Source organism: Shinella sp. AETb1-6 (genome assembly GCF_009826875.1).
Taxonomy (GTDB): domain Bacteria; phylum Pseudomonadota; class Alphaproteobacteria; order Rhizobiales; family Rhizobiaceae; genus Shinella; species Shinella sumterensis.
The window spans coordinates 218,919-328,499 of sequence record NZ_WUMM01000006.1 but is presented as its reverse complement, the minus strand read 5'-3'; the positions used below and the strand labels follow the sequence as shown (position 1 = coordinate 328,499).

The following is a 109,581-nucleotide window of genomic DNA, read 5'->3' as shown; positions in this document are numbered from 1 at the left end:
ACGACATCGCGCAGGGTGACGAAATCGCCGGAGCGCTTGGACATCTTCACGGGCTCGCCATCGCGGAAGAGCTTGACGAGCTGGCACAGCAGGACGGTCAGCTTCGAGCTTCCATCGGAAACGGCCTTGGCGACCGCCTCCAGGCGCTTGACGTAACCGCCATGGTCGGCGCCGAGCACATAGATCATCTCGTCGAAGCCGCGATCAAACTTGTCCTTGAAGTAGGCGACGTCAGCGGCAAAGTAGGTATAGGAGCCGTCGGACTTGATCAGCGGGCGGTCGATATCGTCGCCCACCTCGGTCGAGCGGAACAGGGTCTGCTCGCGATCTTCCCAGTCTTCCGGAAGCTGGCCCTTCGGCGGCGGCAAGACACCCTTGTAAACATAGCCCTTGAAGGTCAGGTCGTTGATCGCGGTGCGGATCGGCGCACCGTTTCCGGCATGCAGCGAACGCTCCGAGAAGAAGACGTCGTGCACGACATTGAGGGCGGCAAGGTCCTCACGGATCATCGCCATCATCATCTCGATGGCCTTTTCCTTGACGATCGGCAGCCACTGCGCCTCCGACATCGCGCGCAGCGAGGTGCCGTGCTCGGCCACAAGCGCCTCCCCGACCGGAATCAGGTAGTCGCCGGGATAGAGGCCCGGCGGGATCTCGCCGATGGTCTCGCCGAGCGCCTGGCGATAACGAAGGAAGGCCGACCGCGCCAGCACGTCGATCTGCGACCCGGCATCGTTGATGTAGTATTCCTTGGTGACGTCATAGCCGGCGAAGCCAAGAAGATTGGCAAGCGCATCGCCAACCACCGCGCCGCGGCAATGGCCGACATGCATGGGCCCGGTCGGATTGGCCGACACATATTCCACATTGACCTTGCGGCCGGTGCCGACCGTGCTTCGGCCGTAATCGGCGCCAGCCGTAACGACGGCGGCCAGAAGCTTCTGCCAGTAAGCGACGGACAGGCGCACATTGATGAAGCCCGGCCCGGCCACGCCGACATCGGCGACTTCCGGATCGTTCTTCAGTTCGGCGACAATGAGATCGGCAAGCGCGCGCGGATTGAGGCCGAGCGGCTTGGCGAGAACCATCGCCGCATTCGTCGCGACATCGCCATGGCTCTGATCGCGCGGCGGCTCGACGGAGATACGGCCGAAATCGAGTTCGGCGCGCTTCTCACGGACGATTTGAAGTCCTTCGAGTACGTTTTTGATTCTGCTGTCGAAGTCTGTAAAAAGGTTCATCTCATCCATCCGCGCGCAGAAACCCGCATCGGGGGCTTTTCTGCGAAGAAATTCGGGGTGCCGGCTGACTATCGCAATTCAGGGGTATGGTCAAACAGCCGGCGATGGGTGTTGATCGCGTAATTGTCGGTCATGCCCGCCAGATAATCCGCGACGTGGCGAGCACGCGCCGATTCCGGCATGGTGGCGATGCGATCGACCCAGTAGTGCCCCTGCATGAGCTGCGGGTCATCCATATAGGCGTGGTAGAGATCGGTCAGGATCGAGGCGGCATTGGCCCGCACGCGCATGACTTCCGGGTGCCGGTAGATCCGCGAGAACAGGAGCTTCTTGATCTGCCGATCGGTCTGCCCCATGCCCTCGGAAAAGGTCGCCATGCATCGCCGCGCCTTGCGCACATCGTCGGCGCTCTCGGGGCGAACGTCCAGCAGCGCGCGTTGCGCGTAGCCGATCACGTCCTCCACCATCGCCGTGATCTGCCGGCGCATGATCTCATGGGTGAAGCGCGAGGCCTCCAGACCGGGATAGCGGTCATGCACTTCCTTCATCAGCCCCGCGAGGAACGGCACGTCCTCCAGCATGTCGAAGGTCAGGAAGCCGGAGCGCAGACCGTCGTCGATGTCATGGGTGTTGTAGGCGATATCGTCGGCGATGGCGGCGACCTGCGCCTCCAGGCTTGCGAAACTGCCGATCTCCAGGTCATGCAGCGCGCAATACTCGAGAATGGGCCGCGGCACCTCCTTGCCATGGGTGCATTCCCCGTTGGGGCCGATCAGCGGACCGTTGTGTTTGACCAGGCCCTCCAGGCTTTCCCAGGTCAGGTTCAGCCCGTCGAACTCGGCATAACGCCGCTCGAGCTTGGTGACGATGCGCAGGGACTGGGCGTTGTGGTCGAAGCCGCCGAAGGGCTCCAGAACCTCCTGCAGCGCATCCTCCCCGGTATGGCCGAAGGGGGTGTGGCCGAAATCGTGAACCAGCGCCACGCCTTCGGCGAGATCCTCGTCGAGCTTCAGCGCGCGCGCCAGGGCGCGGGCGATCTGCGCCACCTCGATCGTGTGGGTCAGCCGCGTACGGTAATGGTCCCCGTCGGCGGCGATGAACACCTGCGTCTTGTGCTTGAGGCGCCGGAACGCCGTCGTGTGCACGATGCGGTCGCGGTCGCGCTGGAAATCCGATCGCGTCGGGCTTTCGCTTTCGGGAAACAGCCGTCCACGGCTTGTCCAGGGATCGGAAGCATAGATGGCGCGCTGTCCGGCGCCGAAACCCAGCGCATGTCTGTCGAGTGTCATTCGTCACCTGCATTCACGCCGCCCATTGACGCGGCCTCAATGCCTTCATACCTATAGTGTGCATAGCAGCAAGTCCGGCCGCAAGCTCCGTCTTAAAGATCAGCGTTTTCAATGATCTGGCGACGGTTCCGCACGCAGCCGGGCCTCACGGCGCAGCCGCGCCGGCCAGTGCGAACAAGCGATTCTCTCCGGATCTTGACCCCGGCAGGAGGCAGACATGAACGACCAACCCGTAACCCTCTCCGATGCCGCCGCCCGGCGCATTGCGAGCATTCTCGGCTCCTCTCCCGAAAAGCAGGCGCTTCGCGTCTCCGTCGAAGGCGGCGGCTGTTCCGGCTTTTCCTACAAGTTCGATCTCGTCGAAGACCAGCAGGACGATGATCTCGTGCTGGAGAAGGACAATGCGCGCGTGCTGATCGATCAGCTTTCGCTCGTCTATATGGATGGCTCGGAGATCGACTTCGTCGACAACCTTCTCGGCCAGTCTTTCCAGATCAAGAACCCGAACGCCGTCGCCAATTGCGGCTGCGGCACCAGCTTCTCGATCTGACCTCACTTCGAACCCGGCCAACCAGGCTGGCCGGAACCACACACGAAACGGAAACCGCATGCCGATCAAGATTGCCACCTGGAACATCAACGGCGTGCGGGCCCGGATCGAAAACCTCGTCGCCTGGCTGAAGGAATCGAACCCCGACATCGTCGCGTTGCAGGAAATCAAGACGGTCGACGAGACCTTTCCCCGCCTTGAGATCGAAGCGCTCGGCTATCATGTGGAGACACACGGGCAGAAGGGCTTCAACGGCGTCGCGCTTCTGTCGAAGATCCGCCCCGACGAGGTGAACCGCGGCCTTCCCGGCGACGCGGCCGACGAACAGGCGCGCTTCATCGAGGGCGTCTTTTCCGTTGACGGCGGCGCGATCCGCGTCTGCTCGATCTACCTGCCGAACGGCAACCCCGCCGACGACCCGGTCAAATACCCCTACAAGCTTTCGTGGATGGAACGCCTCTTCGCCTTCGCGCAGGATCGCCTGGCGCTGGAGGAACCTTTGGTGCTTGCCGGCGACTACAATGTCATCCCCGAGCCGCACGACTGCTGGGACGTCAAGGTCTGGGAGCGGGACGCGCTCTATCTGCCGCCGACCCGGCAGGCCTTCCGGCGTCTGGAAAATCTTGGCCTCACCGATGCCGTGCGCGCCTCATCGGATGCCGCGCCGCTCTATACGTTCTGGGATTATCAGGGCGGGTGCTGGCCGAAGAACTACGGTATCCGCATCGACCATCTCATGCTGTCGGCCGAGGCATCGGACCGTCTGGTCTCGACCGGCGTCGAAAAGCACGTGCGCAACTGGGAAAAGCCCTCGGACCACGTGCCCGTTGTGGCCGTGCTCGACTACGCGGCGTAATACGCGCCTGATCGCTTGCGGATCAGGCTATTCGTTCGGGTTGAAACGGATGCTCTGGGCGAGCGCGACGCCCTTTCGGCGGTCTTCCTCGGTGGCGACGGAGAAGGCTTCTTCCTGCGTCGCCTGAAGCCAGCCACAGTCCTTGGGCGGGCAATGGTCCAGCGCCGCCGTCATGAAGGCGAGACCGCGGGCGGTGTCCCCTTCCTGGAAGAGAATGTTACCGAACAGGCCCATGGCGCCGGCATGGCCCTTGTTGCGCGCGCGGTTCAGCCACTTCTTAGCCTGGTGCACCGACACATTGCCACCCTCGCCGCGCAGCATCATGCGGCCAAGCTGGAACTGCGCTTCCGGGATGCCGAAGGTGGATGCAGCCTGGAAATAGAGTTGACGCGCCTGCGCCAAATCGATCCGGACAGGACTGTCCGGAATGCCGCGGCGATAATAGCTGGCGAGCGAAATCAGGGCACTCGCGAAATAACCCGTGTCTTCAGAGCCCGGCTCGACGCCGGCGCGGGCGATCTCGCTATAGATCTTGAAGGCTTCCAGATCATTTTCCGGTACGCCGTCGCCGTCGGCATACATATTGGCGAGCGCCCAGCGCGAACCCGTATGCCCCTTTTCCGCGGCGTAGCGATAGGCCTCGACGGCATCGCCCTTGCGACCTTCCTTGTAGGAGAAGAAACCGAACTTGAAGAGATCGAAGGGCCCGCTTTCCTTGGTAATGCCCGCATCGGGATCAAATGCCAGAGCCGTCGACGCCATCCCGTAGGAGAGCGAAAGGCAAAGACCCATTACAAGTACTTTCATCGGCATCAACTCAGACCTGGGTATCACTTCAACTATTCCGCGGCCGGCCGGTCTTCGACGACGAAACCGAGAGCGTACGGTTTTCATACGCTTTTCCGACAATTCCGGCGGCAATGACATCGTTTGGCTCATCGTTTCCCTTGAGCGCGGTCGCCCGCATCTGCATGTCCCCATCGCTGCGCCCCGTTTGTGGCGGGAAATGGACATTTCGTCGCTTGCCAGAGGGTGTAGCAAACTCTGGAAAAAAATGTGTTGCGATTCTGTCACAGAATTTCGGGCAACGCTGTGATTTCCCCACCGCAAGCGCTCAACAGTAAGGAAACATTAACTATAACGCTTGTCGCAGATGATTTGAGCACCATTTAGGCGCGCCCGATGGGCGTCGCTCGAAAGCTGCGGGAACGGCTGTGCGGAGGGAAGGGAAAACAGAAGCCCTGAAACGAGAAAACCCGGCACTAGGCCGGGTTCTTGGTGCGGTCGAGAAGACTCGAACTTCCACGGGTTGCCCCACAGCGACCTCAACGCTGCGCGTCTACCAATTCCGCCACGACCGCATCGTGGTAGATGTCGTCTTGCGGCGACGGGGGTGCATGTAGCAAAAGGATTTGGGGTGCACAAGGCCGCGTGACAAGAAAAATGAGGGAAAGCGAAACAATTTCAACAGCCCCCTCGAGAAGCCCCGGAAACCCCTGAAATCCTTGCATGATCGCTCCTATATCTGGCACAAGGAACCCGAAAGGAAGGCCGTCATGCACCGTCAGGACATCGAGACATCCCTTCTAGCGATTCCCGGCTCCCCGCCGGTGCGCTGGCGCGTCGCCCCGGGACTTGTCGCCTATGACGATGCGGTCGAAACGATGGAGCGCGAGGCCGCGGCCATTGCCCGCGGCGAGGCCGACGAACTCGTCTGGCTGGTCGAGCACCCACCCCTCTACACCGCCGGCACGAGCGCGGTGCCGGATGACCTCGTGGCCCCCGATCGGTTTCCGGTGTTTTCGACCGGACGCGGCGGCGAGTACACCTATCACGGGCCGGGCCAGCGCGTCGTCTATGTGATGCTGGATCTCAAGCGCCGGCGGCAGGATGTGCGCGCCTTCGTGGCGGCACTCGAAGCCGTCGTGATCGATGCGCTCGATTCCATGAACGTCCGTGGCGAGCGGCGTGAGGATCGTGTCGGTGTGTGGGTGCGCAGGCCCGAACGCCCGCCGCTGCCCGACGGGTCGCCCGCAGAGGACAAGATCGCCGCCATCGGCATTCGCCTGCGCCGCTGGGTGAGCTTTCATGGCTTCTCCCTCAATGTCGATCCGGATCTGGAGCATTTCAGCGGCATCGTGCCCTGCGGTATCCGCGGCTACGGCGTGACGAGCCTCGTCGATCTCGGTCTGCCGGTCATGATGAGCGACGTGGATGTCCGCATCCGCGAGTCGTTCGAGCGGGTCTTCGGTGAAACCACTCCCGACACCGACTGTCAGGCCATGAGCGCGTCGCAGGCATAGACGATGGCGTAGCCGTGCAGGGAAAGGGCTGCATAGAGGCCGAAGCCCGCCAGCAGCCGCTGCGGCGGCGTCATCGGCTCCAGCGCACGGCGAGGTTTCACACCACCGGCACCGATCAGGCTCAACAGCGTGAAGACGGCAAGGCCGGCGATGAGAAGCATGAACGGCAGGCCGATACGCCAGCCGACGAATATGATGGCAAGCGTCACGAGAAAGCTCGCCGAAAGCAGGCCGCTTCGACTGGGGAAAACCTGACGCAACACCTGTCCGCCGTCGAAGCGATGCATGGGCAGCAGATTGAGCAGGTTGAACGCGCCGAGGATCAGCAGGAAGACCAGGACGGCCGCACTTGTCGCGCGCGAGCCGGCATCGTGCAGCGCGATCAGCGGCGGCACCAGGAAGGCGGACATGCCCGCGCCCATCAGCGCGCAGACCGCCACCTCGAATCGTGAATTGTAAGGCCGCCCGCCGACGGCGATGCCGCCGAGCAGCGGCACGAAGATCATGCGTACGCGCTTGTGGCCGAAGGCCCGGTAGGCGGCCATGTGTCCGAATTCGTGCAGAACGATCACCACGGTCAGAAAAGACGACAGCAACAGGCCGCGGGCGTTGAGCCCGAAGAACGGCCAGAGCAGCAACGTGGACAGGACGGCGAGCGCCACCTGCGTCGTTGGCCGTTCCAGAACGCCCCTCACTTCGCCCTGGCCTGTGGCCAGCCACTGGTCGAGCGCCTTCATTTCCCGGCGCAGCTGCACATAGCGGAAAAGAAGAAAGGCGACGCCGCGATAACGATCCGTCTGTTCGACCGTCATCAGCGTGCCGCCCGGCACCGGACGCAGGAAACGCCGATCGATGTAGTCATGCCAGAAGGACGCATCCAGCGCGCTGTCTTCGATGACGCGCGTCTCGCAGGCGATGCCGTCGCCGTCGCGCGCTTCGCGCACCGACACGGTGCGCGTGATCGGCTCGCCCCGCCGGTCGGGATAGCGAAAGGTCTGCCGGACACGATCTGCGGAAAGCGGTTCGCTCGACAGGATCGCGGGATGCCAGTCGGCTTCCCTCCCGAGCGGGCTGACCAGCCCGGCGAGGCGGGACGGCGACGCCTTCACCACCCGGCTGAGCCGCAGGGTACGGCGGCCGACCGGCGCGGCGATCAGCAGCCAGATCAGGCCGAGATTGATTGCCAGCAGCAAGATCACCGAAACCGATGTCGACATGGCGTCCTCCCCGGCCTCGTGACCGGAGATTTCAGGCTAGCGGCGATTTCCTAACAAATTTCGAGACTCAGGCGAATTCCATGATGACGGCATCGACGGCCAGGCTTTCGCCGGGCCGGGCACGGATCGGGCCGACGGTCAGGTCGCGCTCGGCGCGCAGCACGTTTTCCATCTTCATCGCCTCCACGACGGCCAGGGTCTCGCCCGCCTTGACCTCCTGCCCTTCCTGCACGGCGATCGACACGACGAGGCCCGGCATGGGGCAGAGCAGCATTTTCGAGGTATCCGGGGGCAGCTTGACCGGCATCAGCGCATCGAGTTCGGCAAGGCGCGGCGTGAAGACGCGGGTCAGCACGGACAGCCCCTGCCAGTCGATGCGCATGCCGTTTCGCAGCGGCCGCACCTGCGCCGTCACCGATTGGCCGTCGACCGCGCCGCGCCAGACGGCATGGCCCGGCCGCCAGTCGCTCTCGACCGCATCCGCCGTCGTGAGCGCGTAATAATCATCGCCGATCTTCACCACCCAGTCGGATCGCAGCGCCTGCGCCGGGCGCAGACGGTCAAGATGTTTCGCGCGGCGCGCGGCATCGGTCAAATGGGCCGACAGGGCGACACGGGCCAACACCTGCGCCTCGTCGGCGCTCGGCGCCATCGGCATGAAGCCGTCGGGATATTCCTCGGCGATGAAACCGGTCGAAAGTCGTCCCTCCCGCCAGCGCGGATGCCGCATCAGCGCGGCAAGGAAGGGAACATTGTGCTCGATGCCGTCGACAGTGAAACCATCGAGCGCGTCGCTCATGGCGTCGATCGCCTCCAGGCGGCTCGGCGCCCAGGTGCAGAGCTTGGCGACCATCGGATCGTAATACATCGAGATTTCGGCGCCCTCATAGACGCCGGTATCGTTGCGCACGATCGTCGAACCGGTTTTCCCTTCCGCGGGCGGGCGATAGCGGGTGAGCCGGCCGATGGACGGCAGGAAGCTGCGATACGGGTCCTCGGCATAGAGACGGCTTTCGATGGCCCAACCGTCCAGGCGGATATCGTCCTGCGCCAGCGTCAGCTTTTCGCCGGCGGCGATGCGGATCATCTGCTCCACGAGGTCGATGCCCGTAACGAGTTCCGTGACCGGATGCTCGACCTGCAAGCGGGTGTTCATTTCGAGGAAATAGAAATTGCGGTCGCGGTCGACGATGAACTCCACCGTGCCCGCGCTCTGGTAATCGACGGCTTTGGCGAGCGCCACCGACTGCTCGCCCATGGCACGCCGCGTCGCCTCATCGAGAAACGGCGACGGCGCCTCCTCGACGACCTTCTGGTTTCGGCGCTGGATGGAGCATTCGCGCTCGCCGAGATAGAGCGTCGTGCCATGCGCATCCGCGAGCACCTGGATCTCGATATGGCGCGGGTCGACGATGTACTTCTCGATGAAGACGCGGTCGTCGCCGAACGCGCTTTTCGCTTCCGAGCGGGCGCGGTCGAAGCCGTCGCGCACCTCTTCCTCGTTCCAGGCGATGCGCATGCCCTTGCCGCCACCGCCCGCCGAGGCCTTGATCATCACGGGATAGCCGATCTCGCCGGCGATGCGCTCGGCATGGGCGGCGTCCTCGATGACGCCGAGGAAGCCGGGCACCGTCGAGACCTTCGCGGCATTGGCGAATTTCTTCGATTCGATCTTGTCGCCCATGGCGCGGATCGCCTTGGGCTTCGGGCCGATGAAGACGATACCCTCCGCCTCCAGCGCCTCGCAGAAGCTGGCGCGCTCGGACAGGAAGCCGTAGCCGGGATGAACCGCCTGTGCGCCGGTCTCCTTGCAGGCCGCGATGATCTTGTCTGCGACCAGGTAGCTTTCGGCCGCCGGCGCGGGGCCGATAAGAACGGCCTCGTCGGCCATTTCGACATGCAGCGCATCCCGATCAGCATCGGAATAGACCGCAACGGTGGCTATGCCCATCCTGCGTGCCGTCTTGATCACGCGGCAGGCGATCTCGCCGCGATTGGCAATCAGGATTTTCGTGAACATGCTTTCCTCCCGGCAGTCTTGTCAGGCGTTGTAGCCACAAAAGCGCCGGCCGTTCAACGGCGGCGCGCGGGCACTTTAGTCGAAGGCGATGTCCGCCCTCGCCTTTCGGCTCGTTTGTTCGCGCCAGATGATGAAAAGGCCTGAGGCGACGATGATCGCGATACCGAGCCATTTCGACGGCGTCGGGAAATCGCCGAAGATCGCATAGCCGAGCACGGTGGCCGAGATGATCTCGAAATACTGGAAGGGTGCCAGCAGCGAGAGCGGCGCCATGCGGAAAGCGCGCACCACCAGCATATGCGCATAGCCCGACAGCGCCCCCAGAATGAGCAGCAGAATGAGTGTGAAAAGCGATGGCGGCAGCGACAGTTCGAAGTCCGCAATGCCGGCATTGTTGCCGATCATCAGGGCCAGGCCCATGAACAGCGTTCCGCCGAAGCCGGCGATGGTCTGCATGGTGAGGGGAGAATCGGCATCGCCGATCGCCCGGTTCATGAAAAGATAGACCGAATACAGGAAGGCGCAGCCGACCGGCAGCAGCGCCGTCCAGCCGAACAGCACGAAACTCGGCTGGATGACGATGAGCGCGCCGCCGAAGCCGATGATGATGGCGAGCCAGCGCCGCCAGCCGACCCTGTCGCCGAGAAAGGCGGCCGACATCGCGGTCAGGATGAAGGGTTCGACGAAGTAGATTGCGAAGACATCCGCCAGCGGCATGTATTTGACGGCGGCGAAGAACAGCAGGCTTGCGGCACCGTGGATGGCCCCGCGCAAGAGGTTGAGCCAAGGACGCTTCGGACGCAACGTCGCGGCACCGGCCGCCGTGAAGATCAACGGCACGGTGCAGACCAGCTGGAAGAAGAAGCGGTAGAACGTGACCTGCCCCGGCGACATGCCGGCGAAATTGGCCATGTATTTGGCGATGGCATCCATGCAGGGCAGAAGCAGCATGGCGGCGGCCATGAGCGCCACGCCCTGCATGGTGTTTGCGCCGGACTGGCCGGCAGGGCCTGCGCCTGCATTCATGGTTTGTCTCCTCGTTACCTTCTCCTTAGACCTTTTCGCCCAACTGGCAATGCCGGATTTCAGGCCCTGCAAGGGCGGCGCGAAGCGGCGCATTTGAGGTAGAAACAAGACCCCCTCTGCCTGTAAACTTGCCGAAAACACATTGGAGGCCGCGATGACAATTGCCGGCGAGAACAACACCATCCCTTTTCCTGCCATCCGCACCGACGGCGACACGCTGGGCGGCCGCATCTGGCGCGCGCGCGATGCCATCGGCCTTTCCCTGGAAGACCTCGCGGCCCGGCTCGGCCTGCCGCAAGACACGATCGGCGGCTGGGAGAGCGATCGCGCCGAGCCGGACACCAAGGCGCTGTTCATGCTGGCGGGCGTCCTGTCGGTCTCGCCGTCCTGGCTGATCGCCGGCATCGGCGATGCGCCGAGCGATCCCGCCGGCGACGAACACCTCCATCCGCTGCTTCGCCAGCTCCGCGAGGTGCACCAGCTGCACGAGCGGACGGGCAAGGCGATCGCCACACTCGAAGCCGAGATCGCCAGGCTGATACAAAAAGATCAGGCCTGATTTCACCCCCAAGACTTGAGACGGCGGCCCGGCTCTGCAATGGTCTGGCCGCAAGAGAATCCGCATAGGGAGACGACTATGGACGTACGTGCCGCCGTTGCCGTTCAGGCAGGAAAACCGCTGGAAGTGATGACCGTGCAGCTCGAAGGCCCGCGCGCCGGCGAGGTGCTCATCGAGGTGAAGGCGACCGGCATCTGCCATACGGACGAGTTCACCCTGTCGGGTGCCGACCCGGAAGGCCTTTTCCCCGCCATTCTCGGCCATGAGGGCGCCGGCATCGTCGTCGATGTCGGCCCGGGCGTCACGTCGCTGAAGAAGGGCGACCATGTCATTCCGCTCTACACGCCGGAATGCCGCGAATGTTACTCCTGCCTGTCGCGCAAGACCAATCTCTGCACCGCCATCCGCGCCACGCAGGGCCAGGGCGTGATGCCCGACGGTACCTCGCGCTTCTCCATCGGCAAGGACAAGATCTTCCACTATATGGGCTGCTCGACCTTCGCGAACTACACGGTCCTGCCGGAGATCGCGCTTGCCAAGGTCAACCCGGACGCCCCGTTCGACAAGATCTGCTACATCGGCTGCGGCGTGACCACCGGCATCGGCGCCGTCATCAACACGGCCAAGGTGGAAGTGGGCTCGACGGCCATCGTCTTCGGCCTCGGCGGCATCGGCCTCAACGTGCTGCAGGGCCTGCGCCTTGCCGGCGCCGACATGATTATCGGCGTCGATATCAACAACGACCGCAAGGCCTGGGGCGAGAAGTTCGGCATGACGCATTTCGTCAATCCGAAAGAGGTCGGCGACGACATCGTGCCCTATCTGGTCAACATGACGAAGCGCAACGGCGACACGATCGGCGGGGCCGATTACACTTTCGACTGCACGGGCAATACGAAGGTCATGCGCCAGGCGCTGGAATCGGCCCATCGCGGCTGGGGCAAGTCGGTCATCATCGGCGTCGCCGGCGCGGGCCAGGAAATCTCGACGCGTCCGTTCCAGCTGGTCACCGGCCGCAACTGGATGGGAACGGCCTTCGGCGGCGCACGCGGCCGCACGGATGTACCCAAGATGGTCGACTGGTACATGGAAGGCAAGATCCAGATCGATCCGATGATCACCCACACCATGCCGCTGGAAGACATCAACAAGGGCTTCGACCTCATGCATGAGGGCAAGTCCATCCGCAGCGTCGTCGTCTACTGATGACGGCAACCGTCTACAGCGTCGATGTGCGGAGAATGGAAGCATTCTCCGCCGTCGAGCTTTATGCATTGCTGAAGCTGCGGGTCGATGTCTTCGTGGTCGAGCAGGCGTGCGCTTATCAGGAGCTGGACGGCAAGGACGCAGACGCGCTGCATCTGCGCCTGCTGATCGACGGCGAGACCGCGGCCTATGCGCGATTGGTGAAGCCGGAAGACGATTTCCCGCGCATCGGCCGGGTCATCGTCGCGCCGGACCATCGCGGCAGCGGGCTCGGCGGCGTTCTGATGCGCGCGGCGATCGATGTCTGCGGGGCGCATTTTCCTGGCCAGCCGATCGCGCTTTCGGCGCAAAGCCATCTCGAACCCTTCTACCGGTCCCTTGGCTTCATGCCGACGTCGGCAGAATATGTCGAAGACGGCATTCCGCATGTCGACATGGTGCGGCCGGCCGAGGGCCAGGAGCGGGCGAGCTGAAAAGACGGATCGTATGAGCGAAAACCAGCCTACCATCTTTGTCGATGCGGATGCTTGCCCGGTGAAGCCCGAGGTGCTGAAGGTTGCCGAGCGGCATGGCCTGCCGGTGACCTTCGTCGCCAATTCGGGGCTGCGGCCGTCTCGTGACCCGATGATCCGCAACGTCATCGTCTCCGGGGCCTTCGACGCGGCCGACAACTGGATCGTCGACAACGTGCGCGAAGGCGATATCGTCATCACCGCCGACGTGCCGCTTGCCGGGCGCACCGTCGCGAAGGGCGCGCATGTGACCGGCCCGACCGGACGGCTGTTCGACCAGACGAATATCGGCATGGCGAGCGCGATGCGCGATCTCGGCGCGCATCTGCGCGAGACAGGCGAAAGCAAGGGCTACAATGCCGCCTTCTCGCCGCGCGACCGTTCCGCCTTCCTGGAAACCCTGGACCGGCTTTGCCGCCGGGCGAAGAATGCGCGGTCGGGATCATGACGAGGGCACCGGCAGGCAGGATCTACGGCCGGCACGTGCCCTTCTATGCGGGTATCGGCGCCGCCATCGTCTGTGGCGTGCCGGCGATCTGGCTCAAGCCGGATTTCGCAATCGACATCGCGGCCGTCATGTTCTTCTCCTGCTACCTGGTGATGACGGTCATTCGCCTGCCCTATCTGACCGCGGCCTATCTCGAGCATCATGCCACCGACGCCGACGAACCGGTCTGGATCATCTTCGCCGTCACCTTCGCCGCCGCCGCCATTTCGATCGGCTCGCTGTTCGTCGTGCTCAATCGGAAGGGCGCCGGCGGTCTCGAGCTCGCTCTCGCCTTCGCCTCGGTCGCCCTCGGCTGGTTTACCATCCACACCATGGCCGCACTGCATTACGCCCATGTCTACTGGCGGCCGTCGAACACGGAGATGGATCGCGGCGGCGGCCGCAGCCTCTCCTTCCCCGGCGATACGAAGCCGGGGGTGTTCGACTTCCTGTATTTTGCCTTCGTGATCGGCATGACGGCGCAGACATCCGACGTCGCGATCACCTCGACGGCGATGCGCAAGGTCAACCTGCTGCACGCCATCGCCTCCTTCTTCTTCAACACGGTGCTGGTCGCAGCCGCGGTGAACGCGGCCGTGTCGCTCGCCACCTGACTTCAGGAGCTTCCATGAAAGTGCTATCCCAGAACACCGCCTTCGGCGGCATGCAGGGCGTATTCGCCCACGATTCCGAAGCCTGCAAGACGGAGATGACCTTCGCCGTCTTCGTGCCGCCGCAGGCGATCAAGGAGCCGCGCCCGGTGCTGTGGTATCTCTCCGGCCTCACCTGCACCCATGCCAATGTCATGGAGAAGGGCGAATATCGCCGCATGGCGGCGGAGCTTGGCCTGATCGTCGTCTGCCCCGATACCAGCCCGCGCGGCAATGAGGTGCCCGACGAGATCACCAACTGGCAAATGGGCAAGGGCGCCGGCTTCTATCTCGACGCCACGGAGGCGCCCTGGGCGGAAAACTACCAGATGTACAGCTATGTGACGGAAGAGCTGCCGAATTTCCTCAGCCAGCATTTCCGCATGGACATGGATCGCCAGGGCATTTTCGGTCACTCGATGGGCGGACACGGCGCCATGACCATCGCGCTCAAGCATCCAGACCGGTTCAAGAGCTGCTCCGCCTTCGCCCCCATCGTGGAGCCTTCGACGGCCGACTGGTCCGCACCCGCCTTCGAAAAGTATCTCGGCGCCGACAAGGCCGCCTGGCGCGAATACGATGCCTGCGCGCTGGTGGCCAATGGCGCACGCTTCCCCGAATTCCTCATCGATCAGGGCAAGGCGGATGGCTTCCTCGACAACGGCCTTCGCCCCTGGCTGTTCGAGGAGGCGATCAAGGATACGGACATCAAGCTCACGCTGCGCATGCACGAGCGCTACGACCACTCCTACTACTTCATCTCGACCTTCATGGACGACCATCTGAAGTGGCACGCCGAACGCCTCGGCTGACGGAACGGCTTCCCATGGCGGGGGCGCATGGCTGACATGCCGTCCCCGCTCTTGCGATCGGCCTGCCAATGCGCGATATTCCCACCCGGTAGACGGCTACCGCCGGGCAATCCGGTCACGATCGCGGGGACGGCCTCGCTCCTTTCAAACGGAGTAGGCAAAATGCCCTGGATTCTCCTCACCCTTGCAGGTCTCTTCGAAATCGGCTGGGCCGTCGGTCTCAAATATACCGATGGTTTCACCAAGCTCGTGCCGACCGTTCTCACCGCCGGTTCCATGCTGGTCAGCATCGTGCTTCTCGGCCTAGCCGTGAAGACGCTGCCCATGGGCACGGCCTATGCGATCTGGACCGGCATCGGCACCGTCGGCACGGTCATTCTCGGCATCGTCCTGTTCGCCGAGCCGGCCACCGCCATGCGGATCGGCTGCATCGCCCTTATAGTCACCGGCATTCTCGGCCTGAAATTCGTCGCCTAGACGCCGCCAGCACGGCCGGGGGCGAAGCTCCCGGCACGCTGTCGGACGGTCCCCTACAGCGGGATGTTGTCGTGCTTCTTCCAGGGATTTTCCAGGTCCTTGTTGCGCAACAGGCGGAGTGCGCGGGCAATACGCTTGCGCGTCGAGTGCGGCATGATCACCTCGTCTATATAGCCGCGCTCGGCCGCCACGAAGGGTGAGAGGAACCGGTCCTCGTACATCTTCGTGTGCTCGGCGATCTTTTCGGGATCGGCGATATCTTTCCGGAAAATGATCTCCACCGCGCCTTTCGCTCCCATCACCGCGATCTGGGCCGTCGGCCAGGCATAGTTGATGTCGCCGCGCAGGTGCTTCGAGGCCATGACGTCATAGGCGCCGCCATAGGCCTTGCGCGTGATGAGCGTTACCTTCGGCACCGTCGCCTCCGCAAAGGCGAAGAGCAGCTTGGCGCCATGCTTGATGAGGCCGCCATATTCCTGCGCCGTGCCCGGCAGGAAGCCCGGAACATCCACGAAGGTCACGACGGGGATGTTGAAGCAGTCGCAGAAGCGCACGAAGCGTGCGGCCTTGCGGCTGGCATCCGAATCGAGAACGCCCGCCAGCACCATCGGCTGGTTGGCGACGAAGCCGACCGTTGCGCCCTCGATGCGGCCGAAGCCGCAGACGATGTTGCGGGCGAAACTTTCCTGGATCTCGAAGAAGTCGCCCTCGTCGACGGTCTTGAGGATCAGTTCCTTGATGTCATAGGGCTTGTTGGCATTGGCCGGCACAAGCGTGTCGAGCGACGCGTCGATCTCCTCCACGGACTGGAAGCATTCGATCTCGGGCACGGGCGACGTGTTGGACTGCGGCAGGAAATCGACCAGGCGACGAACCTGCAGAAGCGCGTCGACATCGTTGTCGTAGGCGCCGTCGGCGATCGAGGATTTCGTGGTGTGCACGGAGGCGCCGCCGAGTTCCTCGGCCGTCACCGTCTCGTTCGTCACGGTCTTCACGACATCGGGGCCCGTCACGAACATGTAGGACGTGTCGCGCACCATGAAGATGAAATCGGTCATGGCAGGGGAATAGACGTCGCCGCCGGCGCACGGTCCCATGATGACGGAAATCTGCGGAATGACGCCGGAGGCCAGCACGTTGCGCTGGAAGACCTCGGCATAACCGCCCAGCGCCGCCACACCCTCCTGGATACGCGCACCGCCGGCATCGTAAAGGCCGACGATCGGCGCCCGGTTCTTGAGCGCCATGTCCTGGACCTTCATGATCTTCTGGGCATGGGTCTCGGAAAGCGAACCGCCGAAGACCGTGAAATCCTTGGCGAAGACGAAGACGGTGCGACCATTGACCGTGCCCCAGCCGGTGACGACGCCGTCGCCGGCGATCTTCGTCTTCTCCATGCCGAAATCCGTGGACCGGTGTTCGACGAACATGTCGAACTCCTCGAACGAGCCCTCGTCGAGGAAGACATCGATGCGCTCGCGCGCCGTCAGCTTGCCGCGCTTGTGCTGCGCATCGATGCGCGCCTGGCCGCCACCCATGCGGGCGCGCTCGCGCCGGACTTCGAGCTCGTGGAGAATTTCCTTCATGATCCCTCGGTTCCTCCCGTTCAGACAACGGCTTAGCACGGGGAACCGGGGGCTTGAAGAGGATTTGCCTAGATCGATGGTCTCAGAGTCCGTTTGGAAACCCGGTGGCGGAGGGTTTCCAAACGGACTCTTAGGTCAGCGCGGAATGCCGGCGAGAACAGAGGCGGCGACATCCATCTCCTCGCGCCGCAATTCCCGGCGCCGGAAGGCCTCCTCGTCGGTGCCCCAATGCTCGATCTGCCAGTCCTCGTCCACATGGGCGAGAGACCAGGCCGTCTCTGCGTCGATAACGCCTTCCGCCAGCGCCAGCGCCAGCAGCGCCGATCCGGTCAGCGTCGTGATCGTGTGCAGGCAGGCCAGCGCGAGCGAATCGGTGTGGGCGGAAAGTGCTGCGGCAAAAGCATCGATCGCCGGTGCCGGCTGCTCCTGATGCATCACGCCTTCGACGAGGATGAACCGGGCGCCCTTGGCGTCGGCCGCCCAGCGCAGGATCGGATCCCAGCCGTCGCGCTGGCGGTTGACGAGGCCCTCGGGCGAATCGGCGCGGTAGCACAGCATGTCGGTACCGGCGAACCGCACGATCTCGTCGGCCACCGCATCGAAATTGGCGGTGACGCCGTCGATGGCCGTGTTGACGAGGCGGGTGACCGGCATCTTCGCGGGATCGATCTCCTCGCCCTGCCCGTCCCATTCTTCGCGCAGGCGATCGGCGATCGCCTGGGACGGCACCGCCAGGACGTTCTTGCCCGGCGTGCGCACCGGACGGCCGTCGAGAAGGATGCGGAAGCCCTCCTCCGACGGCTCGGTCGTCACGTCCTTGTAGAACCGCTTCGGCAGCGGCCGCTTCATCTGGATTTGCGCGCGGCGCACCGGATCGGGATCGCTCATCGCGTCGGAAAGATCGCTTCGGATATCACGCATCGGAAATCTCCAGCCATTCGAGGAGGTCGGCCGGCGTGCGCAGGATATGGTCCGCGCCCGCATCGACCAGTTCGGGAACACTCGCATATCCCCAGGAAACGCCGATGGCCTTGGCACCGGCCGCCTTGGCCATCTGCATGTCATAGACGGCATCGCCGATCACGACCGTGCGGTCCGCATCGATACCCGCCTCGCTGCAGCATTCCGTAACCATAGCCGGATGCGGCTTGGAAGGGCAGTCGTCGGCGGTGCGGGATACGAAGAACGTCTTGTCGAAGCCATGCGAGGCGCGAATGAGATCGAGGCCGCGGCGGGACTTTCCGGTGACCGCACCCAGGATCAGGTCGTCTTCGCGCTCCAGCCGCGCCATCATCGGCGCGATGCCGTCGAAAAGCGGCTCCTGGAAACCGGGTTCGGCGCGCACGCCGGTAAAGATGGCCTTGTAATGCGCCGTCATTGCCAGCGCTTCGTCATCGACATGCGGCTTGCCCTGCATGCGGGCAATCGCGATGTCGAGGGTGAGCCCGATGATCGCCTTGGTCTCGGACACATCGGGCCGGGCATAACCGAAATCGACGAAGGTGCGCGCCATGACCTCGTGGATCAGCTTGACGCTGTCCACCAGCGTTCCGTCGCAATCGAAAAGCACGAGCCGCATCACTCTTCCTCATCCGCCGTATTCTGGTCGAAACCGAACAGGTTCCACGTCTGCACCATGTGCGGGGGCAGAGGCGCCGTCACGCGCAGGCGCCCGCCATTGGGATGGGGAATGTCGATGTGACGCGCATGCAGGTGCAGCCGGTTCTGCACCCCGCCCGGGAAATTCCAGTTCACGTCCGCATCGAAATACTTGGGGTCGCCGAGAATGGGGTGGCCGATGTGCAGAGCGTGGACGCGCAGCTGGTGCGTGCGGCCGGTATAGGGCTCCATCTCCAGCCACGCAAAATTCTGCCCCGCCTGCTCGACGACGCGGTAGAAAGAGACGGCGTGGTCTGCACCATCCTCGCCATGCCTGGCGATGCGCATGCGATCGCCATCCTGTGTCTGCTCCTTGACGAGCCAGGTGGAAATCTTGTCCTCGCGCTTCTTCGGCACGCCCTTGACCAGCGACCAGTAGGTCTTCTTGGTGTCGCGCTCGCGAAACGCAGCCGTGAGCTTCTGCGCGGCACCGCGCGTGCGGGCGATGACGAGAACGCCCGAGGTGTCGCGGTCGAGGCGGTGCACGAGGCGCGGCTTCTCGCCCTTCTGGCTCGTCCAGGCTTCCAGCATCTGGTCGATATGACGCGTGACGCCCGAGCCGCCCTGTACGGCGATGCCGGCGGGCTTGTTGAGCACGAACACCTTGTCGTCCTCGTGCAGCAGCATGCGCGACAGGAGTTCGCCGTCCGGGGAATGCTTGAGGTCGCGCCCGGCAATAGGGCCAGACTTCACGGCCTTCGGATCGACATCCATGGGCGGAATGCGGATCATCTGTCCGGGCTGCACGCGCGTATCGCTTTTCGCGCGCCCGCCATCGATGCGGACCTGCCCGGAGCGCAGCAATTTCTGGAGCGGACCGAAGCCGAGCCCCGGATAGTGGACCTTGAACCACCGGTCGAGGCGCATGCCCGCCTCGTCGTTCTCCACCTGCTTGTGTTCGATGCCTGCCATGTCAGCCTTCTTTCGTTGCGCCGCTCATAGCGCAAGAACGAAGGAATTAGAAGGCGCGGAAGGTCAGTGTCGTCAGGGAACGCACGATGCCGGGAATGGACGCGACATGATCGTTGATGAACTTGCCGATATCCTCTTCGCTTTCGACATAGATCTTGAGCAGCAGATCGAACTCGCCGCTCGTCGAATAGAGCTCCGAGATGAGCTCGGTCGCGTAAAGCGCATCCGCCACTTCATAGGTCTTGCCCGGAGCGCATTGCAGTTGCACGAAAATCGGCTTCATCGGTCCTCCCGCGCCATCGGCGGCATGCTTGAGCCGCGCGATCCCGGCGGCATTCCGCATTCCTTATGGCGGAATTGGCACCGCAAAGGCAAGACCGCGGGAGGACGCCGGCATCCGTTAAAATTCGATGAAAATACGACCGTCACAATTCACCGCAGCGAAATTCCCGACTGATAGGGTCTGCCATCCGACCAACCGTTGAAATGCCATGACCCAGATCGTGACAGTCTCTCCGGCAACCGCCGCCTATGCCGCGCTCGGCGCGAAGACCACCACGCGGAGCCATACGCTCTTCGAGGAACGCATCCATCACTGGAGCGAGGATGCGAAGGTGCGCGGCGATGCGCGCGTGGTCGCCGTCCTCAACGTCATCCAGCCGCCTGCGCTTGCGCTCGCCCTCCTCACGGCGCCGCAACTGCGCCCCCAGGTCACGGTCGCCGAAGCGCAGCGCCAATATGACGAGAACGGTCGGGAAATCCCGCCCGACGTCGACTGATCCCTCCCCGACAACAGCCGTCCCCAACACCTCGCCCCCGTTTGCGGGGGCTTTCTTTTTGCGAGGAGCAAACAAGACATGTAGAAATTTTGGTCCACTTTCCCGCCGCTGTGTTTGATCTCGCTTAAAAACCAACATCTTTGCCAGCTTGCGTATAGCGGAAGACAATCATACACTACCTTAACGGGAAACATGGCTTGTGGGGAGATGTTATGAGGGGGCAGAAACAAAACTTTGAAGATGGGGGATGGACATTCCAGTTCACAAAATTGGGCTGGCATTGGGAGCTTCGCGATCGGCATAATGATTTTATCGGTCGATCGATCGCCTCATTCCTTACAGAACGTGCGTGCCGTGAGAATGCTCTTGCGCACAGCAAAGCAAAAGCGCCAGTAATCACTGACGAGCAACACAGCCCGCCATTCGACGAAAGCGAAGCGCGCGCAGACCTCAACGTACTTCGAGAAAGGTTTGCCATGAAACAGCAAGCCTTCACAGCAGGCTTCGCCGAGGGAAGGGCGTCGTCATTGGAGCCTCGTGGCGCCGGTGGCAGCGAAGCAGACACATGGTACGTTTACATACTTGCGTCAGGTCCTGGTGATCGTCTGCTGTTGCAGGCGGCCAGCACGCTGGAGCCGCATATAAACAAGGCGAGAAACAGCTCTGCTGCCAAACACCCGAACGTACTGGTTTGGTGCGAATGGCATGACAGTAAGGAAAGCGCCATGAACCGTCTGAAGGAGATGCGGAAATGGTCGCGCCAGAGGAAGATCGGCTTCATCGAGGCGACCAATCCCGGCTGGAACGACATCTCTGAAAGCCTGACGACGCTGTAGCCGGCCAGGTTGTCATTGCGGTGCGGGATTGCACGGGCTACATGCGAACTTCCCGTTACGGGGAATCGCCTTTACGGCTTATCCCGTGATGCAGAAGGAACCGCCGATGCCCACAGCACCGCGCAAGGGAGCGATCGCCCTCGCCTACCGTGTTTTCGTCCTGCCGGGCGTCATTGCCTATCTTTTCGCCGTCAGCACCGTCGTGCTTGCTGCCGATCGCTTCTGGCTGGTGGACCTCGTCACCTTCGCCTGGCCCTACGTCGTCGCCGTCGGCGTGCTGCTGACCGTCGCGGCCTTCCTGACCCGCCGCATCAAGGCCATCACCATGGCGGTCATCGGCCTTGCCGTCGCGCTCCTGCCGGCCGCCGACGTGCCGACGGCGCGCGCCTCGTCCGCGCAAGGCGGCATCAAGGTGATGACCGCGAACATCTTCGGCGACAACATCAAGGATCGTACCGCCTTCCTCGCCCTGTTGAAGCAGGAACGGCCTGACATCGTCGTCCTCGAAGAGACCAGTCCGGCTTGGGAGCGGCTCCTCTCGTCATCCGGGCTCTATCCCTATGAGAGCAGCACGGAGGCGATGCTGCGGGACGCGCTCAAAGTCTATTCGACCCTGCCCATTCGCGCCGAAACGGAACTGAAGCGCGCCGTCACCGAGCCACAGGCCTATAAGCAGCCGCTGCGGCTGGAACTGGACCTCGCCGGAAAGCCGCTTTTCCTTTACGCCTTCCACCCGGAAACGCCACGGCGGCTCTGGCAGTGGCGTGACCGCAACGCTTACCTCTCGGCGGCCGCCGATGCCGTGAAAGGCGATCTCGAACGGGCACCGGTGATTGTTGCCGGCGACTGGAATACGCCGACATGGTCGCCCTTCTTCCGCACCTTCCTCCAGCAATCCGGCCTGGCCTCGACGGCGGTCGGATGGCTGCAGCCGGTCACCCGCTTCACCATGAAGCTCGAGGCTCTCGCCTATATCGGCTCCACAATCGATCATATTGCCGTTTCGCCCGACATCTTCCTGCGCGACCATCGTCTGGGCCCAGCCTTCGGCTCGAACCACCGTCCTGTCATCGTCGAACTGACCCTGCCGCAAACCTGAGACCTCGCCGCGCCGGAAAAACACGCTATCTTGCATGTGTACCCGCAACGAGGAGACGACGATGACGACCAGGAAGGACAGCCCGAAAGCCTCGCTCGAACAGGAACGTGCCCGGCAGAAGGAAAAGAGCCCGAAGGCCGAGCAGGACGATTACCTGGAAGAGGCGCTGGAAGAGACCTTTCCCGCCAGCGACCCCATCGCGCCCGGCGATGTGAAGGATCACGCCAAGTGAGCGGAACCGCAGCGTGACCGGCCGCTTTCTCTTCACCGGCCCTGATAACGCGCCGGTGACGCTGCTTCTGGCCCATGGCAGCGGCGCCCCGATGGATTCGCCGGCCATGAACGCCGCCGCAGAGGCCCTGGCGGCGCAAGGCTTGCATGTCGCGCGGTTCGAATTTTCCTACATGGCGGCACGGCGCACGGATGGTGGCCGCCGTCCGCCACCCAAGGCGGAGACGCTGAACCCGGAATTCCGTGCAGCCGTTTCCGCGCTCGGCGCAACGGGTCCGCTGGTCATCGGCGGCAAGTCGATGGGCGGGCGTGTCGCCAGCATGGTAGCCGACGACCTCCACGCCGCCGGACGCATCGCCGGCCTGCTCTGTCTCGGCTACCCGTTCCACCCGCCTGAGAAACCGACGCAACTGCGCACCGCCCACCTGATGACGCTGCAGATACCGGCGCTCTTCTGCCAGGGCACGCGCGATCCCTTCGGCACGAAGGACGAGGTGGATGCCTATGACCTGCCCGAACGCATCCGCCTGCTCTGGCTCGAAGACGGCGATCACGACCTGAAGCCGCGCAAGTCCATTTCCGGCTTCTCCGCCGCCGACCATCTCGCGACGATGGCGAGTACGGTGAAGGCGTGGACGACAACGCTCTGACGGACCGTCGAGCGAAGCTGAGGGATCGATTCAACGGTTTGACGAATTGAATCCGCTTGTCCTTGCAAGACGTTGAAACACGATCCATTTTCGGCAAAGGGAACATTAACCGGACCGTGCCATCATGCCGCCGTATCACACGACGCCGGGCAAGCCATGACGCACAGCTTTCCTTACACGCACTACGACCTCGACATGCAGCGCTCCGGGACGGTCATCGAAATCACGCTGTCGTCCATCGCCAATGTGCGCCTGATGACCCACGGCAATTTCGACCTCTTCAAGAACGCGCGTCACCACAAGTTCCTCGGTGGGGTGGCCAAGCAATCGCCAATCCGGCTGAAGATCCCGCAGAGCGGCCACTGGCACGTCGTGGTGGATATGGAAGGACATCCGGGCAAGGCGCAATCCTCGATCAAGATCGTGCCGAAGGGTCCGGAGAAGCCGGCGCAGCGCTTCAACGCCGCGTAACGCCGCCCTAGCTGCGCTCGCGGCGCAGCTTCGCCCACCATTCCAGCCGCTTGCGCAGCTCGCGCTCGAAACCGCGCTCCGGCGGATCATAGAAGGTTCTGCGGCCCATCTTCTCCGGGAAATAATCCTGGCCGGAAAACGCATCCGGCTGGTCATGGTCGTAGAGGTAACCGTCGCTATAGCCCTCGCCCTTCATGAGCTTGGTCGGCGCGTTGAGGATGTGCTTGGGCGGCAGCAGCGAACCGTTTTCCTTCGCCGCGCGCATGGCCGATTTGTACGCGGTATAGACGGCGTTGGACTTCGGCGCGGTCGCAAGATAGACGCAGGCCTGCGCCAGCGCCAGTTCGCCCTCCGGCGAGCCCAGGAAGTCGTAGGCGTCCTTGGCGGCATTGCACACGACAAGCGCCTGCGGATCGGCAAGGCCGATATCTTCCACGGCCATGCGCACCATGCGCCTGCACAGGAACAGCGGATCCTCGCCAGCGTCCAGCATGCGGGTGAGATAATAGAGCGACGCATCCGGGTCCGAGCCGCGCACGGCCTTGTGCAGCGCCGAGATAAGGTTGTAGTGGCCGTCCTGCGACTTGTCGTAGACGGGCGCGCGGCGCTGCACGATGCGAAAGAGATCGTCCTGCCCGAAGGTCTCGCCGGGGCGCGCGGCCCGCCAGACCTCCTCGGCCAGCGTCAGCACGGCGCGGCCGTCGCCGTCGGCCATGCGCAGGAGCGAAGCGCGCGCCTCCTCGTCCAGCGGCAGCGGCTTATCCTCCACCGTCTCCGCCCGTTTCAGCAGTTCTTCCAGGCTTTGCTCGTCATGGGGCTTGAAGGTCAGCACGCGTGCGCGCGACAGAAGCGCCGCATTCAGCTCGAAAGAGGGGTTTTCGGTCGTGGCGCCGACGAGCACGATGGTGCCGTCTTCCATGACCGGCAGGAAACTGTCCTGCTGGGCGCGGTTGAATCGGTGGATCTCGTCGACGAAGAGCAATGTCTGGCGACCACCCATGCGGCGCGCCCGCGCCGCTTCGAAGACCTTCTTGAGATCAGCCACGCCGGAGAAGATCGCGGAGATCTGCTCGAAGGCGAGCCCCGTCTCGCCCGACAGCAGCCGTGCCACCGTCGTCTTGCCGGTGCCGGGCGGCCCCCAGAAAATCATCGAGCCGAGCGAGCCCGCCTCGATCATGCGCGAAAGCACACCGTCGGGCCCGGTCAGGTGTTCCTGGCCGGAGACTTCGCCCAGCGTGCGCGGACGCAGGCGGTCGGCCAGAGGCCGTTTTGCCGCCATGTCCTCGGGTTCACGCGGGGCGAAGAGGTCGCTCATCGGAAGAACTGACGAATGCGCTGGCCGTCACGCTCGATCTCGACACGCCAGAAGGACGGGTTTTCGTTGACCAGCGCTTCCAGCGTCTCCGTCGTCGTCACGGGTGTACCGTTCAGCTCGATCACGATATCGCGCGGCTGGAGGCCGATACGGGCGGCGGGCGAGCCGCGATTGACCTGCGTGACGACGACGCCTGACGTGGTCTGGTTCGTCGGCATGCGCAGCTCGTCGGCCACGCGCGGCGAGAGATTGGCCACCACCGCGCCCGAGAAGGGATTGCGGCCTTCGATCAGGCGTTCGTCGCGCGGGGTCGTTTCGGGTGCGCGGTCGAGGGCGAGCGTCAGTTCCTCCTGCTTGCCATTGGCGATGACGGTGATCTTGGCCGTGCCACCGATACCGACGGTCGTCAGCCGGTAACCCAGGGCATCGGGATGCTCGACCGCGATGCCGTTGACGGCCGTGACGACCTGGCCGGGCTTCATACCGGCCTTTTCCGCCGGGCTGCCTGCCTGCACGCGCGAAATGAGCGCGCCGCGCGCGCGGTCGAGGCCGAGCGCCTCGGCGACTTCCGATGTCACCGCATCGAAGGTCGCGCCAATGAAGGGGCGGTCGAAGGTGGCATTGCCATGTTCGGCGCTCGCCACGAATGTCTTCACGAGATTGGCCGGAATGGCGAAGCCCACGCCGTTGGAGCCTCCGCCGCGCGAAAAGATGGCGGTGTTGATGCCGATGAGTTCACCGTTCATGTTGACGAGGCCGCCGCCGGAATTGCCGGGGTTGATCGCGGCATCCGTCTGGATGAAGAAGCCAAAGTCGCCGGAGCGCACCTGGTTGCGGGCAAGCGCAGACACGATGCCGCTCGTCACCGTCTGGCCGACACCGAACGGGTTGCCGATGGCCAGCACCAGATCGCCCACCTGCACCGCGTCGCTATCGCCGAGCGGCAGGGTGGAGAATTTCACATCGCCCTTGATCTTCAGGACGGCGAGGTCGATCCGCTCGTCTTTCAGGACGACCGTGCTTTCGAACTCGCGGCCATCCGCCAGCGCGACCTTGATGTCGCTGGCGCCTTCGATAACGTGGTTGTTGGTCACCACGATGCCGTTGGCGCCGACGATGACGCCCGAGCCGAGCGAGGACTGCTTTTCACTGCGGTTGGGCATGCGCTGGCCGAAGAACTCCTCGAAGAAGGGGTCGCCTTCGAAGATGGAGCGGCGCTCGACCGACCGTTCGGCATAGACGTTGACGACCGCGTTCTCGACCTTCTTGACGAGCGGCGCGAAAGACAGCTGCATCTCCGTCCTCGATTGCGGGACGGTGCGCTCCTCTGCCGTGGCGGGCGTCACAAGCGCCAGCGCCACGAAAAGCGGGGCGGCAAACAGCATTCTGGCTTTCGACATGGGCGAGTCTCCTTCGTCTGCGCGTCACGTTCAGATAGGATTTCGCAGGAAAAAAGGCAAACCGCGCCTTTGACTTCGCTCACGGCCTCTCACAGGCTGCGCACGCAAATGTGGTTGCAGAAAAAATCACCGCCATTGAAACAACGCCATCCTCCTTTACGTAGAGATGAGGGAATACACCCGAACGGATCGCGCCCCATGCCAATCTATCGCCCTCCCCGCATCCCCGCCTCGGAGATCACGCCCGAGCGCTGTTTTCTCAACCGCCGCGCCTTCATCGCGACGGCGGCCGGCGGCATGCTGGCGGCAACCGCTGCGCCGGCACTCGCCTCGGCGCTGAAGGCGTCCGAGAGCCGCTACAAGGTGGATGAGAAGCTGACGCCCGAAAAGGACGTGACGACCTACAACAACTTCTATGAGTTCGGTCTCGGCAAGGGCGATCCGGCGGCAAATTCCGCAAATTTCAAGCCCACGCCCTGGACCGTGAAGGTCGATGGCCTCGTCGGCAAGCCCAGAGAGTTCGGCCTGGAGGAACTGCTGGCCATGCCGCTTGAGGATCGCGTCTACCGGATGCGTTGCGTCGAGGCCTGGTCGATGGTCATCCCCTGGGTGGGCTTTCCGCTGGCAGCCTTGCTCGACAAGGTGGAGCCGCTGGGCGACGCGAAATATGTCGCCTTCGAAACCGTCGTGCGGCCGGAGGAAATGCCGGGGCAGTCGGGCTATTTCCAATCGCTGCCCTGGCCCTATGTGGAAGGCCTGCGGCTCGACGAGGCGCGCAATCCCCTCACGCTGCTTTCCGTCGGCGTCTACGGCAAGACGCTGCCCAACCAGAACGGGGCCCCCATCCGGCTCGTCGTTCCGTGGAAATATGGCTTCAAGGGCATCAAGTCGATCGTGAAGATCACGCTGACCGACAAGCAGCCGCCATCCACCTGGAATATTTCCGCGCCGAACGAATACGGCTTCTATGCCAACGTCAACCCCGAGGTGGATCATCCGCGCTGGAGCCAGGCGAGCGAAAACCGCATCGGCGAAGGTGGCTTCTTCGGCGCCAACCGCCGGCCGACGCTGCCGTTCAACGGCTATGCGGACGAGGTGGCGGGCCTGTATTCCGGCATGGACCTGCGGGCGAACTTCTGATGTCCGCCCTTCCCGCACTGCCGCGCAAATACCACGCCGCCTCGATCTGGCTTCTCTACGCCGTCGGCCTTCTGCCCGCGGTGTGGGGCTTCTGGCTCGGCGCGACCGGCGGGCTTCCCGGCAACCCGGTGAAGGAGTTCGAGCACCTGCTTGGCCTCTGGGCGCTGCGCTTCCTGGTCGCGACACTTGCGATCACGCCGCTGCGTGATCTGTTCGGCATCAACTGGATCCGCTACCGCCGCGCCCTGGGCCTACTGGCCTTCTGGTACGTGCTGATGCACTTCCTGACCTATATGGTGCTGGACCAGTACCTGAATTTCGCGGCCATCATCGACGATATCGTCCGGCGCCCGTTCATCACCATCGGCATGGCCGCATTCGTGATGCTCATTCCGCTGGCCTTGACGTCGAACAACTGGTCGATCCGCAAGCTCGGGCTGCGCTGGGTGAAGCTTCACAGGCTCGTCTATGTCATCGCCGCCGCCGGCGTCCTGCACTTTGCCATGTCGGTGAAGGTGGTGGGTCTGGAGCCCTGGACCTACATCACGCTCGTTGCGCTACTCCTGCTGTACCGACTGCTGCGTCCGATCCTGCGCAACCGCAATCGCGGCCGACGGACAGACGCTTCGCTCCCGGGACGCGAACGGTCAGCCTGACAAGCCTTCCGTCTCTCAGTCGCGTACGACGAAGAGCCGCGGGCCCGCCGCCGGCTGCACGCCCTCGGCGGCATTGCTGACGACCCGGTTGCGGCCGCTGCTCTTTGCCAGATAGAGCAACCGGTCGGCACGGCTGATCGCATCGTGGATCGTATGGTCGCCCGCCGCCGTGACCGCGACGCCGAAGCTTGCCGTGATTGCCCGGTCGATGCCGATGCCGCTCAAGTCGCGCTCCGCCAGCGCGATGCGGACGGTGTTGGCCAGCATATGCGCATCCGGCAGGCGGCAGTTCGGCAGGTAGGCGATGAACTCCTCTCCGCCGAAACGCGCGACGGCAAGGCCCGGCCAGGACACCGCCCGCAGGAGACGCGCGACCTCGCGGATCGCCTCATCGCCGGCGGCGTGCCCGAAATGATCATTGATCGCCTTGAACCAGTCGATATCGGCCACGATGATCGCAGCCTCGTTCCTTGCCGTCCGTCCGCCCTCGCCGATGAACTGCTCGAAACCGCGCCGGTTGAGCAGGCCGGTCAACGGGTCCTCCTCCGCATCTTTCCTGTGGCCGTCGAGGATACGCAGCGCGACGGATGCAAGCGCCGTCAGCGCCAGAAGCAGCGCACCGACCGTGGAGGTGATCTGCATCACATAGGCATAAGGCGAGCCCACGAAATCGTCGATGGCGGGCGAAGCGGCGATGAAGAAGAACACGAGCGTCCGGACGAGTGTCTCGAGAACCACGAAGACCGAGGCGGCAAACAGCGCCTTGTCCACGGGAGCACGCAACCGGAAGCGTATGGAGACCATGGCCGCGACCAGCAGAAGGCCGCAGGTGATGTCGCTCAGGAACAGTTCGTAGCGAAGGCTGCCGGCGCCAAGCACCGCCACGGCGATCGCGGCATAACCAAGCACGGCGATTGCACCGCGCAGCGCCAGGATGCGTGGTGCATTAAAATGGCAAATGAGCGCCTGGCTGTAGAGAAGAAAGGCGCAGACGAAAACCGCTTCCGCCACCAGGGCAACCACCGGCGCGGGCAAGACCGCAAGAAGCAGCGGTGCCAGGAAGCCAAGCGCGGCGCAGAGATAACCGCCACCCCAGAACAGCGCTGCACGATTGCCGTAGCGGGCAACGACGAGGAACGCGACGCCAAACAGGCTGAGGACCACTGGCAGCAGAAAAGCGAAGTTGTCGTCCATCACCCGAACTCGATTGGATTTCACCTGCACCTTAACCAGCAGGACTGAAAACACTACCTAGGGACATGGTTTACGAAATCCTACGCGCCTACAAAAATAGATGAAACGCAAAAAGCCGGACGCTTGCGCGTCCGGCTTTCGACCGTTCCAGAGGAACGAATCAGATCATGCGGCTTCGGCAGCTTCAGCTTCGGCAGCAACGCGGGCCTTGTCGGCTGCGCCCTTGGCATCGACGTCGCGCTCGACGAATTCGATGACGGCGAGCGGAGCGTTGTCGCCGTGGCGGTAGCCGGCCTTCATGATGCGCAGGTAGCCGCCGTTGCGGTTGGCGTAACGGGTCGCGATCGCGTCGAACAGCTTCGAAACGACGGCAACGTCACGGATCTGCGAGATCGCCTGACGGCGAGCGTGCAGGTCGCCGCGCTTGCCGAGGGTGACGAGCTTCTCGACGATCGGACGAATTTCCTTCGCCTTCGGCAGCGTGGTTACGATCTGCTCATGCTGGATGAGCGAAGCAGCCATGTTGGCGAACATCGCCTTGCGGTGGCTGGCGGTACGGTTGAGTTTGCGACCGGAATTCTGGTGGCGCATCTCGGTTCTCCTTCACATGCAGGCAGTTGCCTGCCGTTTGACGGGGCGCATGTCCGTCTCGCGTTCCGCGAAACCATGTCCATACGCGTTGATCTTGCTGAGGCCAGCCTTGCGCGCCCCCGAAGGGGCGCGTGCGGCATCAGTACTGGTCTTCGTAGCGCTTGGCGAGATCTTCGATGTTCTCGGGCGGCCATGCCGGCACTTCCATGCCGAGGTGCAGGCCCATGGAAGCGAGAACTTCCTTGATCTCGTTGAGCGACTTGCGACCAAAATTCGGAGTGCGAAGCATTTCGGCTTCGGTCTTCTGAATGAGATCGCCGATATAGACGATGTTGTCGTTCTTCAGGCAGTTCGCCGAACGGACGGACAGTTCCAGTTCGTCGACCTTCTTGAGGAGCGCCGGGTTGAACGCCAGTTCGGTGACCGATTCTTCCTCGGCTTCCTTCTGCGGCTCGTCGAAGTTGACGAAGACCGAGAGCTGGTCCTGAAGAATGCGGGCCGCGAACGCGATCGCATCCTCGCCCGTGACGGAACCGTCGGTTTCGATGGTCATCGTCAGCTTGTCGTAGTCGAGAACCTGGCCTTCGCGGGTGTTTTCCACCTTGTAGGACACTTTCTTGACCGGCGAGTAGAGGCTGTCGACCGGGATGAGGCCGATCGGTGCGTCTTCGGAACGGTTGCGGTCAGCCGGGACATAGCCCTTGCCATTGTTGACCGTGAACTCCATGCGGATCTCCGCGCCCTCGTCGAGGGTGCAGATGACATGCTCGGGGTTCAGGATCTCGATGTCGCCGACCGTCTGGATGTCACCAGCCGTCACGACGCCCGGACCCTGCTTGCGCACGACCATACGCTTCGCGTCATCGCCATCCATCTTGATGGCGATTTCCTTGATGTTGAGCACGATGTCCGTCACATCTTCCCGGACGCCCGGGATGGAGGAGAACTCGTGCAGGACGCCGTCGATCTGCACGGCGGTAACAGCCGCACCGCGCAGCGACGACAGGAGCACGCGCCGCAGCGCGTTGCCGAGCGTCAGGCCGAAGCCACGCTCCAGCGGCTCGGCAACAAGGCTTGCCTTGGTGCGGCCGGAGGAGGTGAACTCCACCTTGTTCGGCTTGATCAGTTCCTGCCAGTTTTTCTGGATCATATGTTTTGCCTTCCGTTCGCCGCCACCATCCAATCGTGGCGACCGAGCCCTGAAGTTCCGGAAAAGCCGACCGGCTTTTCCGGCAGTTCGAATGCGATGATCAGACGCGACGCTTCTTGCGCGGGCGGCAACCGTTGTGCGGGATCGGGGTCACGTCGCGGATGGACGTGATCATGAAGCCGGCAGCCTGGAGGGCGCGCAGAGCCGATTCGCGACCCGAACCCGGGCCGCAGACTTCGACTTCCAGCGACTTCATGCCGTGTTCCTGGGCCTTCTTGGCGCAGTCTTCGGCAGCGATCTGGGCAGCGAACGGGGTCGACTTGCGCGAGCCCTTGAAGCCCTTTGCGCCGGCCGACGACCAGGCAATGGCGTTGCCCTGTGCGTCCGTGATGGTGATCATCGTGTTGTTGAACGAAGAATTGACGTGAGCAACACCCGAGGTGATGTTCTTGCGTTCGCGACGGCGGACGCGTGCGGCTTCCTTGGCCATGGATAGTCCTTTCGTTGATCTCGACACCGCCGTAATGCCAGCGGCTCCACCGGGTCGGGGCAGCACCCCTTCCCTGAATAACAATTGCACGCGGCCTTCAGGCGATGCGTGCGGCGATATCGTCACTGCCGTAATACCAGCAGCTCCACCGACCAGGGCCCCGACTGAAGCAAGCCCCTGCTCGAAACTCAAAAGAGGCCGGCGCGAAGCGCCAGCCTCCCGTTCCCCGTTTCCGGGAAATTACTTCTTCTTGCCTGCGATGGCCTTGGCCGGGCCCTTGCGGGTGCGGGCATTGGTGTGCGTGCGCTGACCGCGAACCGGGAGGCTGCGGCGGTGACGCAGGCCACGGTAGCAACCGAGGTCCATGAGACGCTTGATGTTCATCGAGGTTTCGCGACGCAGGTCGCCTTCGACCTGGTAGTCGCGGTCGATGGCTTCACGGATCTGAAGGACTTCCGCGTCCGTCAGCTGGTGAACGCGACGATCAGCCGGGATACCGACCTTCTCGATGATTTCCTTTGCAAACTTCGGGCCGATCCCGTGAATGTAGGTCAGCGCGATGACTACGCGCTTTGCAGTCGGGATGTTGACGCCAGCGATACGTGCCACGCCTGTTCTCCTTGCTTCCAGTTGCCATCCGGCAAGTGGTCTTCTTCATTTGAAACGGCCTCGAAAGCCGCAACGCTCAATCGATGTTCGGTACGCACCAAAAGGACCGCACCCGGACTTCTCATCTGGAAATCCGCGCCGATCGCAATGGCATGTCGCGAGTTGGCGCTGTCTTAAGGGGAATCGGCCGAAAAAGTCAACTCCCCAGCCGTTCCTTTTTGCCTGATATCAGGCGCTCTCGAGGATTCCGTCGATCTCGGCGGTCACCTTGTCGACATTGGCCATGCCGTCGACGGTCTGAAGCTTGCCGGTCGAAGCATAATAGTTCGACAGCGGCGCGGTCTTCTCGCGGTATTCGGTCAGCCGGCGCTTGAACGATTCGGCATTGTCGTCGGAGCGGACGGTGCCGCCGGCGGCGATCGTTTCGGCGACGCGGTTCTCCATGCGCTTGACCAGCGCATCCTCGTCGACCTTCAGCTCAATGACCGCGTCCAGCGCGATGCCCTTGTCGGCCAGGATCCGGTCGAGGGCTTCGGCCTGCGGAACCGTGCGCGGATAACCGTCGAGAATGAACCCCTTGGCGCAATCCGGCTCGGCGACCCGGTCGGACACGATCTCGTTGACGATCGCATCCGAAACCAGCTGGCCGGCATCCATGACGGCCTTGGCGCGCTTTCCGACATCCGTGCCGGCGGCAACGGCCGCGCGGAGCATATCCCCCGTGGAAAGCTGCGGGATGCCGTACTTTTCGGTCAGCAGCTTGGCCTGCGTTCCCTTGCCGGCACCCGGCGGGCCCAGAAAAATCAGTCTCATCGTCCCCTCTTACCTCCACGCAGCTTCGACTTCTTGATCAGCCCTTCGTACTGCTGGGCGATCAGATGACCCTGTATCTGTGCTACCGTATCCAAGGTCACGCTGACAACAATCAAAAGCGATGTACCACCAAGGTAGAAGGGCACACCTGTCTGAGCGATGAGAATTTCAGGAAGAATACAGACGAACATCAGGTAGGCAGCGCCGATCACCGTAATACGGGTCAGCACGTAATCGATATATTCGGCGGTGCGCTCGCCGGGGCGGATGCCCGGGATGAAGCCGCCGTGCTTCTTCAGGTTATCGGCCGTGTCCTTCGGATTGAAGACGATGGCCGTGTAGAAGAAGGCGAAGAAGGCGATCATGGCGGCATAGAGCGCCATGTAGAGCGGACGGCCATGGCCGAGCGCGGCAATGATCGACGTCGCCCAGGACGGCAGCTCCGACGTGTTGGAGAAGCCCGCGAGCGTTGCCGGCAAGAGCAGCAGCGAGGACGCGAAGATCGCCGGGATAACGCCCGCCGTGTTCAGCTTCAGCGGCAGGTGCGACGTGTCGCCCTGGAACATGCGGTTGCCGACCTGTCGCTTCGGATACTGGATCAGCAGACGGCGCTGGGCGCGTTCGACGAAGACGATGAGCGCGATGACGCCGACCGCCATGACGACGACCGCGATGACGACGCCGATCGACAGAGCGCCGGTGCGGCTGAGTTCGAGCGTACCGGCCAGTGCGCCGGGAAGTGCCGCCACGATGCCGGCGAAGATGATCAGCGAAATGCCGTTGCCGATGCCGCGCGACGTGATCTGCTCACCCAGCCACATCAGGAACATGGTGCCGCCGAGCAGCGAAATGACGGTGGAAATGCGGAAGAACCAGCCCGGATCGTTGACGAGCCCTGCCCCGCTTTCGAGGCCGACAGCGATGCCGTAGGCCTGCAGCGTGCCGAGCAGCACCGTACCGTAGCGGGTGTACTGGTTGATGATCTTGCGGCCCTGCTCGCCTTCCTTCTTCAGCTGTTCGAGCGAAGGAACGACGGACGTCATCAGCTGCACGATGATCGACGCGGAAATGTACGGCATGATGCCGAGCGCGAAGATCGCCATGCGCTCGACGGCGCCGCCGGAGAACATGTTGAAGAGGCCGAGGATACCGCCCGACTGGCCGCGGAAGGCCTGCGCGAAGGCATCGGGATTGAGGCCCGGCAACGGAATATAGGTGCCGAGACGATAGACGAGCAGCGCGCCCAGCGTGAACCAGAGACGCTTCTTCAGGTCTTCCGCCTTGGCGAAAGTCGAGAAGTTCAGATTAGAGGCAAGTTGTTCCGCTGCCGAAGCCATGCATTTCTCCGCGTAGCCAATCCGGCGGCGGCGACGCCCGGCCAGGTCCGGAATGGCTTATCCGTTGGCATTCGCACCCTGCCCTGCCCGGGCAATGCGCATATGCTGAAATTGGTCGTGCCCTTCTGCCGTTGCGGCAAATCGGGCGGATGGAGCCTAAACCGGTTGAAACGCGGATTGTCAAGCAATCCCGGCCTCACCCTGGTTTTAATTCCGGATAACGATGCGGATTTGAGAATCCGTCTGCCGTTGTGAGGCTCACATATGGGAGCAAAATCGCCCGGTGTGAAGCACACCGGGCGACTATTTCGTGGAATTATTCGGCAGCTTCGGCTGCTGCCACCAGCAGCTTGATCGAGCCGCCGGCCTTTTCGATCTTCTCGATCGCCGGCTTGGAAGCACCGGCCACTTCGAAAGCGACCTTGGCCTTCAGTTCGCCGTCGGCGAGGATGCGAACGCCGTCCTTGATGCGGCGGATGATGCCGGCGGCCTTGAGGGCTGCGGCATCGACCGTTGCCTTGCCGTCGAGCTTGCCGGCGTCGATGGCCTTCTGAACGCGCTCCAGCGAAACGACGTTGAAGTCGGACGAGAAGATGTTCGTGAAGCCGCGCTTCGGCAGGCGACGGTAGATGGGCATCTGACCGCCTTCGAAGCCGTTGATCGCAACGCCCGAACGCGCCTTCTGACCCTTGACACCGCGACCACCGGTCTTGCCCTTGCCGGAACCGATACCGCGGCCGAGCCGCTTGCGGTTCTTCGAAGAGCCTTCGTTGTCCTTGATTTCATTCAGTTTCATGATCTTGTCTCCCTCACTTCTCGTCGACGACGCGGACGAGGTGCTGGACGGCGCGGATCATGCCGCGGACAGACGGCGTGTCTTCCAGCGTACGGACCCGGTGCATCTTGTTCAGGCCCAGGCCGACCAGCGTCGCGCGCTGAACGGCCGGACGGCGGATGGGGCTGCCGATCTGCTCGACAGTCACCGTCTTCTTGGCGGTTTCTTTCTTAGCCATGGATCAGGGCTCCTTATTCTTCGGCAGCGACGCCGGCGGACTGGCGGCGAGCCTGCAGCGTGGCGTACTTGAGGCCGCGCTGTGCTGCGATGTCCTTCGGGTGCATCTGGCTCTTGAGAGCGTCGAACGTCGCACGGATCATGTTGTAGGGGTTCGACGAACCGGTCGACTTGGCGACGACGTCGTGAACGCCGAGCGTTTCGAAGACGGCGCGCATCGGACCACCGGCGATGATACCGGTACCGGCCTTGGCCGAACGAAGCAGAACCTTGCCGGCGCCGTGACGGCCGTGCACGTCGTGGTGCAGCGTGCGGCCCGAGCGCAGCGGAACGAAAATCAGGTCGCGCTTGGCGGCTTCCGTGGCCTTCCGGATTGCTTCCGGAACTTCACGAGCCTTGCCGTGGCCGAAGCCGACGCGGCCCTTCTGGTCGCCGACGACGACGAGTGCTGCAAAACCGAAACGACGGCCGCCCTTGACGACCTTCGCGACGCGGTTGATCGCGACGAGCTTGTCGACAAACTCGCTGTCGCGCTCTTCGCGGTTCTGGCGGTCATCGCGACCGCGCTTTTCCTGTGCCATTGTCCTTTTCCTTTTTCTTTTCCGGGTGCAATCGGCAGATTGACGAAAGTCGCCCCCATTTTAAAGCAAATGGAAGCGACGGATACCCTGCTGAAACCGGCGGGGCGCCGAGGCGCCCGGCCGAATGATCAGAAGTTCAGGCCACCTTCACGAGCAGCGTCGGCAAGAGCCTTGACGCGGCCGTGATAGAGGAAGGCGCCACGATCGAAGACGACGTCCTTGACGCCGGCCTTGACTGCGCGCTCGGCAATGAGCTTGCCGACGGCAGCGGCTGCTGCCGTGTCGGCGCCCGTCTTCAGCGACGAACGCAGATCGGTGTCGAGCGTGGAGGCGGACGCAAGCGTCTTGCCGGCCACGTCATCGATAACCTGTACGTAGATGTTCTTCGACGAGCGATGAACCGACAGGCGCGGACGGCCATTGGCCACCGCCTTGAGGGAACGGCGCACGCGGTTGGCGCGGCGCACGAGAGCTTCTTTGGTGCTAGCCATTTCGCGTGATCCTTACTTCTTCTTGCCTTCCTTGCGGACGATGCGTTCTTCCGCGTACTTGACGCCCTTGCCCTTGTAGGGCTCGGGGCCACGGTACTCGCGGATTTCCGCAGCGACCTGGCCGACCTGCTGCTTGCTGATGCCGGACACGATGATTTCGGTCGGCTTCGGAACAGCGATCGTGATGCCTTCCGGCGTCTGGTAGACGACGTCGTGGCTGAAGCCGAGTGCCAGCTGCAGGTTCTTGCCCTGCAGCGACGCGCGGTAACCGACGCCGTTGATTTCGAGCTTGCGCTCGTAGCCGTCCTTGACACCCTTGAAGATGTTCTCGAGCATCGTGCGGGACATGCCCCACTTGGAACGAGCATCCTTCGACTGGCTGGTCGGCTGGACGACAACGGCGTTGTCTTCGAGCTTTACCGAAACTTCGTCGTTTGCGACGAAGAACAGTTCGCCCTTCGGGCCCTTCGCGGTGACCTTCTGACCATCGACGGTCGCGGTAACACCAGCGGGAACCGGAACGGGCTTCTTACCGATACGAGACATTGTTTTATCCTGTCTGTTCGTTATGGAGATCCATGCCCGATCTTAGAAGATCGAGCAAAGAACCTCGCCACCAACGTTCTGTTCGCGTGCCTGGTGATCGGCCATCACGCCCTTCGGGGTCGAAAGGATGGTGATGCCGAGGCCGTTCGCGACCTGCGGAATGGACTTGACCGAGACATAGACCCGGCGGCCCGGCTTGGAGACGCGGTCGATCTTGCGGATCACGGACGCGCCTTCGTAGTACTTGAGTTCGATGCTCAGCTCGGACTTGCCGTTGCCGAATTCGACTTCGGAGTATCCGCGGATGTAGCCTTCAGCCTGAAGGACGTCCAGAACGCGTGCGCGCAGCTTGGAAGCCGGCGTGGAAACGCTGGACTTGCGGCGAGCAGCACCGTTGCGGATACGGGTGAGCATATCGCCCAGGGGATCAGTCATTGCCATGTACCCGTCTCCTTACCAGCTCGACTTGACGATGCCCGGCACCTTGCCGAGATTGCCCAGCTCGCGAAGCGCGATACGCGACATCTTGAGCTTACGATAGAATGCACGCGGGCGGCCCGTGACTTCGCAACGGTTGCGGATGCGGGTCTTGGAGCCATTGCGCGGCAGTTCGGCAAGCTTCAGGGTAGCCTTGAAGCGCTCTTCGATCGGAAGAGCCTGGTTCTGGATGATCGCCTTGAGGGCGGCGCGCTTTGCAGCCTGGTTTGCAACCAGTTTGCGGCGGCGCTTGTTCTTCTCGACTGCGCTGGTTTTAGCCATAACAGTAATCCTTCTTTACGCTTGTCGTTACGGTCAGGCGCGGAACGGGAAGCTGAACTCTTTCAGAAGAGCGCGCGCTTCGTCGTCCGTCGGGGCCGTCGTGCAAACGATGATGTCCATGCCCCACATCTGATCAACCTTGTCGTAGTTGATCTCAGGGAACACAATGTGCTCCTTGATACCCATGGCGAAGTTGCCACGGCCATCGAAGGACTTCGGGTTCAGACCACGGAAGTCGCGTACGCGGGGCAGCGCGATGTTCACGAGGCGATCCAGAAATTCGTACATGCGGGCGCCGCGAAGGGTAACCTTCGCACCGATCGGCATGCCTTCGCGCAGCTTGAAGCCGGCGATGGAGTTGCGGGCGCGCGTGATGACCGGCTTCTGGCCGGCGATCGCCGCGAGGTCAGCGGCGGCAACCGAAGGCTTCTTCGAGTCGCCCGTGGCTTCGCCAACGCCCATGTTGATCACGATCTTGTCGAGGCGCGGGATCTGCATCTCGTTGGCGTAGGAGAACTGCTCCATAAGCGCCTTGCGGATACGCTCGACATATTCCTTCTTGAGCCGCGGCTCATACTTGGTGTCAGCCATCGATCGACACTCCCGAACGCTTTGCAACACGAACCTTCTTGTCGCCTTCAACCTTGAAGCCAACGCGGGTCGGCTTGCCGTCCTTGGGGTCGGCGATGGCGATGTTCGACAGATGGATCGAAGCTTCCTTGGTGATGATGCCGGCTTCCTGGGTCTGGGTCTGGCGCTGGTGACGCTTCACCAGGTTGATACCCTTGACGACCGCGCGGTCTTCCTTCGGCAGCACCTGCACAACTTCACCGGTACGGCCCTTGTCCTTGCCGGTGAGTACGACGACCTTGTCGCCCTTGCGAATCTTTTGCATAGCCATCGCTCCTTAGAGTACTTCGGGAGCCAGCGAGATGATCTTCATGTGGTTCTTGGCGCGAAGCTCGCGCGGAACCGGTCCGAAGATACGGGTGCCGATAGGCTCTTTCTTGTTGTCGATCAGGACAGCGGCGTTGCTGTCGAAACGAATGACGCTGCCATCGGGGCGGCGGATGTCCTTGGCGGTGCGAACAACGACCGCCTTCATCACATCACCCTTCTTCACGCGGCCGCGCGGAATAGCTTCCTTGATCGAGACGACGATAACGTCGCCAACGGAAGCGTACTTGCGCTTGGAGCCGCCCAGCACCTTGATGCACATGACACGACGTGCGCCGGAATTATCCGCGACGTCGAGGTTAGTCTGCATCTGAATCATGTCAGGTCGCCTTCTTGTTTTACCAGACCGGTTGGGCCAATCCCGATCAAGGAAAGGCCCCCTGTTCCAGCATATGGAAATTCATGTCTTCGCGCGGGAAGATGTGTTGCCAGGGTGGTTTCCCTTCGGCGAACCGACGGACCTTCCGTGCGCTCAAAGCAAAAGACGCTCGTGATTCCGAGCGTCCTTGCGCTGCTTCATACAGGTTTTCGCGCCAGACGCAAGGGCCGGCGCGAAATCAGCTGTTTTTAAGCCTGGGCCGCCACAACGGTCCAGCGCTTGTCCTTCGAAATCGGGGCGCATTCCTGGATGGAAACGACGTCGCCGACCTTGTACTGGTTGGTTTCGTCATGCGCCTTGTACTTCTTCGACCGGCGAACGGTCTTCTGAAGCAGGGGATGGGCAAAACGGCGTTCGACGCGCACGACAACGGTCTTGTCGTTCTTGTCGCTGACAACAGTGCCCTGCAGAATGCGTTTCGGCATATTTTTTGGTCCTTAGGCCTTGGCTTCTGCCGCCTTCTGGCGGGCAATGGTCTTGACGCGTGCGATGTCCTTGCGGACTTCGTTGATGCGCGAGGTCTTCTCAAGCTGGCCGGTGGCCTTCTGGAAGCGCAGGTTGAACTGCTCCTTCTTCAGCTTGGCAAGCTCTTCGTTGAGCTGATCGGCGCTGAGCGCCTTGACGTCTGCGGCTTTCATGGCGCTCGCTCCTTACTCTGCAATGCGCTGTACGAAGCGCGTCTTGACCGAGAGCTTGGCCGAGCCGAGACGAAGCGCCTCGCGGGCGATCTCCTCGGAGACACCGTCGATCTCGAACATCATACGACCGGGCTTGACCTTGGCTGCCCAGTATTCGACCGAACCCTTACCCTTACCCATACGGACTTCCGTGGGCTTGGCGGTGACGGGAACGTCGGGGAACACGCGGATCCACACACGGCCGGCACGCTTCATGTAACGGGTGATCGCACGGCGGGCCGCTTCGATCTCGCGAGCGTTCACGCGGTTCGGTTCCTGAGCCTTCAGGCCGAACTCGCCGAAGGCGAGCTCGGAGCCGCCCTTGGCGACGCCCTTGATGCGGCCCTTGAACTGCTTGCGGTACTTGGTACGCTTTGGCTGCAACATTTTTTTACTTCTCCGATATTGGCTGCCAAACGCGACTGTTACGCGTTTTCACGACGACGGTCGCCGCGATCACCGCGTTCGCGGCTTGCGGGACCCTGGCTGTCACTTTCGCTCGCGCGACGCTCAGAGGCCATCGGATCGTGCTCAAGGATTTCGCCCTTGAAGATCCAGACCTTGATGCCGCAGATACCGAATGCGGTTTCGGCTTCAGCCGTACCGTAGTCGATGTCCGCACGCAGCGTGTGAAGCGGAACGCGGCCTTCGCGGTACCATTCGGTACGGGCGATTTCCGCACCGCCGAGACGGCCGGCGCAGGTGATCTTGATGCCTTCGGCGCCAAGACGCATGGCCGACTGAACAGCGCGCTTCATCGCACGGCGGAAAGCCACGCGACGTTCGAGCTGCTGGGCGATCGACTGTGCAACGAGGGTTGCGTCGACTTCCGGCTTGCGCACTTCAACGATGTTGAGGTGCGTTTCGGAGTTCGTCATCTCGGAAAGCTTCTTACGGAGCTTTTCGATGTCTGCACCCTTCTTGCCGATGATCAGACCCGGGCGAGCCGAGTGGATCGTGACGCGGCACTTCTTGTGCGGACGCTCGATGACGACCTTGGCGATACCGGCCTGCTTCAGTTCATCCTGAACGAACTTGCGGATCTTCAGGTCTTCGTGAAGCAGCTGGCCGTATTCGGCGTTGTCGGCGAACCAGCGGCTGTCCCAGGTACGGTTGATGCCGAGGCGGAAGCCGATCGGATTAATCTTCTGGCCCATTATGCGGCCTCCCCTTTGGCTTCGACTTCACGGACGACGATCGTCAGATGCGAGAACGGCTTCTCGATCCGCGATGCGCGGCCGCGGCCACGAGCGTGGAAACGCTTCATGACGATCGACTTGCCGACATAGGCTTCGGCGACGACAAGGCTGTCGACGTCGAGATCGTGGTTGTTTTCTGCGTTTGCAATCGCGGATTCGAGCGTCTTCTTGACGGTCTCGGCGCTACGCTTGCGCGAGAATTCAAGTTCTGCAAGGGCGCGATCGACCTTCTTGCCGCGGATGAGCGCAGCAAGCAGGTTGAGCTTCTGGGGGCTGACGCGGATCGTGCGCGCAACGGCCTGCGCCTCATTATCCTTCAGCCGACGTTCGGCTTTAGCCTTACCCATCGTTACTTCCTCTTCGCCTTCTTGTCCGCGCCGTGACCATAATAGGTCCGCGTCGGAGCGAATTCACCAAACTTGTGGCCGACCATGTCTTCATTGACGGCCACCGGGATGTGCTTGGAGCCGTTGTAGACACCGAAGGTCAATCCAACGAACTGCGGCAGGATCGTGGAGCGACGGCTCCAGATCTTGATAACTTCGCTGCGACCGCCTTCACGAACCTTCTCAGCCTTCTTGAGAAGATAGCCGTCAACAAACGGGCCTTTCCATACTGAACGAGCCATTTCTGACTAACCTCTCTTACTTCTTCTTCAAGTGGCGCGAGCGCATGATGAACTTGTCGGTCGACTTGTTCGAGCGGGTCCGCTTGCCCTTGGTGGGCTTGCCCCACGGGGAAACCGGGTGACGACCACCGGAGGTGCGGCCTTCACCACCACCATGCGGGTGGTCGACGGGGTTCATGACGACACCGCGGTTGTGCGGGGTCTTGCCGCGCCAGCGCGTGCGGCCGGCCTTGCCGTCGTTGATGTTCCCGTGTTCCGGGTTGGACACCGCACCGATCGTTGCGAGGCAGGACGAGTGAACCAGGCGCTGTTCGCCGGAGTTCAGGCGAAGGATCGCCATGCCCTGGTCGCGACCGACCAGCTGGACGAACGTACCGGCCGAACGGGCGATCTGACCGCCCTTGCCGGGCTTCATCTCGACGTTGTGGACGATCGAACCGACCGGCATGTACTGCAGCGGCATGGTGTTGCCGGGCTTGACGTCAACGGCCTTCTCGGACGCGATGACCTTGTCGCCGACTGCCAGGCGCTGCGGCGCCAGGATATAGGCCTGCTCGCCGTCGGCATAGTTCACCAGAGCGATGAACGCCGTGCGGTTCGGGTCGTATTCCAGACGCTCGACCGTGCCTTCGACGTCGAACTTGCGACGCTTGAAGTCGACGAGACGGTAGGTACGCTTGTGACCGCCGCCGATGAAGCGGGCGGTGATGCGACCTGCGTTGTTACGGCCACCGCTCTTGGAGAGACCCTCGGTCAGAGCCTTTACGGGCTTGCCCTTGTAAAGGCCCGACCGGTCGACGATGACCAGCTGACGCTGGCTCGGAGTGGTCGGGTTGTAGCTTTTCAATGCCATTTTCTTGTTTCCTCTTTAGCCGACTGCTCGATTAGAGCCCGGTGGAGACGTCGATGGACTGACCGTCAGCAAGCGTGACGATCGCCTTCTTGACATCTCCCTGCCGGCCGGCGAAGCCGCGGAAACGCTTTACCTTGCCCTTGCGGACGAGCGTGTTCACAGCCGTGACCTTGACGCCGAAGAGAGCTTCCACGGCAGCCTTGATTTCAGGCTTGGAAGCGCGCTTGGCGACGTTGAAGACGATCTGGTTGTTCTCGGATACCAGCGTCGACTTTTCGGTGATCGAAGGAGATACGATCACATCGTAGTGGCGAAGATCCGTCATTTGAACCGCTCCTCGAGGGCTTCTACAGCAGCCTTGGAGAGCACGAGCTTGCCGCGGCGCAGGATATCGTAAACGTTGATGCCCTGAATCGGCAGTACATCCACGTTCGGGATGTTGCGTGCTGCGAGCTTGAAGTTGCCGTCAAGTTCAGCGCCGCCGATGAAGAGGACATTGGTGAGGCCGAGCGAAGCGAACGTTGCGGCCAGAGCCTTCGTCTTTGCTTCTGCGGCGACGAGGTCGTCGATGATGATGACGTCGTCAGCCTTGATCTTGGCCGAGAGAGCGTGACGCAGGCCGAGCGCGCGAACCTGCTTGGGCAGGTCGTGAGCGTGGCTGCGGGATACCGGGCCGTGGGCCTTGGCACCGCCGCGGAACTGCGGAGCGCGCGCCGAATGGTGACGAGCGCGGCCCGTACCCTTCTGCTTGTACATCTTGGAGCCGGTGCGCGAAACTTCGCCGCGGGTCAGCGACTGGTGCGTGCCCTGCTGCTTCTTCGCGAGCTGCCAGCGAACGACGCGGGCGATGATGTCTTCGCGCGGCTCGAGGCCGAAGATCGCGTCGGAAACGGAAACCTTGCCGGCGTCCTTCCCTGCGAGGGTCGTGACTTTGAGATCCATGATCAGGCTCCCTTACTTAGCTGCGGCGCGCACGGCGGCCGGACGCGGAGCGTCGGACGGGGTGCCGGACTTGACGGCGTCGCGAACAACGATCCAGGCGCCCTTGGAGCCGGGGACCGCGCCCTTGACGAGGATGAGACCGCGCTCTTCGTCGGTGGAGACGACTTCGAGGTTCTGGGTGGTGACGCGCGTCTGGCCCATGTGACCAGCCATGCGCTTGCCCTTCCAGACCTTGCCCGGGTCCTGGTTGTTACCGGTCGAACCGTGCGAACGGTGCGAAACGGAAACGCCGTGCGTTGCACGAAGGCCGCCGAAGTTGTGGCGCTTCATGGCGCCGGCAAAGCCCTTACCGATCGTGGTGCCGGTAACGTCGACCAGCTGGCCGGCGACGAAATGGCTGGCGGTCAGTTCCGCGCCGATTTCGATGAGGTTGTCCTCCGATACGCGGAACTCGACGAGCTTGGCCTTCGGCTCGACGCTTGCAGCGGCGAACTGACCGCGCAGCGCCTTTGCCGTGTTCTTCACCTTGGAAGAGCCGGCGCCGAGCTGAACGGCCGTGTAGCCGTTCTTGTCCTGCGTACGCTGAGCAACGACCTGGACGTTGTCCAGTCGCAATACTGTTACGGGGATGTGCTCACCTGCGTCGTTATAGACGCGAGTCATCCCTACTTTCTGTGCAATCACACCTGAACGCATGGTTCAATCCTCTTAGAAGTCCTGGCGGGATCGTGACGTCCCGTCATGCCTCTTGGTTTAAGGATTCCACTCGGGCCTCAAGGCCGTCGGGTTTCCCGTTTTTAGAAGACGTCGGCTTTCGCCACGTACCTTCCTTGTTATTCGGCTTGCGCCAGGACTTAGAGCTTGATCTCTACGTCCACACCGGCCGCAAGGTCGAGCTTCATGAGAGCATCGACCGTCTGCGGCGTCGGATCTACGATGTCGAGCAGGCGCTTGTGGGTGCGCATCTCGAACTGTTCACGGCTCTTCTTGTCCACGTGGGGCGAGCGGTTGACAGTGAACTTTTCAATACGGGTCGGGAGCGGAACGGGGCCGCGGACGCTTGCGCCGGTGCGCTTTGCCGTCGACACGATCTCGCGCGTGGAGGCATCAAGGATCCGGTGGTCAAACGCCTTGAGGCGGATGCGGATGTTCTGGCCGTTCATACGACTTTTCCTTAGTTCGTTATTCGCGCGATTCTCTTGGGGAATCCGCGTTTTTGATTCTGGCGGTTCCATAAAGGAACACGCACGAAAACACAATTGCCGAAAGGCCAGTCCGCTAAATTTTCAAAGACCGGAGGGGCAGGATGTCTCCTGCCCTTCCTATTTCAGCGGCCTTGGGGCCTTCAGTCTTACTCGACGATGGAGGCGACGATGCCTGCGCCGACGGTACGGCCGCCTTCGCGGATGGCGAAGCGCAGCTTTTCTTCCATCGCGATCGGAACGATCAGCTCGACGTCAACGGTCACGTTGTCGCCCGGCATGACCATTTCCGTGCCTTCCGGCAGCGAGACGATGCCCGTCACGTCCGTCGTGCGGAAGTAGAACTGCGGACGGTAGTTCGTGAAGAACGGCGTATGACGGCCGCCTTCTTCCTTCGTCAGGATGTAGGCTTCGGCCTTGAACTTCTTGTGCGGCTTGACCGAACCCGGCTTGCACAGGATCTGGCCACGCTCAACGCCGTCACGGTTCACACCGCGCAGCAGCGCACCGATGTTGTCGCCGGCCTGGCCCTGGTCGAGCAGCTTGCGGAACATTTCAACGCCCGTGCAGGTCGTCTTCGTCGTCGGACGGATGCCGACGATCTCGATTTCCTCACCGACCTTGACGATGCCACGCTCGACGCGGCCGGTCACGACCGTACCACGGCCCGAGATCGAGAACACGTCTTCGATCGGCATCAGGAAGGGCTGGTCGATCGGACGCTCGGGCGTCGGGATGTAGTCGTCGACTGCGGCCATCAGGGCGCGGATCGCGTCTTCGCCGATTTCCTTGTTCGAATCTTCCAGAGCCGCCAGAGCCGAACCCTTGACGATCGGAATGTCGTCGCCCGGGAATTCGTAGGACGACAGAAGTTCGCGCACTTCCAGCTCGACGAGCTCGAGAAGCTCGGCGTCGTCAACCTGGTCGACCTTGTTGAGGAACACCACGATCGCGGGAACGCCGACCTGGCGGGCCAGCAGGATGTGCTCGCGCGTCTGCGGCATCGGGCCGTCGGCTGCCGAAACAACCAGGATCGCGCCGTCCATCTGGGCAGCACCGGTGATCATGTTCTTGACGTAGTCGGCGTGGCCGGGGCAGTCGACGTGCGCATAGTGACGGTTCGCCGTCTCGTATTCGACGTGTGCCGTCGAGATGGTGATGCCGCGCGCCTTTTCTTCCGGAGCAGCGTCGATCTGGTCGTACGCCTTGAACTCGCCGAAGTACTTCGTGATCGCTGCCGTCGTCGACGTCTTGCCGTGGTCAACGTGCCCGATCGTGCCGATGTTTACGTGAGGCTTGTTGCGCTCAAACTTGCTCTTTGCCATTTCCGGCTCTCCGTTCGTGATCCCTGGACGGGAAATTCATACAAATTGGGTGGGGCGTACCCCGGTCACTTCTGACCGGAGTACTTTGCCTGGATTTCCTGTGCGACGTTCGAGGGAACCGGCGCATAGTGGTCGAAGACCATCGAGTACTGGGCGCGGCCCTGCGACATGGAGCGCAGGTTGTCCACGTACTTGAACATGTTGGCCAGCGGTACGTTGGCGGAGATCACGACGGCAACGCCGCGGCTCTCCTGGCCCTGGATCTGGCCGCGACGGGAGTTCAGGTCGCCGATAACGTCGCCGACATAGTCTTCCGGCGTTACGACTTCGACCTTCATCATCGGCTCGAGCAGCTGGGCGCCAGCTTCACGGGATGCTTCACGGAAGCAGGCACGCGATGCGATTTCGAAGGCGAGGACCGAGGAGTCGACGTCGTGGAAGGCGCCGTCGATGAGCGTCGCCTTGACGCCGAGCATCGGGAAGCCTGCGAGCGGACCCGAAGACAGAACGCTTTCGATACCCTTCTGAACGCCCGGGATGTATTCCTTCGGAACAGCACCACCGACGATCTTGGATTCGAAGAGGAAATCTTCGCCTTCCGGGTTGGGTTCGAAGACGAGCTTCACGCGGGCGAACTGGCCGGTACCACCGGTCTGCTTCTTGTGCGTGTAGTCCTTCTCGGTCTTGCGCGTGATCGTCTCACGGTAAGCAACCTGCGGAGCACCGACGTTGGCTTCGACCTTGAACTCGCGACGCATGCGGTCGACGATGATGTCGAGGTGAAGTTCACCCATGCCGGCGATGATCGTCTGGCCGGATTCTTCGTCGGTCTTGACGCGGAAGGACGGGTCTTCTGCGGCCAGGCGGTTGAGCGCGAGGCCCATCTTTTCCTGGTCGTTCTTCGTCTTCGGCTCGATGGCGATCTGGATAACCGGCTCCGGGAACTCCATGCGCTCGAGGATAACCGGCTTCAGGGGATCGCAAAGCGTATCGCCCGTCGTCGTGTCCTTGAGGCCGGCGAGAGCAACGATGTCGCCTGCATAGGCTTCTTCGATGTCTTCACGGGAGTTGGAGTGCATCTGAAGCATACGGCCGACGCGCTCGCGCTTGTCCTTGACCGTGTTCATGACCGACGTGCCCTTTTCGAGCTTGCCGGAATAGATGCGGGCGAAGGTCAGCGAACCGACGAAGGGGTCGTTCATGATCTTGAACGCGAGCATGGAAAGCGGCTCGCTGTCATCGGCATGACGCTCGATTTCGGCTTCGGTCTTGACGTCGATGCCCTTGATGGCCGGGATGTCGACCGGCGACGGCAGGTAATCGACAACGGCGTCGAGAAGCGGCTGAACGCCCTTGTTCTTGAAAGCCGTACCGCAGAACATCGGGTGGAACTTCACGTCGATGGTGCCGCGGCGAACGAGTTCGCGGATCTTGTCGTTGTCCGGGTAGGTGCCTTCGAGGTAGGCTTCCATCGCGGCTTCGTCGATTTCGACGACGGTCTCGATGAGCTTCTCGCGATACTCCTCGGCCTTTTCCTTCATGTCTTCAGGAATTTCGACGACGTCCCACTGGGCGCCGAGCGATTCATCGCGCCAGACGAGAGCGTTCATCTCGATCAGATCGATAACGCCCTTGAATTCGCTTTCGGCGCCGATCGGCAGCTGCATGACGACGGCGGTCGCACCGAGACGCGACTTGATCATGGAAACCGAGCGGTAGAAGTCCGCGCCGGTCTTGTCCATCTTGTTGCAGAAGATCATGCGCGGAACGTTGTACTTCTCAGCCTGACGCCAGACGGTTTCCGTCTGCGGCTCAACGCCGGCATTGGCATCGAGAAGGGCAATCGCACCGTCGAGAACGCGCAGCGAGCGTTCGACTTCGATGGTAAAGTCAACGTGGCCGGGGGTGTCGATGATGTTGAAGCGGCGGGTCTTGCCGTCACGGCCCTTCCAGAAGGTCGTGGTGGCAGCGGACGTGATGGTGATGCCGCGTTCCTGCTCCTGCTCCATCCAGTCCATGGTGGCGGCGCCGTCATGGACTTCGCCGATCTTGTGGGACTTGCCGGTGTAGTAGAGGATGCGTTCGGTCGTCGTCGTCTTGCCGGCGTCGATATGCGCCATGATACCGAAATTTCGGTAGTCTTCGATTTTATATTCGCGAGCCATTGGAGCTCCTTTCGAGACGTCTAGTTTCGGTTACCAGCGGTAGTGCGAGAAGGCACGGTTGGCGTCAGCCATCTTGTGCGTGTCTTCGCGCTTCTTGACCGCGCTGCCGCGGTTGTTCGAAGCGTCCATGAGTTCGCCGGAAAGGCGCTCGACCATGGTCGTTTCGTTACGCTTGCGGGCAGCAGCGATCAGCCAGCGGATGGCCAGAGCCTGACGACGCTCCGGACGAACATCGACCGGAACCTGGTAGGTCGCACCACCGACGCGGCGCGAACGCACTTCGACGTGCGGCGCAACGTTGTCGAGAGCCGAATGGAACACGCCCAGCGGGTCGGCCTTGGCCTTGCCCTGAACGACGTCGAAGGCGCCGTAAACGATCGTTTCGGCGACGGACTTCTTGCCGTCCAGCATGATGGCATTCATGAACTTGGTGACAACGAGATCGCCGAACTTCGGGTCCGGATTGATCTCGCGCTTTTCTGCTCTATGGCGACGGGACATACTTTTCGTCTTTCTTCAAAAGGTTCCGACCAGCGAAATGGCGCCGGTTACTGTATTATTTCGGACGCTTCGCGCCGTACTTGGAGCGGCGCTGCTTGCGGTTCTTGACGCCCTGGGTGTCGAGAACGCCGCGGATGATGTGGTAGCGCACACCCGGAAGGTCCTTTACGCGGCCGCCACGGATCATGACGACAGAGTGTTCCTGCAGGTTGTGGCCTTCGCCCGGGATGTAGCCGATGACTTCGAAGCCATTGGTCAGGCGGATCTTGGCGACCTTACGCAGAGCCGAGTTCGGCTTCTTCGGGGTCGTGGTATAAACGCGGGTGCAAACACCACGCTTCTGGGGGTTTTCCTGCAGGGCAGGAACCTTGTTGCGCTTTACCTGCGCCTGGCGCGGCTTGCGGATCAGCTGGTTTACGGTAGGCATAGACCCATCCCTTGTTCGTCTCATTTACCCTTGCGGGCGGATACATGGCCACACGCGTGTTCATGCGCAATAAAAGGCCGATCCACTTGAGTGGATGACCCCAATAGGCAGAGGACGCGTTATAACCGCGTCATGCGTGCAGCATTCATGTTCTCAACGTGCGTCGAGCCCTGTTTGAGGCGAACTCCAGAACGAGTCGTTCCGAACCAGCCAGCCTCACATAGGCTCTGATGGCGTGCGGAATACTGACTTAAGGGCAAAAGGTCAAGGGGCGCGGCGAAAGAATCCCGGGCCGCGGCGGCAGATATGCCTGAAATGCAGGGCTTTCGGCCTTGCCCCCTGCCCTGTACGGGCAGCGGGCCAGCCATCAATCCATCACGAATGAATATTAAGAAAGCATGAAAGCGGAATCAACCGGGAAGAGTCAGCGCCCGCCGCCTGCATCCACTGATTCTCTTGACCGGCTGGCCGATGCTTGCATTTTGCCATTGGGCCCGGCCACCCTACCCTTTATAGAATGTCCAGCACTCAATCCCGAAAGGAGCCCGCCATGGCGTCCAGCGCCGACAACGACAACAATACGCTCGACGAACCGATGGTCTTCATCATCATCGGCAAGGCCTATGAGCGGGAGGGCGACGACGGCCTCGACATCCACGTCATGCTGCGCGCGCCCGATGACGACAGCGCCGTGCGGGAGGCCCTCAACGCGCTTTCCGAGGAAGGCTTCATCGAGGCGGACCTCGACCAGATCGGCACCCTGACCGGCGAACCGGAAGAAGAGCCGCATGCCTCCGCCTACAAGGGCGCGCTGGAAGGCGAAGTGGCGATCATCCGCTTCGCCTGAACGCCCGCCGCACTTCGCTATTCATAAGCCGCCCGGCCACCCGGGCGGTTTTTCTGTTTCTTCGAACCACTTCTGCCCGGCAGAAACAAAAACGCCGGGCGCGAGGCCCGGCGTCTTCATAGTCATAGAATCCAGCCTTACTCGGCTGCGGCACCCTCGCCACCGGCGAGTTCCGTGAGCATCGGGGTGGCGACGCCGGCGCCCGTCGACTTGCGGCGCTCGTCGAGGATCATCTCGTCGCGAGCCGTCGCGATGCGGCGGATCTGGGTCATGGTGCCACCCGTACCGGCCGGGATGAGGCGGCCGACGATGACGTTTTCCTTGAGGCCCTGCAGGCCGTCGGTCTTGCCGGCGATCGCAGCTTCCGTGAGAACCTTGGTGGTCTCCTGGAACGAAGCGGCCGAGATGAACGACGGGGTCTGCAGCGACGCCTTGGTGATGCCGAGAAGGACAGGTTCACCGTATGCCGGCTTCTTGCCTTCCTCGATCAGCGCGTCGTTGACGTCTTCGAGCTCGATACGGTCGACATTGTCGCCGACGATGTAGGTCGAGTCGCCGGCATCCGTGATCTCGACCTTCTGCAGCATCTGGCGAACGATCACCTCGATGTGCTTGTCGTTGATCACGACGCCCTGCAGTCGGTAGACTTCCTGGATCTCGTTCACGAGGTAGGAAGCGAGTGCTTCCACGCCCTTGATCGCCAGGATGTCGTGCGGCGCCGGGTTGCCGTCGAGGATGTAGTCACCCTTTTCGATAAAGTCGCCGTCCTGAAGGTGGAAGGGCTTGCCCTTCGGGATCAGGTACTCGACCGGTTCGACACCGTCTTCCGCCGGCTCGATCATCACGCGACGCTTGTTCTTGTAGTCGCGGCCGAGACGAACCGTACCATCGATCTCCGCGATGATGGCGTGGTCCTTCGGACGACGGGCTTCGAACAGTTCGGCAACACGCGGCAGACCACCGGTGATGTCCTTGGTCTTGGCGCTTTCCAGCGGCGAACGGGCAAGAACGTCCCCCTGGGAGACCTTCTGACCCGGCTCGACCGAGAGGATCGCGTCGACCGAGAGCATGAAGCGGGCTTCGCCACCACGGGACAGCTTGGCAACCGCGCCATTCTTGTCCTTGATGACGATGGCCGGCTTCAGGTCCGAACCGCGCGGCGTCGAACGCCAGTCGATGACCGAACGCTTGGTGATGCCGGTGGACTCGTCCGTCGTTTCCAGAACCGAGATGCCGTCGACCACGTCTTCGAAGTGAACGGTACCCTCGACTTCCGTCATCATCGGACGGGTGTAGGGGTCCCACTCGGCGAGACGCTGGCCGCGCTTCACCTTGTCGCCATCGTCGACGAAGATCTTCGAACCGTAGGCGACGCGCTGCGAGGAACGCTCCACGCCACGCTCGTCCAGGATGGTGATCGCCATGTTGCGGCCCATCGCGACGAGTGCGCCTTCGGAGTTGCGCAGCATGTTGCGGTTCTTCATCTGCACCGTGCCTTCATACGATGCTTCCAGGAACGACTGGTCGACCACGGTCGCCGTGCCGCCCAGGTGGAAGGTACGCATGGTGAGCTGGGTGCCCGGCTCGCCGATCGACTGTGCCGCGATGACGCCAACGGCTTCGCCCATATTGACGGGCGTGCCGCGTGCGAGGTCTCGACCGTAGCAGACGCCGCAGACGCCGGTCTGGATTTCGCAGGTCAGCGCCGAACGGATGCGGATCGACTGGATACCAGCCTTCTCGATCTCGACGACATCGGCCTCAAGGATCATCCTGCCGGCATCGACGATGCGCTCACCCGTGACCGGATGATCGATGTCGTCGAGTGCGGTACGGCCCAGAACGCGGGTGCCGATCGAAGCCACGACCTGGCCTGCATCGACGATCGCGGTCATGGTGAGGCCCTTGTCAGTGCCGCAATCCACGTGCGTGACGATGCAATCCTGCGCGACGTCGACGAGACGACGGGTCAGGTAACCGGAGTTCGCGGTCTTCAAGGCGGTGTCTGCAAGACCCTTGCGGGCGCCGTGCGTCGAGTTGAAGTACTCGTTCACGGTCAGGCCTTCCTTGAAGTTCGAGATGATCGGCGTTTCGATGATCTCGCCCGACGGCTTGGCCATGAGGCCACGCATGCCGCCCAGCTGGCGCATCTGGTTCGGAGAACCGCGGGCGCCCGAGTGGGACATCATGTAGATGGCGTTCATCGGCTTCTGGCGACCGGTTTCCGGGTCGAACTCGACGGCCTTGATGCGGGCCATCATGTCTTCGGCAACCTTTTCGGTCGCCTTGCCCCAGGCGTCGACGACCTTGTTGTACTTCTCGCCCTGGGTGATCAGGCCGTCGTTGTACTGCTGCTCGTATTCCTTGACGAGGGTTTCGGTGTCACCGACGATCTTCGCCTTGGTTTCCGGGATGATCATGTCGTCCTTGCCGAACGAAATGCCGGCGCGGCAGGCATGGGCAAAGCCGAGCTGCATGATGCGGTCGCAGAAGATGACCGTGTCCTTCTGGCCGCAGTGACGGTAGACCGTGTCGATCATCTTGGAGATGTTCTTCTTGGTCATTTCCTGGTTGCAGATGTCGAACGGAATGTTGCCGTTCTTCGGCAGCAGTTCGCCGATGATCATGCGGCCGGGCGTCGTTTCATAGATCTTGGTGTACGGCTTGCCGTCGGCATCGACCGACTTGAAGCGTCCCTTGATCTTGGCGTGCAGCGTGACGACCTTGTTCTCCAGCGCATGGTGCAGTTCGCCCATGTCGGAGAAGGCCATGCCTTCGCCCGGCTCGTTCTGGTTCATGATCGCCAGATAGTAGAGGCCGAGAACCATGTCCTGCGAGGGAACGATGATCGGTGCGCCGTTCGCCGGATGCAGGATGTTGTTGGTCGACATCATGAGCACGCGCGCTTCCAGCTGGGCTTCCAGCGAGAGCGGAACGTGAACAGCCATCTGGTCACCGTCGAAGTCGGCGTTGAAGGCCGTGCAGACGAGCGGGTGCAGCTGGATCGCCTTGCCTTCGACCAGGATCGGTTCGAAGGCCTGGATGCCCAGGCGGTGCAGCGTCGGTGCGCGGTTCAGGAGAACCGGATGCTCGCGGATGACCTCGTCGAGGATATCCCAGACCTCAGGCTTTTCCTTCTCGACCAGCTTCTTGGCCTGCTTGACGGTCGAGGAGAAACCCTTCGCGTCGAGGCGGGCGTAGATGAACGGCTTGAACAGTTCGAGCGCCATCTTCTTCGGCAGGCCGCACTGGTGCAGCTTGAGTTCCGGACCGGTCACGATGACCGAACGGCCGGAATAGTCGACGCGCTTGCCGAGCAGGTTCTGACGGAAGCGGCCCTGCTTGCCCTTGAGCATGTCGGACAACGACTTCAGCGGACGCTTGTTGGCGCCGGTGATGACGCGGCCACGGCGGCCGTTGTCGAACAGGGCGTCAACCGATTCCTGAAGCATGCGCTTCTCGTTACGGATGATGATGCCCGGTGCGCGCAGCTCGATGAGACGCTTCAGACGGTTGTTGCGGTTGATGACGCGGCGATAGAGATCGTTGAGGTCCGACGTCGCGAAACGGCCGCCATCCAGCGGGACGAGCGGGCGCAGGTCCGGCGGGATCACCGGAACGACCTTCATGATCATCCATTCCGGACGGTTGCCGCTTTCCATGAAGTTCTCGACGATCTTCAGGCGCTTCATCAGCTTCTTCTGCTTCAGCTCCGACGTGGTGTCCGCCAGATCCGAGCGCAGGTCGCCTGCGATCTTCTCGAGGTTCATCGAGGCGAGCATCTCGTAGATGGCCTCGGCGCCGATCATCGCCGTGAACTGGTCTTCACCATATTCATCAACGGCGATCATGTATTCTTCTTCGGAAAGAAGCTGGTTTTCCTTGAGCGCGGTCAGGCCCGGCTCGGTCACGATGTAGTTCTCGAAATAGAGAACGCGCTCGACATCCTTCAGCGTCATGTCGAGCAGCGTCGCGATGCGCGACGGCAGCGACTTCAGGAACCAGATGTGGGCAACGGGCGCAGCGAGCTCGATATGGCCCATGCGCTCACGGCGAACGCGCGACAGCGTGACTTCCACGCCGCACTTTTCGCAGATGATGCCCTTGTACTTCATGCGCTTGTACTTGCCGCACAGGCACTCGTAGTCCTTGATCGGGCCAAAGATGCGCGCGCAGAACAGACCATCGCGTTCCGGCTTGAACGTGCGGTAGTTGATGGTTTCCGGCTTCTTGATCTCACCGTAAGACCAGGACAGGATCTTTTCCGGCGACGCGATCGAAATCCGGATGGAATCGAACGTCTGCGCAGGCACCTGCGGGTTGAAAAGGTTCATGACCTCTTGGTTCATGCCTATCTCCTTAGTGGGCCTTGGGCCCTCTGCTTAGCAAGCAATTGCGGCGATACCCGGGTGCCGCAACGCTGCCTTAAACGGATGAGCCGCCCCCTGCCGAACGGGCGGGAGGCGGAAACGGTGCGCGCCTTTGCGGCGCGCACCCGATCAGATCACTCTGCCGCGTCGGGAAGCTGGCCGGCTTCCGCGTTCGGATCGATCTTGGAGTTCTCGAGTTCGACCGACAGACCGAGCGAGCGCATTTCCTTGACGAGAACGTTGAAGCTCTCGGGAATGCCCGCCTCGAACGTGTCGTCGCCACGAACGATCGCCTCGTAAACCTTGGTGCGGCCCGCGACGTCGTCCGACTTCACGGTCAGCATTTCCTGCAGCGTGTAGGCGGCGCCGTAAGCTTCGAGCGCCCAGACCTCCATTTCCCCGAAGCGCTGGCCGCCGAACTGCGCCTTGCCGCCCAGCGGCTGCTGGGTAACGAGCGAGTACGGACCGATCGAACGGGCGTGGATCTTGTCGTCCACGAGGTGGTTCAGCTTGATCATGTACATGTAGCCGACGGTGACCTTGCGGTCGAAGGCTTCACCCGTACGGCCGTCGTAGAGAACCGACTGGCCGGAGGAGTTGAGGCCTGCACGCTCCAGCATGCTGGCGACGTCGGGTTCATGCGCACCGTCGAAGACCGGCGTTGCGATCGAGACACCCTTGCGGGACTGCTCGGCAAGCTTGACCAGGGCGTCGTCGTCGAAATGGGCGACTTCGTCCTTGGCTTCGCTCTCGTAGACTTCCGTCAGCTCGCGCTTCAGGTCCGAGATGTCCATCGTCTTGCGATACTCGTCGAGCAGGTCGCCGATCTTCTTGCCCATGCCGGCGCAAGCCCAGGCAAGGTGGGTTTCGAGGATCTGGCCGACGTTCATGCGCGAAGGCACGCCCAGCGGGTTCAAGCAGATGTCGACATGCGTACCGTCTTCCAGGAACGGCATGTCCTCGATCGGCAGGATGCGCGAAACCACACCCTTGTTGCCGTGACGGCCGGCCATCTTGTCGCCGGGCTGGATCTTGCGCTTCACAGCGACGAAGACCTTGACCATCTTCATGACGCCCGGAGGCATTTCGTCGCCGCGCTGGACCTTCTCGACCTTGTCCATGAAGCGCTGTTCAAGGCGCGACTTGGATTCGTCGTACTGGCCACGAAGCGCTTCGATCTCGCCCTGGACCTTCTCGTCCTCGACGGCGAACATCCACCACTGCGAGCGGGGATATTCGGAGATGACGGCGTTCGACAGCTCGGTGCCCTTCTTGAAGGACTTCGGGCCGGCAACGGCGACGTGGCCACGCAGCATGTCGATCAGACGGCCGTAGACGTTGCGGTCGAGGATCGCCTGCTCGTCGTCACGGTCCTTGGCCAGACGCTCGATCTCTTCGCGCTCGATCGCCATCGCGCGTTCGTCCTTCTCCACGCCGTGGCGGTTGAAGACGCGAACTTCGACGACCGTACCGAAGGTGCCGGGCGGCATGCGCATGGAGGTGTCGCGAACGTCGGAGGCCTTTTCACCGAAGATGGCGCGCAGGAGCTTTTCTTCCGGCGTCATCGGGCTTTCGCCCTTCGGGGTGATCTTGCCGACCAGGATGTCGCCCGGCTGAACCTCTGCACCGATATAGACGATACCGGCTTCGTCGAGGTTCTTCAGCGCTTCTTCCGAAACGTTCGGAATGTCGCGCGTGATTTCTTCCGGGCCGAGCTTCGTGTCGCGGGCCATGACTTCGAATTCCTCGATGTGGATCGAGGTGAACACGTCGTCGGAGACGATGCGTTCGGACATCAGGATCGAGTCTTCGTAGTTATAGCCGTTCCACGGCATGAACGCAACGAGCGCGTTGCGGCCGAGTGCCAGGTCACCGAGGTCGGTCGACGGACCGTCCGCGATGATGTCGCCCTTGTTGAGAACGTCGCCGACGGTGACCAGCGGGCGCTGGTTGACGCAGGTGTTCTGGTTGGAGCGCTGGAACTTCTGCAGACGATAGATATCGACGCCCGACTTCGACGGATCGAGGTCTTCGGTGGCGCGGATAACGATGCGGGTCGCGTCGACCTGGTCGACGACACCGCCGCGGCGGGCCGCGATGGCAGCACCCGAGTCACGGGCCACGATCGGCTCCATGCCGGTGCCGACGAACGGTGCTTCCGCCCGAAGAAGCGGAACGGCCTGACGCTGCATGTTCGAACCCATGAGCGCGCGGTTGGCGTCGTCGTTCTCGAGGAACGGGATGAGCGCCGCCGCGACCGAAACGAGCTGCTTCGGCGAAACGTCCATCAGGTTGATCTGGTCGCGCGGGGCGAGCATGACTTCGCCGGCGTGACGGCAGACGACGAACTCTTCAGCGAAGGAGTTGTCGGCTTCCAGCACGGAGTTGGCCTGGGCAACGTGGTACTTGGCCTCTTCCATGGCGGAGAGGTAGACCACGTCCGTCGTCACCTTGCCGTCCACGATCTTGCGGTACGGGCTTTCGATGAAGCCGTACTTGTTGACGCGGGCGAAGGTGGCGAGCGAGTTGATCAGACCGATGTTCGGGCCTTCCGGCGTCTCGATCGGGCAGATACGGCCATAGTGGGTCGGGTGAACGTCGCGGACTTCGAAGCCGGCGCGCTCGCGGGTCAGACCACCCGGGCCAAGAGCCGAAAGACGGCGCTTGTGGGTGATTTCCGACAGCGGGTTCACCTGGTCCATGAACTGCGACAGCTGCGAGGAACCGAAGAACTCGCGAACGGCGGCAGCCGCCGGCTTCGCGTTGATCAGGTCCTGCGGCATGACCGTGTCGATCTCGATCGAGGACATGCGTTCCTTGATCGCGCGCTCCATGCGGAGCAGGCCGAGACGGTACTGGTTCTCCATGAGTTCGCCGACCGAACGCACACGACGGTTGCCGAGGTTGTCGATGTCGTCGATCTCGCCCTTGCCGTCGCGCAGTTCGACCAGCATCTTGACCACGGCCAGGATGTCTTCCTTGCGCAGCGTGCGGACCGTGTCGGCGACATCGAGGTCAAGGCGCATGTTCATCTTCACGCGGCCGACGGCGGAGAGATCGTAACGCTCCGCATCGAAGAACAGCGTGTTGAACATGGCTTCGGCCGAATCCATGGTCGGCGGCTCGCCCGGACGCATGACGCGGTAGATGTCGAACAGAGCGTCCTGACGGTTCTCGTTCTTGTCGGCTGCGAGCGTCGAGCGGATGTAGGCGCCGACATTGATATGGTCGATGTCGAGAACCGGGATCTCGTCGAAACCGGCCGACAGGATGACCGGCAGGGTCTTCTCGTCGATTTCGTCGCCGGCTTCGAGATAGATTTCACCCGTCTCGTAGTTGACGATGTCTTCGGCGAGGTAGTTGCCGTAGAGATCCTCGTCGGTCGCCTTGAGAGCCTTGAGGCCCTTTTCGGAGAGCTGGCGGAGCAGGCGCGGCGTGAGCTTCTTGCCGACTTCGACAACCACCTCGCCCGTATCGGCATCGATCATGTCCGCGACGGCCTTCTGGCCCTTCAGCACGTCGGGATTGAACGGAATGCGCCAGCCTTCGCCGTCGCGCTGGTAGAGCGACTTCGTGTAGAAGGTCGACAGGATGTCTTCGCCGTCCATGCCCAGCGCCATGAGGAGCGAGGTGACGGGGATCTTGCGGCGGCGGTCGATGCGCGCATGCACGATGTCCTTGGCGTCGAACTCGATGTCGAGCCAGGAACCGCGATACGGGATGACGCGGGCTGCGAAGAGCAGCTTGCCGGAAGAATGGCTCTTGCCCTTGTCGTGATCGAAGAACACGCCCGGCGAACGGTGCATCTGGGAGACGATGACGCGCTCGGTGCCGTTGACGATGAACGTGCCGTTGTCGGTCATGAGCGGCATGTCGCCCATGTAGACGTTCTGTTCCTTGATGTCCTTGATGGACTTCGCGCCGGTATCCTCGTCGATATCGAACACGATGAGGCGCAGCGTCACCTTGAGCGGCGCTGCATAGGTCAGATCACGCTGGCGGCATTCCTCGACGTCGAACTTCGGCTGTTCGAACTCGTAGGAGACGAATTCGAGCATGGAAGCGCCGGAGAAATCGGTGATCGGGAAGACCGACTTGAAAACCGACTGAAGGCCCTCGTCCGGACGACCGCCGGCGGGCTCTTCAACCATCAGAAACTGGTCGTAGGATGCCTTCTGAACCTCGATGAGGTTCGGCATTTCTGCGACTTCGGGGATTTTTCCAAAAAACTTGCGTACGCGCCTACGACCGTTAAACGAAAGGGTCTGAGCCATCGTCGCTCCTTCAAATTAAGCATCCGGGCCTGCAACGGACGGGGTTCGCTGGCCAGTCGATCCCGTCTATCATGGGTTGGTTCAAACTCGTCTCGCCTGCCGCGCACCGGGCCGGATTGCCCTGACTTGCGGGGAAAGACCATCCTCTTGAAGAACCCATTACCCAAAAGCCGTTTTTGCGGCTTTTGGGTAATCAGTCCGGAGGAATCATCAATGGGAGAGGGTCGAAACCCTCTCCCATCGCATTCCGGTATTACTTGACGTCGACCTTGGCGCCGGCGTCCTCAAGCTTCTTCTTGAGGTCAGCGGCTTCAGCCTTGGAGACGGCTTCCTTGACCGGCTTCGGAGCGCCTTCGACCAGGTCCTTGGCTTCCTTGAGGCCGAGGCCGGTGATGCCGCGGACTTCCTTGATGACGTTGATCTTGTTGGCGCCAGCGTCAACGAGGATAACGTCGAACTCGGTCTTTTCTTCTTCAGCAGCAGCCGGAGCAGCGCCACCGCCAGCAGCGGCAACAGCGACCGGAGCAGCTGCAGAAACGCCCCACTTCTCTTCGAGCAGCTTGGAAAGCTCAGCAGCTTCCAGAACAGTCAGAGCAGACAGGTCTTCAACGATCTTTGCGAGATCAGCCATTGTAGTAGTTCCTTATATTCGGTTCGAACTGGTTAGTTTGATTTACAGCGAAAAACCGCCTCAAGCGGCTTCGTCCTTCTTGGCGTAGGCTGCGAACACACGGGCAAGCTGGCTTGCCGGTGCTGCAACGACCGTGGCGACGCGCGTTGCCGGGGCTGCAAGCAGGCCCAGGAGCTTTGCGCGAAGCTCGTCGAGCGAAGGCAGGGTCGCGAGCGACTTGACTGCTTCAGCGTCGAGTGTGGTCGAGCCCATGGCGCCGCCGAGCACAACGAGCTTGTCGTTGGTCTTGGCGAAATCCATGGCAACCTTGGGAGCAATCATCGGATCATTTGCATAAGCAATGAGCGTCTGACCCTGGAAGAGATCAGACATCCCTTCCGACTCCGTACCCTGAAGGGCAATTTTGGCCAGGCGGTTCTTCGCGACCTTGACGGTGCCGCCGGCAGCACGCATCTTCGTACGAAGATCGTTCATCTGCGCGACGGTGATACCGGCGTAGCGGGCCACGACAACCGAACCGGAAGCCTTGAAGACTTCGTTCAGCTCCGTGACGAATTCGCGTTTTTCCGCTCTTTCCACTGTGCCTATCTCCAGTTGACAGGACCGTGAGTTCTCACGGGACCTGCCGGGTTTACCTTTGCCGCCAGAGGTCCACTTTGAAATGGACCCCGAGCGACGCTCGAGGATCCTGTCCCCCCGCGCTCGGCCCTTTCGGGCCGCGGCACAAGGTAAGGTAGGTTCGAACCGAATTCCGGCGTCATCCGACGCTGAGATGAAATCCAGGTCTCACCCCGTCTCATGCAGGCAAAGTGATTAAGGTCCAACCACCTGCAATCTCGGACAGGAGTTCCGGGGTTTGGCCCCGGAAATCCCCGGCCAGACAAGGCCGGGAATTCTGTTGGGTCCGGCCTGAGCCGGACCCTTGTCTATCAGGCGACGGTCGCCGGGTCGATCTTGACGCCCGGGCCCATGGTCGACGAGATGGCAACGCGCTTGACGTAGTTGCCCTTCGCGCCGGCCGGCTTCGCCTTGACGACGGCGTCGGCGAACGCCTTGATGTTTTCTTCCAGAGCCTTGGCGTCGAAGGAAGCCTTGCCGATACCGGCGTGGATGATACCAGCCTTCTCGACGCGGAACTCGACAGCACCGCCCTTGGATGCCTTGACGGCGCCTGCAACGTCCATGGTGACGGTGCCGACCTTCGGGTTCGGCATCATGCCGCGCGGACCGAGAACCTTACCGAGACGGCCGACGAGCGGCATCATGTCCGGGGTCGCGATGCAGCGATCGAAATCGATCTTGCCGCCCTGGACGATTTCCAGCAGGTCTTCGGCGCCGACGATGTCTGCACCGGCAGCCTTGGCTTCGTCAGCCTTGGCGCCACGGGCGAAGACGGCGACGCGAACGTCACGGCCCGTGCCGTTCGGCAGGTTGACCACGCCGCGGACCATCTGGTCTGCGTGACGCGGGTCGACGCCGAGGTTCATGGCGATTTCGACGGTTTCGTCGAACTTGGCGACGGCACGCTCCTTGACGAGAGCGATGGCATCCGAAAGGGCGACCAGCTTGGTGGGGTCGATGCCTTCACGGATCTTCTGGATACGCTTTGCAATCTTGGCCATGGTCTTAACCTACCACTTCCAGGCCCATGGCGCGGGCAGAGCCCTCGACCATTGCCATCGCGCCTTCGATGTCGGCGGCGTTGAGATCCTTCATCTTGGCTTCGGCGATCGACTTGATCTGAGCCTTGGTGAGCTTGCCGACCGTGGCGCCCTTGCCCGGGGTCTTCGAGCCGGACGTGATCTTGGCTTCCTTCTTGAGGAAGTAGGTCACCGGCGGCTGCTTCATCACGAACGTGAAGGACTTGTCCTGGTAGTAGGTGATGACGACCGGGATCGGCATACCCTTTTCCATTTCCTGCGTCGCTGCGTTGAACGACTTGCAGAATTCCATGATGTTAATGCCACGCTGACCAAGCGCCGGGCCGATCGGCGGGGACGGGTTTGCCGATCCTGCCTTGACCTGAAGCTTGAGCTGGCCTGCAACTTTCTTAGCCATTTTCTCTGCCTTTCAGAATGCGGCCGGTTGCCCGGCCCTTGATGCCGATCCGGGGACCGGCGGCTGCGGTTGCGTGGTGCGGTTTTCAGCGCCCGGCTACAGGCCGCCTTCCCTTCCACGCGATTGGCGGAAACTTCCGCCGCCGATCCTGCAAGCAGGACCGGATTTCAGATGGACGGCCCCGCGGTCGCAAAACCGGGAGCCACCGAAATCAGATTTTCTCGACCTGGGCGTATTCCAGCTCGACCGGGGTGGCGCGACCGAAGATCGACACCTCCACCTTGAGGCGCGAACGCTCCTCGTCGACATCCTGCACCGTGCCGTTGAACGACGCGAAGGGACCGTCGGAAACGCGGACCTGCTCGCCGATCTCGAACGAGACCGAGGGCTTCGGACGATCGACACCGTCCTGCACCTGCGACAGGATGCGCTCCGCCTCGCTGTCGGGAATCGGAACCGGCTTGTTGTCGGAACCGAGGAAACCCGTGACCTTCGGCGTGTTCTTGATGAGGTGATACGCCTCGTCCGTCAGGTTCGCCCGCACCAGCACGTAGCCGGGGAAGAACTTGCGTTCGGAATCGACCTTGCGGCCGCGACGCACCTCGACAACCTTCTCGGTCGGGACGAGGATCTTTTCAAAGAGATGGTCAAGACCCTTCTGGCGGGCCTTGTTCTCGATGTCCTCGGCGACCTTCTTCTCAAAGTTCGAATAGGCGTGGACGATGTACCAACGCGAAGCCATGTTCATCTCCAACCAATCAGACGCCAGCGTTCAGGACGAGCGCGATCAGCCAGGCCAGCAACTGGTCCGCAGCGAAGAAGAACACCGCGGCAAGGAAGACCATCACGAACACCATTGCGGTCGAGATCATCGTCTCGCGCCGCGAGGGCCAAGTCACTTTTGCCGTTTCGGAGCGTACCTGCTGCAGAAACGCAATCGGATTCGTTTTCGATGCCATTGAATATCCACGCCATTACGGCGCGTAAAGCTGAATTATCAGCCCCACGCACCGCGTGTCTGTTTTGCCCTACATAAAGCCCGATTCCCTTTTTCACAAGAGGTAACCGGACTTTTCACGAATTTAGGCGGCTCTCGCCGCCGGTGCCATGTTCCGCCGTCGCTGCTGGTGGTCCGCGCCATCAGGCGAAAATGGCAGGGGCAGAGGGGCTCGAACCCCCGACCTGCGGTTTTGGAGACCGCCGCTCTACCAACTGAGCTATACCCCTTTACGCCTGCCGCATCCGGGTGAAACACCGCTCGCCGGCAAGGCATGGCGTCTTTACGGCGCGCAGCCGGACTTGGCAAGGGCGAGGACGTGTTTTTTTCACAGCTTAGCAAAGCCAACACCCCTCCCCGATGGATCACCAGTCCATGCGGAACCGCGCGCGGATGGTGCCGACCAGTTCGGCATCCTGCCTTTGCACGGTCGCGGCGACGTTGAGGCCGCGCATGACGTTCTGCTCGACGCGGAACTCCGTCTTCACATGCGGCTGACCGGAGACGGCCGTGCCCGAAGCGATCAGGGACGTGCCCGTCGTGACGGACTGAAGCTGCGCTTTCTGCGTCACGCGTACGGATCCCGTATGGCCGTGCCGCATATCCGAATCGGCCCAGACGGACGGATTGATGAGAATGTCGACGGAGGGCGTGGCCATCCAGCGGTGCGAAACGCCCGCGCTTGCCGTCGCACGCCCCGTGGCAGGGTTATACCCGGCTGCCACGTTGCCCTCCGCACCCGATGCGCCCCTGCCCTGCATTTCCGCCCAGAACCGCGCATTGTCGCGGGTGTGTCGGACAGTGCCCGTCGAGGAGGTCGTGACGGAGAAATCCACACCGGCGCGCGCATCGCTGCCCGGCGGCGTCTTGGCGCCCATGCGCAGGCGATAGGCATTGCCGGAGATCTTGCTCGGCGACCAGATCAGGAGGGAGCCCTCAGCCCGGGCAGCCCCAGCCGGAAGAATCACAAATGCCATCGAAAGGGCGAGCGCTGCGCACGCCGCACGAAAGAAAGGCGTCATGGGAAACGGATCCGTCTCGTGTGAGCGTTGTTGCGCGCGGCAGGGCCTCATGCCCGCCACGCGCACGGGCGCCTTTTGCAAAACAGAGGACCGCAGTCCAAAGGCGCCGGGCCTTGGCGCATGCCAGGGCCGGTCGCACGAAGCGACGCCATGACCCTACACATCGACGTCCGATGCCTCCATCCCCAGAACTGGCGAGTTATCGGCGATCCCTAAAGTATAAAGCCATAACGAAAAAGCCCCCGCTGTTGGCCAGCGGGGGCTTCTAGATCTGTCGTAATCCCTAGAGATTACTCGACGATGGAGGCGACGATGCCTGCGCCGCGTGCAAATCGCGCTTGCGCGCCATTTGCACATTTTGACTTGCCGTCGGCAAGCTTACGGCATCGTCAGCAATCGTTACTCGACGATGGAGGCGACGATGCCTGCGCCGACGGTACGGCCGCCTTCGCGGATGGCGAAGCGCAGCTTTTCTTCCATCGCGATCGGAACGATCAGCTCGACGTCAACGGTCACGTTGTCGCCCGGCATGACCATTTCCGTGCCTTCCGGCAGCGAGACGATGCCCGTCACGTCCGTCGTGCGGAAGTAGAACTGCGGACGGTAGTTCGTGAAGAACGGCGTATGACGGCCGCCTTCTTCCTTCGTCAGGATGTAGGCTTCGGCCTTGAACTTCTTGTGCGGCTTGACCGAACCCGGCTTGCACAGGATCTGGCCACGCTCAACGCCGTCACGGTTCACACCGCGCAGCAGCGCACCGATGTTGTCGCCGGCCTGGCCCTGGTCGAGCAGCTTGCGGAACATTTCAACGCCCGTGCAGGTCGTCTTCGTCGTCGGACGGATGCCGACGATCTCGATTTCCTCACCGACCTTGACGATGCCACGCTCGACGCGGCCGGTCACGACCGTACCACGGCCCGAGATCGAGAACACGTCTTCGATCGGCATCAGGAAGGGCTGGTCGATCGGACGCTCGGGCGTCGGGATGTAGTCGTCGACTGCGGCCATCAGGGCGCGGATCGCGTCTTCGCCGATTTCCTTGTTCGAATCTTCCAGAGCCGCCAGAGCCGAACCCTTGACGATCGGAATGTCGTCGCCCGGGAATTCGTAGGACGACAGAAGTTCGCGCACTTCCAGCTCGACGAGCTCGAGAAGCTCGGCGTCGTCAACCTGGTCGACCTTGTTGAGGAACACCACGATCGCGGGAACGCCGACCTGGCGGGCCAGCAGGATGTGCTCGCGCGTCTGCGGCATCGGGCCGTCGGCTGCCGAAACAACCAGGATCGCGCCGTCCATCTGGGCAGCACCGGTGATCATGTTCTTGACGTAGTCGGCGTGGCCGGGGCAGTCGACGTGCGCATAGTGACGGTTCGCCGTCTCGTATTCGACGTGTGCCGTCGAGATGGTGATGCCGCGCGCCTTTTCTTCCGGAGCAGCGTCGATCTGGTCGTACGCCTTGAACTCGCCGAAGTACTTCGTGATCGCTGCCGTCGTCGACGTCTTGCCGTGGTCAACGTGCCCGATCGTGCCGATGTTTACGTGAGGCTTGTTGCGCTCAAACTTGCTCTTTGCCATCTCTTATTTCCTACTGAACGAAAGTTGGGCTAACCGGCCCGTCCGGTTTGGCAGGCGTTTAAGGGTTTCACAACGAATGCGCAAGCCTTAAATGCACGGGAAAAGGGACCGGGAGGGGGCCGGGCTGTGCCGGATTTCCGAAATATCGTGATGAGGAATCGCTTTTTCAAGGCAGGGCTTTACAGCAGCTGCTTGATTCTTCGTTTCAACTCGACGATTGGAGCGGGTAGCGGGAATCGAACCCGCGTATTCAGCTTGGAAGGCTGCTGCTCTACCATTGAGCTATACCCGCGGGGGTCTTGATCCGTCTGACAGAATGGTGGAGGGAGTTGGATTTGAACCAACGTAGGCTGAGCCAACGGATTTACAGTCCGTCCCCTTTAACCACTCGGGCATCCCTCCATATTCTGTCGGGATCAAGCGACCGGTATCGATCTTGGCTGGCGCTTCGCAGCGGCGCCTTCGATCTGGCGGCGTATATGACGGGCACAGTTCATCCTGTCAACACGACGCCACGGAAAAAATTGCGAAAAATGCCAGCATCTCCGCTTCGCGCCGCAAGCCTGTGGACGGGCCTGTCGCCGCCGCCCGATTTTTCCCGCGCCCTTCCTGCAAAACCCCTGCACACTTTGCCGGGACATGCTTTATAAGGCCCCCATGAGCAAAGACGATACCGGCGGCAAGTCCGCAAAAGACACCCACTATGCCAAGCTGCGCCGGGCGCATCGCGACCAGCGGCGCGAGCGCGGCGAGATCCCGACACCGAAGGACGATCGCCGCCGCAAGCAGGCGGAAGGCTGGAAGGCGCCGGCCCTCGCACCCGATCAGGTCTATCTCTACGGCCTGCACACGGTGCGCGCCGCCCTCGACAATCCCGAACGGCAGATCATCAGGCTTTCGGTCAGCCAGAACGCGGCCCAACGCCTGGAGCTGCCCGACATCTCGACCCTGCCCTACCCGGTCGAGACCGTCCTGCCCTCCGACCTCGACAAGGTGCTGGGGCCGGAAGCCATACATCAAGGCGTCATGCTCGAAACCCGTCCCCTGCCGGTGCGCCGGCTGGAGGCGCTGAAGGACAGCCCGCTGCTGCTCGTGCTCGACCAGGTGACCGATCCCCACAATGTCGGCGCCATCATGCGCTCGGCCGTTGCCTTCAACGCCGGCGCCGTCATCACCACGCAGCGCCATTCGCCCACCGAATCGGGCGTGCTCGCCAAAACCGCGTCCGGCGCGCTGGAGCTCATCCCCTATATCCAGATCACCAACCTCTCGGATGCGCTGGAAGAGCTGCACAGGCTGGGCTTCCTGACGGTCGGCCTCGATTCGGAGGGACCGGCACCGCTCGAGGGCACGCTGTCGGGCCAGCGCGTCGCGCTCGTCATGGGTTCCGAGGGCAAGGGCCTGCGCCAGAAGACGCGCGCCACCTGCAAGGCGCTCGCCCGTCTCGACATGCCCGGCGCGATCAAGTCGCTCAATGTCTCGAACGCTGCGGCTATCGCCCTCTATGCCACGCACCGCCATCTGTTCGGCTGATGACACATCCCGGAATACAGAAAAGCCCGCCGGTTTCCACCGGCGGGCTTTTGCATGAAGGACGGCAGGATCAGCTTGCAGCCTTGAAGCCGCCGCGGGCGGAAATGCTGCGTTCGGCTTCCGAGATCGCCTCGATCTTCGAGTCGGCGCTGAGGTTCAGGCCTTCGGCACGAACGATTTCGATATCGGTCACACCGAGGAAACCGAAGACGGTGCGCAGGTAGCTTTCCTGGTGGTCCATGGCGGCGGCGGGGCCGGCGCTGTAGTGGCCGCCACGGGTGGACACGATGATGACCTTCTTGCCGGTGGCGAGGCCTTCGGGGCCTTCGGCGGTATAGCGGAACGTCTTGCCCGCAACGGCGATGCGGTCGATCCAGGCCTTCAACTGGCTCGGCAGGGAGAAATTGTACATGGGCACGCCCAGCACGACCGTGTCGGCCGCCAGGAATTCGTCGAGAACGACCGCGCTTTCGGCAACATCGGCGGCAACCTGCGCGTCAACGTCGGCGGGATTGGCATTGGCAGCCATGAGATGCGCACCCGACAGATGCGGCAGCGGGTTGGACACGAGGTCGCGATAGGTCACGGAGGCGGCGGGATGTTCGGCCTTGATCTGCGCGACGACAGCGGCGGTCAGGCGAGGCGAAACGGAGTGCTCTCCGAGAATGCCGGAATCGATATGGAGGATGTTCATAGGTCAGCACCTTGGTTGAATTGGCTGCCAAACATATGTTCTGAAAACAATGCGATGATTAGACAGCAAAAATCCAATTGACTGTTTCCTCAAGGAAACAATAAATCCAGGGGTGATCCCGGAGACGCGTGCCATGCAGGACCTCAACGACCTCGCCCTCTACGCCGCCGTGGTGCGGCACAAGGGATTTACCGCGGCGGCCAATGCGCTGGGGGTCCCGAAATCGAAGATCAGCAAGCGCATCGCAGCACTTGAGGAGCAGCTGGGCGTGCGGCTGATCGAACGGTCCACCCGCAAGCTGAGCGTCACCGACATCGGCAAATCCTTCTACGACCGTTGCGAGGCGGTTCTATCGGGCGTGGAGGCTGCCGAGGCGGTGGTGGCGGTCGCGAAGGCCGAGCCGGCGGGCACGGTACGCATGTCCATGCCTCCGGGCTTCGCGCCGATGATCGCCGCTGTTCTTCCCGGCTTCATGAAGCGCTATCCGCTCGTACGGCTGTCGATCATCACCACGGGGCGCCCGGTCGACCTGATCGAGGAGCGGATCGATATCGCGTTGCGCGTCCGCGATACCTATGACACCGACCAGTCGCTGGTCGTACGCCGCTTCGCCAGCACGCGGCGTCACCTGGCGGCAAGCCCTGCCTTTCTGGAACGCTACGGCCATATCGATTTCGATACCATCAGCCGCGTGCCCACCTTGTCCATGCAGGAGAGCACGCCGCGCGCCATCTGGACGCTGCACAACGCCAGCGGGGACGTGCGCGACATCGCGCATTCACCGGTGCTGTCCTGTTCCGATTTTGCGGTACTGGAACGGGCGACGCTGGAGGGAATCGGCCTCGGCCTGCTGCCGGACATGATTGCCGAACGCGGCTTCCGCGCCGGTGTGCTCACGCATGTCCTGCCGGACTGGTCGAGCGCGGAAGCGGCCGTCCATGCCGTCTTCACATCCCGGCACGGCATGCTGCCTGCGGTGCGTGCTCTCATCGACCACCTGGCGGAGAACCTGCCGCGATCGCTTGAGCGCTGCCAGGAAATTACCCCCGGCGAGCGCTCGCCCGGCACATGGTCTATCTAAGCCGCCCCTTTTTGCTTTACAGCGGCGGAGAATATGCTAACTCCCTCCACGCAGTGCCCTTATAGCTCAGTTGGTAGAGCACCTGATTTGTAATCAGGGGGTCCCGGGTTCGAGTCCTGGTGGGGGCACCATTCTTCCCAAATCTTTGGATGTGCACGCGCGGAGCCTGACGCCTGCTTGCGCAGGACGCGTCACGCCTGTTCGAATCAGGCGCGTCGAGGAGCACGTGCGATGACGCTTCTCACTCAGCCCGCATCAAACCAATATCGTGCGCTTATCGTTCGGTCGTGATCGTTTTCAGGTTGGTGACGACTTCCGCCTGCTCCTTGTCGCTCAGCACTTCCACATTTTCTTTCCAGAAGGCTGCGGCTTCGGCGGGCTCGTCGTCCCATTGGCGGGTCGAAACCAGGTTGTCGTCGAGCTTGGCCAGGCGCTTTCCGCCCAGTCTTTGATATTCTTTCGCTATATCCGCTGCATGGGTCATGACGGCCTCCTTTGTTGAGGAAGGAAACGGCAATGCCCCGCCGAGGTTCCGGACGCACGGCGATCGACAGCGAAGACCTGTTTATCGGCAGCCACCCATCTCCAGGACTCCGGAGTCCGACGCCGCGAATGCCGCCCTTTCGGCGCGCTCTTGATTTTCGTTCCAGAATAGAACATATAGAGAACAAACGGAGATACGATATGCAGAACGATACCCTTGATCGCGCGGTTGCCATCATCGAGGCGTGCCGGTCGCTTCGGGAGCGACAGGTCCAGAACCGCATGGAACTCCAGCGCAAGGCCGCGGCGGCCGCAAAACCGCTCTATGTGCTCAAGCACAAGACGCAACTCGAACTGCCGCTGCAGTGAACGCCCGCATGCGGGGATACGCCGCCGGACGCGGGATGCCGACGCCGTGCATTGCCGCCGAAGGCTGACTGTCCTATAGGGCGTTTCACGGGGCGATGCGATCGGGCATCGCGACCAGCGCTTGCCTGGAGGAACGGACATGGCGGACAAGGAACCGGTTTCGCAGGTCACGGTCGAGAAGGACCGCAGGGGCCAATATTTCTTCGCCCTGACCTTTCGCGGCGTGACCTACCCTGTGACAGGGCCTTTTACCAACCCGCTCCAGGCTGCCGCCGCGGGACAGGCTGCACTCAAGAGCCTGGAAGCCCGTACGCCAGGTAAGAAAGCCTGACGGCCTGAGTTCCCCCGCGGCCGGTCCGCGGCTCGTCCGGTCTGTCATATTTTTCAGATGCACATTGCATAAAGGCGTGCAACAAGGATCGCCCGGGCGTGTTGCGTGCCGGCGATTTCGGGAAGGGACCGTCGTCTTCACTGGATGACGGCAACGTCCCCCCGATAACATGAGTGAAGTCGGGCGAAGGCGGTACAGCCCAAGAGGAGACGGACGGACACATGGCGCGCCAGTTCAACACCTTCTCCTTCGTTGCGTCGCAGGCGGCCGAAGCGCAGGAAGCGCGTGCGGAACTGATTGCCGCCTATGGCAATACCGATCCGGAAGAGGCCAACGTGATCGTCGCGCTCGGCGGCGACGGCTTCATGCTCCAGACGCTGCATACGACGATGAACACGGGCAAATGCGTCTACGGCATGAACCGGGGCTCCGTCGGCTTCCTGATGAACCGCTATGATGCAAAGGATCTTCCGGCCCGTGTCGAGCGGGCAGTCGAAAACGCGTTCCGTCCGCTGGAGATGGTCACGAGCGACGCCAGCGGCCTCGAGCGCCGGGCGCTCGCCATCAACGAAGTCTATCTGTTTCGCCAGTCCTACCAGGCGGCAAAGCTGCGCGTCAGCGTGGACGGCCGCGTGCGGCTGGAGGAGCTGATTTGCGACGGCCTGCTCCTGGCGACGCCTGCCGGCTCGACGGCCTACAATCTCTCCGCCCACGGGCCGATCCTGCCGCTGGAAGCGCCGCTGCTGGCGCTGACGCCGGTCAGCGCCTTCCGGCCGCGCCGCTGGCGCGGTGCGCTGCTTCCCAACAAGGTGACGGTCGAGATCGAGGTGCTGGAGGCCGAAAAGCGCCCGGTGAACGCGGTCGCCGACAATACCGAGGTCAAATCGGTAACGTCGGTACGCATCGCCGAATCGGTCGGCCTGGCGGCGCGAATCCTCTCCGATCCGGATCATTCCTGGTCCGACCGGATTCTCGCCGAACAGTTCGATTACTGATCGCACGACACTGCCGGGGAGGAGTTCGCCATGAATGCGCCGATCAAACGGTTCACGCCAGCCGCCGCCATCGCCCTGCTCGTCCTCGCCTGCGCACCGGCCCAGGCCGCCGGCGATGCTCCGCCCGTTGCGGAAACGGTCACCTTCGTCGTCAGCACCGGCTTCTGGGAGGAGCCTGCGGAGGAGACGGGATCGGAGGCGCGGCGCGGCTACTACAAGCTGATCGCCGTGCGCCAGCCGGATGGAACGGCCGAAGTGCATCTCCAGCAGATCGAGGCCACCGCGGAGGGGCCGCAGATCGCGTCCACCACCGCTCTGGAGGAATTTTCCGCGATGAAGCCCTATGTGACGGATATCCGCCCGGAAAATTCGTCCGGCATCACGGCACAGCCGGGTTTCTTCGCGACGGTCTACCTGAAGACGGATCCCAAGGCGAGCGAACCCGAGAGCTGGACGGTGCTGATCGACGATCTCGGCGAGATCAAGGTGGAGCGCGCCACAAACTGAAACGGGCGCCGAAGCGCCCGTCTGCAATCGCTCACCTGCCTATCAGGTATCAGTTCAGGTCATCGACCACGGCATCGCTGCCGCCGTTCACGCGGTGCGCCAGCGCGGCTTCCATGAACTCGTTGAGTTCGCCGTCGAGCACATCCGACGGTGCCGTGCTTTCGACGCCGGTCCTGAGGTCCTTCACCAACTGGTAGGGCTGGAGGACGTAGGAGCGGATTTGGTGACCCCAGCCGATATCCGTCTTGGAAGCGGCCTCGGCATTGGCGGCGTCTTCGCGCTTCTTCAGCTCGGCTTCGTACAGGCGTGCACGCAGCATGTCCCACGCCTTGGCGCGGTTCTTGTGCTGCGAACGCTCCTGCTGGCAGGCCACCACGATGCCGGTCGGAATGTGCGTGATGCGCACGGCCGAATCGGTCGTGTTGACGTGCTGGCCGCCGGCGCCGGACGAACGGTAGGTGTCGATCCGGCAGTCGCTTTCGTTGACCTCGATGTTGATCGAGTCGTCCACGACCGGATAGACCCAGATCGAGGAGAACGAGGTGTGGCGGCGTGCATTGCTGTCATAGGGCGAGATGCGCACGAGGCGATGCACGCCCGATTCCGTCTTCAGCCAGCCATAGGCATTGTGGCCCTTGACGAGCAGCGTGGCGGACTTGATGCCGGCCTCTTCGCCGTCGTGGATTTCCAGAAGCTCCACCTTGTAGCCCGACCGCTCCGCCCAGCGCGTATACATGCGCAGAAGCATGTTCGCCCAATCCTGGCTTTCCGTGCCGCCGGCGCCCGAATGCACTTCGAGATAGGTGTCGTTGCTGTCGGCCTCGCCGGAAAGCATGGCCTCGACCTGCTTGCGCGCGGCCTCGACCTTGACGGCCTTCAACGCCTCCTCGGCTTCGCTGACGATGGATGCATCGCCCTCTTCCTCGCCGAGTTCGATCAGCTCGATATTGTCACGAAGCTGCTGTTCGATGGCCCTCACGGCATTGATGCTCTCGTCCAGCTGCTGGCGTTCGCGCATCAGCTTCTGGGCTTCCTGGGCATCGTTCCAGAGGTTGGGATCCTCTGCCTTGTTGTTCAACCAGTCCAGTCGTCTTACCGCCTGATCCCAGTCAAAGATGCCTCCTCAGCAGGCTTATGGCCTGCTTGATTTCGTCGACGATATTCTCGATTTCCGCGCGCATGTCCGTTTCTTCAATGCTCGTGTTTCGGTGGCCCCGAAATAGAGAGGGCGGGCGCGGATGTAAACCCCCGCGCCCGCCCTCAAAGGGATGCGAGATGGATCAGAACAGGCCGCCGCTGCCGCCCGTTACCGCCTGGTTCGCCTGCGGCGAGCTCTTCAGGATTTCCTCCGGCGTTGCGTATTCGTCGCCGCCGATGACCGAGAAGACATCGGCCGGGCCCGTGCCGGGCTTGAAGGCTTCCATGATGGTATCCGGCTCGCCTTCATAGGCCTGCATGCCGGTCTTGCGGTTGACGGCGATGAACTGCATGCCCTCGGGAACGATGAACTTGGTGGGACGCGTACCCTCCAGTGCCGCCTGCATGAACTCGTTGAAGATCGGCGAGGACAGCGAGCCGCCAGTCGCGCCGCGGCCCATCGGCGCCGGGCTGTCGAAGCCGATATAAAGGCCGGCCACGAGATCCGGCGTATAGCCGACGAACCAGGCATCCTTCTCGTCGTTGGTGGTGCCGGTCTTGCCGGCGACCGGACGGTCGAGCTTGATCTTGCCGGCGGCGGTGCCGCGCGTGATGACGCCCTCCATCATCGAGGTGATCTGGTAGGCGGTCATCGGGTCGAGAACCTGCTCGCGATTGTCGACGAGCTCCGGCTCGGCCTGGTTTTCCCAGTCGTTGGTATTGCAGTTCTCGCAGGTACGCTCTTCATGCCGGAAGATCGTCTTGCCGTAGCGGTCCTGAATACGGTCGATCAGCGACGGCTTGATCTGCTTGCCGCCATTCGCGAGCACCGCATAGGCCGAGACCATGCGCATGACAGTCGTCTCGCCGGAGCCGAGCGACATGGCCAGAACCGGCAGCATCTTGTCGTAGATGCCGAAGCGCTCGGCATATTCGGCGACGAGGTTCATGCCCATGTCGTTGGCAAGGCGGACGGTCATGAGGTTGCGCGAGCGCTCGATGCCGAGACGCAGCGTCGACGGGCCGGCGGAACCGCCGCCGTAGTTCTGCGGGCGCCACACCTGGCCGCCGGCGACGATCTCGAACGGCGCATCCATGATCACCGACGCCGGCGTATAGCCGTTGTCGAGAGCGGCCGCGTAAACGAACGGCTTGAAGGACGAACCCGGCTGGCGCATTGCCTGCGTGGCGCGGTTGAACTCCGACTGGCCGTAGGAGAAGCCGCCGACCATGGCCAGCACGCGGCCCGTATGCGGATCCATGGCAACGAGGCCGCCCTGTACCTTCGGCGGCTGGCGCAGGCGGTAGCCGCCGTCTTCGGTCGGCTCGACATAGACGACATCGCCGACTTCCAACACGCCCGCCGGCGACTTCGCCGTCTTGCGGTCTCCCTTGGCGGAACGATAGGCCCAGGTCATGCTCTTGGCTGCGATGCGGCCGGTCACACGCTGCTCGACGACCTTGCCGGATGCATCCTTGCCGGGCTGCAAGCCGATATCGGCGCCACTGTCGTCTGCCGACAGCACGACGGCGAGCTTCCATTCCGGCACATCGGAGAAGGCGTCGATCTTGGCAAGCTCGACACCCCAGTCGCCACCGATCTGAATGCTCTTGATCGGGCCGTGGAAACCGCGACGCTCGTCATAGCTGATCAGGCCGTGCTGCAACGCCTTGCGCGCGGCGACCTGGATGCGCGGATCCAGCGACGTGCGGACCGAAAGACCACCTTCATACAGCGCGTTGTCGCCATAACGCTCGATGATCTGGCGACGCACTTCTTCGGAGAAGTAGTCGGAGGCGAAGAGATAGGTGCCGCGATGACGCGGCGTCACGCCGAGCGGCTGCGTCTTGGCGTCTGCGCCGTCGCTCTGGGTGATATAGCCATTCTCCACCATGCGGTCGATGACCCAGTTGCGGCGCTCGAGCGCTGCCTCGGTCCGGCGGAACGGATGGTAGTTGGACGGGCCCTTGGGCAGCGCGGCCAGATAGGCCGTCTCGGCGATCGTGAGTTCCGTGACGGACTTGTCGAAATAGGTGAGCGCCGCGCCGGCGATGCCGTAGGAATTCAGACCGAAGAAGATCTCGTTGAGATAGAGTTCGAGAATGCGGTCCTTGGAGTAGGCCTGCTCGATGCGGAAGGACAGGATCGCTTCCTTGACCTTGCGGTCTATCGTCTGGTCCGACGAGAGCAGGAAGTTCTTGGCGACCTGCTGGGTGATCGTCGATGCACCGACGGGACGGCGGCCCGAGCCCATATTCTGGAGGTTGACGACGATGGCGCGGAAGAGGCCGGTCACGTCGACGCCGGGGTGCTGGTAGAAATTCTTGTCTTCAGCCGACAGAAAGGCAGCCTTCACCCGGTCGGGAATGGCCTGAATGGGCAGGTAGAGGCGCCGTTCGCGGGCATATTCGGCCATCAGCGCGCCGTTGCCGGCATGGACACGCGTCGTCACCGGCGGCGCATAGCTGTTCAAGACCTCATAATCGGGAAGATCCTTGGTGACACTTCCGAGATAAAGGGCGACCGCGCCTGCCACGACGAGGAAGAAAACGGCGCCAATCCCGAAGAAATATCCAATCAGTCTGATCATGAGCCAGTTACCGATGCCTTATGTCTTTATAATTTCGTCGCGCGGACCTGCCGGCCGGTCTTCACCGACGCGACGACATGCGTCACGCCGGCACTCTGAAGACGAGTCACGCCTCAATTTTCTCGAACCCGTCTAGCGATCGGAATGTGAGGAAAATAGGGCTTTACAGTATGCTTGCCCGCTTCGCCACCGCACATTGGCGACCGTTGTCACTTTTCCGGCACAGCAGCCAGACTAGCATATCGCGCATCGCCTTGCCGCTACTATCGCACGAAAGGCTTAACCACCGTTGGAGGCAACGGTTGTGCGGTAATCCTTCACGGCCTCGGCGATGAGGCCGGCGACCTTCTTTTGCCATTCCGGATCGGTCAGAAGCTTCTCGTCTTCCTTATTCGACATGAAGCCGAGTTCGAGCAGGATCGACGGCACGTCCGGCGCCGTCAGCACGCGAAAGCCGGCATGCCGGTGCGGATTGTTGATCAGCAGGACCTGGTCCTTGAACTTGCCGACCACGCTCTGCGCCAGATTGATGGAGAAGGCCTGGGTTTCGCGGCGCGTCAGGTCGAGCAGGATGTCGGCGACCTCGGCCGGTTCATCGACAAAGGCGATGCCGGCGATCTGGTCCGACAGGTTTTCACGCTCGGCCAGGCTTGCGGCAAGGCTGTCGGAGGCCTTGTCGGAGATCGTATAGACCGTCGCGCCGCGGATATCCTTCTGCCGCAGCGTATCGGCATGGATGGAGATGAGAAGGTTCGCGCCTTCGCTGCGGGCAAGCTGCACGCGCTGCGAGAGCGAGAGGAATTCATCCTTGTCGCGCGTCAGGATGGCGCGCGTATCCGGCAGCGTGTTCAGCGCTTCGGCCAGCTGCTTGGCAAAGGCGAGCGTGACGTGCTTTTCCTCCATCTTGGTGACGCCGCCACGCGCGCCGTTGTCGATGCCGCCGTGGCCTGCGTCGACCGCAATGACGAAGGGACCGTCGGCCTTGCTGCCGGGCAGCTGGACCGGCAGGTCGCTGCCGGCCTGCGCGGACACTTCCTTCCAGCTCTGCTTTTCCATCTGCGCCTGGAAGACCGTCTCGGTGACGATGGCCGCGTCGATGACGAGGCGGTGGCTGGACGCCCCCTCCTCCTGCTGCACCTCGGCCAGCGCCACGCCGACCGGACGGGTCGCCGTCAGCACGATGCGGGAGCGGCCGGCGGCCATGGCGCCGTAGCGGATGTCCGTGAAGATGCCGCGCGCCTCCAGCTCCTCCGCCTTGATGCCGAAATCCGTCTGCGGCAGGTCGATGAGGATACGGTAGGGATTGGCGACGTAGTGCACCTCGAAATCCGGCTTGCGGTCGAAATCGATGATCAGGCGGGTGCGCGCGTCATCACCGGCGATGCGGGCGGCGAAGGCGAGCAGCGGCGACGCGTCCGCCGACGCCGCGAATGCCCCTGCGGGCACGCAAAACAGCAGCGCGGCGAGAAACAGGCCCGGGACAAGCCGGGAAAATCTGTGGTTCAGGGAGCGTAGCATCACCACTGGCAGTCCGTTCAAACGCGTGAAAACCGCGCGATGCGGTGCAGGACGAGGCCTATAGATGCTATCATATGGTTAATCAAATCTTGCGATCCCGCGCACACGCTGCAAGCGCGCACACAGACCGGCAATTGGATCAAGATTATGACGCAAGGGCTTTTCCCTTGCCATTGTGACATATCCGCCATAAAAGCAAAATCAGGGAGAAAGAACAGACGGGATAGAATCGCTTAGAGCAGGCAGCCAATCCATCGGAACTTGGCGCCGAACCGGGCCTTCATCCGCCGTCGCAAACCTTTATCCCGGCCGATTAGATCGCGTAAACCGGCGGTGGCCGGAACAGTCAAGGTGGTTATCCACCGCTCGCCCTTACCCAAGGGCATTTCATCGGACCGAACAGGTCTATGGCACTGGCATTCTCGTTGGACGTTGATGTTGTCACGGCGGATTCATTCAGAGGGTAACAGGCAACGGGACGCTCGCGTGCCGGCCTCCCTTCGTCCGCTTACCCCTCACCGGGGCCCGACGAGACCTTACTTATCCGGCGCATCCCTCTCCTCCCCCGGCTCGTTCCCCTCAGGGAAAAGCTCGCCGCCAGGATTGCGGCTGCGCCGAGGAGCACAATTTAAATGGCAGAGAAAATGCTTATCGACGCGTCTCACTCCGAGGAGACGCGGGTTGTCGTCGTACGCGGGAACCGCATAGAAGAGTTCGACTTCGAATCCGAACACAAGAAACAGATCCGCGGCAATATCTACCTTGCCAAGGTGACGCGCGTGGAGCCCTCGCTCCAGGCCGCTTTCGTCGACTACGGCGGCAACCGCCACGGCTTCCTGGCCTTCGCCGAAATCCACCCCGACTACTACCAGATTCCGCTGGCCGACCGTCAGGCGCTGCTCAAGGCCGAGGCCGAGGATCATCGCCGCGATGACGATATCGAGCCGGTCGAGACCGCCCCGCACGCATCCGGCAGCGGCGATAACGAATCGATCGCCGATACGATCGAGGCCGTGGAAGCCGAAGCCGTAGAAGCCGTCGAGGAAATCCAGGCCGAGCCTGCCGCCGAGCCGGAGGTCGTCGAAGCCTCCGCCGATCTCGCGGCGGAACCCGAAGCGCCCGCCGAAAAGCCGAAGAAGGCACGTCGCCCCCGCAAGGCCAAGGCGAAGGCCGAGGAGGCTCCGGCCTCCGAGGAAGCCGCTTCGTCCGAAGGCAGCGACGACGAGACGCCCGGTGGCGCCATGGCCATGGCGGTCGATACCGACGAAGTGTCCGAGCCCGCCGAGCGCAAGCGTGGCCGCCGCCATCGTGACGACGACGACGATGATGACGACCACAATGGCGAAGAGAAGGAAGTCATCGAATCCGTCGGCGCCGAAGACGCCATGGAAGAGGTTCCGGATCGCGTGAGCCGCAAGCCGCGCAAGCAGTACCGCATCCAGGAAGTCATCAAGCGTCGCCAGATCCTGCTCGTGCAGGTCGCCAAGGAAGAGCGCGGCAACAAGGGCGCTGCCCTCACCACCTACCTGTCGCTTGCAGGCCGCTACTCGGTCCTGATGCCGAACACGGCGCGCGGCGGCGGCATTTCCCGCAAGATCACCAACCTCCAGGACCGCAAGCGCCTGAAGGAAATCGCCCGCGACCTCGAGGTCCCGCAGGGCATGGGCGTCATCCTGCGCACGGCCGGTGCCAACCGCACCCGCGTCGAGGTCAAGCGCGACTTCGAATACCTGATGCGACTGTGGGAAAACGTCCGCACGCTGACGCTCGCCTCCACGGCCCCCTGCCTCGTCTATGAGGAAGGCTCGCTGATCAAGCGCTCGATCCGCGACCTCTACAACAAGGACATCAGCGAGATCGTCGTTGCCGGCGAGGAAGGCTACCGCGAAGCCAAAGCCTTCATGAAGATGCTGATGCCGAGCCATGCGAAGGTCGTCCAGCCCTATCGCGACGTGCATCCGATCTTCTCGCGCTCGGGCATCGAAGCCCAGCTCGACCGCATGCTGCAGCCGCAGGTGACGCTGAAGTCCGGCGGCTACATCATCATCAACCAGACCGAGGCGCTCGTCTCGATCGACGTCAACTCCGGCCGCTCGACGCGCGAGCACTCCATCGAGGAGACCGCGCTCCAGACAAACCTGGAAGCGGCGGAAGAAGTGGCGCGCCAGCTGCGCCTGCGCGACCTTGCCGGCCTCGTCGTCATCGACTTCATCGACATGGAGGAGAAGCGCAACAACCGGGCCGTCGAGAAGCGTCTGAAGGACCATCTCAAGAACGACCGCGCGCGCATCCAGGTCGGCCGCATCTCGCATTTCGGCCTGCTCGAAATGTCGCGCCAGCGCATCCGCGCCTCGGTTCTCGAATCGACCATGCAGACCTGCCCGCACTGCAACGGCACGGGCCATATCCGCTCGCAATCGTCCGTGGCGCTGCATGTCCTGCGCGGCATCGAGGAATATCTCCTCAAGAACACCACGCACAACATCACGGTGCGCACGACGCCCGATATCGCGCTCTACCTGCTCAACCACAAGCGCGGCACGATCATCGACTATGAAGGCCGCTTCGGCGTGGCCATCCTCATCGATGCGGACGCCCATGTCGGCGCGCAGCATTTCGCGATCGACCGTGGCGAACCCGTCGAGAACCCGGTCAAGATCGAGCAGATCCTGCATTTCGAGCCGGAACCCGAAGACGACGACGTCGTGATCGAAGACGAGATCGACGAGGAAGAGGAAGAAGCGGCACGCCCGGCCGCAACCGCCGCGGCGAGCCAGTCCGCCGCATCCGATGAAAACGGCCGCAAGCGCAAGCGTCGCCGCCGTCGTCGCGGTCGTGGCCGTGAGAACGGCGACGGTGCCGATACCGCCTCGTTCGGCGGCGAGCAGGCCGGCGACGAAGACGCACTGGATGACGACGACGCGGAAGGCGACGCCGAGGGCCTTGAGGGCGCGGAAGCCACCAAGGCCGACCAGTCTTCCGAAGACGGTTCGGATCGCCGCAAGCGCCGCCGCCGCGGCAAGCGCGGTGGCCGTCGCAACCGTCCGGAAGACGGCAGCGTCGAGGCTTCGGCCGACGGTTCCGACGAGGATGGCGATGACAGCGAAGGCGAGGCCGGAGAGGTTGTAGCCGTCGAGGTCGACGTGACCGAAGTCGCTGCCCCCGTCGAGGAAACTCCGGCCGAGGTTGCAGCGGAGGACGCGTCGGCCAAGCCCAAGCGGGCACGCCGCAGCCGCGCCAAGGCCAAGGAAGAGGCCGTGACCGACGAGGTTGCCCGCAGCGAGATCGAAGCGCAGCCGGCGGCTGTCCCTGAAGAGGCGGAAGTGCCTGCGGAGACGGAAGTCGAAGAGGCCTCCGAAGACCTCGATGCGCCCGCCAAGCCGACCCGCGCCAACCGCGATATCAACAAGATCGCGTCGGAGCCCGTCGTGAAGTCGTCCACCGCCAAGGAGACGCCTTCGGACAACGAGGCCGACAAGCCCAAGAAGGGCGGCTGGTGGCAGCGCCGCGGGTTCTTCTGAGACCCCTTGGACAATCTTGACTTCAGAAGGCCCGGTTTCGACCGGGCCTTTTTCGTTCTCGGGGCCGCACCTGTATCGGGTGGTTGCCCGCCCCGTCGTCTGCGACACGGATGTCCTTGGTCATCGCAAGGAGACATTCCATGACACGCCTTTCCGGCAAGGTCGCCATCATCACCGGGGCCAGCTCGGGCATCGGCCGCGACGCCGCACTGCTTTTCGCCCGTGAGGGCGCGAGCCTCGTTCTTTCCGCTCGCGGGCGTGAACGGCTCGTGGCCGTCGCGCAAGACATCCGTGCGCAGGGCGGCAGAGCGATCGCCCTATCCGGCGATGTCGGCGAGGAGGCACACCACGAGGATCTCGTCACCGCGGCGCAGGCAGAGTTCGGCGGCCTCGATATCGCCTTCAACAATGCCGGCACCACCGGACCCGTCGGTGCGCTTCCCGCGCTTTCGCTCGCGGACTGGCAGGCCGTCGTCAACGTCAATCTCACGAGCGGTTTTCTTGCGGCGAAGCATCAGCTGCCGGCGATGGAAGCGCGCGGGGGCGGCTCCATCGTCTTCACGTCAACGTTTGTCGGCTACACCGCGGGCTTTCCGGGGCTGGCGGCCTATGCCGCCTCGAAATCCGGCCTCGTCGGCCTCACCCAGGTTCTCGCTTCGGAGTATGGCCAGAAAGGCATTCGCGTGAACGCGCTCCTGCCCGGCGCGACCGATACACCGATGGGCCGCCACGTCGCCAATACGCCGGAGGCATTGGAATTCGTGGCGAGGCTCAATGTCTTCAAACGCATCGCCGCGCCGGAGGAAATTGCCGAAGCCGCACTCTTCCTGTGCTCGGATGCGGCCAGCTTCATGACGGGCACGGCGACGCTGGTCGATGGCGGCGTATCGATCAACCGGGTCTGAGAAAACGATTCAGGTGCCTGAGAAAGTGAGTCCGCCTGTCGCGGCAAGTCCCTGAGACGGAATCGCTTTAAGCCATCAGGCCAGCCAGCGCGCGAGGCGGTCGACCGCCTCGTTCATCTCCTCGAAGGCGCCGGCATAGGAAAAGCGCATGGTGTGGTTGCCGTCGCGCGGGTCGAAGTCGATACCGGGCGTGGCGGCCACATCGGTTTCGGCCAGCATGCGGCGCGCGAAGGCCATGCTGTCATTGGTGAAACGGCTGACATCCACATAGGCGTAGAAAGCGCCGTCCATGGGAGACGCGATGGAAAAGCCGATTTCGGGCAGGCGCTTCACCAGGAAATCCCGGTTCACGCGATAGGCGTCGCGATAGACGTTCAGCTCCGCCTCGGCCCCCAGCGCCGCTTCCGCCGCGATCTGCGACAGTTCCGGCGCCGAGATGTAGAGGCTTTGCGCGATGCGCTCGACGGGGCGTACCAGCTTTTCCGGCAGCACCATCCAGCCGATGCGCCAGCCGGTCATGCAATAATATTTCGAGAACGAGTTGATGATGACCGCGTCCTCGCCGAATTGCAGCGCCGTCGCTTCCTCGCCGACGAAGGTCAGCCCATGATAGATCTCGTCCGAGATGAAGGCGATGCCGTTGTCGCGGCAGTATGCGGACAGGGCGGCGAGATTGGCCTGGCCCGTCACGGTGCCGGTCGGGTTCGCCGGGCTTGCGAGAAGCACGCCATCGATACGTCCGTGCGCGGAAGCCGCGGCCTCCAACGCCTCCGGTGTCAGGGTAAAGCCGTTTTCCGCATTCACCTCGATTTCCACCGTCTCGATGCCGAGCGCGGCGAGGATGTTGCGATAGGCGGGATAGCCCGGGCGTGCGATCGCCACCCGATCGCCGGCGTCGAACAGCGCGAGGAAGGCGAGGTTGAAGCCGGCGGAGGAGCCCGTGGTGATCGCGATGCGGGCGGGATCGACCGTCACACCATGGCGATGCCGGTAGAAATCCGAAATGGCGCTCCGCAGGGACAGGAGGCCGAGCGCGTCCGTGTAGCCGATACGGCCCACGTCGAGAGCACGGCGCGCGGCTTCGCGGGCGGCCTGCGGCGCGGGATGGACGGGCTGGCCGACCGCCATGGAAATGACGGGCCGGCCGGCGGCGCGCCGCCTGGTCGCTTCGGCAAGAACGTCCATGGCGTGGAAGGGTTCGACGGCGCCGCGCGCGGAGAGCTTCATGAGGTTGCCTTTCGCTTCCTGACTGCGGCTTTCCTGCCGCAAGACGCCGACATTCACAATCCCGCGAGGGCCGAAAATCCGCCGCTTTTTCCCTGTCGTTTGCGTCACCGCGCCCATAAGGTCGTTGAAAGTGGCCGCGCGCGCATTGACGCGCCGGTACGGCCAATGGCACTTCTGCTGCGCATCACGACGAGGACAGGACAGACATGACTTTCAAGACGAAGCTCGCGGCCACCGTAGCCCTTACACTGGCGGTCGCAGCCCCCCTTCCGGCGCTTGCCCTCGACGACGCGCAGAAGAAGGAAATCGGCGAGTTCATCAAGGAATATCTTGTCGAAAACCCCGAAGTCCTCCTCGAAGCACAGGAAGCCCTGCAGAAGAAGCAGGAAGAGCAGCAGCAGGCCAAGGCCCAGTCCGCGATCACTGACAACACGAAGGCGATCTACAACTCGCCCTACGATATCGCGCTCGGCAATCCCAAGGGCGACGTTACGATCGTCGAGTTCTTCGACTACAATTGCGGCTACTGCAAGCGCGCCCTGTCCGACATGGAAGACATCCTCAAGGAAGACAAGAACGTCCGCTTCGTCCTGAAGGAACTGCCGATCCTCGGCCCCGATTCGCTGGCCGCGCACAAAGTCAGCGCCGCCGTGCGCGATCTTGCGCCGGAAAAGTACGGCGAATTCCACCGCACGCTGCTGGGCGGCGAAGGCCGCGCGACGGAGGAAAGCGCCATTGCGCTCGCCGCCAGCCTGGGCATTTCCGAAGCCGACGTGCGCAAGACGATGACAGAGAAGCCGCATGACGACGCGGTGCGTCAGGCCTATTCGCTCGCCAACGATCTCGGCATTACCGGGACCCCCTCCTATGTCGTCGGCGAGGAAATGGTCTTCGGCGCCGTCGGGGCGGACGACCTGCGCGAAAAGATCGCCAATGTCCGCGCCTGCGGAAAGGCGAGTTGCTGACCACCGCCATCTTCTCGCCATGCTGGCGGTGTTGGAGCCTAACCGCTTGTGGACACGACCCTTCGACCGGGAAAGCCCACGCCTTGGGGCTTTCCCTGCGCAAACCGCCGGTCTATAGGTAATCCTCCATCCAGCATGCGGAATTTCGAATGGCTTCAATAGTTTTCGTGCTCAACGGCCCCAACCTGAACGCACTCGGCAAACGCGAGCCCGGCATCTATGGAGGCCAGACGCTCGCCGATATCGAGGCGCTGTGCCGGGCCGAAGGCGAGAAGCTGGGCCTTGCCATCGATTTCCGCCAGTCCAACCACGAAGGCGATCTGGTCGACTGGATTCACGAGGCCGGCGATGTCGCCGCCGGCGTCGCGATCAATGCCGGCGCCTACACGCATACCTCGATCGCGCTTCACGACGCCATCCGCGCCGTGAAGACACCGGTGGTCGAACTGCACCTTTCCAACGTGCATGCCCGCGAGGACTTCCGCCACAAATCGATGATCGCACCCGCCGTGAAGGGTGTGATCTGCGGTTTCGGTGCGCAGAGCTACGTCCTGGCGCTCCATGCGCTTTCATCCATCACGAAATAAGAAGAACCAGAGGCTCATTCCCATGGCTGACAAGAAAAACGGCATCGATCAGGCCCTGATCCGCGATCTCGCCAATATCCTCAACGAGACGGATCTGACCGAGATCGAAGTGGAGCAGGATGAACTGCGCATCCGCGTCTCGCGCGCCGGCACGCCGCAATATGTCCAGGCGCCGATGGCCGCTCCGGCGCCCGTTGCCGCTCCCGCCGTCAGCGCAGCAGCCGCCGCACCTGCCGCAGACGCGCGCAGCAACAAAAATGCCGTCACCGCGCCGATGGTCGGCACGGCCTACCTGTCGCCCGCACCGGGCGCCCGCCCCTTCATCGAAGTCGGCGCGACGGTCAAGGAAGGCCAGACCATCCTCATCATCGAAGCGATGAAGACGATGAACCAGATTCCCGCGCCGCGTTCGGGCAAGGTCACCGAAATCCTCGTTCAGGATGCAAGCCCGGTCGAATATGGCGAACCGCTGATCGTTATCGAATAAGGCGGGTCCCATGATCTCCAAAGTCCTCATTGCCAACCGCGGCGAAATCGCCCTCCGGGTCCTTCGGGCCTGCAAGGAGCTCGGCATCGCCACGGTCGCCGTGCATTCCACGGCCGACGCCGACGCCATGCATGTGCGCCTCGCCGACGAGAGCGTGTGCATCGGCCCGCCGCCGTCGCGCGAAAGCTACCTCAACATCCACCAGATCGTCGCGGCCTGCGAGATTACCGGCGCGGACGCCGTGCATCCGGGTTACGGCTTCCTGTCGGAAAACGCCAAGTTCGCCGAAATCCTCGATGCGCACGGCATCACCTTCATCGGCCCGACGGCGGAACATATCCGCATCATGGGCGACAAGATCACCGCCAAGCAGACCGCGCAGGAACTCGGCATCCCCGTCGTTCCGGGTTCCGACGGCGAGGTAAAGCCGGAGAACGCGCTGGAAGTCGCCCGCAAGATCGGCTTCCCGGTTCTCATCAAGGCGACCGCCGGCGGCGGCGGCCGCGGCATGAAGGTCGCCAAGACCGAGGCCGATCTGGAAGAGGCCGTTTCGACGGCGCGCTCGGAGGCGCTTGCCGCCTTCGGCAACGATGCCGTCTATATGGAAAAGTATCTCGGCAAGCCGCGCCACATCGAAATCCAGGTCGTCGGCGACGGCATGGGCAATGCGGTGCATCTCGGCGAACGCGACTGCTCGCTGCAGCGCCGGCACCAGAAGGTGTGGGAAGAGGCGAATTCGCCGGCCCTCAATGTCGAACAGCGCATGAAGATCGGCCAGATCTGCGCCGACGCCATGAAGAAGCTGAAGTACCGCGGCGCCGGCACGGTCGAATTCCTCTACGAGAACGGCGAGTTCTATTTCATCGAAATGAACACGCGTCTCCAGGTGGAGCATCCGATCACGGAAGCGATCACCGGCATCGACCTCGTGCATGAGCAGATCCGCGTCGCGTCCGGCGCCGGCCTCTCCGTCACGCAGGAGGAGATCGTCTTCTCGGGTCATGCCATCGAATGCCGCATCAATGCCGAGGATCCGCGCACCTTCGTGCCCTCGCCCGGCACGATCACGCATTTCCACGCGCCGGGCGGTCTGGGCGTTCGCGTCGATTCCGGCGCCTATGCCGGCTACAAGATCCCGCCCTACTACGACAGCCTCATCGGCAAGCTGATCGTGCATGGACGCACACGCGTCGAATGCATGATGCGCCTGCGCCGCGTGCTCGACGAGTTCGTCGTCGACGGCATCAAGACGACGCTGCCGCTGTTCCAGGACCTGGTCGCCAACCAGGACATCGCAAACGGCGACTACGACATCCACTGGCTGGAGAATTACCTGGCCAGCACGACCGACGCCTGAGAGGCGTCGGACCATGGCAAGGCGTCGCGGCGGCAACCCGGAAATAACACCGGACCTTCTGCTGCGCGCCTATTCCATCGGGCTCTTCCCGATGGCCGATTCGGCCGACGACCCGGAGCTTTTCTGGGTCGAGCCGGACATGCGGGGTGTCATCCCGCTCGACAGCTTCCACGTCTCGCGCAGCCTCGCCAAGGCAATCCGCCAGAAACCCTTCGAGATCAGCTTCGACAAGGCCTTCGACGCCGTGGTCGCGGCCTGCGCGCAAGCCGCGCCGGACCGGCCGTCCACCTGGATCAATGGGAAGATCAAGTCGCTCTACGGCACGCTGCACCGCATGGGCCACGCCCATTCGGTCGAGGCATGGGAGGGCGACCAGCTCGTCGGCGGCCTCTACGGCGTATCGCTCGGCGCCGCCTTCTTCGGCGAGAGCATGTTCTCGCGCCGGACAAACGCCTCCAAGATCTGCCTCGTCCATCTGGTCGAGCGCCTGAGGGCAAACGGCTTCCGCCTGCTCGACACGCAGTTCACCACGGATCATCTGAAGACGTTCGGAGCGATCGACGTGCCGAAAATCGACTACGAGGACATGCTGGCGAATGCACTCGCTTCGCCGCACCTGCCGTTTTGAAACGATGAATTGCGCTGTGAGGACATAGGTCTTCGGGGCAAACCCCGGGGATCGACAGCCGTAAACGCAGCTCTTACTGCGCCTTCGCCTCGGAATCGTCCGGCGGCGGGACGTCGGACTTCGCCTTGCATTCGGTGAGCCAGACGTCATAGACGGGGTGCTCGACGGCGTTGAGGCCGGGGCTGTCGGCGAACATCCAGCCGGTGAAGATGCGGCGGATCTTGCGGTCGAGGGTGATTTCGTCGACTTCGACGAAAGAGGTGATCTTCTGCGCTTCGGTATCGTCGCGGCTGTAGCAGACCTTCGGGGTCACCTGGAGGGCGCCGAACTGGACGGTCTCGCCGATATAGACATCGAAGCTGGTGATGCGGCCGGTGATCTTGTCGATGCCCGAGAAGACGGCGACCGGGTTCTCGATACGGGCGGCCTTGGCCGAGGCAGGCACAAGGGCAAGCCCCACGGCCACTGTTGCCAGCATGGCCGAAAGGAACCGCCGTCCGGCGCCTGTCCGCGAAAACCCTGATGTCATGAAAGCCGTCTCCTGCGATCTGCGCCAGCATCCGCCGGCCGCTTCGGGCTACCGGCGAAATGTGGCCAAATCGGTATCAGTTGCCCGGTGTCCAGGCGTCATAGTCGCCCGTGACGCGCGGACGCTCACCGGTCGCGGCGAGCGAGCCCGGCGGACGATAGGCTTCGGACGTGCCGGTCGGGTTGGCGCGATGCGGCTTCTGCCATTCGCGCGCCTTGTAGTCCTCGTCAGCGGGCGAGACATCGGTACGGTGATGCATCCAGCCGTGCCAGCCTGCCGGAATGGCGGAGGCGTCGGCATAGCCGTTATAGATGACCCAGCGACGGGTGCGCCCTTCGGAATCCTTGCCACCCTGATAGTAGACGTTGCCGAACTCGTCCTGCCCGACCTTCGTGCCGAAGCGCCAGGTGTGAAAGCGGGTGCCGATCGTCTGACCGTTCCACCAAGTGAAGATCTGCGTGAGAAGGCTCATGGCTGGCGTCCTTGGCAGGGCCATGCCGAACACGGCCCGAGACTGATATTTCCTCCGCTTATGGCGCGGCAGGGTGCGAATGTCCAGCGATTCCCGCGTCTTCGCCCACGGCTTTTCGCGTCTCCAAAGTCCGTTCTTTCCCCGTCCGCCGATGCTCGAAACACCGGAGAAAAAGGCGTTGGAACGCCGACAGCAATATTCAAGGGCGATCACGCGATTGCGATAAATTATTGAAATACTGTTTTTTTTTTCCGAACGCTGTGGTCACAGTTCTTGCACTAGTAACCATTTAATGAGGGCCCTAAATTCTACTCATCGAAGCGGCCAACACGGCGCTTCGGCAGACACACAGCAAATAAGGTGAATACCATGAAAAAGACCGCTCTCTTCGCCGCCGCTCTCGCTGTTCTCGCAGCCGGCTCGGCTTCTGCGGCATCCGTCAGCGGCATCGTTCATGACTACGATGCCCGCACCGGCGTCATCCGCCTCCAGGACGGTAAGGCGATCGCCCTGCCCGTAAGCGTTCCTGTTCCGGCGAACCTGAAGTCCGGCTCTGCCGTCAACATCCTGCTCAACGCAGACAACAACCAGCCGCGCGCCGTTCTGGCCCGCTGAATTTCTCACGTCCAAACACAAAGGTGATTAAAATGAACACTGTAGCTCTCTCCACCGCCGCCCTCGCCCTCCTCGTTGCCGGCTCGGCTTCCGCAGCATCGCTGAGCGGCATCGTTCAGGATTACGATGCCCGCACCGGCGTCATCCGCCTCCAGGACGGCAAGAGCGTCGCCCTGCCCGTAAGCGTTCCTGTTCCGGCAAACCTCAAGTCCGGCTCTGCCGTCAACATCCTGCTCAACGCAGACAACAACCAGCCGCGCGCCGTTCTGGCCCGCTGAATTTCTCACGTCCAAACACAAAGGTGATTAAAATGAACACTGTAGCTCTCTCCACCGCCGCCCTCGCCCTCCTCGTTGCCGGCTCGGCTTCCGCAGCATCGCTGAGCGGCATCGTTCAGGATTACGATGCCCGCACCGGCGTCATCCGCCTCCAGGACGGCAAGAGCGTCGCCCTGCCCGTGAGCGTCCCGGTTCCGGCAAACCTGACGTCCGGCGCTTCGGTCAACATCCTGCTCAACGCAGACAATAACGAGCCCCGCGCCGTTCTGGTCCGATAATATCGTCAAGGCCTGACATCATGCCGAAGCGGCCCGCCACCCGAAAGGACGGCGGGCCTTCATGTTTTCGGCGCCTGGCGGTTGCCGGTAAGGCTGCGCTCTTTCCTTAGAAATCGAGCCGCTTTTCCAGAATCAGCATGGCAATTCCCGCCGCAAAGTCATCGGCTGTTTCGCCGATGGTCGCAAAACCCAATCGTTCGAAAAACGAAACGGCCAGAAGATTGTCCTTCTCGACGTGAAGCCGCATCGTCTCGGCATCGGGAAAGCAGGTTTCGAGTTCCGCGAACATGTCGCGGCCAATGCCCTGGCGCTGGTAATCCGGCAGGACATAAAGCTGGTGAAGAACAGCCGTCTTCGGCCGGTCCTCCGCCATGGCGGCATAGCCCATGCCGGCGAAGGCCTTGCCATCATCGGCGACGACGAATTCGCTGTCCTTGCGCGCGAGCCGCTCCTTCAGCGCCGGCACGGAATGCCGGCGCGCATTGATCTCGCTTACCTTGTCGGCGCCGTAGAGCGCGTCATAGGTCGCATGCCACGTCGCCGACAGCAGTTCGCTGACTTTCGCCAGGTCGCGTTCCGAAGCCGTGCGGACGAAGAACATGGCCGTTTCCTTGTTTTGAAGCCATTCCGGACGGAAAACCGCTTCACACTTTTCCTGGAATTGCTTCAGTCCTCGATACCGAGCTTGGCCTTGACCAGGGCCTGAACGGCCTGCGGGTTGGCCTTGCCGCCCGTCGCCTTCATGACCTGGCCGACGAACCAGCCTGCAAGCGTCGGCTTGGCGAGAACCTTGGCGACCTGATCGGGGTTGGCGGCGATGATCTCGTCGACCGCCTTTTCGATGGCACCGGTGTCCGTCACCTGCTTCATGCCGCGCGCTTCGACGATCTCGGCGGGGCTGCCGCCCTCGTTCCAGACGATTTCGAAGAGGTCCTTGGCGATCTTGCCCGAGATCGTGCCATCCTTGATGAGATCGATGATGCCGCCGAGCTGATCGGGGGAAACGGGGGTCTCTTCAATGTCCTTGCCGGCCTTGTTCAAGGCGCCCAGGAGGTCGTTGATGACCCAGTTCGCGGCGATCTTGCCGTCGCGGCCGGCCGCCACGGCCTCGAAATAATCGGCGATCGCCTTTTCGGAGACGAGAACCGAGGCGTCATAGACCGAAAGACCGAGATCCTTGACGAAGCGGATCTTCTTGTCGTCGGGCAGTTCCGGCAGATCGGCCAGAAGCTTGCCGACGAATTCGTTGTCGAACTCCAGCGGCAGCAGGTCCGGATCGGGGAAGTAGCGGTAGTCGTGCGCGTCTTCCTTGGAGCGCATGGAGCGGGTCTCGCCCTTGCCGGGATCGAACAGGCGCGTCTCCTGGTCGATGACGCCGCCATCCTCGAGAATGCCGATCTGGCGGCGGGCTTCGTACTCGATCGCCTGGCCGATGAAACGGATGGAGTTGACATTCTTGATCTCGCAGCGCGTGCCGAAGGGCTCGCCGGGCCGGCGCACGGAAACGTTGACGTCGGCGCGCATGGAGCCCTCGTCCATGTTGCCGTCGCAGGTGCCGAGATAGCGCACGATGGAGCGCAGCTTCGTCATATAGGCCTTGGCCTCGTCAGACGAACGCATGTCCGGCTTGGAGACGATTTCCATCAGCGCCACGCCCGAGCGGTTGAGGTCGACATAGGACATGGTCGGATGCTGGTCGTGCATCGACTTGCCGGCGTCCTGCTCCAGATGCAGGCGTTCGATGCCGATCTCGATATCCTCGAAATTGCCCTGGCGATCAGGGCCGAGCGAGATGACGATCTTGCCCTCGCCGACGATCGGGTCCTTGAACTGCGAGATCTGGTAGCCCTGCGGCAGGTCGGGATAGAAGTAATTCTTGCGGTCGAAGATCGAGCGGTGGTTGATCTCAGCCTTCAGGCCAAGACCGGTGCGCACGGCCTGCTTGACGCATTCCTCATTGATCACGGGCAGCATGCCGGGCATGGCCGCGTCGACGAGCGACACATTGGCATTCGGCGCCTTGCCGAATTCCGTGGAGGCGCCGGAGAAGAGCTTCGAATTCGAAAGAACCTGTGCGTGCACCTCCATGCCGATGATGACTTCCCAGTCGCCGGTGGCGCCGGGGATCAAGCGTTTGGGATCGGGAGTGCGGACGTCGACGAGGGTCATTTTAGGCTCTTGCTGTGGTGTCTTCGGTGTTGTCTCGGTAGAACATATGGGCAGGCGGCGCAAGGATTTCAGCGGATGCCGCCGGCCTTCATTAGCCGGCCGGCAAGGTTGTGCGGGTAAAAGCGCGCCATGGGCACGCGGGCAACACTTCTGATCATCTTCCTCCTCTTCAACGTCGTGACGTTCTGCGTCTACTGGTGGGACAAGGAAGCCGCGCGCGACGGCCATCGGCGTGTTTCCGAAACACGCCTGCTGCAACTCGCCGTCTTCGGCGGCAGCCTCGGCGCCTTCGCGGCGCAACGGTTGTTGCGGCACAAGACCCGCAAGGAGCCCTTTCGCACGATGCTTCTCGCGATCCTGATTCTGCATGCAGCGCTGGTCCTCGCGGCGCTGATCTTCGGTGCCGACCTCCAACGGCTGCTGCTCGCCGGCTGACATCCTATCCCGCCGCTTCTTGACATCCATCATAATTCGTAACTATTATTGTTACATGAAAAGGAACAGCCGTCTTTCTGCCGTGCTTCATGCACTCATGCATATGGCCGAACGCGAGGAGCCGATGACCTCGGACGATCTCGCGCGCTGCCTCGATACCAACGCCGTCGTCGTGCGCCGCACCATGGCCGGGCTTCGTGATGCCGGGATCGTGCAATCCGGCCGCGGCCATGGTGGCGGCTGGCACTTCGCCAGGCCGCTCGCCGAAATCTCGCTGCTCGACATCTACAATGCACTTGGCGAGCCGATCGTCTTCCAGATCGGCCCGGCGACGGAGATGCCGGGTTGCGTTGTCGAGCAATCCGTCAACCGGGTGATCGGCGACGCGCTGAAGGATGCGGAAGCCATCCTGATGGCGCGCTTTGCCGGCACGACGCTGGCCGACCTTGCCGCCGATTTCCGCGCGGCGGCGAAACGCTGCCGGACCGACACCGGCTAAAGGCAGCCACTTCCCTGGCATCCCTTCGAACGCCCGGTACATGCCGGGTGAAGGATGCCGCACACTCACAGGAAAGGACGATCATGACCGAAGATGCCATCATCATCGGCGGGGGCTTTGCCGGCCTGTCCGCTGCCATGCAGCTCGCCCGCGCCCGTCGCCGCATCACCATTCTCGACACGGGGCTGCCGCGCAACCGGTTCGCCGCCCGCTCGCACGGCTTCCTCGCCCAGGACGGCAGGCCGGGGGGCGACATCCTCGCCGATGCCCGCCGCCAGCTTGCGGCCTACGAGACCGTCACCTTCCGCGACGCGCCGGCCGAACGGCTGGAGGGCGAAAGAGACGCCTTCTTCGTCGTCGCTGGCGATGGTGCACGCATCGACGCGCGGCGCGTGCTGCTCGCCACCGGTTTCGAGGACCAGCTCCCGGATATTCCCGGCCTTGCGGAGCGGTGGGGCAAGACGGTGCTGCATTGCCCCTACTGCCATGGCTACGAAGTGGGTGGAGGGGCGGTCGGCGTCCTGGCGCGCACATCCGACGCCGCGCGCTTTGCGGCCGTGGTCGCCGACTGGGGCGATGTGACGCTCTTCACCAATGCGGTACCGGAGCCGGACGAAAAGGATCTGGCCGTGCTCGAGGCACGCAATGTGAAACTGCGGCCCGGCCGCGTGACGGCCGTCACGGATGGGCCGGGCGGCATGCTCGCCGTCGAAACGGGTCCCGGCATCCCCACGCTGGTCAAGGCGCTGTTCGTCAGTCCGGAAGCCCGCGTGCGCAGCGACATCCCGCGGGATCGCGGCCTCGAACTGAAGCAAACGCCGATCGGCAACATCCTCAAGACCGACGATACGGGACAGACCTCCCTGCCCGGCCTCTACGCCGCCGGTGACATCGCGCTTGGCGCAGCCAATATCGCGCTTGCCTCGGCCAACGGCGTGAAGACCGCCGTCTTCCTGCATCACTCGCTGATCTGGTCGTGACGTTGACGATGAAAGATGTCGGATTTATCTAAGGGACATCCGCAAATGGAGTCTTGATGTCCAACTCGTCTGAGTCCCGCTAGAGACCCTGTTCGCAGCTTTTGCGCACAGGGTCGGAAAAACGATGAGCCCTGCCACCAGCCGGTGGCGGAACGTTTTTTCGCGTTCGTTCGAACGCCAGACGGATTCCCACGACAATGGACATTTCCCGCGCAGAACAGCGCATTCTCCACCTGCTCGCCCAGGGCGGCAGGATCGACATCGAAAAAGGCGAGAACCGCAAGATCATCGCCGTCGCCTGCATCACGCGCGACGGATGGCGGGCGAGCGGGCTCGACCTCGATCTTTTCCGCAAGCTGAAACGCCGGCGCTGCATCGCGTCTTCCGGCGGCAGGCCCTACCGCATCACGCAACGGGGGCTTGAGCTCGTGCGATCGCAACTTGACAACCAGTGACAGGAAGGAGGCGTGGCGAAGGCCGCGCCTCCTTCAAAACCCGCCCGGCCCGTAGCCGACCGGGAGATCGGCGACGAGCTGGCGGCGCAGCCCGATCGATTCGACATTGCGATCGAGACGCGGCGAATAGTCGACGGAAAGCCAGTTCACCGAATAGCCATGCTTCTGGAAGAAGGCGACGGCGGCGATGTTGCGCGCGTGGGTCTGCAACCGGGACGCCTCGAACCCAGCGGCAACGATTTCCGCCTCCATAGCCGCCAGCAGCGCGGTCCCCAATCCCCTTTTCTGCTGGAGAGGATCGATCCAGAGGTCGCTGATCTCGTCGTCGAGCGCCTCGCGCGCCGCCCAGCCTGCGGGCGCGCCGTCTGTTTCGGCCACGCTGACATGCAGCCAGTGGCCGGACAGGAACTGCTCGAAGGCGTTGCGCGCATGGTCGCGCCGGACCTGGAGATCGGCGACCCCGACCACGGCCTGCTCCCACGCCCTCGTCCCGATTTCGACGAGCGCCGCGACATCGCCTTCCCGGGCATTTCGAACCATGACCATGCGCCAGACCTTTCCGGCACGATGAAAGCACCCTTGGCGTGAGTCGGCGAGAGACCGGCGGCGGCTATCCACGACGATGATCCGCCCGAAACGACACCGCCCGGCACATGGCCGGGCGATCCCTTATTTGTCGCGAAGATGGGCGAGGTCGTTCATCAGACCTGCTGAGGGCTACCTGCCGCTTACCACCACTTGGCCGGCGTGAAGCGGCCGGCGGCCTGCTCGATGACGTGGGCCGTCCGGAACAGGCTCTCCTCGTCGAAGGGCTTGCCGATGAGCTGGAGGCCAAGCGGCAGGCCCTTGTGGTCGAGGCCGGCGGGAACCGTGAGGCCCGGCAGGCCGGCCATGTTCACCGTCACCGTGAAGATGTCCTGAAGGTACATCTTGACCGGATCGGACGCGAGTTCCTCGTCGGCGATGCCGAAGGCCGACGACGGGGTCGCCGGCGTCAGGATGGCGTCGACACCGGCATTGAACGCCAGTTCGAAATCACGCTTGATCAGCGTACGTACCTTCTGGGCCTGCAGGTAATAGGCGTCGTAGTAGCCGGCCGACAGCACGTAGGTGCCGATCATGATGCGGCGCTTCACTTCCGTGCCGAAGCCGGCGGCGCGCGTCTTCTCGTACATGTCGACGATGTCCTTGCCGTCGACGCGCAGGCCGTAGCGCACGCCGTCGTAGCGGGCGAGGTTCGACGAGGCCTCGGCGGGCGCGACGATGTAGTAGGCCGGCAGGGCATATTTCGTATGCGGCAGGGAGATATCGACGATTTCGGCGCCGGCATCCTTCAGCCAGGCGATGCCCTGCTGCCAGAGCGCCTCGATCTCGTCCGGCATGCCATCGACGCGGTATTCGCGCGGGATGCCGATGCGCATGCCCTTCAGCGACTGACCGAGGGACGCTTCGTAATCCGGCACCGGCCGGTCGACGGAGGTCGTGTCCTTGGCGTCGACGCTCGCCATCGACTTCAGCAGGATCGCGGCGTCGCGCACGTCGCGGGCGATCGGGCCGGCCTGGTCGAGCGACGAGGCGAAGGCGACGATGCCCCAGCGCGAGCAGCGGCCATAGGTGGGCTTGATGCCGACGGTGCCGGTGAAGGCCGCCGGCTGGCGGATGGAGCCGCCCGTATCCGTCGCGGTCGCGCCGGCGCAGAGGAAGGCTGCAACGGCCGCGGCCGATCCGCCGGAAGAACCGCCCGGCACGAGATCGGCGTTGGAGCCGTTCGCGCGCCACGGGTTCTTCACGGCGCCGTAATAGGAGCTTTCGTTGGACGAGCCCATGGCGAACTCATCCATGTTGAGCTTGCCGAGCATGACGGCGCCATCGTTCCAGAGGTTCTGGGTGACGGTGGATTCGTATTGCGGCTTGAAGCCGTCGAGGATGTGGCTGCAGGCCTGCGTGTGCACGCCTTCGGTCGCAAACAGGTCCTTGATGCCGAGCGGGATGCCTTCGAGCGCACCGGCCTTGCCTTCGGCAATGCGGGCATCGGAAGCCGTCGCCATCTCGCGTGCCTTTTCCGGCGTCACGGCGACATAGGCGTTGATCGCCGGATTGGCCGCCTCGATCGCGGAAAGATACGCGTCCGTCAGCTCGACCGCCTTGATCTCCTTGGCGGAGAGCTTTTCGCGGGCTTCGGCAATGGTCAGGCGGGTCAGGTCGGTCATGGGTGCGGTCACTTCAGGTCAGGCAGCACGAAGCTGCTTTTGATAGAATACGGAATAGGGTGAATCCGGGTAGTCGAGCACGGGGCCGCAGCGGGTAAAACCCGCCTTCTCATAGATCGCCCATGTCGCCGGATGCTGGTCGCCCGTTTCGAGCACGAGCGTCTTCAGCTCCTCCCGTTCGGCGGTCTCCAGGATCTTGTCGAGCACAGACCGGCCGACGCCTTGCCCCTGCCAGGCCGGCCGGGTGAACATGCGCTTGACTTCGCCCACGGTGTCGGAATGGCGCTTCAGCGCGCCGCAGCCGATCGCGGCGTCGCCGTCGCGTGCGATCCAGACCGTCACCGTGGGATCGGCCATCTCCTCGACGGTGAGGTTATAGCACGCCTCCGGCGGCGACAGCGCAAGCAGCACCGTGTTCAGCTCTGCGATCAGCGTGCGAACCTCATCCGTAAGCGGGCTTTCGACGTCGATTGTGACGGTCAAGGATTACTCCACAACCTTCGGAACCTGGAAGAAATTGCGGTCGGTGGCCGGGGCGTTGGCGACGATCGCATCGGCCTTGTTGCCGTCGTTGACGATGTCCTGGCGCTTGCGCATCTCCATCGGGGTGACTGAGGTCATCGGCTCGACGCCCTCGACATTCACCTCGGACAGCTGTTCGACGAAGCCGAGGATACCGTTGAGCTCGCCGGTCATGCGGTTTGCCTCTTCTTCGCTGACGGCGATGCGGGCAAGGCGCGCAACGCGCTTTACGGTGGCTAGATCTACGGACATGGACGGTCTCCGGTGGGAAATTTCCCCTTCGCTATAATGACCAAGCCCAAGGGGCGCAACGGGGGAATGGCCGGTTCCACGCCCCCTCGCCCGATTTCCCGCCGCTCAGCGCGTGACGACGCCACCGACCTGCGGCACCTCGATGCGGGTGGATGCACCCTCCATGGCCTGCACGAAAAGGTCCGCCGTCTGGTCGATGATGCCGAAGGAACCGTAATGGCAGGGAATGACGGTGCCGAAGGTGAAGAAGCGCTGGCAGGCGAGTGCCGCCACCGCACCGCCCATGGTGAACCGGTCGCCGATCGGCACCAGGCCGATTTCCGGCTGGTGCAGCTCGTTGATCAGCGCCATGTCGGAAAAGATATCCGTATCGCCCATGTGGTAGAGCGTCGGCTCGTCCTCGAAATGCAGGACCAGGCCGTTGGCGCTGCCGAGCGAGTGGGAGGTGCCGTCCTCGGTGATCTGCGCCGACGAATGCAGCGCATTGACGAAGGTGGTCGAAAAGCCGTCGAAATGCACGGTGCCGCCGGTATTGCCCATATCGATATTCTCAACCCCCTTGGCGCCGAGCCAGGTTGCGAGATCGGCATTGGCGAGCACGGTCGCGCCGGTTTCCTTCGCGATCCCGATCGTATCGCCGACATGATCGCCGTGGCCGTGGGTCAGCAGGATATGGGTGAGGCCGGAAACGGCGTCCTTGCGCGTCGCCTCGTCGAAGGCGGGATTGCCGGTGAAGAACGGGTCGATGAGGATCTTCGCCTTCGCCGTTTCGATGCGGAAAGCCGAGTGGCCGAGCCAGGTGATTTTCATGGGAAGTCTCCGGTTTGGATTCGTCACGCAATATAGTCGGCGCGAAGGCCGTTTCCATCCGCCGCCGGATCGTTATAAGCGTGGCGCTCATGATTTGAAGAAGGAGTTCGCCGTGAGCGACGACGACTACATCTATGACGAAGCGACCGGCGAATGGCGCCCGGCTTCGGAGATCGCAGCGGAAAAGGCTGCGCAGAGCGTCGTGTATGACGCTGCCGGCAATGTGCTGGCGGATGGCGATTCGGTCGTGCTCATCAAGGACCTGAAGGTCAAGGGTGCGGGCCAGACGCTGAAGCAGGGAACGGTGATCCGCTCGATCCGCCTGACGGACAACCCGGAAGAAATCGACTGCCGGCATGAAAGCATCCGCGGCCTGGTGCTGCGCACCGAATTCGTCCGCAAACGCTGAGAGGCTGCCCCATGGCGACGCTGACGCTGGAAGAACTGTCGCAGGTCCTCGCCCCCGGCCAGCCTGTCGCGGGCCTCGATCTCGGCACCAAGACCATCGGCCTGTCGGTCTCCGATATCGGCCGACGGCTCGCGACACCCCGGCCTGTTCTGAAGCGCGTGAAATTCACGCAGGACGCCGAGTTGCTGCTGGCCTTTGCGGCGAAAGAGAAGATCGCGGCCTTCGTCATCGGCCTGCCCGTCAACATGGACGGCAGCGCCGGGCCGCGCGTGCAGGCCACCCGCGCCTTCGTGCGCTCCATGTCGGAGAAAACGGATATTCCCTTCGTCTTCTGGGACGAACGGCTTTCGACGGTCGCGGCGGAACGCACGCTGATCGAAATGGATGTCTCGCGCAAGAAGCGGGCCGAGCGCATCGACTCGGCGGCCGCGTCCTTCATTCTTCAGGGCGCGCTGGACAGGCTTTCATCCCTGGCCAGGACAGCCGGCGCCGACTGACGGCGCGCCTGCCACCAGGCCGCGATCTTCCTGCGGCGGCGGAAGGCGATGATGCCGAGCACCAGGAAGCTGTCGAGGATGATGGCGCGCAGCACAAGCGGCGGAATGCTCTCCGGCGGAATGCCGAGAATGTGCCCGTAGATGCGGAACACCAGATCATGGGCATCGCGCGTCAGCATGAAGATGCCGAAATTCATGTCGTAGTAGGACAGCCCGTACCAGCTGCCCAGCAGCGCAATCGGCCCCGCCCAGAGAATGAGGAACCACTTCATGCCGCCCTCCTGCGCGTTGCGAGAAGGTCCGCGGCGACAAACAGCGTTTCGCTGATCGCCACGACCGCGACAAGAACGATGAGCGGAAGCACGATATCCACCGCCGCGAAGGAAAACAGGGTCGTCATGACCGATATCCGGGCCGCCATGGCCATACTCGTCACTCGCTACATGGTTAACAGCAGGTTAATGCCAGCTTTGCCGGTTAACCCTGTCCGCGCAATGCAAACCTGCGATTAAGGTTAATTTCCACACGTGCGGCGGTCACAACCGCACTTGCCACCACCACCGCGACAGGGCATGAGCGGATAATCGTCTCTCGGCCCTCCGGTTCCATGCTCCCCATCTTCGAAAGCATCCTGCCCATCTTCCTGCTCGTCGTGTTGGGCGTGATGCTCAAACGCTGGCGCGCCATCGACCGCGACATGTGGAACGGCCTCGAGCAACTCGGCTTCTATGTGCTGTTTCCATGCCTGCTCTTCACGACGCTCGCCAAGGCCGAGTTCTCGGGGATCGCAGCCGGCAGCGTCGCGGTCAGCTCCATCGGCTCGGTGACGCTCATCGCGCTGCTGCTCGCCTTGTCCTGGCCGCTCTTCCGGGCCGCCGGGGTGTCGGGTTCGTCCTTCACCTCGGTCTTCCAGACCTCGACCCGCTGGAACGCCTTCATCGCGCTCGCCATAGGGGAAAAGCTCTACGGGCAACAAAGCCTCGCGCTCGTGGCGCTGGTGGCCACGCTGATCATCATTCCCCTCAATTTCTACAATATCGCCATGCTGATCTGGTTCGGCGGCGGCAGCCGGAGCCTGAAGACCTTCCTCTGGAAGGTGCTGACAAACCCGATGATCATCGGCTCGGCGCTGGGCGTTGCCGTCAATTTGCTGGAAATCCCGCTCTATCGGCCGGTCATGCAGACGGCGGAACTGGTCGCGAGTTCGTCGCTGAGCCTGGGCCTCATCCTGGTCGGTGCCGGCCTGAAACTCGCAGATGCCCTGCAACCGCGGCCGCTGGCGCTGCTGCCGGTGTTCCTGAAACTCGTGTTCATGCCCGTCGTGATGACGGCGGCGGCCTATGCGCTGGGCATGCGCGGCGAGCTCCTCATGACGATTACCATGGGGGCGAGCGTGCCGACTGCCATGAACGGCTACGTGCTGGCAAAGCAGATGGGTGGCGACGCGCCGCTCTATGCGGCGGTGGCGACGCTTCAGACGGTCGCGTCCTTCTTCACCATTCCCATCGTCCTGGCCGCAGCGGCCTATCTGGCCGGCGGATAGAGCAGGTCGACGATGTAGGCCGAATCGAAGCGCGAATCGAGCATGCCGTAGGTCGCGCGCCAGCCGGAGGCCAGACGCGTCTCCAGGAAGGCATCGGCGATGCGGCCGGCACCGGCACGGTAAAGTTCGGCGGCGGCCGCAGCCAGGGCCAGTTGCTCCACCAGCATGCGGGCAGCGCCCTCGTCGCGCTCGCACAGCGAGAGCGCGGCGCGCAACACCTCCACCGTCTTCTTGCCGGCGGGGCCGAGATCTCGGGCAAAGCCGGCGAAGAGCAGCTCGAACAGGTCCCTGCCCCGGCTGATGACGCGCATCAGGTCGAGCGCCATGACATTGCCGGACCCTTCCCAGATCGCGTTGACCGGCGCCTCGCGGTAGTGGCGGGCAATCGGGCGCTCCTCCACGTAGCCGCTGCCGCCGATGCATTCCATCGCCTCGTAGATGAGCGCGGGCGCGATCTTGCAGCACCAGTATTTCGTGACCGGCGTCATGATACGGGCATAGGCGGCATCGCTTGCGCTGTCGCGCGCCTTATCGAAGGCGTCGGCGAGGCGGAAGGAGAGCGCGGTCGCACCGGCGACATCGAGCGCCATGTCGGCCAGAACCCGCGTCATGATCGGCTGCGCGACGAGCGGCTTGCCAAACACCATGCGGCCGCGGGTGTGATGCACGGCTTCCGCAAGCGACGCCCGCATGATGCCGGCAGAGGCCAGCGCGCAATCGAGCCGCGTCAGCGTGACCATGTCGAGAATGGTGCCGATACCGGCATCGGGCTTGCCGAGCAGGAAGCCGAACGTATCGGAGAACTCCACCTCCGACGAGGCATTGGAGCGGTTGCCGACCTTGTCCTTGAGGCGCTGGAAGCGCAGGCCGTTGCCCGAACCGTCCTCCAGCAGGCGCGGCACGAGGAAGCAGCCGACGCCCTCGCGGGTCTGGGCGAGCATCACGAAACCGTCGCTCATCGGCGCGGACATGAACCATTTATGGCCGTTCAGCCGGTAGATGCCCTCGCCCACCCGTTCGGCCGTCGAGGTGTTGGCGCGCACATCCGTGCCGCCCTGCTTTTCCGTCATGCCCATGCCGATGGTGATGGCGCTCTTCTGCATGGCGGGCTTGTTGGCGCTGTCGTATTTGCGCGACAGGATCTTGCGGCCCCATTCGCGCTGGACCTGCGGCGACGCAGATAGCGCCGCGACGGAAGCGCTCGTCATGGTCAGCGGGCAGAGATGCCCGCATTCGAGCTGCGCGGTCAGAAAGAAGCGGGCGGCGCGTGCCTTGTGCGCAATGCCCTTCTCGTCCAGGACGTTTTCCCAGAGCGAGGAATGCAGGCCGTTCGACATGGACCGGCGCATCAGCGCGTGCCAGGCAGGGTGATAGTCCACGACATCGAGGCGCTCGCCGCGCGGGCCGTGGGTGCGCAGCTGCGGCACGCCCTCGTTTGCCATGCGCGCAAGCTCCTGCGCCTCCGGCGAGGTCACATAGCGGCCGATCGCGTCGAACTCGTCGCGAAGGCTCTTGGGCATGGCATCCGTGGCGTCGACCAGCAGCGGATCGGAGCGGTAGGCGTTGATGCCCGACCACAGCGGCGGCTGGTTGAGATCGGCAAGTTTCTGTTCGGTGTCGCGAGTCATGAGCGGGTTCTATCCCAAGTCGCGACGGGGCGAAACGGGGCCGTGATGCCGCAGATGCGGTTCAGCGAACAAAAGCGTGGGAATGCATAGCGCGCCGCCCGCCGCGCCTTGCCGCGCGCAAACCGACACTTTATAGACCGCGCGTATCCACGACAGTTGAGGCGGAGCCCCCATGGACTTCTTTCCGCATCGCCACCTTCTCGGCATCAAGGGTCTGACGGAGCAGGACATCACCCTCCTGCTCGACCGTGCCGACGAGGCAGTGAAAATCTCCCGCCAGCGGGAGAAGAAGACGTCGACGCTCCGCGGCCTGACGCAGATCAATCTCTTCTTCGAAGCGTCCACCCGCACGCAATCGTCCTTCGAACTGGCCGGCAAGCGGCTCGGGGCGGACGTGATGAACATGTCGGTCGGCAATTCCTCGGTAAAGAAGGGCGAAACCCTGATCGACACCGCGATGACGCTGAATGCCATGCATCCGGACGTGCTGGTGGTGCGCCACTCCTCCGCCGGGGCCGCCGCCCTTCTGGCGCAGAAAGTGTCCTGCGCCGTCATCAATGCCGGCGACGGCCAGCACGAGCATCCCACCCAGGCCCTGCTCGACGCGCTGACCATCCGCCGCGCCCGGGGCAAGCTGTCGCGCATCATCGTCGCCATCTGCGGCGACGTGCTGCATTCGCGCGTCGCCCGCTCGAACATCCTCCTGCTCAACGCCATGGGCGCGCGGGTGCGCGTGGTGGCGCCGGCGACGCTGCTGCCATCAGGCATCGCGGAAATGGGGGCCGAGGTCTATCACTCCATGGAGGAAGGCCTGAAGGACGCCGACGTCGTGATGATGCTGCGCCTGCAGCGCGAGCGGATGTCCGGCGCCTTCGTGCCGTCGGTCCGCGAGTATTTCCACTATTACGGCCTCGATGCCGAAAAGCTGAAGGCGGCGAAGGAGGATGCGCTTGTCATGCATCCCGGCCCGATGAACCGCGGCGTGGAGATCGCCTCCGAAATCGCCGACGGCCCGCAGAGCGTGATCGAACAGCAGGTCGAGATGGGGGTCGCCGTGCGCATGGCCGTCATGCAGACGCTTCTCCTCTCGCAGAACCAGGATGTCCGCGCATGACCCGCACCACCGTCCTGAAGAACCTCCGTATCCTCGACCCCTCCCGCAATCTCGATGAAAACGGCTCCATCGTCATCGAGAACGGCCGGATCGCCGCCATCGGCAGCGGCGCACAGAACCAGGGCGCCCCTGAGGGCGCCGAGATCGTCGACGGCCGCGGCATGATCGCCGCGCCCGGCCTCGTCGATGCCCGGGTCTTCGTCGGCGAGCCGGGTGCGGAACATCGCGAGACCATCGAATCCGCCTCGCGCGCCGCAGCGGCGGGCGGCGTGACCACCTTCATCACCATGCCGGATACCGACCCCGTCATCGACGACATCGCGCTGGTCGAGTTCGTGCTGAAGAACGCCCGCGACAAGGCGATCGTCAACATCCACCCGGCCGCCGCTCTCACCAAGGGCCTCGCCGGCGAGGAGATGACGGAATTCGGCCTGCTCAAGGATGCCGGCGCGGTGGCCTTCACCAATGGCCGCAATTCCATGCACAATGCGCAGGTGCTGCGCCGCGCCATGACCTATGCGCGCGAATTCGGCGCCGTCATCGCGCTTGAAACGCGCGACAAGTATCTCGGTGCCGGCGGCGTCATGAACGAGGGCCTGCTTGCAAGCTGGCTCGGCCTCTCGGGCAGCCCGCGCGAAGCCGAGCTGATTCCGCTCGAACGTGACCTGCGCATCGCCGGCCTCACCCGCGGCAAGTACCACGCCGCGCAGATCTCCGTGCCTGAATCCGCCGAGGCCGTGAAGACCGCCCGCCAGCGCGGGGCCAATGTCACCTGCGGCATTTCGATCAACCACCTGACGCTCAACGAGAACGATATCGGCGAGTACCGCACGTTCTTCAAGCTGTCGCCGCCGCTGCGCGGCGAGGACGATCGCAAGGCCATGGTCGACGCGCTTGCCCGCGGTGACATCGACATCATCGTTTCCTCGCACGATCCGCAGGATGTCGATACCAAGCGGCTTCCCTTCGCCGATGCGGCGGACGGCGCAATCGGGCTCGAAACCATGCTGGCGGCGGCGCTCCGGCTGCACCACAGCGGTGAAGTCCCGCTGATGCGGCTCATCGATGCGCTGTCGACGCGCCCGGCGAAGATCTTCGGCCTCGATGCGGGAACGCTCGCGCCGGGCGCGAAGGCCGATATCGTGCTGATCGACCCGGACGAGCCGTGGCTTGCCACCAAGGAGACCTTCGTCTCGCGCTCGAAGAACACGCCCTTCGAAGATGCCCGCTTTACGGGACGCGCCGTTAGCACCTATGTTGCCGGCGAACGGGTGCATTCGCTGGGCTGAAGGGACGTCGGCCGGCCGGGGTATAGCCCCGGCTACCGGGAATGAAACGGGGGGAACAATCGTGTCCGACATCTTCAGCTGGCCGCTCGGCCCCTTGCCGACCCTTGCCGCGCTGGCCCTCGGCTACCTTCTCGGCTCCATTCCCTTCGGCCTGGTCCTCACCCGCATGGCGGGTCTGGGCGACGTGCGCAAGATCGGTTCGGGCAACATCGGCGCGACGAACGTGCTGCGCACCGGCAACAAGAAGCTCGCCGCCGCGACATTGCTTCTCGACGCGCTGAAGGGCACGGCCGCGGCCGCCATCGCATCGCGCTGGGGCATCGAGGCCGGCATTGCCGCTGGCTTCGCCGCCTTTCTTGGCCACCTCTTTCCCGTCTGGCTCGGTTTCAAGGGCGGCAAGGGTGTCGCGACCTATGTCGGCGTCTTGCTCGGGCTCGTGCCCGTCATGCTTGCGGTCTTCGCGGCCGTGTGGATCGCCTGCGCCTATATCACCCGCTACTCGTCGCTCTCGGCACTGGTTGCAACGGCCGTATCTCCGGTTGTATTGTGGTTTCTGGGATATGAGAAAGTGGCGCTGCTCTTCCTGGTGCTCACCCTCATCACCTGGTGGAAGCACAGTGCCAATATCAGCCGTCTTGTGAGCGGCACGGAAAGCAAGATCGGCAGCAAGGGATAGCCATGGACGACCGCAGCGCAAGGACCACGGGAATTGCGCTGACGGAACGACAGAGGATCGCCTGGCTGCGGCTCATCCGAAGCGACAATGTCGGGCCGGTCACGTTCCGCGACCTGATCAACCACTTCGGCAGCGCCGAGACCGCGCTGGAAATGCTGCCGGAACTTTCACGCCGCGGCGGGGCATCGCGCAGCATCCGCGTCGCCAGCCGGGCGGACGCGGAACGCGAAATGGACATGGCCGAACGCCATGGCGCAGGTTTCGTCGGCATCGGCGAGCCGGACTATCCGCCCCTTTTGCGCCAGATCGACGGCGCACCGCCACTTCTCGCCGTCAAGGGCAATCGCAAGGTCATGACGGCGCCGGCCGTCGGCATCGTCGGCGCGCGCAATGCCTCCATTTCAGGCATGAAGCTCGCGGGCCTCCTGGCGCGGGATATCGGCCGGGCGGGTTATACGATCGTATCCGGTCTTGCCCGCGGCATCGACACCGCCGCCCATCGCGCCAGCATCGAGACCGGCACCATCGCCGCAATGGCGGGGGGCCTCGACAAGCCCTACCCGCCCGAGAATATCGGGCTTCTCGACGAACTCACGGCACGCGACGGCGTCGCCGTCAGCGAGATGCCCTTCGGGTGGGAGCCGCGTGCACGCGATTTCCCCCGCCGCAACCGTCTGATCGCCGGCATGTCGCTTGGCCTCGTCGTGGTGGAGGCGGCGATGCGCTCCGGCTCGCTGATCACCGCGCGCAATGCCGGCGACTTCGGGCGGCTGGTCTTCGCCGTGCCGGGCTCGCCGCTCGACCCCCGCTGCGAGGGAACGAACGGCCTTTTGAAAGATGGTGCGACGATCACCACGACGGCGCGGGACGTGCTGGACGGCTTGCGGCCCCTGTGCGAGCCCGATCTCTTCCAGCCGAACAGCGGGGCCGACGAACCCGACGAGGACATCGCCTCCGCCGAGCGGCTGCCACCGAGCGAAAGCGATCGCGAACGGCTGACGGAAGCCCTCAGTCCCGTCCCGACGGAGATCGACGAGATCATTCGTTACACCGGCATCGCCCCGTCGGCCGTCTATCTTATCCTGCTAGAACTTGACCTTGCGGGCCGTCTGGAACGCCATGTCGATGGGCGCGTCTCGATGACCACGGACTGAGAGCGGCCTCACGCCCGACAGGATGTCTCCGGCTTCGACATAGGCCATCTCGATCAGGTAGCGCAGCATGTCGGCGCCGTCATTGTTCGCGATGATGCGCAATTCACCGAGCATCTGGCGTATATAGGCTACGTTATCCTCCGCAGTGCGCGGCGGCATGCTTGGCGTGGCTTGTTTCGGGTTCATGGCACCCCCGTTGCATCCGTGACGAATCATCACTTCAGGTTGCAATTCCGTACCACCCAAACGATAATACGATTATTTATAATTGCAATAATTTATTAGTCCACTTTTGGTTGTATTGCGTTGTAACCGACTTATTTCAACCCTACCTCTTGACCGAAACGCTTTCCCTGTTCATGTCGAAACACACTTTGCGGCGCAGGACGCCTTCTTTTTTGCCGCGCGCTCAAGCTGCGGCACCTGGTATCAGAGAAATGACGATGAATGTTGTAGTTGTGGAATCGCCTTCCAAGGCCAAGACGATCAACAAGTATCTCGGGCCTGGCTACACCGTGCTCGCCTCCTTCGGCCATGTGCGCGACCTGCCGGCCAAGGACGGCTCCGTGCGTCCGGACGAAGACTTCGAGATGTCCTGGGAAGTCGACACCGCGTCTGCAAAACGCATCAAGGACATTGCCGACGCGATGAAGTCCTCCGATGGCCTCATCCTCGCGACCGACCCGGATCGCGAAGGGGAAGCGATCTCCTGGCACGTGCTCGATGTGCTCAACAAGAAGAAGGCGATCGGCGGCAAGCCGGTGAAGCGCGTGGTTTTCAACGCCATCACCAAATCGGCCGTGCTCGACGCGATGAAGCATCCGCGCGACATCGATATCGCGCTGGTCGACGCCTATCTGGCGCGCCGCGCCCTCGACTATCTCGTCGGTTTCAACCTGTCGCCGGTGCTCTGGCGCAAGCTGCCGGGTGCGCGTTCGGCCGGGCGCGTGCAGTCGGTCGCGCTTCGCCTCGTCTGCGACCGCGAAGCCGAGATCGAGCGCTTCGTCTCGGAAGAGTACTGGAACCTCTCCGCCGTCCTGAAGACACCGCGCGGCGACGAGTTCGAGGCACGTCTCGTCTCTGCGGAGGGCAAGCGCCTGACGCCAAAGGCGATCGGCAATGCCGAGGAGGCCAACCGCCTGAGAGCCCTGCTCGACGGCGCGTCCTATCGCGTGGACAGCGTCGAGGCGAAGCCCACCCGGCGCAACCCCGCCCCGCCCTTCACCACATCGACCCTGCAGCAGGCCGCATCCTCCAAGCTCGGCTTCTCGGCGTCGCGCACCATGCAGGTGGCGCAGAAGCTCTATGAAGGCATCGATATCGGCGGCGAGACGGTCGGTCTCATCACCTATATGCGTACCGACGGTGTGCAGATGGCACCCGAGGCGATCGACGCCGCTCGCCGGGCCGTCGCAAGCCAGTTCGGCGAGCGCTACGTGCCTGAAAAGCCGCGCCTCTACTCCACCAAGGCAAAGAACGCCCAGGAAGCGCACGAGGCCATCCGCCCGACATCGTTCGACCGCACGCCCGATGAAGTGCGCCGCTTCCTCGATGCCGACCAGCTGAAGCTCTACGATCTCGTCTGGAAGCGCGGCATCGCGAGCCAGATGGCCTCTGCCGAGATCGAGCGCACGACGGTCGAGATCGAAGCCGACAACGGCGGCCGCAAGGCCGGCGTGCGCGCCACCGGTTCGGTCATCCGCTTCGACGGCTTCATCGCCGCCTATACGGACCAGAAGGAAGACGGCGAGCAATCGGACGACGGCGACGACGACGGCCGCCTGCCGGAAATCAACGCGCAGGAGAAGCTCGACAAGCAGAAGGTGAATGCAACGCAGCACTTCACCGAACCGCCGCCGCGCTACTCCGAAGCCACGCTCATCAAGAAGATGGAAGAGCTCGGCATCGGCCGTCCCTCCACCTACGCCGCGACACTCGCCACGCTGCGCGACCGCGAATACATCACCATCGACAAGCGCAAGCTGATCCCCGAGGCCAAGGGCCGTCTCGTCACGGCCTTCCTCGAAAGCTTCTTCACGCGCTATGTCGAATACGATTTCACGGCCGATCTCGAAGAGAAACTCGACAAGATCTCGGCCGGCGAACTCGACTGGAAGCAGGTCCTGCGTGATTTCTGGAAGGATTTCTTCGCGCAGATCGAGGAGACCAAGGAGCTGCGCGTCACCAACGTCCTCGATGCGCTGAACGAGGAACTGGCGCCGCTCGTCTTCCCCAAGCGCGAGGACGGCAGCGATCCGCGTATCTGCCAGGTGTGCGGCACCGGCAAGCTGTCGCTGAAGCTCGGCAAGTTCGGCGCCTTCGTCGGCTGCTCGAACTATCCGGAGTGCAACTACACCCGCCAGCTTTCCGCCGATAGCGGTTCCGATGCGGATGCGTCCGTCTCCAACGAGCCGCAAAACCTCGGCAAGGACCCGCATACCGGCGAGGAAATCACCCTGCGCTCCGGTCGGTTCGGGCCTTACGTGCAGCGCGGCGACGGCAAGGAAGCCAAGCGGTCCAGCCTGCCCAAGGGCTGGGCGCCTGCCACCATCGATCATGAAAAGGCGCTGGCCCTGCTCTCCTTGCCGCGCGATATCGGCCAGCATCCGGAAACGGGCAAGATGATCTCGGCCGGGCTTGGCCGCTACGGGCCGTTCCTGCTGCATGATGGCGGCTATGCCAATCTGGAGACCGTCGAGGACGTCTTCTCGATCGGCCTGAACCGCGCCGTAGCAGTGATCGCCGACAAGGCGTCGAAGGGTCCCGGCGGTCGTGGCCGTGGAACACCGGCCGCGCTGAAGACGCTGGGCGACCACCCGGACGGCGGCCCCATCACGGTGCGCGACGGCAAGTACGGCCCCTATGTCAACTGGGGCAAGGTCAATGCGACCCTGCCGAAGGACAAGTCCGCCGACAGCGTCACGCTGGAGGAAGCGCTCGTTCTGATCGCCGACAAGGCCGGCAAGACACCTGCCAAGGGCGGCAAGGCCAAGGCGACGAAGACCACGAAGGCGGCAAAGACCGGCGAGGCCAAGACGGCGAAGCCCAAAGCGAAGGCCGCCGCCAAGCCGAAGGCGGCCCCCAAGGCGAAGAAGGCCTGATCGGATGACCAGAGAACCACGCAGCCGGTCAGGACAATCCAGACGGCCCGGCCGCGCGGGTCGTGATGCGCCGGCGGCAGACGACACGCCGATCATCCATGGCGTCGTGCCGCCGCGCGACGTTCTCCTGCGCTTCATCGCCGATCATCCCGAGCAGGCCTCCAAGCGCGAAATCGCGAAGGCCTTCGGGCTGAAGGGCGAAGCGCGCGTGGAACTAAAGGCGTTGCTGAAATCCTTCGAGGAGGATGGGCTCCTGGAGAAGCGCCGCAAGTCGCTGGTGCGGCCCGGCGCCCTGCCACCGGTCACCGTGCTCGACATCACGACGCGCGACGTGGATGGCGAACTGATCGGCCGCCCCGCCGAATGGCTCGACGATGCGGGCGTGGCGCCCGCGGTGCTGATCCGCCAGTCGGGCGGGCCGCGCAAGGACAAGGCGCCGGTCGCCGGTCTTGGCGACCGGGTTCTTGCCAAGATCTTTCCGGCCAAGGAACGCGGCGGGCCGGCCTATACCGGCCGCGTCATCAAGGTTCTCGACAAGAAGAAGAACTCCGGCATGGGCGTCTTCCGCTCCATGCCCGGCGGCAATGGCCGCATCCTGCCGATCGACCGTCGCGGCGAGGAGATGGACGTCGATGCCGAATTCACGGCCGGCGCCAAGGACGGCGATCTCGTGGAGATCGATGTCGTGCGCATCGGCCGCTTCGGCCTGCCGCGCGCGCAGATCAAGGGCGTGATCGGCTCCGTGGCCTCGGAAAAGGCGATCTCGATGATCGCCATCCATGCCCATGGCATTCCTTATATCTTCCCCGATGCGGTCGTCCGCGAGGCAGAGGCGGCGGGCCCTGCATCCATGTCGCATCGCGAGGATTGGCGCAGCCTTCCCCTCATCACCATCGACCCGGCCGACGCGAAGGACCACGACGACGCCGTGCATGCCGAGCCGGACACGTCGCCCGACAATCCCGGCGGCGTGATCGTCACCGTCGCCATCGCCGACGTCAGCTACTACGTTCGCCCGAAATCCGCACTCGACCGCGAGGCGCTGAAGCGCGGCAACTCGGTCTATTTCCCCGACCGCGTCGTGCCGATGCTGCCGGAGCGCATTTCCAACGATCTCTGCTCGCTGAAGGAAGGCGTCGACCGCCCCGCGCTCGCCGTGCGCATGGTCTTCTCCAAGGAAGGCCGCAAGGCGGGCCACACCTTCCACCGCGTCATGATGAAGAGCGCTGCAAAGCTGTCCTACCAGCAGGCGCAGGCCGCCATCGACGGCGCGCCGGATGACAAGACCGACCCTATCCTCGAGACGATCCTGAAGCCGCTCTGGGAAGCCTACCGCATCATGACGATCGGCAGGAACCGCCGGCAGCCGCTCGAACTCGACATGCCCGAACGCAAGATCCTGCTGAAACCCGACGGCACCGTCGACCGTGTTTTCGTGCCGCCGCGCCTCGATGCGCACAAGCTCATCGAAGAGATGATGATCCAGGCAAACGTCTCGGCGGCCGAAACACTGGAGAAAAAGAAGCAGGTCCTCGTCTACCGCGTGCACGACGCCCCCTCGCTTGCCAAGCAGGAGACGCTGCGCGAATTCCTCCAGACGCTCGACATCTCGCTGGTGAAGGGCGGCAACATGCGCTCCAACCATTTCAACGGCGTGCTGGCCAAGGCGAAGGACACGCCCTTCGAGCAGATGGTCAATCAGATGGTGCTGCGCTCGCAGAGCCAGGCGATCTACAGTCCCGAGAATATCGGCCATTTCGGCCTGAACCTCATGAAATACGCCCACTTCACCTCGCCGATCCGCCGCTATGCGGACCTGATCGTGCATCGCGCGCTGGTGGGCTCGCTCGGCTTGGGCGAAGGCGGCATCACGCCCGACGAAGAGGCGGCACTCGACGATATCGCGGCCGAAATCTCGACCTTCGAGCGCCGCGCCATGGCCGCGGAGCGCGATACGGTCGACCGGCTCATCGCCCACCATCTTGCGGCGCGCCTCGGCGAGGAATTCGACGGCCGCGTTTCCGGCGTCACGAAAGCGGGACTTTTTGTCACCCTGCCCGAATATGGCGCGGATGGTTTCGTACCGATATCCATGCTCGGCCAGGATTACTTCATCTATGACGAGGCTCACCAGGCACTGTCGGGCGAAAAGACCGGGCTCGGCTATCGCCTCGGCGATGAGGTGCGCGTCAAGCTTGCCGAAGCCGTG

General features: G+C 63.0%; 122 protein-coding genes and 5 tRNA genes (2 of these 127 running past the window's edge). 49 read left to right on the top strand and 78 right to left on the bottom strand.

Features of this window, described 5'->3' with window-relative positions:
- Positions 1–1,241 carry the 5' portion of an arginine--tRNA ligase gene (gene argS, locus GR158_RS13590; protein ID WP_160871449.1) on the bottom strand. The gene continues 520 nt to the left of window position 1, outside the view, so the window shows 1,241 of its 1,761 coding nt (coding positions 1–1,241); the start codon lies at positions 1,239–1,241; its stop codon lies beyond the left edge, outside the window.
- A gap of 68 nt (positions 1,242–1,309) precedes the next feature.
- Positions 1,310–2,530, bottom strand: coding sequence for a deoxyguanosinetriphosphate triphosphohydrolase (locus GR158_RS13585; RefSeq protein WP_160871448.1), 1,221 nt, complete (start codon positions 2,528–2,530; stop codon positions 1,310–1,312).
- A 217-nt stretch (positions 2,531–2,747) separates the two neighbouring features.
- On the opposite strand from GR158_RS13585, the gene erpA reads away from it, so the two are divergent.
- On the top strand, positions 2,748–3,080 hold the full coding sequence (gene erpA, locus GR158_RS13580; protein WP_134649087.1) for an iron-sulfur cluster insertion protein ErpA: 333 nt from the start codon (positions 2,748–2,750) through the stop codon (positions 3,078–3,080).
- Between the two features lie 64 nt (positions 3,081–3,144).
- A complete protein-coding gene (gene xth / locus GR158_RS13575; protein WP_134649242.1) occupies positions 3,145–3,936 on the top strand; it encodes an exodeoxyribonuclease III in 792 nt (263 codons plus the stop codon).
- A gap of 27 nt (positions 3,937–3,963) precedes the next feature.
- Here xth and exoR read toward each other — a convergent pair whose 3' ends face one another.
- Positions 3,964–4,749, bottom strand: a complete 786-nt coding sequence (gene exoR, locus GR158_RS13570) for an exopolysaccharide production regulator ExoR (RefSeq protein WP_202402267.1) — start codon at positions 4,747–4,749, stop codon at positions 3,964–3,966.
- 463 nt (positions 4,750–5,212) lie between these two features.
- Positions 5,213–5,297, bottom strand: a tRNA-Leu gene (locus tag GR158_RS13565).
- A gap of 195 nt (positions 5,298–5,492) precedes the next feature.
- On the opposite strand from GR158_RS13565, the gene lipB reads away from it, so the two are divergent.
- Positions 5,493–6,239, top strand: a complete 747-nt coding sequence (gene lipB, locus GR158_RS13560) for a lipoyl(octanoyl) transferase LipB (RefSeq protein ID WP_160871447.1) — start codon at positions 5,493–5,495, stop codon at positions 6,237–6,239.
- On the opposite strand, the gene GR158_RS13555 is transcribed toward lipB, so the two are convergent.
- The 3 genes from GR158_RS13555 to GR158_RS13545 form a co-directional block, all read right to left on the bottom strand.
- The gene (locus GR158_RS13555) at positions 6,212–7,456 is read right to left on the bottom strand and encodes a hypothetical protein (protein ID WP_160871446.1); all 1,245 of its coding nucleotides are present in this window, start codon (positions 7,454–7,456) and stop codon (positions 6,212–6,214) included. The two genes, lipB and GR158_RS13555, sit on opposite strands and share 28 nt — an antisense overlap.
- Positions 7,457–7,523: 67 nt before the next feature.
- Positions 7,524–9,476, bottom strand: a complete 1,953-nt coding sequence (locus GR158_RS13550; protein WP_160871445.1) for an acetyl/propionyl/methylcrotonyl-CoA carboxylase subunit alpha — start codon at positions 9,474–9,476, stop codon at positions 7,524–7,526.
- A 75-nt stretch (positions 9,477–9,551) separates the two neighbouring features.
- Complete coding sequence (locus GR158_RS13545; RefSeq protein ID WP_230640084.1) at positions 9,552–10,502, bottom strand: DMT family transporter; 951 nt, start codon at positions 10,500–10,502, stop codon at positions 9,552–9,554.
- A 154-nt stretch (positions 10,503–10,656) separates the two neighbouring features.
- Between GR158_RS13545 and GR158_RS13540 the strand changes: the two genes are divergently transcribed.
- The 7 genes from GR158_RS13540 to sugE all read left to right on the top strand — a co-directional run bounded on the left by GR158_RS13540 (position 10,657) and on the right by sugE (position 15,205).
- Positions 10,657–11,061 (top strand): helix-turn-helix domain-containing protein, encoded by a 405-nt coding sequence (locus GR158_RS13540; protein ID WP_134649082.1) that lies wholly within the window; start codon positions 10,657–10,659, stop codon positions 11,059–11,061.
- Positions 11,062–11,139: 78 nt separating this feature from the next.
- On the top strand, positions 11,140–12,267 hold the full coding sequence (locus GR158_RS13535) for an S-(hydroxymethyl)glutathione dehydrogenase/class III alcohol dehydrogenase (RefSeq protein WP_160871444.1): 1,128 nt from the start codon (positions 11,140–11,142) through the stop codon (positions 12,265–12,267).
- Positions 12,267–12,740, top strand: coding sequence for a GNAT family N-acetyltransferase (locus GR158_RS13530; protein WP_160871443.1), 474 nt, complete (start codon positions 12,267–12,269; stop codon positions 12,738–12,740). Before GR158_RS13535 ends, GR158_RS13530 begins: the two co-directional genes overlap by 1 nt.
- Before the next feature lie 13 nt (positions 12,741–12,753).
- Positions 12,754–13,227, top strand: a complete 474-nt coding sequence (locus GR158_RS13525) for a YaiI/YqxD family protein (protein ID WP_160871442.1) — start codon at positions 12,754–12,756, stop codon at positions 13,225–13,227.
- Positions 13,224–13,880, top strand: coding sequence for a DUF1345 domain-containing protein (locus tag GR158_RS13520; RefSeq protein ID WP_134649078.1), 657 nt, complete (start codon positions 13,224–13,226; stop codon positions 13,878–13,880). Before GR158_RS13525 ends, GR158_RS13520 begins: the two co-directional genes overlap by 4 nt.
- A 14-nt stretch (positions 13,881–13,894) precedes the next feature.
- Positions 13,895–14,728: an S-formylglutathione hydrolase gene (gene fghA, locus GR158_RS13515; RefSeq protein WP_160871441.1), complete on the top strand. Its 834-nt coding sequence runs from the start codon at positions 13,895–13,897 to the stop codon at positions 14,726–14,728.
- 162 nt (positions 14,729–14,890) lie between these two features.
- Positions 14,891–15,205 carry a quaternary ammonium compound efflux SMR transporter SugE gene (sugE, locus tag GR158_RS13510; RefSeq protein ID WP_134649076.1) on the top strand — a complete coding sequence of 105 codons (315 nt, stop codon included), beginning with the start codon at positions 14,891–14,893 and terminating at the stop codon, positions 15,203–15,205.
- Between the two features lie 53 nt (positions 15,206–15,258).
- On the opposite strand, the gene GR158_RS13505 is transcribed toward sugE, so the two are convergent.
- From GR158_RS13505 to GR158_RS13485, 5 genes are all read right to left on the bottom strand, one after another.
- On the bottom strand, positions 15,259–16,791 hold the full coding sequence (locus tag GR158_RS13505) for an acyl-CoA carboxylase subunit beta (RefSeq protein ID WP_160871440.1): 1,533 nt from the start codon (positions 16,789–16,791) through the stop codon (positions 15,259–15,261).
- Between the two features lie 135 nt (positions 16,792–16,926).
- The gene (locus tag GR158_RS13500) at positions 16,927–17,712 is read right to left on the bottom strand and encodes an ATP12 family chaperone protein (protein WP_160871439.1); all 786 of its coding nucleotides are present in this window, start codon (positions 17,710–17,712) and stop codon (positions 16,927–16,929) included.
- Positions 17,705–18,370, bottom strand: a complete 666-nt coding sequence (locus GR158_RS13495; protein ID WP_160871438.1) for an HAD-IA family hydrolase — start codon at positions 18,368–18,370, stop codon at positions 17,705–17,707. Before GR158_RS13495 ends, GR158_RS13500 begins: the two co-directional genes overlap by 8 nt.
- Entirely contained in the window at positions 18,370–19,362 is a 993-nt protein-coding gene (locus GR158_RS13490; RefSeq protein ID WP_160871437.1) for an RluA family pseudouridine synthase, read from the bottom strand. The genes GR158_RS13495 and GR158_RS13490 overlap by 1 nt, the downstream gene beginning before the upstream one ends.
- 46 nt (positions 19,363–19,408) lie before the next feature.
- Positions 19,409–19,645 (bottom strand): Lrp/AsnC ligand binding domain-containing protein, encoded by a 237-nt coding sequence (locus GR158_RS13485; RefSeq protein ID WP_134649071.1) that lies wholly within the window; start codon positions 19,643–19,645, stop codon positions 19,409–19,411.
- A 208-nt stretch (positions 19,646–19,853) separates the two neighbouring features.
- Here GR158_RS13485 and GR158_RS13480 point away from each other — a divergent pair, with 208 nt between their 5' ends.
- The 6 genes from GR158_RS13480 (at position 19,854) to GR158_RS13460 (ending at position 23,428) form a co-directional block, all read left to right on the top strand.
- The gene (locus tag GR158_RS13480) at positions 19,854–20,141 is read left to right on the top strand and encodes a hypothetical protein (RefSeq protein WP_134649070.1); all 288 of its coding nucleotides are present in this window, start codon (positions 19,854–19,856) and stop codon (positions 20,139–20,141) included.
- 212 nt (positions 20,142–20,353) lie between these two features.
- Positions 20,354–20,977 carry a hypothetical protein gene (locus tag GR158_RS13475; protein ID WP_160871436.1) on the top strand — a complete coding sequence of 208 codons (624 nt, stop codon included), beginning with the start codon at positions 20,354–20,356 and terminating at the stop codon, positions 20,975–20,977.
- Positions 20,978–21,083: 106 nt separating this feature from the next.
- Entirely contained in the window at positions 21,084–22,076 is a 993-nt protein-coding gene (locus tag GR158_RS13470; protein ID WP_160871435.1) for an endonuclease/exonuclease/phosphatase family protein, read from the top strand.
- Positions 22,077–22,137: 61 nt separating this feature from the next.
- On the top strand, positions 22,138–22,308 hold the full coding sequence (locus GR158_RS25150; protein ID WP_167719042.1) for a hypothetical protein: 171 nt from the start codon (positions 22,138–22,140) through the stop codon (positions 22,306–22,308).
- Between the two features lie 13 nt (positions 22,309–22,321).
- Positions 22,322–22,957, top strand: a complete 636-nt coding sequence (locus GR158_RS13465; RefSeq protein WP_160871434.1) for an alpha/beta family hydrolase — start codon at positions 22,322–22,324, stop codon at positions 22,955–22,957.
- A 156-nt stretch (positions 22,958–23,113) separates the two neighbouring features.
- Positions 23,114–23,428 carry a DUF1883 domain-containing protein gene (locus tag GR158_RS13460; protein ID WP_160871433.1) on the top strand — a complete coding sequence of 105 codons (315 nt, stop codon included), beginning with the start codon at positions 23,114–23,116 and terminating at the stop codon, positions 23,426–23,428.
- A 7-nt stretch (positions 23,429–23,435) separates the two neighbouring features.
- On the opposite strand, the gene GR158_RS13455 is transcribed toward GR158_RS13460, so the two are convergent.
- Complete coding sequence (locus GR158_RS13455; RefSeq protein WP_160871432.1) at positions 23,436–24,743, bottom strand: replication-associated recombination protein A; 1,308 nt, start codon at positions 24,741–24,743, stop codon at positions 23,436–23,438.
- A complete protein-coding gene (locus GR158_RS13450) occupies positions 24,740–26,128 on the bottom strand; it encodes a DegQ family serine endoprotease (RefSeq protein WP_160871489.1) in 1,389 nt (462 codons plus the stop codon). Before GR158_RS13450 ends, GR158_RS13455 begins: the two co-directional genes overlap by 4 nt.
- Positions 26,129–26,341: 213 nt before the next feature.
- Here GR158_RS13450 and msrP point away from each other — a divergent pair, with 213 nt between their 5' ends.
- Positions 26,342–27,283 carry a protein-methionine-sulfoxide reductase catalytic subunit MsrP gene (gene msrP, locus GR158_RS13445; RefSeq protein WP_160871431.1) on the top strand — a complete coding sequence of 314 codons (942 nt, stop codon included), beginning with the start codon at positions 26,342–26,344 and terminating at the stop codon, positions 27,281–27,283.
- Positions 27,283–27,939: a protein-methionine-sulfoxide reductase heme-binding subunit MsrQ gene (gene msrQ, locus GR158_RS13440; RefSeq protein ID WP_160871430.1), complete on the top strand. Its 657-nt coding sequence runs from the start codon at positions 27,283–27,285 to the stop codon at positions 27,937–27,939. The genes msrP and msrQ overlap by 1 nt, the downstream gene beginning before the upstream one ends.
- A gap of 15 nt (positions 27,940–27,954) precedes the next feature.
- Here the strand turns inward: msrQ and GR158_RS13435 are convergent, their stop codons facing one another.
- The 32 genes from GR158_RS13435 to rpsL all read right to left on the bottom strand — a co-directional run bounded on the left by GR158_RS13435 (position 27,955) and on the right by rpsL (position 48,767).
- Positions 27,955–29,133 (bottom strand): diguanylate cyclase, encoded by a 1,179-nt coding sequence (locus tag GR158_RS13435; protein WP_160871429.1) that lies wholly within the window; start codon positions 29,131–29,133, stop codon positions 27,955–27,957.
- Between the two features lie 165 nt (positions 29,134–29,298).
- A complete protein-coding gene (gene rplQ, locus GR158_RS13430) occupies positions 29,299–29,724 on the bottom strand; it encodes a 50S ribosomal protein L17 (protein ID WP_134649061.1) in 426 nt (141 codons plus the stop codon).
- A 139-nt stretch (positions 29,725–29,863) separates the two neighbouring features.
- The gene (locus GR158_RS13425; RefSeq protein WP_134649060.1) at positions 29,864–30,874 is read right to left on the bottom strand and encodes a DNA-directed RNA polymerase subunit alpha; all 1,011 of its coding nucleotides are present in this window, start codon (positions 30,872–30,874) and stop codon (positions 29,864–29,866) included.
- A gap of 100 nt (positions 30,875–30,974) precedes the next feature.
- Positions 30,975–31,364: a 30S ribosomal protein S11 gene (gene rpsK, locus GR158_RS13420; protein WP_023513823.1), complete on the bottom strand. Its 390-nt coding sequence runs from the start codon at positions 31,362–31,364 to the stop codon at positions 30,975–30,977.
- A 240-nt stretch (positions 31,365–31,604) separates the two neighbouring features.
- Positions 31,605–31,973, bottom strand: coding sequence for a 30S ribosomal protein S13 (gene rpsM, locus GR158_RS13415; protein ID WP_134649059.1), 369 nt, complete (start codon positions 31,971–31,973; stop codon positions 31,605–31,607).
- Positions 31,974–32,201: 228 nt separating this feature from the next.
- Positions 32,202–32,786, bottom strand: coding sequence for an adenylate kinase (locus GR158_RS13410; protein WP_134649058.1), 585 nt, complete (start codon positions 32,784–32,786; stop codon positions 32,202–32,204).
- Positions 32,783–34,123, bottom strand: a complete 1,341-nt coding sequence (secY, locus tag GR158_RS13405; protein WP_134649057.1) for a preprotein translocase subunit SecY — start codon at positions 34,121–34,123, stop codon at positions 32,783–32,785. The genes GR158_RS13410 and secY overlap by 4 nt, the downstream gene beginning before the upstream one ends.
- 316 nt (positions 34,124–34,439) lie before the next feature.
- Positions 34,440–34,919: a 50S ribosomal protein L15 gene (gene rplO, locus GR158_RS13400; protein WP_134649056.1), complete on the bottom strand. Its 480-nt coding sequence runs from the start codon at positions 34,917–34,919 to the stop codon at positions 34,440–34,442.
- 13 nt (positions 34,920–34,932) lie between these two features.
- Positions 34,933–35,136 carry a 50S ribosomal protein L30 gene (gene rpmD, locus GR158_RS13395; RefSeq protein ID WP_119258419.1) on the bottom strand — a complete coding sequence of 68 codons (204 nt, stop codon included), beginning with the start codon at positions 35,134–35,136 and terminating at the stop codon, positions 34,933–34,935.
- A 13-nt stretch (positions 35,137–35,149) separates the two neighbouring features.
- Positions 35,150–35,716, bottom strand: coding sequence for a 30S ribosomal protein S5 (gene rpsE, locus GR158_RS13390; protein WP_134649055.1), 567 nt, complete (start codon positions 35,714–35,716; stop codon positions 35,150–35,152).
- A 128-nt stretch (positions 35,717–35,844) separates the two neighbouring features.
- The gene (rplR, locus tag GR158_RS13385) at positions 35,845–36,207 is read right to left on the bottom strand and encodes a 50S ribosomal protein L18 (protein WP_134649054.1); all 363 of its coding nucleotides are present in this window, start codon (positions 36,205–36,207) and stop codon (positions 35,845–35,847) included.
- Positions 36,208–36,219: 12 nt separating this feature from the next.
- On the bottom strand, positions 36,220–36,753 hold the full coding sequence (gene rplF / locus GR158_RS13380; RefSeq protein ID WP_160871428.1) for a 50S ribosomal protein L6: 534 nt from the start codon (positions 36,751–36,753) through the stop codon (positions 36,220–36,222).
- 42 nt (positions 36,754–36,795) lie between these two features.
- Positions 36,796–37,194, bottom strand: a complete 399-nt coding sequence (gene rpsH, locus GR158_RS13375) for a 30S ribosomal protein S8 (RefSeq protein ID WP_134649052.1) — start codon at positions 37,192–37,194, stop codon at positions 36,796–36,798.
- Between the two features lie 12 nt (positions 37,195–37,206).
- Positions 37,207–37,512: a 30S ribosomal protein S14 gene (gene rpsN / locus GR158_RS13370; RefSeq protein ID WP_134649051.1), complete on the bottom strand. Its 306-nt coding sequence runs from the start codon at positions 37,510–37,512 to the stop codon at positions 37,207–37,209.
- A gap of 33 nt (positions 37,513–37,545) precedes the next feature.
- Complete coding sequence (rplE, locus tag GR158_RS13365; protein ID WP_134649050.1) at positions 37,546–38,103, bottom strand: 50S ribosomal protein L5; 558 nt, start codon at positions 38,101–38,103, stop codon at positions 37,546–37,548.
- Positions 38,096–38,407, bottom strand: coding sequence for a 50S ribosomal protein L24 (gene rplX / locus GR158_RS13360; RefSeq protein ID WP_117372294.1), 312 nt, complete (start codon positions 38,405–38,407; stop codon positions 38,096–38,098). Before rplX ends, rplE begins: the two co-directional genes overlap by 8 nt.
- Positions 38,408–38,419: 12 nt before the next feature.
- Positions 38,420–38,788, bottom strand: a complete 369-nt coding sequence (gene rplN / locus GR158_RS13355; protein ID WP_117372293.1) for a 50S ribosomal protein L14 — start codon at positions 38,786–38,788, stop codon at positions 38,420–38,422.
- A 248-nt stretch (positions 38,789–39,036) separates the two neighbouring features.
- Positions 39,037–39,273 (bottom strand): 30S ribosomal protein S17, encoded by a 237-nt coding sequence (rpsQ, locus tag GR158_RS13350; RefSeq protein WP_117372292.1) that lies wholly within the window; start codon positions 39,271–39,273, stop codon positions 39,037–39,039.
- A 12-nt stretch (positions 39,274–39,285) separates the two neighbouring features.
- A complete protein-coding gene (rpmC, locus tag GR158_RS13345) occupies positions 39,286–39,486 on the bottom strand; it encodes a 50S ribosomal protein L29 (protein ID WP_024270441.1) in 201 nt (66 codons plus the stop codon).
- Positions 39,487–39,498: 12 nt separating this feature from the next.
- Positions 39,499–39,912, bottom strand: a complete 414-nt coding sequence (rplP, locus tag GR158_RS13340; protein WP_024270440.1) for a 50S ribosomal protein L16 — start codon at positions 39,910–39,912, stop codon at positions 39,499–39,501.
- Positions 39,913–39,950: 38 nt separating this feature from the next.
- Positions 39,951–40,682, bottom strand: coding sequence for a 30S ribosomal protein S3 (gene rpsC / locus GR158_RS13335; RefSeq protein WP_064329856.1), 732 nt, complete (start codon positions 40,680–40,682; stop codon positions 39,951–39,953).
- Positions 40,682–41,071 carry a 50S ribosomal protein L22 gene (gene rplV, locus GR158_RS13330; RefSeq protein WP_134649049.1) on the bottom strand — a complete coding sequence of 130 codons (390 nt, stop codon included), beginning with the start codon at positions 41,069–41,071 and terminating at the stop codon, positions 40,682–40,684. The genes rpsC and rplV overlap by 1 nt, the downstream gene beginning before the upstream one ends.
- Before the next feature lie 2 nt (positions 41,072–41,073).
- Complete coding sequence (gene rpsS, locus GR158_RS13325) at positions 41,074–41,352, bottom strand: 30S ribosomal protein S19 (RefSeq protein ID WP_023517272.1); 279 nt, start codon at positions 41,350–41,352, stop codon at positions 41,074–41,076.
- A gap of 16 nt (positions 41,353–41,368) precedes the next feature.
- The gene (gene rplB / locus GR158_RS13320) at positions 41,369–42,205 is read right to left on the bottom strand and encodes a 50S ribosomal protein L2 (RefSeq protein ID WP_134649048.1); all 837 of its coding nucleotides are present in this window, start codon (positions 42,203–42,205) and stop codon (positions 41,369–41,371) included.
- Between the two features lie 31 nt (positions 42,206–42,236).
- Positions 42,237–42,530, bottom strand: coding sequence for a 50S ribosomal protein L23 (locus GR158_RS13315; protein WP_117372286.1), 294 nt, complete (start codon positions 42,528–42,530; stop codon positions 42,237–42,239).
- Positions 42,527–43,147: a 50S ribosomal protein L4 gene (gene rplD / locus GR158_RS13310; protein WP_134649047.1), complete on the bottom strand. Its 621-nt coding sequence runs from the start codon at positions 43,145–43,147 to the stop codon at positions 42,527–42,529. Before rplD ends, GR158_RS13315 begins: the two co-directional genes overlap by 4 nt.
- Before the next feature lie 12 nt (positions 43,148–43,159).
- Positions 43,160–43,843 carry a 50S ribosomal protein L3 gene (gene rplC / locus GR158_RS13305; RefSeq protein ID WP_024270438.1) on the bottom strand — a complete coding sequence of 228 codons (684 nt, stop codon included), beginning with the start codon at positions 43,841–43,843 and terminating at the stop codon, positions 43,160–43,162.
- A 158-nt stretch (positions 43,844–44,001) separates the two neighbouring features.
- The gene (gene rpsJ / locus GR158_RS13300) at positions 44,002–44,310 is read right to left on the bottom strand and encodes a 30S ribosomal protein S10 (RefSeq protein WP_003507767.1); all 309 of its coding nucleotides are present in this window, start codon (positions 44,308–44,310) and stop codon (positions 44,002–44,004) included.
- Between the two features lie 188 nt (positions 44,311–44,498).
- Positions 44,499–45,674, bottom strand: coding sequence for an elongation factor Tu (gene tuf / locus GR158_RS13295; protein ID WP_134711005.1), 1,176 nt, complete (start codon positions 45,672–45,674; stop codon positions 44,499–44,501).
- A gap of 65 nt (positions 45,675–45,739) precedes the next feature.
- Positions 45,740–47,839, bottom strand: a complete 2,100-nt coding sequence (gene fusA, locus GR158_RS13290) for an elongation factor G (protein ID WP_134652691.1) — start codon at positions 47,837–47,839, stop codon at positions 45,740–45,742.
- Between the two features lie 30 nt (positions 47,840–47,869).
- Positions 47,870–48,340 carry a 30S ribosomal protein S7 gene (rpsG, locus tag GR158_RS13285; protein WP_134652689.1) on the bottom strand — a complete coding sequence of 157 codons (471 nt, stop codon included), beginning with the start codon at positions 48,338–48,340 and terminating at the stop codon, positions 47,870–47,872.
- A 55-nt stretch (positions 48,341–48,395) separates the two neighbouring features.
- Positions 48,396–48,767, bottom strand: coding sequence for a 30S ribosomal protein S12 (gene rpsL / locus GR158_RS13280; protein ID WP_003507760.1), 372 nt, complete (start codon positions 48,765–48,767; stop codon positions 48,396–48,398).
- 550 nt (positions 48,768–49,317) lie between these two features.
- Here rpsL and GR158_RS13275 point away from each other — a divergent pair.
- Entirely contained in the window at positions 49,318–49,614 is a 297-nt protein-coding gene (locus GR158_RS13275; RefSeq protein WP_134652687.1) for a transcriptional regulator, read from the top strand.
- Between the two features lie 137 nt (positions 49,615–49,751).
- Here GR158_RS13275 and rpoC read toward each other — a convergent pair whose 3' ends face one another.
- The 13 genes from rpoC to GR158_RS13210 form a co-directional block, all read right to left on the bottom strand.
- Entirely contained in the window at positions 49,752–53,963 is a 4,212-nt protein-coding gene (rpoC, locus tag GR158_RS13270; protein ID WP_134652685.1) for a DNA-directed RNA polymerase subunit beta', read from the bottom strand.
- 155 nt (positions 53,964–54,118) lie between these two features.
- Positions 54,119–58,258, bottom strand: coding sequence for a DNA-directed RNA polymerase subunit beta (gene rpoB, locus GR158_RS13265; protein ID WP_134652683.1), 4,140 nt, complete (start codon positions 58,256–58,258; stop codon positions 54,119–54,121).
- A gap of 253 nt (positions 58,259–58,511) precedes the next feature.
- Positions 58,512–58,889 carry a 50S ribosomal protein L7/L12 gene (rplL, locus tag GR158_RS13260; RefSeq protein ID WP_134652681.1) on the bottom strand — a complete coding sequence of 126 codons (378 nt, stop codon included), beginning with the start codon at positions 58,887–58,889 and terminating at the stop codon, positions 58,512–58,514.
- Positions 58,890–58,949: 60 nt separating this feature from the next.
- Positions 58,950–59,468, bottom strand: coding sequence for a 50S ribosomal protein L10 (rplJ, locus tag GR158_RS13255; RefSeq protein WP_134652679.1), 519 nt, complete (start codon positions 59,466–59,468; stop codon positions 58,950–58,952).
- Between the two features lie 350 nt (positions 59,469–59,818).
- Complete coding sequence (rplA, locus tag GR158_RS13250; protein ID WP_134652677.1) at positions 59,819–60,511, bottom strand: 50S ribosomal protein L1; 693 nt, start codon at positions 60,509–60,511, stop codon at positions 59,819–59,821.
- 4 nt (positions 60,512–60,515) lie between these two features.
- Complete coding sequence (gene rplK / locus GR158_RS13245; protein ID WP_023517311.1) at positions 60,516–60,947, bottom strand: 50S ribosomal protein L11; 432 nt, start codon at positions 60,945–60,947, stop codon at positions 60,516–60,518.
- Between the two features lie 211 nt (positions 60,948–61,158).
- On the bottom strand, positions 61,159–61,689 hold the full coding sequence (gene nusG, locus GR158_RS13240; protein WP_064329841.1) for a transcription termination/antitermination protein NusG: 531 nt from the start codon (positions 61,687–61,689) through the stop codon (positions 61,159–61,161).
- A gap of 16 nt (positions 61,690–61,705) precedes the next feature.
- On the bottom strand, positions 61,706–61,906 hold the full coding sequence (gene secE / locus GR158_RS13235) for a preprotein translocase subunit SecE (protein WP_134652675.1): 201 nt from the start codon (positions 61,904–61,906) through the stop codon (positions 61,706–61,708).
- Between the two features lie 192 nt (positions 61,907–62,098).
- A tRNA-Trp gene (locus GR158_RS13230) sits at positions 62,099–62,174 on the bottom strand.
- 135 nt (positions 62,175–62,309) lie between these two features.
- On the bottom strand, positions 62,310–62,966 hold the full coding sequence (locus GR158_RS13225) for a hypothetical protein (protein WP_160871427.1): 657 nt from the start codon (positions 62,964–62,966) through the stop codon (positions 62,310–62,312).
- Between the two features lie 399 nt (positions 62,967–63,365).
- Positions 63,366–64,541 (bottom strand): elongation factor Tu, encoded by a 1,176-nt coding sequence (gene tuf / locus GR158_RS13220; RefSeq protein WP_134711005.1) that lies wholly within the window; start codon positions 64,539–64,541, stop codon positions 63,366–63,368.
- 218 nt (positions 64,542–64,759) lie between these two features.
- A tRNA-Gly gene (locus GR158_RS13215) sits at positions 64,760–64,833 on the bottom strand.
- Between the two features lie 25 nt (positions 64,834–64,858).
- Positions 64,859–64,943 (bottom strand) — tRNA-Tyr (locus GR158_RS13210).
- A gap of 255 nt (positions 64,944–65,198) precedes the next feature.
- Here GR158_RS13210 and rlmB point away from each other — a divergent pair.
- Entirely contained in the window at positions 65,199–66,074 is an 876-nt protein-coding gene (rlmB, locus tag GR158_RS13205) for a 23S rRNA (guanosine(2251)-2'-O)-methyltransferase RlmB (RefSeq protein ID WP_134653295.1), read from the top strand.
- A gap of 70 nt (positions 66,075–66,144) precedes the next feature.
- Here the strand turns inward: rlmB and GR158_RS13200 are convergent, their stop codons facing one another.
- Positions 66,145–66,768, bottom strand: a complete 624-nt coding sequence (locus GR158_RS13200; RefSeq protein WP_134653293.1) for an FMN-dependent NADH-azoreductase — start codon at positions 66,766–66,768, stop codon at positions 66,145–66,147.
- Between the two features lie 133 nt (positions 66,769–66,901).
- Here GR158_RS13200 and GR158_RS13195 point away from each other — a divergent pair, with 133 nt between their 5' ends.
- Positions 66,902–67,849 carry a LysR family transcriptional regulator gene (locus GR158_RS13195; RefSeq protein ID WP_134653291.1) on the top strand — a complete coding sequence of 316 codons (948 nt, stop codon included), beginning with the start codon at positions 66,902–66,904 and terminating at the stop codon, positions 67,847–67,849.
- A gap of 55 nt (positions 67,850–67,904) precedes the next feature.
- Positions 67,905–67,980: transfer RNA gene (locus GR158_RS13190), tRNA-Thr, on the top strand.
- A gap of 143 nt (positions 67,981–68,123) precedes the next feature.
- Here the strand turns inward: GR158_RS13190 and GR158_RS13185 are convergent.
- Positions 68,124–68,333: a hypothetical protein gene (locus GR158_RS13185; RefSeq protein WP_160871426.1), complete on the bottom strand. Its 210-nt coding sequence runs from the start codon at positions 68,331–68,333 to the stop codon at positions 68,124–68,126.
- A gap of 200 nt (positions 68,334–68,533) precedes the next feature.
- On the opposite strand from GR158_RS13185, the gene GR158_RS13180 reads away from it, so the two are divergent.
- From GR158_RS13180 to GR158_RS25350, 4 genes are all read left to right on the top strand, one after another.
- Complete coding sequence (locus GR158_RS13180) at positions 68,534–68,701, top strand: hypothetical protein (protein WP_160871425.1); 168 nt, start codon at positions 68,534–68,536, stop codon at positions 68,699–68,701.
- 139 nt (positions 68,702–68,840) lie between these two features.
- Positions 68,841–69,032: a hypothetical protein gene (locus GR158_RS13175; protein ID WP_134650676.1), complete on the top strand. Its 192-nt coding sequence runs from the start codon at positions 68,841–68,843 to the stop codon at positions 69,030–69,032.
- 221 nt (positions 69,033–69,253) lie between these two features.
- On the top strand, positions 69,254–70,027 hold the full coding sequence (locus tag GR158_RS13170) for an NAD kinase (RefSeq protein ID WP_160871424.1): 774 nt from the start codon (positions 69,254–69,256) through the stop codon (positions 70,025–70,027).
- A gap of 30 nt (positions 70,028–70,057) precedes the next feature.
- On the top strand, positions 70,058–70,534 hold the full coding sequence (locus GR158_RS25350) for a hypothetical protein (RefSeq protein WP_246665647.1): 477 nt from the start codon (positions 70,058–70,060) through the stop codon (positions 70,532–70,534).
- Between the two features lie 49 nt (positions 70,535–70,583).
- Here GR158_RS25350 and prfB read toward each other — a convergent pair.
- From prfB to GR158_RS13150, 3 genes are all read right to left on the bottom strand, one after another.
- Positions 70,584–71,715, bottom strand: a protein-coding gene (gene prfB, locus GR158_RS13160; RefSeq protein WP_134650679.1) for a peptide chain release factor 2 whose coding sequence is annotated in 2 segments (ribosomal slippage) — positions 70,584–71,645 and positions 71,647–71,715 — 1,131 coding nt in all. Because the reading frame shifts where the segments join, the coding sequence is not laid out codon by codon here.
- Between the two features lie 99 nt (positions 71,716–71,814).
- Positions 71,815–74,262 (bottom strand): penicillin-binding protein 1A, encoded by a 2,448-nt coding sequence (locus tag GR158_RS13155; RefSeq protein ID WP_160871423.1) that lies wholly within the window; start codon positions 74,260–74,262, stop codon positions 71,815–71,817.
- Between the two features lie 279 nt (positions 74,263–74,541).
- The gene (locus GR158_RS13150; protein ID WP_160871422.1) at positions 74,542–75,780 is read right to left on the bottom strand and encodes an N-acetylmuramoyl-L-alanine amidase; all 1,239 of its coding nucleotides are present in this window, start codon (positions 75,778–75,780) and stop codon (positions 74,542–74,544) included.
- Positions 75,781–76,412: 632 nt separating this feature from the next.
- Here GR158_RS13150 and GR158_RS13145 point away from each other — a divergent pair.
- Both GR158_RS13145 and GR158_RS13140 read left to right on the top strand, forming a co-directional pair.
- Positions 76,413–79,301, top strand: coding sequence for a ribonuclease E/G (locus GR158_RS13145; RefSeq protein WP_160871421.1), 2,889 nt, complete (start codon positions 76,413–76,415; stop codon positions 79,299–79,301).
- Between the two features lie 140 nt (positions 79,302–79,441).
- Positions 79,442–80,206: an SDR family oxidoreductase gene (locus GR158_RS13140; RefSeq protein ID WP_160871420.1), complete on the top strand. Its 765-nt coding sequence runs from the start codon at positions 79,442–79,444 to the stop codon at positions 80,204–80,206.
- 75 nt (positions 80,207–80,281) lie between these two features.
- Here GR158_RS13140 and GR158_RS13135 read toward each other — a convergent pair whose 3' ends face one another.
- Positions 80,282–81,433 carry a pyridoxal phosphate-dependent aminotransferase gene (locus GR158_RS13135; protein WP_160871419.1) on the bottom strand — a complete coding sequence of 384 codons (1,152 nt, stop codon included), beginning with the start codon at positions 81,431–81,433 and terminating at the stop codon, positions 80,282–80,284.
- A gap of 206 nt (positions 81,434–81,639) precedes the next feature.
- On the opposite strand from GR158_RS13135, the gene GR158_RS13130 reads away from it, so the two are divergent.
- From GR158_RS13130 to aat, 5 genes are all read left to right on the top strand, one after another.
- Entirely contained in the window at positions 81,640–82,398 is a 759-nt protein-coding gene (locus tag GR158_RS13130; protein WP_134650685.1) for a DsbA family protein, read from the top strand.
- Between the two features lie 149 nt (positions 82,399–82,547).
- Positions 82,548–82,985 carry a type II 3-dehydroquinate dehydratase gene (gene aroQ, locus GR158_RS13125; RefSeq protein ID WP_134650686.1) on the top strand — a complete coding sequence of 146 codons (438 nt, stop codon included), beginning with the start codon at positions 82,548–82,550 and terminating at the stop codon, positions 82,983–82,985.
- Between the two features lie 22 nt (positions 82,986–83,007).
- A complete protein-coding gene (accB, locus tag GR158_RS13120) occupies positions 83,008–83,472 on the top strand; it encodes an acetyl-CoA carboxylase biotin carboxyl carrier protein (protein WP_134650687.1) in 465 nt (154 codons plus the stop codon).
- A gap of 10 nt (positions 83,473–83,482) precedes the next feature.
- Complete coding sequence (accC, locus tag GR158_RS13115; protein WP_134650688.1) at positions 83,483–84,829, top strand: acetyl-CoA carboxylase biotin carboxylase subunit; 1,347 nt, start codon at positions 83,483–83,485, stop codon at positions 84,827–84,829.
- Positions 84,830–84,842: 13 nt separating this feature from the next.
- Entirely contained in the window at positions 84,843–85,457 is a 615-nt protein-coding gene (aat, locus tag GR158_RS13110) for a leucyl/phenylalanyl-tRNA--protein transferase (RefSeq protein WP_134650689.1), read from the top strand.
- Positions 85,458–85,530: 73 nt separating this feature from the next.
- Here the strand turns inward: aat and GR158_RS13105 are convergent, their stop codons facing one another.
- Complete coding sequence (locus tag GR158_RS13105) at positions 85,531–85,935, bottom strand: DUF2155 domain-containing protein (RefSeq protein ID WP_160871488.1); 405 nt, start codon at positions 85,933–85,935, stop codon at positions 85,531–85,533.
- Between the two features lie 127 nt (positions 85,936–86,062).
- Positions 86,063–86,458, bottom strand: a complete 396-nt coding sequence (locus GR158_RS13100) for an NADH:ubiquinone oxidoreductase subunit NDUFA12 (protein WP_134650691.1) — start codon at positions 86,456–86,458, stop codon at positions 86,063–86,065.
- A 369-nt stretch (positions 86,459–86,827) separates the two neighbouring features.
- Here GR158_RS13100 and GR158_RS13095 point away from each other — a divergent pair, with 369 nt between their 5' ends.
- From GR158_RS13095 to GR158_RS13085, 3 genes are read left to right on the top strand one after another with little or no spacing between them, the layout of a single operon-like run.
- The gene (locus GR158_RS13095) at positions 86,828–87,073 is read left to right on the top strand and encodes a hypothetical protein (RefSeq protein ID WP_134711013.1); all 246 of its coding nucleotides are present in this window, start codon (positions 86,828–86,830) and stop codon (positions 87,071–87,073) included.
- Between the two features lie 32 nt (positions 87,074–87,105).
- On the top strand, positions 87,106–87,351 hold the full coding sequence (locus GR158_RS13090) for a hypothetical protein (RefSeq protein ID WP_160871418.1): 246 nt from the start codon (positions 87,106–87,108) through the stop codon (positions 87,349–87,351).
- Positions 87,352–87,383: 32 nt separating this feature from the next.
- Positions 87,384–87,629: a hypothetical protein gene (locus GR158_RS13085; RefSeq protein WP_134650693.1), complete on the top strand. Its 246-nt coding sequence runs from the start codon at positions 87,384–87,386 to the stop codon at positions 87,627–87,629.
- Between the two features lie 106 nt (positions 87,630–87,735).
- On the opposite strand, the gene GR158_RS13080 is transcribed toward GR158_RS13085, so the two are convergent.
- Together GR158_RS13080 and gatB are read right to left on the bottom strand one after the other, a co-directional pair.
- The gene (locus tag GR158_RS13080; protein ID WP_160871417.1) at positions 87,736–88,230 is read right to left on the bottom strand and encodes a GNAT family N-acetyltransferase; all 495 of its coding nucleotides are present in this window, start codon (positions 88,228–88,230) and stop codon (positions 87,736–87,738) included.
- 65 nt (positions 88,231–88,295) lie between these two features.
- On the bottom strand, positions 88,296–89,798 hold the full coding sequence (gene gatB / locus GR158_RS13075) for an Asp-tRNA(Asn)/Glu-tRNA(Gln) amidotransferase subunit GatB (RefSeq protein WP_134650695.1): 1,503 nt from the start codon (positions 89,796–89,798) through the stop codon (positions 88,296–88,298).
- Between the two features lie 129 nt (positions 89,799–89,927).
- On the opposite strand from gatB, the gene GR158_RS13070 reads away from it, so the two are divergent.
- The 4 genes from GR158_RS13070 to GR158_RS13055 all read left to right on the top strand — a co-directional run bounded on the left by GR158_RS13070 (position 89,928) and on the right by GR158_RS13055 (position 92,167).
- A complete protein-coding gene (locus GR158_RS13070) occupies positions 89,928–90,233 on the top strand; it encodes a DUF1294 domain-containing protein (protein WP_160871416.1) in 306 nt (101 codons plus the stop codon).
- A gap of 55 nt (positions 90,234–90,288) precedes the next feature.
- Positions 90,289–90,732 (top strand): Rrf2 family transcriptional regulator, encoded by a 444-nt coding sequence (locus GR158_RS13065; RefSeq protein WP_134650697.1) that lies wholly within the window; start codon positions 90,289–90,291, stop codon positions 90,730–90,732.
- An 83-nt stretch (positions 90,733–90,815) separates the two neighbouring features.
- On the top strand, positions 90,816–91,712 hold the full coding sequence (locus GR158_RS13060) for an NAD(P)/FAD-dependent oxidoreductase (protein WP_160871415.1): 897 nt from the start codon (positions 90,816–90,818) through the stop codon (positions 91,710–91,712).
- Between the two features lie 197 nt (positions 91,713–91,909).
- A complete protein-coding gene (locus GR158_RS13055) occupies positions 91,910–92,167 on the top strand; it encodes a YjhX family toxin (protein ID WP_160871414.1) in 258 nt (85 codons plus the stop codon).
- A gap of 33 nt (positions 92,168–92,200) precedes the next feature.
- On the opposite strand, the gene GR158_RS13050 is transcribed toward GR158_RS13055, so the two are convergent.
- The 5 genes from GR158_RS13050 to GR158_RS13030 form a co-directional block, all read right to left on the bottom strand.
- Positions 92,201–92,713: a GNAT family N-acetyltransferase gene (locus GR158_RS13050; RefSeq protein ID WP_160871413.1), complete on the bottom strand. Its 513-nt coding sequence runs from the start codon at positions 92,711–92,713 to the stop codon at positions 92,201–92,203.
- Positions 92,714–92,895: 182 nt separating this feature from the next.
- The gene (gene gatA, locus GR158_RS13045) at positions 92,896–94,377 is read right to left on the bottom strand and encodes an Asp-tRNA(Asn)/Glu-tRNA(Gln) amidotransferase subunit GatA (protein WP_160871412.1); all 1,482 of its coding nucleotides are present in this window, start codon (positions 94,375–94,377) and stop codon (positions 92,896–92,898) included.
- Between the two features lie 18 nt (positions 94,378–94,395).
- Positions 94,396–94,860, bottom strand: a complete 465-nt coding sequence (locus tag GR158_RS13040) for a GNAT family N-acetyltransferase (protein WP_160871411.1) — start codon at positions 94,858–94,860, stop codon at positions 94,396–94,398.
- Between the two features lie 3 nt (positions 94,861–94,863).
- Complete coding sequence (gatC, locus tag GR158_RS13035) at positions 94,864–95,151, bottom strand: Asp-tRNA(Asn)/Glu-tRNA(Gln) amidotransferase subunit GatC (protein WP_134650703.1); 288 nt, start codon at positions 95,149–95,151, stop codon at positions 94,864–94,866.
- Between the two features lie 105 nt (positions 95,152–95,256).
- Complete coding sequence (locus GR158_RS13030) at positions 95,257–95,961, bottom strand: metal-dependent hydrolase (protein WP_134650704.1); 705 nt, start codon at positions 95,959–95,961, stop codon at positions 95,257–95,259.
- Between the two features lie 112 nt (positions 95,962–96,073).
- On the opposite strand from GR158_RS13030, the gene GR158_RS13025 reads away from it, so the two are divergent.
- On the top strand, positions 96,074–96,370 hold the full coding sequence (locus tag GR158_RS13025; RefSeq protein WP_306122420.1) for an alkylphosphonate utilization protein: 297 nt from the start codon (positions 96,074–96,076) through the stop codon (positions 96,368–96,370).
- A gap of 11 nt (positions 96,371–96,381) precedes the next feature.
- Positions 96,382–96,867 carry a Holliday junction resolvase RuvX gene (ruvX, locus tag GR158_RS13020; protein WP_134650706.1) on the top strand — a complete coding sequence of 162 codons (486 nt, stop codon included), beginning with the start codon at positions 96,382–96,384 and terminating at the stop codon, positions 96,865–96,867.
- Here the strand turns inward: ruvX and GR158_RS13015 are convergent.
- Positions 96,813–97,139: a DUF6105 family protein gene (locus tag GR158_RS13015; RefSeq protein ID WP_160871409.1), complete on the bottom strand. Its 327-nt coding sequence runs from the start codon at positions 97,137–97,139 to the stop codon at positions 96,813–96,815. The genes ruvX and GR158_RS13015 overlap by 55 nt on opposite strands.
- Positions 97,136–97,267: a hypothetical protein gene (locus GR158_RS25515; RefSeq protein WP_256365811.1), complete on the bottom strand. Its 132-nt coding sequence runs from the start codon at positions 97,265–97,267 to the stop codon at positions 97,136–97,138. The genes GR158_RS13015 and GR158_RS25515 overlap by 4 nt, the downstream gene beginning before the upstream one ends.
- Before the next feature lie 207 nt (positions 97,268–97,474).
- Between GR158_RS25515 and GR158_RS13010 the strand changes: the two genes are divergently transcribed.
- Positions 97,475–98,410, top strand: coding sequence for an AEC family transporter (locus GR158_RS13010; RefSeq protein WP_160871408.1), 936 nt, complete (start codon positions 97,475–97,477; stop codon positions 98,408–98,410).
- Here GR158_RS13010 and GR158_RS13005 read toward each other — a convergent pair.
- Positions 98,392–100,038, bottom strand: a complete 1,647-nt coding sequence (locus tag GR158_RS13005; RefSeq protein ID WP_160871407.1) for an acyl-CoA dehydrogenase family protein — start codon at positions 100,036–100,038, stop codon at positions 98,392–98,394. The two genes, GR158_RS13010 and GR158_RS13005, sit on opposite strands and share 19 nt — an antisense overlap.
- A 172-nt stretch (positions 100,039–100,210) precedes the next feature.
- Here GR158_RS13005 and GR158_RS13000 point away from each other — a divergent pair, with 172 nt between their 5' ends.
- From GR158_RS13000 to dprA, 4 genes are all read left to right on the top strand, one after another.
- A complete protein-coding gene (locus tag GR158_RS13000) occupies positions 100,211–101,152 on the top strand; it encodes an aspartate carbamoyltransferase catalytic subunit (RefSeq protein WP_160871406.1) in 942 nt (313 codons plus the stop codon).
- Entirely contained in the window at positions 101,149–102,441 is a 1,293-nt protein-coding gene (locus GR158_RS12995) for a dihydroorotase (RefSeq protein WP_160871405.1), read from the top strand. The genes GR158_RS13000 and GR158_RS12995 overlap by 4 nt, the downstream gene beginning before the upstream one ends.
- 70 nt (positions 102,442–102,511) lie before the next feature.
- Complete coding sequence (gene plsY, locus GR158_RS12990) at positions 102,512–103,117, top strand: glycerol-3-phosphate 1-O-acyltransferase PlsY (protein WP_371731644.1); 606 nt, start codon at positions 102,512–102,514, stop codon at positions 103,115–103,117.
- 2 nt (positions 103,118–103,119) lie between these two features.
- Positions 103,120–104,271, top strand: a complete 1,152-nt coding sequence (gene dprA / locus GR158_RS12985; protein ID WP_134650713.1) for a DNA-processing protein DprA — start codon at positions 103,120–103,122, stop codon at positions 104,269–104,271.
- On the opposite strand, the gene GR158_RS12980 is transcribed toward dprA, so the two are convergent.
- Positions 104,203–104,457 carry a hypothetical protein gene (locus tag GR158_RS12980; RefSeq protein ID WP_134650714.1) on the bottom strand — a complete coding sequence of 85 codons (255 nt, stop codon included), beginning with the start codon at positions 104,455–104,457 and terminating at the stop codon, positions 104,203–104,205. The genes dprA and GR158_RS12980 overlap by 69 nt on opposite strands.
- Before the next feature lie 257 nt (positions 104,458–104,714).
- Here GR158_RS12980 and topA point away from each other — a divergent pair, with 257 nt between their 5' ends.
- Entirely contained in the window at positions 104,715–107,372 is a 2,658-nt protein-coding gene (gene topA, locus GR158_RS12975) for a type I DNA topoisomerase (protein WP_160871403.1), read from the top strand.
- A 4-nt stretch (positions 107,373–107,376) separates the two neighbouring features.
- Positions 107,377–109,581: the 5' portion of a ribonuclease R gene (gene rnr / locus GR158_RS12970; protein WP_160871402.1), read on the top strand. It continues 147 nt past the right edge of the window; only the first 2,205 of its 2,352 coding nucleotides appear in the window; its start codon is at positions 107,377–107,379; its stop codon lies off the right edge, out of view.

Excerpts from the sequence above, each read along its gene's own strand:
- GR158_RS13585 (WP_160871448.1), bottom strand. The coding sequence starts at position 2,530 with ATGACACTCGACAGACATGCGCTGGGTTTCGGCGCCGGACAGCGCGCC.
- erpA (WP_134649087.1), top strand. The coding sequence starts at position 2,748 with ATGAACGACCAACCCGTAACCCTCTCCGATGCCGCCGCCCGGCGCATT.
- exoR (WP_202402267.1), bottom strand. The coding sequence starts at position 4,749 with ATGCCGATGAAAGTACTTGTAATGGGTCTTTGCCTTTCGCTCTCCTAC.
- lipB (WP_160871447.1), top strand. The coding sequence starts at position 5,493 with ATGCACCGTCAGGACATCGAGACATCCCTTCTAGCGATTCCCGGCTCC.
- GR158_RS13555 (WP_160871446.1), bottom strand. The coding sequence starts at position 7,456 with ATGTCGACATCGGTTTCGGTGATCTTGCTGCTGGCAATCAATCTCGGC.
- GR158_RS13550 (WP_160871445.1), bottom strand. The coding sequence starts at position 9,476 with ATGTTCACGAAAATCCTGATTGCCAATCGCGGCGAGATCGCCTGCCGC.
- GR158_RS13545 (WP_230640084.1), bottom strand. The coding sequence starts at position 10,502 with ATGAATGCAGGCGCAGGCCCTGCCGGCCAGTCCGGCGCAAACACCATG.
- GR158_RS13540 (WP_134649082.1), top strand. The coding sequence starts at position 10,657 with ATGACAATTGCCGGCGAGAACAACACCATCCCTTTTCCTGCCATCCGC.
- GR158_RS13535 (WP_160871444.1), top strand. The coding sequence starts at position 11,140 with ATGGACGTACGTGCCGCCGTTGCCGTTCAGGCAGGAAAACCGCTGGAA.
- GR158_RS13530 (WP_160871443.1), top strand. The coding sequence starts at position 12,267 with ATGACGGCAACCGTCTACAGCGTCGATGTGCGGAGAATGGAAGCATTC.
- GR158_RS13525 (WP_160871442.1), top strand. The coding sequence starts at position 12,754 with ATGAGCGAAAACCAGCCTACCATCTTTGTCGATGCGGATGCTTGCCCG.
- GR158_RS13520 (WP_134649078.1), top strand. The coding sequence starts at position 13,224 with ATGACGAGGGCACCGGCAGGCAGGATCTACGGCCGGCACGTGCCCTTC.
- fghA (WP_160871441.1), top strand. The coding sequence starts at position 13,895 with ATGAAAGTGCTATCCCAGAACACCGCCTTCGGCGGCATGCAGGGCGTA.
- sugE (WP_134649076.1), top strand. The coding sequence starts at position 14,891 with ATGCCCTGGATTCTCCTCACCCTTGCAGGTCTCTTCGAAATCGGCTGG.
- GR158_RS13505 (WP_160871440.1), bottom strand. The coding sequence starts at position 16,791 with ATGAAGGAAATTCTCCACGAGCTCGAAGTCCGGCGCGAGCGCGCCCGC.
- GR158_RS13500 (WP_160871439.1), bottom strand. The coding sequence starts at position 17,712 with ATGCGTGATATCCGAAGCGATCTTTCCGACGCGATGAGCGATCCCGAT.
- GR158_RS13495 (WP_160871438.1), bottom strand. The coding sequence starts at position 18,370 with ATGCGGCTCGTGCTTTTCGATTGCGACGGAACGCTGGTGGACAGCGTC.
- GR158_RS13490 (WP_160871437.1), bottom strand. The coding sequence starts at position 19,362 with ATGGCAGGCATCGAACACAAGCAGGTGGAGAACGACGAGGCGGGCATG.
- GR158_RS13485 (WP_134649071.1), bottom strand. The coding sequence starts at position 19,645 with ATGAAGCCGATTTTCGTGCAACTGCAATGCGCTCCGGGCAAGACCTAT.
- GR158_RS13480 (WP_134649070.1), top strand. The coding sequence starts at position 19,854 with ATGACCCAGATCGTGACAGTCTCTCCGGCAACCGCCGCCTATGCCGCG.
- GR158_RS13475 (WP_160871436.1), top strand. The coding sequence starts at position 20,354 with ATGAGGGGGCAGAAACAAAACTTTGAAGATGGGGGATGGACATTCCAG.
- GR158_RS13470 (WP_160871435.1), top strand. The coding sequence starts at position 21,084 with ATGCCCACAGCACCGCGCAAGGGAGCGATCGCCCTCGCCTACCGTGTT.
- GR158_RS25150 (WP_167719042.1), top strand. The coding sequence starts at position 22,138 with ATGACGACCAGGAAGGACAGCCCGAAAGCCTCGCTCGAACAGGAACGT.
- GR158_RS13460 (WP_160871433.1), top strand. The coding sequence starts at position 23,114 with ATGACGCACAGCTTTCCTTACACGCACTACGACCTCGACATGCAGCGC.
- GR158_RS13455 (WP_160871432.1), bottom strand. The coding sequence starts at position 24,743 with ATGAGCGACCTCTTCGCCCCGCGTGAACCCGAGGACATGGCGGCAAAA.
- GR158_RS13450 (WP_160871489.1), bottom strand. The coding sequence starts at position 26,128 with ATGCTGTTTGCCGCCCCGCTTTTCGTGGCGCTGGCGCTTGTGACGCCC.
- msrP (WP_160871431.1), top strand. The coding sequence starts at position 26,342 with ATGCCAATCTATCGCCCTCCCCGCATCCCCGCCTCGGAGATCACGCCC.
- msrQ (WP_160871430.1), top strand. The coding sequence starts at position 27,283 with ATGTCCGCCCTTCCCGCACTGCCGCGCAAATACCACGCCGCCTCGATC.
- GR158_RS13435 (WP_160871429.1), bottom strand. The coding sequence starts at position 29,133 with ATGGACGACAACTTCGCTTTTCTGCTGCCAGTGGTCCTCAGCCTGTTT.
- rplQ (WP_134649061.1), bottom strand. The coding sequence starts at position 29,724 with ATGCGCCACCAGAATTCCGGTCGCAAACTCAACCGTACCGCCAGCCAC.
- GR158_RS13425 (WP_134649060.1), bottom strand. The coding sequence starts at position 30,874 with ATGATCCAGAAAAACTGGCAGGAACTGATCAAGCCGAACAAGGTGGAG.
- rpsK (WP_023513823.1), bottom strand. The coding sequence starts at position 31,364 with ATGGCCAAGGAAGCCGCACGCGTCCGCCGTCGCGAACGCAAGAACATC.
- GR158_RS13410 (WP_134649058.1), bottom strand. The coding sequence starts at position 32,786 with ATGAGACTGATTTTTCTGGGCCCGCCGGGTGCCGGCAAGGGAACGCAG.
- secY (WP_134649057.1), bottom strand. The coding sequence starts at position 34,123 with ATGGCTTCGGCAGCGGAACAACTTGCCTCTAATCTGAACTTCTCGACT.
- rplO (WP_134649056.1), bottom strand. The coding sequence starts at position 34,919 with ATGAAACTGAATGAAATCAAGGACAACGAAGGCTCTTCGAAGAACCGC.
- rpmD (WP_119258419.1), bottom strand. The coding sequence starts at position 35,136 with ATGGCTAAGAAAGAAACCGCCAAGAAGACGGTGACTGTCGAGCAGATC.
- rpsE (WP_134649055.1), bottom strand. The coding sequence starts at position 35,716 with ATGGCACAGGAAAAGCGCGGTCGCGATGACCGCCAGAACCGCGAAGAG.
- rplR (WP_134649054.1), bottom strand. The coding sequence starts at position 36,207 with ATGGCTAGCACCAAAGAAGCTCTCGTGCGCCGCGCCAACCGCGTGCGC.
- rplF (WP_160871428.1), bottom strand. The coding sequence starts at position 36,753 with ATGTCTCGTATCGGTAAGAAGCCCGTTCCGGTTCCCGCTGGTGTTACC.
- rpsH (WP_134649052.1), bottom strand. The coding sequence starts at position 37,194 with ATGGCAATGACTGATCCCCTGGGCGATATGCTCACCCGTATCCGCAAC.
- rpsN (WP_134649051.1), bottom strand. The coding sequence starts at position 37,512 with ATGGCTAAAACCAGCGCAGTCGAGAAGAACAAGCGCCGCCGCAAACTG.
- rplE (WP_134649050.1), bottom strand. The coding sequence starts at position 38,103 with ATGGCTGACACCAAGTATGAGCCGCGGCTCAAGAAGGAATATGTCGAG.
- rplX (WP_117372294.1), bottom strand. The coding sequence starts at position 38,407 with ATGCAAAAGATTCGCAAGGGCGACAAGGTCGTCGTACTCACCGGCAAG.
- rplN (WP_117372293.1), bottom strand. The coding sequence starts at position 38,788 with ATGATTCAGATGCAGACTAACCTCGACGTCGCGGATAATTCCGGCGCA.
- rpsQ (WP_117372292.1), bottom strand. The coding sequence starts at position 39,273 with ATGCCGAAACGCATTCTGCAGGGCACTGTTGTCAGCGACAAGAACGAC.
- rpmC (WP_024270441.1), bottom strand. The coding sequence starts at position 39,486 with ATGAAAGCCGCAGACGTCAAGGCGCTCAGCGCCGATCAGCTCAACGAA.
- rplP (WP_024270440.1), bottom strand. The coding sequence starts at position 39,912 with ATGTTGCAGCCAAAGCGTACCAAGTACCGCAAGCAGTTCAAGGGCCGC.
- rpsC (WP_064329856.1), bottom strand. The coding sequence starts at position 40,682 with ATGGGCCAGAAGATTAATCCGATCGGCTTCCGCCTCGGCATCAACCGT.
- rplV (WP_134649049.1), bottom strand. The coding sequence starts at position 41,071 with ATGGGTAAGGCTAAAGCCGAACGTCGGCTGAAGGATAATGAGGCGCAG.
- rpsS (WP_023517272.1), bottom strand. The coding sequence starts at position 41,352 with ATGGCTCGTTCAGTATGGAAAGGCCCGTTTGTTGACGGCTATCTTCTC.
- rplB (WP_134649048.1), bottom strand. The coding sequence starts at position 42,205 with ATGGCATTGAAAAGCTACAACCCGACCACTCCGAGCCAGCGTCAGCTG.
- GR158_RS13315 (WP_117372286.1), bottom strand. The coding sequence starts at position 42,530 with ATGACGGATCTTCGCCACTACGATGTGATCGTATCTCCTTCGATCACC.
- rplD (WP_134649047.1), bottom strand. The coding sequence starts at position 43,147 with ATGGATCTCAAAGTCACGACCCTCGCAGGGAAGGACGCCGGCAAGGTT.
- rplC (WP_024270438.1), bottom strand. The coding sequence starts at position 43,843 with ATGCGTTCAGGTGTGATTGCACAGAAAGTAGGGATGACTCGCGTCTAT.
- rpsJ (WP_003507767.1), bottom strand. The coding sequence starts at position 44,310 with ATGAACGGCCAGAACATCCGCATCCGCCTCAAGGCGTTTGACCACCGG.
- tuf (WP_134711005.1), bottom strand. The coding sequence starts at position 45,674 with ATGGCAAAGAGCAAGTTTGAGCGCAACAAGCCTCACGTAAACATCGGC.
- fusA (WP_134652691.1), bottom strand. The coding sequence starts at position 47,839 with ATGGCTCGCGAATATAAAATCGAAGACTACCGAAATTTCGGTATCATG.
- rpsG (WP_134652689.1), bottom strand. The coding sequence starts at position 48,340 with ATGTCCCGTCGCCATAGAGCAGAAAAGCGCGAGATCAATCCGGACCCG.
- rpsL (WP_003507760.1), bottom strand. The coding sequence starts at position 48,767 with ATGCCTACCGTAAACCAGCTGATCCGCAAGCCGCGCCAGGCGCAGGTA.
- GR158_RS13275 (WP_134652687.1), top strand. The coding sequence starts at position 49,318 with ATGGCGTCCAGCGCCGACAACGACAACAATACGCTCGACGAACCGATG.
- rpoC (WP_134652685.1), bottom strand. The coding sequence starts at position 53,963 with ATGAACCAAGAGGTCATGAACCTTTTCAACCCGCAGGTGCCTGCGCAG.
- rpoB (WP_134652683.1), bottom strand. The coding sequence starts at position 58,258 with ATGGCTCAGACCCTTTCGTTTAACGGTCGTAGGCGCGTACGCAAGTTT.
- rplL (WP_134652681.1), bottom strand. The coding sequence starts at position 58,889 with ATGGCTGATCTCGCAAAGATCGTTGAAGACCTGTCTGCTCTGACTGTT.
- rplA (WP_134652677.1), bottom strand. The coding sequence starts at position 60,511 with ATGGCCAAGATTGCAAAGCGTATCCAGAAGATCCGTGAAGGCATCGAC.
- rplK (WP_023517311.1), bottom strand. The coding sequence starts at position 60,947 with ATGGCTAAGAAAGTTGCAGGCCAGCTCAAGCTTCAGGTCAAGGCAGGA.
- nusG (WP_064329841.1), bottom strand. The coding sequence starts at position 61,689 with ATGGCTTCGCGTTGGTACATCGTCCACGCCTATTCGAACTTTGAGAAG.
- secE (WP_134652675.1), bottom strand. The coding sequence starts at position 61,906 with ATGGCATCGAAAACGAATCCGATTGCGTTTCTGCAGCAGGTACGCTCC.
- GR158_RS13225 (WP_160871427.1), bottom strand. The coding sequence starts at position 62,966 with ATGACGCCTTTCTTTCGTGCGGCGTGCGCAGCGCTCGCCCTTTCGATG.
- tuf (WP_134711005.1), bottom strand. The coding sequence starts at position 64,541 with ATGGCAAAGAGCAAGTTTGAGCGCAACAAGCCTCACGTAAACATCGGC.
- rlmB (WP_134653295.1), top strand. The coding sequence starts at position 65,199 with ATGAGCAAAGACGATACCGGCGGCAAGTCCGCAAAAGACACCCACTAT.
- GR158_RS13200 (WP_134653293.1), bottom strand. The coding sequence starts at position 66,768 with ATGAACATCCTCCATATCGATTCCGGCATTCTCGGAGAGCACTCCGTT.
- GR158_RS13195 (WP_134653291.1), top strand. The coding sequence starts at position 66,902 with ATGCAGGACCTCAACGACCTCGCCCTCTACGCCGCCGTGGTGCGGCAC.
- GR158_RS13185 (WP_160871426.1), bottom strand. The coding sequence starts at position 68,333 with ATGACCCATGCAGCGGATATAGCGAAAGAATATCAAAGACTGGGCGGA.
- GR158_RS13180 (WP_160871425.1), top strand. The coding sequence starts at position 68,534 with ATGCAGAACGATACCCTTGATCGCGCGGTTGCCATCATCGAGGCGTGC.
- GR158_RS13175 (WP_134650676.1), top strand. The coding sequence starts at position 68,841 with ATGGCGGACAAGGAACCGGTTTCGCAGGTCACGGTCGAGAAGGACCGC.
- GR158_RS13170 (WP_160871424.1), top strand. The coding sequence starts at position 69,254 with ATGGCGCGCCAGTTCAACACCTTCTCCTTCGTTGCGTCGCAGGCGGCC.
- GR158_RS25350 (WP_246665647.1), top strand. The coding sequence starts at position 70,058 with ATGAATGCGCCGATCAAACGGTTCACGCCAGCCGCCGCCATCGCCCTG.
- GR158_RS13155 (WP_160871423.1), bottom strand. The coding sequence starts at position 74,262 with ATGATCAGACTGATTGGATATTTCTTCGGGATTGGCGCCGTTTTCTTC.
- GR158_RS13150 (WP_160871422.1), bottom strand. The coding sequence starts at position 75,780 with ATGCTACGCTCCCTGAACCACAGATTTTCCCGGCTTGTCCCGGGCCTG.
- GR158_RS13145 (WP_160871421.1), top strand. The coding sequence starts at position 76,413 with ATGGCAGAGAAAATGCTTATCGACGCGTCTCACTCCGAGGAGACGCGG.
- GR158_RS13140 (WP_160871420.1), top strand. The coding sequence starts at position 79,442 with ATGACACGCCTTTCCGGCAAGGTCGCCATCATCACCGGGGCCAGCTCG.
- GR158_RS13135 (WP_160871419.1), bottom strand. The coding sequence starts at position 81,433 with ATGAAGCTCTCCGCGCGCGGCGCCGTCGAACCCTTCCACGCCATGGAC.
- GR158_RS13130 (WP_134650685.1), top strand. The coding sequence starts at position 81,640 with ATGACTTTCAAGACGAAGCTCGCGGCCACCGTAGCCCTTACACTGGCG.
- aroQ (WP_134650686.1), top strand. The coding sequence starts at position 82,548 with ATGGCTTCAATAGTTTTCGTGCTCAACGGCCCCAACCTGAACGCACTC.
- accB (WP_134650687.1), top strand. The coding sequence starts at position 83,008 with ATGGCTGACAAGAAAAACGGCATCGATCAGGCCCTGATCCGCGATCTC.
- accC (WP_134650688.1), top strand. The coding sequence starts at position 83,483 with ATGATCTCCAAAGTCCTCATTGCCAACCGCGGCGAAATCGCCCTCCGG.
- aat (WP_134650689.1), top strand. The coding sequence starts at position 84,843 with ATGGCAAGGCGTCGCGGCGGCAACCCGGAAATAACACCGGACCTTCTG.
- GR158_RS13105 (WP_160871488.1), bottom strand. The coding sequence starts at position 85,935 with ATGCTGGCAACAGTGGCCGTGGGGCTTGCCCTTGTGCCTGCCTCGGCC.
- GR158_RS13100 (WP_134650691.1), bottom strand. The coding sequence starts at position 86,458 with ATGAGCCTTCTCACGCAGATCTTCACTTGGTGGAACGGTCAGACGATC.
- GR158_RS13095 (WP_134711013.1), top strand. The coding sequence starts at position 86,828 with ATGAAAAAGACCGCTCTCTTCGCCGCCGCTCTCGCTGTTCTCGCAGCC.
- GR158_RS13090 (WP_160871418.1), top strand. The coding sequence starts at position 87,106 with ATGAACACTGTAGCTCTCTCCACCGCCGCCCTCGCCCTCCTCGTTGCC.
- GR158_RS13085 (WP_134650693.1), top strand. The coding sequence starts at position 87,384 with ATGAACACTGTAGCTCTCTCCACCGCCGCCCTCGCCCTCCTCGTTGCC.
- GR158_RS13080 (WP_160871417.1), bottom strand. The coding sequence starts at position 88,230 with ATGTTCTTCGTCCGCACGGCTTCGGAACGCGACCTGGCGAAAGTCAGC.
- gatB (WP_134650695.1), bottom strand. The coding sequence starts at position 89,798 with ATGACCCTCGTCGACGTCCGCACTCCCGATCCCAAACGCTTGATCCCC.
- GR158_RS13070 (WP_160871416.1), top strand. The coding sequence starts at position 89,928 with ATGGGCACGCGGGCAACACTTCTGATCATCTTCCTCCTCTTCAACGTC.
- GR158_RS13065 (WP_134650697.1), top strand. The coding sequence starts at position 90,289 with ATGAAAAGGAACAGCCGTCTTTCTGCCGTGCTTCATGCACTCATGCAT.
- GR158_RS13060 (WP_160871415.1), top strand. The coding sequence starts at position 90,816 with ATGACCGAAGATGCCATCATCATCGGCGGGGGCTTTGCCGGCCTGTCC.
- GR158_RS13055 (WP_160871414.1), top strand. The coding sequence starts at position 91,910 with ATGGACATTTCCCGCGCAGAACAGCGCATTCTCCACCTGCTCGCCCAG.
- GR158_RS13050 (WP_160871413.1), bottom strand. The coding sequence starts at position 92,713 with ATGGTCATGGTTCGAAATGCCCGGGAAGGCGATGTCGCGGCGCTCGTC.
- gatA (WP_160871412.1), bottom strand. The coding sequence starts at position 94,377 with ATGACCGACCTGACCCGCCTGACCATTGCCGAAGCCCGCGAAAAGCTC.
- gatC (WP_134650703.1), bottom strand. The coding sequence starts at position 95,151 with ATGTCCGTAGATCTAGCCACCGTAAAGCGCGTTGCGCGCCTTGCCCGC.
- GR158_RS13030 (WP_134650704.1), bottom strand. The coding sequence starts at position 95,961 with ATGAAAATCACCTGGCTCGGCCACTCGGCTTTCCGCATCGAAACGGCG.
- ruvX (WP_134650706.1), top strand. The coding sequence starts at position 96,382 with ATGGCGACGCTGACGCTGGAAGAACTGTCGCAGGTCCTCGCCCCCGGC.
- GR158_RS13015 (WP_160871409.1), bottom strand. The coding sequence starts at position 97,139 with ATGAAGTGGTTCCTCATTCTCTGGGCGGGGCCGATTGCGCTGCTGGGC.
- GR158_RS25515 (WP_256365811.1), bottom strand. The coding sequence starts at position 97,267 with ATGACGACCCTGTTTTCCTTCGCGGCGGTGGATATCGTGCTTCCGCTC.
- GR158_RS13010 (WP_160871408.1), top strand. The coding sequence starts at position 97,475 with ATGCTCCCCATCTTCGAAAGCATCCTGCCCATCTTCCTGCTCGTCGTG.
- GR158_RS13005 (WP_160871407.1), bottom strand. The coding sequence starts at position 100,038 with ATGACTCGCGACACCGAACAGAAACTTGCCGATCTCAACCAGCCGCCG.
- GR158_RS13000 (WP_160871406.1), top strand. The coding sequence starts at position 100,211 with ATGGACTTCTTTCCGCATCGCCACCTTCTCGGCATCAAGGGTCTGACG.
- GR158_RS12995 (WP_160871405.1), top strand. The coding sequence starts at position 101,149 with ATGACCCGCACCACCGTCCTGAAGAACCTCCGTATCCTCGACCCCTCC.
- dprA (WP_134650713.1), top strand. The coding sequence starts at position 103,120 with ATGGACGACCGCAGCGCAAGGACCACGGGAATTGCGCTGACGGAACGA.
- GR158_RS12980 (WP_134650714.1), bottom strand. The coding sequence starts at position 104,457 with ATGAACCCGAAACAAGCCACGCCAAGCATGCCGCCGCGCACTGCGGAG.
- topA (WP_160871403.1), top strand. The coding sequence starts at position 104,715 with ATGAATGTTGTAGTTGTGGAATCGCCTTCCAAGGCCAAGACGATCAAC.